This is a genomic window from Undibacterium sp. RuRC25W (assembly GCF_049339825.1).
Taxonomy (GTDB): Bacteria; Pseudomonadota; Gammaproteobacteria; order Burkholderiales; family Burkholderiaceae_D; genus Undibacterium.
In genome coordinates, this window is sequence record NZ_JBMPPD010000014.1 from 1 (window position 1) to 89,156 (window position 89,156).

Genomic DNA, 89,156 nt, shown 5'->3' on the forward strand with positions numbered 1-89,156 from the left:
TTTGGGTGAGATGTGTGTAGTTCATTATGCAATTTCGACTGGCCGGTCAAAAAGGCACAAATGCTATCGCATCTTGCCCTCATTAACCGGTACCGTTCATAAATTGCACTTCATCCTAGAATTCGCCAACTTTATCAACCGTCATTTTCATTTAATGACGTTGCCTGATGTTGTCTTATTAATAATTTATTGTGCAGCGTGAGTTCGTTATCTTGATGTCGATGTGTAGGAGAGCGGGACGGGTATGCGCTATCTACCCTGCTTGATGAGAGGCGTAGGGGGTGCTTTTTCACTGCGGAGTGTCTTTTTGTTGAATTGATTTTAATGCTAATCGCTTTTAGGTTTTGATTCATCACAAAAAATTAGTCGCTTGGTAGCTTGTGCTTAATACGGAAAATATCACTATCGTGGAGATCAATAAATTGATCCTTGAGCGGTTAGTATGGCAATCTATCTTTGCAAAACTTATCTGGTTTAATGCCCCTCTGCAATAATCCAATCTGGATTTTTTGTTTTCACAAAATGAGTAATCGCCCAGACGATGTCGGGATCAAACTGTTTCCCGCTACGTTCTTCGAGGTAAGTCAGGACCTCTTTTAGTGGCCAAGGCTGTTTATAGGGACGAGCGTGCAGCAGTGCATCAAAGACATCAACAACAGCGACAATGCGCGCAGCAAAAGGAATGTCATTGCCCTTTAATCGGCGTGGGTAACCATTGCCATCGTAATGTTCGTGATGGCAACCAGCAATCTGAGCGCCGATACTCAGGCTGCTAACCCCCTCGACCATATGTGCGGCTCTCGCAAGCACAGTTTCTCCGATGAGTGCGTGCCCCTCCATGACGATGCGTTCTTCTGGTGTATGTTTGCCTGGCTTGAGCAGCACGGCATCAGGAATACCTACTTTACCTACATCATGCAAAATACTAGCGATCCCCACAAATGCCAGAAAATTAGCATCTATTTCTGGAGGTAATTTATGAGCATTTTTTAGTTCCGTTGCAATTGCTTCGGTCAGTCGACAGACTCTGCGCACATGCCCACCTGTCGTTGCATCACGTGACTCTGCGAGATCAGCAAGAACAATGACGGTCGCTTCTTGCGTTGTTTTAAGCAAATCAAACATATGCAAGTTATCAAAAGCAGCGGCGATTCTGTCACAAAAAACGGTGAGCAGGCTGCGCTCAATTTCGCTCAAATTTCTCAATGAACGGAAGGCAATAGCGAAATGGCGACCGTGCGACGTTTGTATCAGAAGTACGTCTAGTTCGTTCGAATAAATACTTTTCTTTTCTCTAAAGCAATTTAGTATCAGTGCCGCCCACGGGTGATTTTCGTCGAGAGCTTTCTGGGTTAAGAGTTCGGTAGATTCTCCAGAAGTAGCAATCACCAATGGCATAGAGTTACCATTTTCTTTATCGGAATCCATCAGGCATAAAATGCCATTTGTACCGAAATTAAGAATCCCATCGATTTGAGTGAGGACACCAGACGCGAGTTCTTTTAAAGATTCAACCCGATACAAATTGCTTGCCGCCTCAAGAATTCTATCTAGTCCGCGTCGGCTAGTTTCTATTGTTTTGAGTCCCTCATAGGCACGCAATGAGGAGATGACGGTAGTGAACATTTTTTGCGATGTCAGTTCGGTTTTGAGTTTGTAATCATTAATGTCGTAATCGACAATGACACGCTGCTCCGGGGCCTGACCAGGTTGTCCGGTACGCAAAATAATACGGATCAGATCATTTTTTAGTGTCTCGCGGATATCTTTAACCAGAGCCAATCCTGCATCTTCAGTTTCCATCACAACATCGAGCAAGACCATTGCAATGTCTGTTTCTTTGGAAAGTATTTCGAAGCCTTCTGCACCTGAATACGCGGAAAGGATTTCTAACTCACGCTCCTTATAGGTTACTTTGTTGAGAGCTAGTCGCGTAACAGCATGAATATCCGGCTCGTCATCGATAATGAGGATACGCCAATAGTTCGAGGGATTTATATCCGTTGCGTCGCTATCGTCCTCGAGCCAATTATCGTTGTCGATGATGTCTTGCATGATAGCCTCTTGAAATACTGTAATTTTGTTTGAACGATGTGTTGAATGCAGATCAGATAAGTCTCCTAATCATCCTACCTCACTTCGTATAAAAAATTGACTCTGTAAGCGCTATATCGCTAATTGTTGTGTGACGCGTGGGATACAAATGCAGAACAAGGCACCTTGGTCTGGATGATTTTGTACGGTGATGCTCCCCAAAAGTTGTTTGCTAATAATATTAAAGACAATATTTAGACCCAAACCCGTGCCGCCCTGACCGCGTTTTGTTGTGAAGAAAGGCTCGAAAACTTTATCTAAAAATTCTTCTGCGATTCCTAGACCGTTATCCCAGAAATCTAAATAAACTAATTCGTTAGATAAATGGAATTTGATAAAAATTTTATCTGTAGACTTTGCGGGGAAGGCATGCGTGATGGCATTCATCGTCAAATTAGTAATGACTTGTGCAAGAAGTCCTGGATAACTATCCATCATAATTTTTTCTTGCGTGGAAATATCAATTTTTACTTGTGCCTTACGTAAGGTTGGATTCAGGCTTGTGAGCAGATCATTTAAAAATTCATTCAGTTCAAATTCTCGTCGCTGTTCACTAGTCTGATCGACAGCCACTTGTTTAAAACTTTGTATTAAATGGGCTGCGCGCTCTGCATTACTCATAATTAATCGAGAACTTTCTGTCGCGGTTGCCAGGTAAGCGTTCATGTCTGATTTTTTAATTGATCCACCGACCATCATTTTATTGATCTCAATACTGGCATCTGTTAGTACGGATGCGCTGGTTAAAATGACACCGACAGGTGTGTTAATTTCATGGGCGATTCCAGCTACCAGACTTCCGAGGCTAGCTAATTTTTCAGATTGAATCAGCGATTTTTGCGCAATTTTAAGATTGCTGAAAGCCTCTGCTGTTTGTTTTTCAGAGGCTAAGGCGAGCGCTTCTGCCTCTTGCTGTAATTGGATAATATTTTTTAAGTTACGTAAGACCAGATTAAAGCCTCTGATGACTTTTCCAAATTCATAACTTTTAGACTCAGACAACTCGGTTGCAGATGCGACATCATGCGAACTGAGTTCAAAAAGTGCATTTTGCAAGCGTTGGATAGGGTCAAAGACGACTTTCAAACTCAGTGTGAGTGCGATGATTAAGATGACATCAAGGATAAAAATTTGTATGAATGACAGCATTAAACTATCACTTAATTTTTCGTCTATGTTGTCATGAGAGAATGTGACAACAAGCTCTCCAAGAGTTTGCGATATGGGCTCACTTTGAGGAGTGATTTTTTGGGCGCTCTCAGAAAAAAGTATCGTCTTAATCATATATTTACTCGCATTCATATGATCAGACTTAAGCGAATTACCGCCCCTGGAATTTGTCACGCTAACAAAACTAGTGTTGGGTTTTTCTGCGGAGTAGACATCAATTTGACCGATATCAAGATTTTGCATTTCCGCTTTGATAATCATTTCCGCTGTGGATTCATCCATATTCCATAGCGTTGGCGGAAGCGACGTTGCCAGGCGGAAGATAACCCTTTTCTGATACTCTTTAAAATTCTTTTCTAGCTCATTTGAGAGGTGGGTATACTTATAAATCCCAAAGCCGACGAGCGTCGCAGTGACGATCAGGACGAAAATTGAAGTCAGGCGGAAACGAAGTGAGTACATAGGCCTTTTTCTCTGTATGGATTGTACGACCTCTTAGAAGCCAACAAAAAGAGTTTGGCTTATCAAGTGCAGCTTGTTCGAATCTTCTTTGAGATCTTATCTCATCTGTTGAGTGAGTCCTATGTGCATTGCCCGTGTCTGTCGTTGGCCTCTGCTAGAACTTACTTTTTTTCGATTACGCGCTGGTTTATTTTTGTCTAAAAAACATGCAAATTGCGCAAAGTGCGAAAAGTACGCGCTCATATTTCGAGCTATGTCTATGTTGTCTTATTCAGTAATTTATTTATGTTCTTTTTTATATATTAGTTTGGCGCAAGAGTCTTCGTGATGCAAGGTTTGATTTGATCAGGGAGTTATCATTTTCCAACATCGATAAGTCGTCGATGAGGCAATATTAATAGTAGATTGACTTCTAACGAATGCACTCATTACTGATCGTTGCTCTACTTTACCTTGACGATTTTGCGAAAAAATATTCATCGTTTTTAATCAAAGTTTCTAGCGTAGATTTTATTTTAATTTTCCTGATAGATTATTTTTTGTCTCGCAGAACTATGTACTCTATTTTTTCTATGGATTTCGAGTAGGAGACTTTATTTTTTTGTTTTTTTGAATGATGAAAAAAGTGAAATGGTAAAGAGAAAAAGCGTCAAAAATAATATTAAATTGAAATCTTATCTTAGTAGGATAGGTGTCATCATCAGTTTGAGGCGGCTCGCTGAGAACATTGCAAACGATGCAAAATTAATTCACTGATGAGTTTTTCTGCTTCGCTGAAGTCACCCTCATTTAATGGTGCGTGTCCTAGTACCAGCGTCATTTGAACACTAAAATCCGCATACGATTGCGTCATCGCCCAGATCAAAAAAAGGAGATGCGTTGGATTGACGGTAGCAATTTTTCCTTGGGAAATCCATTGTTCAAAAACGGCGATGTCTTTTTTTAGTAGAGGAATGATTTTTTCACGCATGCTTTCAGCATAGGTCTGGGCGCCACTGATCACTTCCATCGCGTAGACTCGTGATGCATGCGGCTGTTCGCGTGAGAAGCGCAATTTTTCCTTAATGTAGCTGCGTAATAATTGCTCGGGTTCTTGTCGTTCATCTGCCAGTATGACCATGCGTTCGAGCCACTGATCTAACACCTGATCAAGTACCGTGTGGTACAGCACTTGTTTGTTAGCGAAGTAGTACAAGAGGTTTTGCTTGGAGATCCCGGCACGCTCTGCAATGCCAGCCACAGAGGCACCGGCAAAACCCAATTCTGAAAAAACTTCTGTTGCCGATTGTAAAATTTTGGCCTCGATTTGATCACGTGGACTGATGACTGTTTCAACTCGTTTATCCATGTTCAATACCACCAAGAAATTGACGTAATTGCGTACTGTCACCGTATGCGATGTTGAAGCGAAACCACGGATAACTTTGCGGTTCACTGGAAAAAAAATCATTCGGTGCTAGGATGATTCCTGCCTTCAATGCTTGCCTGGTGATATCACTGGCGTGACGTTGTGATTGTCGCCATCCAGCACTGACAAACATGCCACCGCGAGGCTCTGCTAAGAGTGTCATGCCGACATCGTGCAACACCGATAATGTATTGTTTCGTGCCGTATCGAGCTGGCGTTTGAGTTTTTCTATCATGCGTCGGTAAAGCCGTGAACTAATCGCATGTAATACTGCGCGTTCATTGATCTCGGAAGTCGTGAGACCCGCCAACATTTTGACGCGAAGTAACTCGCCGATCAGCGAATGCGAAGCACAGATGGAGCCAACGCGCAAAGTAGGCGATAAGGTTTTTGAAAAACTACCGACGCGAATGACGCGGCGCAATCCATCCATCGCAGCCAGTGATGGCTCCGGTCGAGGACAAAGTTCACGATAAATATCGTCTTCTACCAACCAGAAATCAAACTGTTCCGCTAGGGCTAGCAAACGATGCGAGTGACTCTGACTGAGGCTCGTACCCAGCGGATTCTGCAACACTGTGTTGACGAACATGATTTTTGGTTGATGCAGAACGGCTTGCTCTAATAATCCTTCGACATCGAGGCCATTTTCATCTCTGCGAATACCGATAGGAATACAGCCATGATGACGAATTAAGGAGAGCAAGTTACTGTAGCCAGGATTCTCGACAAACACGCAGTCGCCCGGCTTACATAGGGTGCGCAGGATCAGATCAAATCCGTGCGTCGCACCGTTTGTCAGGAGGATTTGTTCTGCATCAACGCTGAATAAATCCTGCGATAACTGGCTTGCCATGTGCTGACGCAGGCTTGGGAAACCCAATGGATTGCCGTAGCCGCGTAATCGTTGAGTCGGGATACGCATCGATTGTTTTAACGCATCGAGCAATATGTCGTCACCATACCATTCCGGCGGCAACCAACCAGAACCGACTGGTAATGCCGTCGATACACCAGAATAGAGGTCAGGACTTAACGCATCGAGAATCGTTGACGTTGCGACCGTCGTCGTCATTTCTGCTTGTTGTAAGGGGAGGGGAGGAATATTGGGTTTAGTGACGAAATAGCCTGAACCTCGTCGTGAACTGAGTAATCCCAAGGTGATGAGTCGCTCGTAAGATTCCACCACCGTAAACGTGCTGACAGCATTGCACTTGGCGAATTGCCTGACCGAAGGCATTTTACTCCCAGTAGGTAACTGATTCTGACGCACCAGATGGGTCACTTCATGCACGATCTGATCTACCAGGCTAGCTTGGCAGCGACGGGTCAGTGTAAGCTGTGGCCAGTCGGTCGCGCTGTCAATGGTAATTTCTTCATTTCCTGCATCGTTTAGCGCTTCCATATTTTTCTCCGATTTTACTTGCCGTACGCTTTCATTGTTACTGGGTTGATACAAAATGGTCCTCCCCAGTTTGTCGCGTTGTTTGTTGCTTTGGAACTGTATTGCTCAAAAAAACTGTACGGTTGGATGAAATTTTGCTGGCTGTATATGTTGTCCTTGCCTATGCTTATCTAGGATTTCAACATATTTTTACCACTTGGTAAATCGTTTTTAGGGGAAACACATGCTCAGCAAGCAACAGCTCAATTCATATTGGATGCCATTCACAGCCAACCGCGACTACAAAGAAGCGCCAAGGGTGGTCGCCTCCGCATCAGGTATGTACTATCGCGATCAGCAGGGCCGTGAAATATTGGATGGCACAGCCGGATTATGGTGTGTGCCACTCGGACACTCACATCCTACGATTGTGAAAGCGGTACAGGAGGCGATTGCAACACTCGATTACGCACCAGCATTCCAGATGGGACATCCCGCTGCGTTTGAACTGGCTGAACAATTGATCGAGTACAGCGGACATAAATTCGGACAAGTGTTTTATACCAACTCGGGTTCCGAGGCGGTTGATACAGCATTAAAAATGGTCCTCGCTTACCATCGTGCTCGTGGTGAGTCGCAGCGCACCCGCTTTATCAGTCGTGAGCGTGGTTATCACGGTGTGGGCTTTGGTGGGATGTCCATTGGTGGCTTACCAGCCAACCGTAAGCAATTCGGTACTCTGTTAGCGGGTGTCGATTACCTGCCGCATACCCACAACCTAGAAAAAAATGCGTTCACACGTGGCTTGCCAGACTATGGCACGCACCTTGCTGATGAATTAGAACGTTTAGTCGCGCTCCATGATGCGTCGACCATTGCTGCCGTCATCGTTGAACCTTTAGCTGGATCTGCAGGCGTTATCTTGCCATCGAAAGGTTATCTGAAACGTCTGCGGGAACTCTGCGACAAACACGGTATTTTGCTGATTTTTGATGAAGTGATTACGGGTTTTGGCCGCATGGCAACACCGTTTGCATCTGACTTCTTTGATGTACGACCAGATCTGATGACAACAGCTAAAGGCCTGACCAATGGCGTTGTGCCGATGGGGGCTGTCTTTAGCCACCATAAAATTTACGATACCTTGCTTGATAGTCCGGCCGGCATTGAATTTTTCCATGGTTATACCTATTCAGGTCATCCATTAGCTTGCGCAGCAGGTCTGGCATCGCTGAAGGTATTTAAAGAAGAAAAAGTGCTGGAACACGCACAAAGTATGACGGCATATTGGGAAGATGCCTTGCATTCACTCAAAGGCCTACCGCATGTGATTGACCTGCGCAATGTTGGTTTGATCGCTGCGATTGAACTGGAATCGATCCCAGGCAAAGTCGGCGCCCGCGCGATGGCAGTTTATAAAAAAGCGTTTGCTGAGGGGGTGTTGATTCGTACCACCGGAGACATCATCGCGATGTCGCCACCGCTTATTTTAGAGAAAAAACACATCGACCAGTTATTCGGAAAGCTGACAGAGATTCTGAAAGTGGCTGATTGATTCCAGCGACATTCTGATCAATTTTAAAAATGCACTGAAATGCAACTTACTGACATGAGCCACTATCAAGTTCATCATTACATCAACGGCGACATATACCAACGTCCCGACACACAATTTGCTGATATTTTTAATCCGGCATGTGGGAGTGTACAAGGGCAGCTTGCGCTCGGTACTGAGCAAGAAGTGAAGTCCGCCGTCGCTGCTGCGAAGCAGGCTTTTCCATCCTGGGCCAATACACCCGCACTGAGCCGCTCACGCATTCTGATGAGCTACCTTCAACTGTTGCATCAGCATGTCGACGAGTTTGCCTATCTACTGACCAAAGAACATGGCAAAACACTGGCAGATGCTCGTGGCGAAGTGGCGCGTGGTATTGAGGTTGTGGAGTTCGCGATTGGGATTCCTCAATTGCTCAAGGGGGAATATTCAGATCAGATCGCCCGAGGTATGGACGCATGCAGTATGCGTCAGCCATTGGGTGTGGTCGCTGGGATTACACCGTTTAACTTTCCGGTCATGGTGCCAATGTGGATGTTTCCGGTGGCATTGGCTTGCGGTAATACGTTTGTTCTGAAGCCATCTGAACGCGATCCCTCGGCATCCTTATTGCATGCCACACTGTTGCAACAAGCGGGGTTGCCAAAAGGTGTGTTCAACGTCGTGCAAGGCGATAAAGCAGTGGTGGATGCCATTATTGATCATCCAGACGTCAAGGCGATTAGTTTTGTTGGTTCTACGCCGATTGCGCAAGCCATCTATGCACGTGGCTGCGCTAACGGCAAGCGGGTACAGGCCTTGGGTGGCGCAAAAAATCATATGGTCGTCATGCCTGATGCGGATCTCAATATGGCTGTCGACGCGTTGATGGGTGCGGCTTATGGCTCTGCAGGTGAACGCTGTATGGCTATTTCAGTCGCTGTCGCTGTCGGATCAGCGGCTGATGCGCTGGTGGATGCGATGGCCGCACGTGTTAAGTCACTCAAAATCAATAACGGTCTAGTTGACGGCGCAGAAATGGGGCCAGTGATTACCCATGCTGCCAAACAACGCATCGAAGGGTTGATTGCTGAAGGCGTGGAGCAAGGTGCAAAGCTGGTGGTCGATGGCCGCAATTATGTTGTTCCTGGCTGCGAGCAAGGTTTCTTCACTGGTGGTTCTTTGTTTGATCACGTTACGCCAGAGATGAGTATTTATCAGCAAGAAATCTTCGGGCCGGTATTGTGTGTGGTCCGTGTCCCTGATATGGCGGCTGCTGCGAAATTGATTAACGATCATGAATACGGTAATGGCGTTGCCGTATTCACTGCCGATGGTGGCACAGCGCGTGAGTTTGTGCGCATGATTGAAGTTGGTATGGTGGGTGTCAATGTACCATTACCTGTGCCAATGGCCTTTCATAGTTTTGGTGGATGGAAGCGCAGTCTGTTTGGCGATCATCATATCTACGGCCCAGAAGGCGTCCGTTTTTACACTAGAGTCAAAGCGGTCATGCAGCGTTGGCCTGACAGCATGTCTAAGGGAGCGGAATTTTCTTTCCCGCAAATGAAATAACTCTCATGACCTGAGTGCGCAGTGAAGGCTGCGCCTTTTGTTATTTTTTCTTGTATTCGGTTGTTCGTTGCGTAAGTCTGGAATTCACGCGGCGTGGGATTTTATTTGTTGACAGTATCTCGATTTATTGGAGCCACCTATGTTGGAAGCCCTGAAACATCTCACCGCAACACAAACGTCCCAGAAAGATCTGGCCGCGCAATTCAGTGACCTCAATCCACCACTAAATCATCGACAGGCAGTGATCGAGAGTGAACGATGTTTGTATTGTTACGATGCGCCTTGCACCCGTATCTGTCCTTCTGAAATTGATGTGCCAGGCTTTATTCAGAACATCGCCGTTGGCAATATAAATGGCGCAGCACAAGGTATTTTGCAGCAAAATATTTTAGGTGCGAGTTGTTCCCGTGTTTGTCCAACCGAGGTACTTTGCGAACATGCGTGCGTCCGCAATCATGATCATGAAGGTGCACCCGTAAAAATTGGTTTGTTGCAACGCTATGCGCTCGACCATATGCACTTTGAGCATCATCCGTTCACTAGGGCCCCAGCAACAGGAAAGAAAATCGCTGTCGTCGGCGCAGGACCTGCTGGTTTGTCTTGTGCACACAGGCTGGCGACTTTAGGTCACGACGTCGTGATCTTTGAAGCGCACAAAAAATCCGGTGGCTTGAATGAATACGGCATTGCCAAATATAAATTGACTGGCGATAGTGCCCAACGTGAAGTCGCTTTCTTGTTAGAAGTCGGTGGTATCACCATTCGTCATGAACAAATCCTTGGTGACAATCTTCATCTAGAACAGCTCCGCCAGGATTACGATGCGGTATTCTTAGGGTTAGGTCTGGGCACAAGCCGCCAGCTTGGGCTCACAGGTGAAGATGCGCTCGGACTGATGCCTGCGGTTGATTATATATACGCACTGAGACAAGCCGAAGATCTCTCACAATTGCCCATCCCGATACACTGTATCGTCATTGGTGCAGGAAATACCGCGATTGATATGGCAGTGCAGATCGCCCGTTTGGGTGCGCAACAAGTCACGCTGGTGTACCGCCGTGGTGCAGCACATATGTCGGCGACACGCCATGAGCAAGCGATCGCTAAAGCGAATCAGGTCAGAATTATTACCTGGGCGCAGCCGCAACAAGTGCTGCTGGATGCGGCTGGCAACGTCGCTGGAATGCGTTTTGAGAAAACCCATGAAGTCGACGGCCAATTGCAGGCAACGGGGGAGACGATAGATATCCCAGCACAAGCCATTTTTAAAGCGATCGGCCAGAGTTTTGATAAGGCAAGTCTAAGCGATCCGATCGCTCATGAAGTCAAACGCGACAAAGATAAAATCTGGGTCGATGAGTACTATCGCACAAGCTTATCCAAGGTCTATGCCGGTGGTGACTGTATTGCTTCTGGGCTGGATCTGACAGTACAAGCTGTGCAACACGGTAAGCTGGCGGCGCTGGCAATCAATGACGACTTGAAAGCGAAGGTGTGATATGGCGGATCTCTCCATCAATTTTGCAGGCATAAAAGCGCCTAACCCATTCTGGCTGGCTTCTGCGCCACCGACCGATAAAGCCTATAACGTCATTCGTGCTTTTGAAGCAGGGTGGGGCGGTGTGGTCTGGAAAACACTGGGTGAAGATCCACCACCAATGAATGTCTCTTCACGGTACTCGGCACATTTTGGCAAGAATCGTGAAGTGATCGGCTTTAATAACATTGAACTGATTACTGATCGCAGCCTGGAATTAAATCTGCAAGAAATTACCCAGGTAAAAAAAGACTGGCCCGATCGCGCCATGATTGTGTCTCTGATGTTTCCATGTGAAGAAGAAAGCTGGAAGCGGGTGCTGCCGCTGGTGGAAGCCACGGGGGCTGATGGCATCGAACTCAATTTTGGTTGTCCGCATGGGATGCCAGAACGGGGTATGGGTGCAGCCGTAGGACAAGTGCCAGAATACGTTGAGATGATTACCCGCTGGTGTAAAAAATATTGTTCCTTACCGGTCATCGTCAAACTGACGCCAAACATTACGGATGTCCGTATCCCAGCGCGTGCTGCTCTAGCAGGAGGGGCGGATGCGGTGTCGCTGATCAATACAATTAATTCCATCACATCGATCGATCTGGATCACATGGTGGCACGACCTATCGTCGGTACACAAAGTACGCATGGTGGCTATTGTGGCAGTGCGGTCAAACCAATCGCACTTAATATGGTCGCAGAGATCGCCCGTGACCCAGCGACAAAAGGCTTACCGATTTCTGGTATCGGTGGTGTTGGCAACTGGCGTGATGCGGCAGAATTTCTAGCGTTAGGTGCGGGTTCAGTACAGGTCTGTACCGCGGCGATGTTACATGGTTTCCGGATTGTCAAAGAGATGAGCGATGGCTTATCTCGCTGGATGGACGAGAAAGGGTACGAACGTATCAGTGACTTCGCTGGTAAGGCCGTCGCCAATACCACCGACTGGAAATACCTAGATATGAATTATCAGGTGATTGCGGAAATTGATCAGGATAAGTGTATCCAGTGTGGTCGATGCTATATCGCTTGCGAAGATACATCACATCAGTCGATTGCTCAATTGATCAGTGCCGATGGCGGACGGCGCTATGAAGTGAAATCTGAAGAGTGTGTTGGCTGTAACCTATGTCAGATCACTTGTCCGGTTGAACAATGTATCACCATGGTGCCACAAGCCACTGGCAAGCCCTATATGAACTGGACGCAGGACCCACGTAACCCGCGTACGGTTGCCAAAGCAGAATAGGTTCTTGGGATAGGTGTGTTCTGATGATTTTTTACTTCAAGCAGAGGTGAACAATAAGCGGAAGATCGCGCTGAAATCGATATGAATATAGTTGGGTTTTTGTTATTGTTAATTCTTGAGTTCGAAAAATAAAATATGGCTTTTCAAGCGTACCCTGAATGCGGTTGTTCAGGACATGTTGTGCAAAGGCTCAACCAATAAAAACACAAAAAACACTCCCCTTATTTCTGGAATAAAGATTGCTAGTCGTTATTCATCGTGCTGGCAGTAATTGTGGTTAGTTAGGGGCAAGGTTTTCAATACAACTATCTAGAGGAAATATATGCATACCGAAAGCAGTCAACTATGGAACGAGGACTTAGCGCCGACGTCTGCGGCCCAACGTACTTGGCGCTGGTATCACTTTGCCGCACTGTGGGTTGGGATGGTGATGTGCATTCCGGCTTATACGCTCGCAGCAAGTCTGATCGAAGGTGGTATGTCAGGGTATCAGGCGGTCATCTGCGTGTTCATCGCCAATGCGATTGTCCTCATTCCGATGTTACTGATAGGTCATGCAGGTGCTAAATATGGGATTCCGTATGCGGTATTGGCGCGCACCTCGTTTGGTGTCCGTGGTGCAAGATTGCCAGCGTTGATGCGAGCGATTGTCGCTTGCGGTTGGTACGGCATTCAGACTTGGTTCGGCGGGCAAATGATTTATACCCTTGGCGGTGTCTTGCTTGGACATCCGCTTGGCGGCGATAAAATTGACGGTCTGGGTATTAATGCTGCTCAACTGATCTGTTTTCTGATTTTCTGGGGCATCCAATTCTGGTACATCTTTCATGGCATGGAAGCCATCCGCCAATTAGAAACCTACACCGCACCCTTAAAGATCCTGATCTGTTTTGTATTATTGGGATGGGTGTATAACAAAGCAGGTAGTTTCGGTCCTATCCTCGACCAACCATCGCAATTTATTGAAGGCGGTAAAAAAGCGGGTCAATTCTGGAGCACTTTCTGGCCGTCATTAACTGCGATGATCGGTTTCTGGGCCACGCTCGCATTGAACATTCCTGACTTTACACGCTTCGCTAAATCACAAAAAGATCAGGTGCTAGGACAAACAATTGGCTTGCCTGCGCCGATGGGCTTACTCGCTTTGCTGGCAGTGATTGTGACTTCTGCCACGGTGGTGTTGTATGGTAAAGCCCTGTGGGATCCGGTTGACCTCGCTAGTCGCATGAGTGGTGCGGCAGTCTTGATTGCTTTGGTCGTGTTGCTGATCGATACCGTGTCAGTGAATCTGGCAGCCAATCTCGTGGGGCCAGCGTATGATTTTTCAGCGCTCAATCCGCAACTGATCTCTTATAAAACAGGTGGGTACATCACAGCAGGCATCGCGCTGGTCATGATGCCATGGAAGATTCTGGAAACGACACAAGGGTATATTTTTACGTGGCTCATTGGGTACTCTGCTTTACTCGGACCCATCGCAGGCATCTTGATTATCGATTATTACTTCATCCGTAAAACACACATCGTGGTCGATGATTTATATCACGAGAAAGGTCAGTACCAATACAGTCATGGCTGGAACATGGTCGCCGTTGTAGCCTTCCTTATTGGTGTGGTGCCCAATATTCCGGGTTTTCTGAATGCGGCGTTCCCTGCCGCTTTTCCTGCTATTCCGGAACTGTGTAAAACAATCTATACCTACGCCTGGTTCGTGGGGATGGCTTTATCTGGTGTGGTGTATTTCTGTCTGATGCAAGGTAAAACAAATCTCGTTGTTGTTGAAAAAATAGCCTCCTGATAGCGTGTGTTCTGCAAAGACGCTGGGTTGTGTAGTGATGCGATAGCACCGTAGTGATCATGCATTTTTAAGCGTGATCATGACACTCTGAAACTGTTGGGCTTGATGAATCCGGGAGTAATGATGAGTCTATTGATACGTGGTGGAACGGTCGTGAATGCTGATCGTGAATTTCTCGCAGATGTCTTATGTGATGAAGGCAAGATCATCGCCGTCGGTGAGAACTTGGTTGCACCAACTGGTGCAGAAATCATTGATGCTGATGGTTTGTATGTGATGCCTGGTGGTATTGATCCGCATACCCACATGCAGTTGCCCTTCATGGGAACCGTCACGCAGGATGATTTTTTCACCGGCACAGCAGCAGGTCTGGCGGGTGGCACGACTAGTATCATTGACTTTGTCATTCCTGATCCGCAGCAAAAACTGATGGATGCCTTTCAGACGTGGCGCGGCTGGGCAGAGAAATCTGCCGCAGATTATTCATTTCATGTGGCCGTGACTTGGTGGGACGACAGTGTCCACGCCGACATGGGCACCTTGGTCAATGAACACGGCGTCAATAGTTTTAAGCACTTCATGGCGTATAAAAACGCGATCATGGCAGATGATGAAATTCTAGTGAAGAGTTTTGCCCGAGCGGTAGAACTGGGCGCTATTCCCACCGTTCATGCAGAAAACGGCGAGCTGGTTTATCTCTTGCAGCAGGAACTACTCAAAAAAGGACAGACGGGGCCTCAATCGCATCCTTTGTCTCGCCCACCTGTGGTCGAAGGTGAAGCAGCGCAGCGCGCCATAGCGATTGCGAATGTCCTTAATACACCGCTTTACATCGTCCATGTATCTTGCCAGGAATCTCTCGATGCTATCACGCGCGCGAGGGCGAGCGGGCAACGTGTGTTTGGTGAAGTCTTAGCCGGACATTTAACGGTCAATGATAGCGTCTATCAGCATCCAGACTTTGCCCAGGCAGCTGGGCATGTGATGAGTCCTCCCTTCCGCAGCAGTTCGCATCAGCAAGCGTTATGGCAAGGTTTGCAGGGGGGGAACTTGCATACCACTGCAACTGATCATTGTACGTTTTGCGCTGATCAAAAGGCTGTCGGTCGCAATGATTTTACTAAGATCCCCAATGGCTGTGGCGGCGTTGAAGAACGCATGATGGTGTTGTGGGATGCCGGCGTGAATTCTGGTCGCTTGACGCCTTCAGAATTTGTGAAGGTGACATCAACCAATTGCGCGCAGATTTTTAATATCTATCCACGTAAAGGCGTGATCGTCGCTGGTGCCGATGCCGATATCGTATTGTGGGATAGTGAGGCCAGCAAAACTTTGTCTGCCAAAACACAGTTTTCAAAGGGCGATTTCAACATCTTTGAAGGGCGCACTGTCAAAGGTGTCCCAATGTACACGATCAGCCGTGGCAAATTGGTGTTCAAGGAAGGACAACTCATGGCGCAACGTGGCGCAGGTCAGTACGTCAAACGACCGTCATTTTCAGCGATGTTTGGCGCACTCAATAAAATGCGTCACAACGCCAAACTTGCCTAATGCAAAAGCCGATTAAGAACAATTCAGGAGGTCGCAATGTCATTAACTACTTTAAGTGATTTACGTATCAATGGTGACCGCCTTTGGGCATCGCTCATGGAGTTAGCGCAGATCGGTGCGACAGTCAAAGGGGGCGTTAAACGCCTAGCGCTGAGCGACCTCGATAAGCAAGGCCGCGACTTAGTTGTTAGTTGGGGTAAGCAAGCGGGAATGCGTATTACCGTTGATAAAATTGGGAATGTGTTCATGCGCAGAGAAGGGCGTAATCCTGCACTTGCCCCTGTGATGTCCGGTAGCCATATCGACACCCAACCAACTGGCGGTAAGTTTGACGGTAATTATGGTGTGTTGGCAGCGCTAGAAGTCGTACGCACATTGAATGATCATCAGATCGACACCGAGTCACCAATCGAAGTCGCGTTCTGGACCAATGAAGAGGGATCTCGCTTTGTTCCTGTCATGATGGGGTCTGGGGTATTTTGTGGTGCCTTCTCGCTGGAACATGCGTATGCCGCCCAGGATACGGAAGGTAAGACGGTGGCAGAAGAACTGGCCCGCATTGGTTATTTGGGAACAGAAGAGCCAGGGCACCATCCGATCGGGGCGTATTTTGAAGCGCATATCGAGCAAGGTCCTGTGCTAGAAGACGCCGATAAAGTCATTGGCGTGGTGCCAGGTGTGCTCGGATTATCTTGGTACGATTGCACGGTTACAGGCATGGAGGCGCATGCAGGCCCTACGCCGATGGGCTTACGTAAAGATGCCTTACAGGTGGCAACCCATATCATGCAAGAAGTAGTCAATATCGGCAACCGTTATCCGCCTTATGGTCGTGGTACGGTGGGCATGGTACAAGTGTTTCCTAACAGTCGTAATGTGATTCCGGGTGAGGTAAAATTCAGCATTGATTTACGCAATGTGTCCTCCGACTTGCTCGATACGATGCACAATGACATTCTCGCTTATGTGGATGACACCAGCCAGCGCAGTGGCTTGAAAATCAGTATTGAACGTGTTTCTTACTTTCCACCTTGTCCATTCCATCCGGAGTGTGTTGATGCTGTGCGCCAAGCGACGGCTGCATTAGGCTATAGCACGATGGATGTAGTTTCAGGTGCTGGACATGATGCAATTTACGCAGCACGTTTGGCCCCTGCGGGGATGATCTTTGTGCCTTGTAAGGATGGGATTAGTCATAACGAAATTGAAGATGCAACATCAGAACATATCAGTGCGGGGTGTAATGTGTTATTGCATGCAATGCTGGAGCGGGCGCGCCCCGTGGTGTAGTGTTGTTCAAACTTACACTTAAACTCAAACATCAAATAGCTGATCTTCCATGATGTCTGCCATGGCAGTGCCTAGCATGTTATTTTCTTCTCGTAATTGCACCGCAATATGGCTACGGTTGGTTGTCGATTTATTCTGGCTGGTTTTCCATTTGCCGACTAATCGTGTGATCGGGATTTCAATGCCGACGATTTGCGCCATCATATTTTCAATGTATTCCGGTGGTGCATCTGCGACTGCCCATGGCTTTGGGCGTGTTGATTCAAAATGCTCGGTGAGTTGTGTGAGTAAGCTCAGAAATTGTGCGCTGTCTTCCACCACGTTGATTTTTCCATGCACATGAACAACCGCGTAGTTGTAAGTTGGAACAACCGCGCCAGTCAGTTTTTTTTCTTCGTACCAGCCAGGTGTAATGTAAGCGGATGGCCCCTGAAAAATCAGTAGGACAGGGGCGCGATTTTGCCACACCGGATTGGCACGGGCGACGTGGCCGAGTAACTTACCGAGCGGTGCATCCGCCGTTGGTGGGGTAATGGTGAACGGAATATGATTGGCGGTCATGCCATCCGCTTCCAAACTAACCATGCTGGCAAGCGGGTGTTGATGGATGAGATCATGTAAGACGTCGAGGCGTTCTTCAGAAAAATGGGCAGGCATGTACATAGTGAGACTTACTCCGAAATAATCGTGACATCAGCGCGCAAGGAATTGGCGATATAGCAGTGCTCGTGAGACAAATGATGGAGAGCATCGATTTGCTCCTTCGTGGGCATCTTCTCACCCGAAAAGCGCGTAGCAGGGCGCAATTCTATACGTGCTATGTAGAGACGTCCGCGTTCATTTTTTTCCATAAAACCGGTGGCATGGTCCTGATAGTGATCAACGATAAACCCCTGCTTTTGGGCAAAGCTCAGGAAAAATAACATATGACAACTTGCCAGAGCAGCGACTAACGCCTCTTCTGGATCGACATTTTCTTCAACCGACATCGGTAGTGGAACTGAGCTGGGTGCCGAGGAAGCGGGAACGCTAAAACCCCCATCAAATTTCCATTCGTGACCGCGACTATATCGATTATCAGTAAATAGCTGATCACCACGTTGCCATACTACCTCTGCCTTGTATTCGCTCATCGAATGTCCTTTTTGATCTAAAACTTCAGGGCTTAGTGTACGATAAATTGATAGAGAATCAATGTGGATTTGATGGTGAAAAATAAAAAAAGAGAAAAAGGTGTCTGACAATAGATGTCATTCCTTTTTCTCCTATCCGTTAATGAGAGATGTCTTAGGCGACTAAGGCTTCTTCATTGTTTGTTAAGTGCCTGTTGACTACGCTACATAATGCTTGGATGTACGCTGACTCTGCATCCGCCGCAATGCCTGCACCGAATTGTCTGTCACCATTGATGCGCGCCTCAATGACGCACTGGCATTGTTTTTGCTGCTGATGATCGATGAAGGTGTGTTCTGTTACTTCAACGGGATCAATGTGTATTCCTTGTTGTACAAATGCTGTAATGCTTGCCGCATGAATACCATGACCTGTTGCCTGGACGACTCGTGATTGTCCGTTGAACAGCAATTCCAAACGCATTGATAAATGCGCAGGAACAGATGGCGATGTTCTCTGTTCGAGAACTTGATGTGCGTGATAAGCGAAACCTGTGTCTGCAGTTAAAAATACCTGCCTGAAAATCTGAAACAAATCGCTGGCCTGAACTTCCAGTCCACTGCGATCCGCGAATTGTTGGACTGCATGACTGAATTCAATTTGCATACGGCGCGGCATGCTGATGCCGTATTCTTGTTCCAGTAAATACGTCATACCACCTTTGCCGGATTGGCTATTGACGCGGATGACCGCATCGTAATTGCGACCGATATCGCGCGGGTCAATTGGCAGATAAGGCACCTCCCACATGCCATCCGGCGCTTGTTGTGCAAAGCCTTTTTTGATCGCATCCTGATGCGAGCCAGAGAATGCGGTATGTACTAAATCACCAACGTAAGGATGGCGTGGATGAACTGGGATCTGATTACATTCTTCAACGCATTGACGCACTGCGTCGATGTCAGAAAAATCAAGCCCAGGTGAAATACCCTGTGTATAAAGATTTAATGCCAAGGTCACCAGATCGACATTGCCAGTACGTTCGCCATTACCGAATAAACACCCCTCAATACGATCAGCGCCCGCCATGACTGCGAGTTCTGCAGCGGCGACTGCTGTGCCGCGGTCGTTGTGAGGATGCACACTAAGAATCGTGGCGTCGCGGTGTGCAAGATGACGATGCATCCACTCGATCTGGTCTGCATAGATATTCGGAGTTGTACATTCCACCGTGGATGGCAGATTAATGATGATTTTGCGCGCAGGTGTTGCTTGCCAGATCTCAGTGACGGTATCACAGATGTCTTTCGCTACATCGAGCTCGGTCATGCTGAATGTCTCTGGTGAGTATTGGAAAATCCACTCTGTCTCCGGTCGCGCATCGGTCAGCGTTTTAATCAGTTGTGTTCCATCGATGGCAATCTGTTTGACTTCTTCGCAGGATTTAGCAAAGACGATACGTCGGAACGCGGGGGAGACAGGATTATACAAATGGATGATGGCACGTTTTGCACCCTGTACCGCATCGATGGTGCGGCGGATAAGGTCTTCACGGGCCGGTGTTAAGACTTCAATCGTGACATCATCAGGGATGTGGTTGCCGGTAATTAATTCGCGGACAAACTCAAAGTCGGTGTCAGATGCAGATGGAAAGGCGACTTCAATTTCTTTGATGCCGATATTGACCAACATCTTAAAAAAACGCATCTTTTTTTCTGCGTTCATTGGTTCAATTAATGCCTGATTGCCATCACGTAAATCCGTGCTCATCCAGATCGGCGCTTTCTCAATCTGACGTGATGGCCATTGGCGATCACTTAATTGAATAGTGGCAAATGGATTAAATGCACGGTATTTCGACGATGGTTGAGCAAGCATGATAAACCTTTAAAAAATAGTGAGTCCTTCGCCTCGCAGGAGGCGATGTTGAAAATAAATACGAGAGGAAGGTGGTCAGAGGCTAACTGGCGTCCACCGGCTTACGCGCGGCCAGTTAACCGGTCGGTAGTCGATGTAGTAGGGCGGATGCAGACAAACCAGTCGTGTCATACGACGTGCGATTGTTCAAGACGCAAGCATATTGCATTGATATAACGGTCTTAAACACGGTGCTGGTTATCTTGAACATGAACATGCTGATCATCCTGTGTGGCTTATCTCGAGCCGGGTAAAACAAATTAGGTGTTGAAGCTGGTGGCGATTACATCAAGATCTGAGGAGGTAATGCCGGAAACTAGAGGAAATTACTTCGCTAGTTGTAGAGATAGTAGTGCTAGTAGGGATAGCAGCATCAACGCGGAAACAGTGAGCAACAGAGCAGGTCTGTGCGCAGCAGTTTGTTTCGCGGCAGTGATGTGTTTTTGGGATGTCATGGGATCTAATGTAAATCGAGATGCGGTTGTTCGTCAAGACTATTTTTTTAATTTTCGTTATTAATTATTTTAATTGCACTTCGTAAGGGCGGGCCGAGTGTGACCCGCCGAGGACCTTGCTCTCGTCATCCCCAACATAAAAAAAACTCAGGACATCACCGACATCCTGAGTTTTTCAATGGTGTCTTTCTACGATTACCAGATCGTCGTTCTTTTCTCTGGTGCAACGTACATCTTATCGCCTTCTTTGACACCAAACGCTTCATAAAAGGCTGGCAGGTTCGTTAATGGTGCGTTGCCACGGACTTCTGCCGGAGAGTGGGGATCAGTGCTGATCAGACGGATAGTTTCAGCATCGCGTGCTTTGCCGCGCCAGACTTGTGCCCAGCCCATAAACAGACGCTGATCGCCAGTGTAGCCGTCGATGACAGGTGCTGGTTTGCCGCCGAGGGAAATCTGATACGCTTTGTAAGCGATAGATAAGCCGGAGTTGTCCGCGATATTTTCACCCAAGGTCAATGCGCCATTGACGTTATAGCCCGGTAATGGGCTGTAGCCATTGTATTGGGCAACCAGTGCGCCGGTGAGTTTGCCAAAGTTTTCTTTGTCGTCTTTGGTCCACCAGTTACGCAGGTTACCGTCTCCATCAGACTGGCTGCCGGAGTCGTCAAAACCGTGGCTGATTTCGTGGCCGATGACTGCGCCAATGCCACCGTAGTTGACGGCATCATCCGCTGCTGGATTGAAGAACGGTGGTTGCAAAATCGCAGCCGGGAAAACGATCTCATTCTGACGGGAGTTGTAATATGCGTTCACGGTTTGTGGACTCATGCCCCATTCTTTACGGTCAACGGGTTTGCCGAGTCTAGCGACGTCGCGTTGATGGTCGAATGTGCGGCTACGGATGACGTTTCCAACCAGATCATTCGCTTTGATTTGCAACGCACTGTAGTCACGCCATTGATCAGGGTAGGCGATTTTTGGCGTAAATTTAGAGAGTTTGACTAAGGCCTCTTTTTTCGTTTCCGGACTCATCCAGGTCAGCGTTTCAATGCTTTGCTTGTACGCTTCGATCAGGTTGGAGACCAATTTTTGCATACGTGCTTTATCTTCTGGTGGAAAGTATTTAGCAACGTACAGTTCGCCTAAAGCTTCAGGCATACTTTCTTCAACGCGACCAACCCCCCGTTTCCAGCGTGGTTGGTTTTCAGGGATACCGCGCAGCGTCACGCTGGAGAAGGAAAAATCTTCATCGACAAAGCGTTTTGATAAGAACGGTGCATACGCATCCACCACTTTCCATTTGTAATAAGTTTTCCAGACATCGACTGGCGTGTCATTGATCAGTTTTGCCAGATCGGTCATGAAGCTTGGCTGGCGTACGATCACGTAATTCACTTTTTTACCAACGCCTGTCCCCGCAAAATAAGCGGACCAGTCAAAGCCTGGCGTCAGCTCGGCCAACTTTGCCATATCCAATTTGTTATAGGTCTTGACTGGATTACGATTTTCCACTTTGGACCACTGGATGGTGGCAATCTTTGTTTCCAGTGCGAGGATGTCGGCTGCGGCTTTGTCTGCGTGTTTTTCGCCGCTCATTGCCAGCATTTTTTCGACGTGCTTCACGTAAGCGTCACGGAAGCCTTTGAATTTAGCGTCATCTTTGAGATAGTAGTCACGATCTGGCAAAGTAAGGCCACCCTGGCTAACATATACGGCGTAAGTCGTGGATTCGCGTGCATCTTGACCAACGCCAGAATTGACTGGCAAGGAGACGCCTAATTGCGACAAGTGCGCAACCAGTGCAGGGAAGTCTGCTGGTTTTCTGGCTTTGTCGATTGTTGCAAATGTCGCTTTCAATGGTTCGATATCGAGCTTGTCTGCACGGGCTTCATCCATAAAACTAGCATACAGCGCCGCGATTTTTTGCTGGTTGCTACCGGCTTTCAGATGCTTGTCGGTAGTGAGACTATCGATGATGTCATGCGAACGTTGTTCTGATAATTCACGCAATTTATCAAACGAACCGTAGCGGGCACGATCAGCAGGGATCTCTGCGGTTGCCAGCCATTTACCTGACATGAACTTAAAAAAATCATCTTGCGGACGCACACTTGTGTCTTGCCATTGCAGATCGATACCTGAACGCAGTGTCGCAGCGGAGGCCGTGCCAGAAGCGTTTGCTGTTGTCGGGAGGGCAGGGGCAGGTGATTGGGCAAAAGCGGCAGGTGATCCACTCAATGAAAGAGTGGCGAGAACTGCCAGAGAAAGCAGAGTGCGTTGCATGTGATGATCCCTTGAGTATTTGAGTAAAACCGGCTTTGATAGGGCCGGACGAAATGCAGCGGAAAGGTGATTGATCAAAAAATTCGATGAAGATCACTGTCGTCTTTTTTGATTTTATTTTTTACATAACCGCAACTCTGTTTGACAAAAAGGCCGGCAAATAGTTCGTCGCTTAACGAAATATATGCCAGCCAGAGGTGGTTGTATCCAATTTTTAAAACAAAAAACGCAGTTCAGGATCAAGACGCATTTTTTTGCTCTTTTTTGAGGCTAAAAAACGCTCGTTCTACGTAAGTTATTTGGTCGTTTTTTGTCTTTGTTGGTTCCAGTACGCCAATCCCAATAGACACAAGCCTCCCAATACCATCGGCAAGGACAGCATTTGTCCCGCAGAAATAGTGACGCCAGCAAAGCTGACTTCATAATCCGGTGTGCGGAAGTATTCTGTAAAGAATCGAGCGCAGCCATATAAGGTCACAAACAATGCGCCGACAGCGAGTGGTGGACGCGGTTTGCGTGCATAAATCCACAAAATAATGAACAATAAAACACCATCAACCAAGGCTTGATAAATTGGTGAGGGATGAACGGGATGATCAACGCCTGGCCACATCATTGCCCATGGCAAGTCCACCGATGCAATCCGGCCCGGTAATTCGTGATTGATGAAATTCCCGATCCGGCCTGCCGCATAACCTAGTGGTACCAATGGAGCGATAAAATCGTAGACGTTCACCAGTGGCATCTTTACTTTACGAGCCCATAAGGACATCGCTACCAGAACGCCGATAAATCCGCCATGAAAGGACATTCCACCGTGCCAGACTTGCACAATCTCAAGTGGATTTTCAAAGAAAAATTGTGGTCGATAGAAAAAGACTTCACCTAGACGTCCACCAAGAACGACCCCTAGCACACCGTAAAACAACATGTCATCAATATGTTCCTTTGTCCATCCTTGTGCAGCAATATGAGGAAGTTTAAGTCGCACTCTACCCAGCGCAACAAATTGAGCAAAGGCGACCATGTACATCAGACCATACCAATGTACTTGCAGAGGGCCAAGTGAAAAAGCAACGGGATCTGGATTGGGGTGAATCAGCATAAATTTTGGTTTAAGAGCTGTAAGAAAGAGGTTAATACTGCTGAAGGATTGTCTTTGCGCCAGGCAAAGCCGATCTCAACAACAGGCGTTTTGTCATTGAACGCATGATAAGACACGCCCGGACGCTGCAAGTTCGATACGGATTGTGGCACAAGTGCTATTCCCATGCCAGCGGAGACGAGTCCGACGATGGTTTGCATTTGGATCGCTTCTTGCCCAATGTCGGGTGTCAATCCTGCCTCATGAAAAAAACCAAGGATGGCATCGTGTAAGGCGGGTGCAATTTTACGAGGAAATAAAATCAATGCCTGATCTTTACATTGTTCAATGCTGACTGCCTGTCCTAGAGAGAATAGATGCTCTGGTGCTGCTAATATCAGTGGTTCTGTCAGGATTTTCTGGTAATCAAGTAAGTGTTGAAATTTTTCCGGCATCGGAGGAATCATAAATCCTGCGTCAATTTCTCCTTTTTCGAGAGCCTCAAGTTGCACATCGGTCGTCGCCTCGCGTAATTCGATGCTGACGTCAGCATGCGTTTGCCGAAACGTTCTCAGCGTTGGCGGCAATATGCTGTAATCGGCAATTGAAACGAAAGCAAGGCTCAGGTGGCCCTGATTGCCAGCGGCGGCCCTTTGCACCAACTGACGCAGGCTGTGCGCCTGTTGCAGTAATTTTCTGGCTTCCGGTAGCAGGGCTTTGCCTGCCGCTGTCAGACTAATTTGCCTCGTACTGCGCACAAACAGTGGTGTGCCGAGATCAGATTCAAACGCTTGAATTGCCTGCGATAACGGTGGTTGGGTCATATGTAAACGCGTGGCCGCTTTGCCAAAATGCAACTCTTCCGCTACGGTGATGAAGTAGCGTAACTGGCGCAGCTCCAAGTGCCTTTGATCAATATCATTCATGAGGGAGGCAGAGGACTGTTGTGACCTTTAAAAAATCAACCGATATGGCCATGGCGCATATCGGTGACAACTGGCACGAATTTGATAGGCGTTTGCTAGGTTTTTTAGAGATGGGATGCCTTATTTTTTTTTACTGAAGGTTCGTTTAATGCGTTCTTGTTTCATCTTTTCGAAATAGGCATCGTCTTTGCGTTTATCTAATCCCAATATGCGTTCAAAAATTTCAAACCAGAGAAAGGCAAAGACGGCAAGACCGATGATCCACCACCACGATAGTCCCGCGAAAATCCAGACGTTAGCCAGCTTTAGAATAAGTAAAAGTACAAGTGGAATGATTAATAGCATAGTTGCTCCTTTTTTTTTGCAGATTAATGTGTATTTTGGCTCGGGTCAACCTACTCGTTGATGTAAATCCTTCATTGACAGAAAAAGCGTTAAAATGAAAACGCATTTTTTAACCTGGAGAAAACAATGAAATACTCATTATTGGTAGGTGCAACAGTGGCCATGTTGGCTTCTGGCTCTGCAATGGCAAACATTGAACTGGCAAAAGCAAAGAACTGTATGGCTTGTCACTCTGTTGATGCCAAAATTGTCGGCCCTGCTTACAAGGATGTCGCTAAAAAGTACGCTGGTGACAAAACTGCTGAAGCCAAGCTGGTACAAAAAGTATTGAAGGGTGGTAGCGGTGCATGGGGTACGATGGCGATGCCTGCTAATACACAAGTGTCCGACGCAGAAGCACACACGTTGGTTAAGTGGGTACTGTCTCTGAAATAATCGGACTATCGCTGTTGGTCCCTGCCTCATTGCCTGAGACGCGGACGTTGAGTGAGATAAAAAGCCCGAGAAAATAAGATTTTCTCGGGCTTTTTTTGACCAGACTTTCGGCTTGAAAGCTAAAAGTCTGAAGTCGTGAGACGCAATTACTTCGTGACTGCTAACAGATCACGATTGCCGCCTTTGTATGTGTACAAAGTCAGAGTACCGTCTTTGATATCGCCTTTGTCATCAAAAGAGATGTCGCCAGTAACGCCGTGGTATTTGATTTTCTTCAAGAATGGCAAGTATTTAGCTGGTTCAGCAGAATTTGCTTCTTTCATTGCCTGAGCCATTGTCATCACTGCATCGTAGACATATGGTGCATAGATTTGAACTTCTACGCCGAATTTTTTCTTGTAGTCAGCTTTCCATTTTTCGTTAGCTGCTTTTTGTGCATCCAGAACACCGCCTGCTTCAGCACAAACTACTTGGCCTTCGCCAATCGCGTCGCCAGCCAGTTTAACCAGATCGGCTGTACAGATACCATCGCCGCCCATGAATTTAGCAGTGATGCCCAGTGCTTTCATTTGACGCAGCATTGGACCAGCAACCGCATCCATACCACCAAAGAAGATAACGTCTGGTTTTTTAGCTTTGATTGTGGTTAAGATTGCGCTGAAATCAGTAGATTTGTCAGTCGTATGTTCTTGCACAACAACTTCTGCGCCTTTACCTTTTGCGCCTTTGATAAATTCAGCAGCAACACCTTCGCCGTATGCTGTTTTATCATCGATCACAGCGACTTTCTTCGCTTTGTTGATTTGTACTGCATAGCGACCCAATGTACCGCCTAATTGGCCGTCATTAGCTACAACACGGAACGCGCCTTTAAAGCCTTGTTGTGTGTATTTTGGGTTCGTTGCGGATGGGGAGATTTGTACCAAGCCAGCATCGTTGTAAATTTTAGACGCTGGAATTGTTGTACCTGAATTCAAGTGACCGATAACACCGTTGACTTTTGCATCAACCAGTTTTTGTGCTACGGTAGTCGCTTGTTTTGGATCTGCTGCGTCATCTTCAGCGAGCAGTTCGAATTTTGCTTTTTTACCGCCGATGACCAGGCCTTTAGTATTGAGCTCTTCGATCGCCATTTTAGCGCCGTTTTCATTGTCTTTACCCAGATGCGCAATAGCACCAGAGATAGGACCAACGTGACCAATTTTAATAACTACTTCGTCAGCTGCCGCTGCTGCACCAGCGAATGCGAAAGCAATCGCGCCTGCCACTGGGATCATTTTTGTTTTAAACGACATGAACATTACTCCTAAGGTTTAATAAAGTAGGACAACACTATTGCATTACCAACTTATTCAGATCTCTGAATAAACAAAAGGTACAACAGAAAAAATATTTCGCAAAGCTATTTTGTGCGGTTTTTTTTAAAAAAAGACGATTTTTATATGCCTCATTTCCGTGCGCTAGACAAGCTTGATCGCAAGCTTTTGAATCATCTCCAAAAAAATAATCAGATTCCAACGAGGACTCTCGCTGAAAAGTTACACATTTCTCAGCCGACTTGTTTGCGCCGCATCAGAGAATTACGTGACGCAGGCGTTATCAGTGCTGACGTTAGCGTGGTTGATCCTTTTGGACTTGCATTTGGGATGCTCGCTTTTCTCGAAGTATCACTCGTGAATCAGAGTGACGAATTTATGCACGATTTTGAGGCGCGCATGAATAAGGAAGCTGAAGTCATGCAGTGTTATTTTGTGTCAGGAGAGTACGATTATTTCCTGGTTGTGCACGTTATTGATATGGATGCGTACTATCAATTTGTGCGACGCGTCATTTCTGGATCTGGCAATGTACGACATTTTCACTCCCGTTTTCCGATGAAAAAGACTAAATTCACGACCTACATCGCATTCGACGAAAAGGCTGCGGAAGTGACGGTAAAAGTGAAGAAATAAAGTGAAGATTTCGCGTCTGTTTCACATTTTTTTCTCAAAAATGAAACATTGTCGAGCTTAAATACCCTGATGGATCGTGGTGACGACGCCTAGCATTGCACTTGATGTCGTCGCTGAGATTGCTGACCGCGGTTGCGGCCGTCGCGACGTCTATGGCTTGACGGCAATATATTACCTAAACGCATGACGCCTGCGAGGTGTGGATGGCGTTAACTAGCAGCCGCCAGACGTGGTGAGAATCGTTGTCGCTCTATGCCTGTGAAAGCAAAATCGACGTCAGGAAGGTACCCCGAAATAATGTCAGCAAGTGCACGACCTGATCCTACCCCCATGGTCCAACCTAGCGTTCCGTGGCCGGTATTCAAAAAGAGATTCTGGTAGCTGGTTTTACCAATGTAAGGGACATTGGATGGGGTGAGTGGCCGTAAACCTGTCCAATACACAGGATCAGTGTAATCACAGGCATCAGGGAATAATTCTTGGGTACGGCGTGTGATCGCTGCGCAGCGGGCGTTATTGAGTTCTCGCGTGTATCCGTTGATCTCACAGGTGCCTGCGACCCTTAGCCTATCCCCTAGCCGAGATACGACCAACTTATATCCATCGTCCGTTAGCGAGACAGTGGGAGCAGCAGCGCCGTCGATAATACGGTATGTGGCAGAATAACCTTTGCCAGGATAGATCATTAAAGGAATGCCCAGTGGTTTTAGCAGTGGCTGCGAAAAACTCCCCATCGCCACGACAAACGCGTCAGCACGTAAAGTTTCGTGACGACCATGTTCAGCGATAACTTCAACCCCAGTAATGGCTGCGCTGCCACCACAACCCTCATGCAGTAATCTGGTAACACTGGTGTTATAGCGAAATTGAACTCCCGCCTCAGTCGCCTTCCGTGCCAAACCAGTTGTGAATTGATAGACGTCTCCCGATTCATCCGTTTCTGTAAAATCACCACCGACGATCTGCTGACGTACGCCAGCTAACGCCGGTTCACGCTGAACCACTTCATCTGCACTGATAGAGACGCGGGGACAGCCCAGTTCGCGCATCAAGCGTGTCGCAGGTAAAGAGCTATCGAACTCTTTTTGGTCAGTATAAAAATGGAGAATGCCCTTAGTCAGACAGTCGTATTCGATACCCGTACTGGCTCGGACCTCAAGCAGCGTCTGGCGGCTGAACTCGGCGATCGCCACGATCTGGCGGATATTATGGTCAGTACGACTTTGCGTACATTCACGTAAAAACTGGAGGCCCCATTGCCATTGTAGCAATTCTGCACGCGGACGAAATAGCAATGGCGCGTCCTCTTTACCTAGCCATTTCAAGACTTTTAATGGCGCAGAGGGATTCGCCCACGGCTCCGCATGCGATACCGAAATCTGGCCCCCGTTAGCAAAGCTTGTTTCTTGCGCGGCACCAGGTTGACGTTCGATTACAGTCACATCGTGACCCTGTTGTCGGAGGAACCATGCAGTGGATGTGCCGATAATGCCGGCGCCGAGAACGATGACTTTCATTGACCAATCTCCTGTGTGTGAGGAATGCTGCAGAACAGTGTGCAGTTCCTTTGTTTTACATGTGAGATTGTAGAAAGCTTATTGTTTTTGATGTAATCAGAAAGTGATATTTTATTTTTATTTTTAAAATTCTGAGAGCTAGTTATGTTTAAAAATAAAAATATTTTTTATAATTTTGCTTATTTTGATGTTTTTACCTTGGCAATTTCTTGCGTCACAGCACGGGTCACCACTTCTTCCAGCGAGTTTTTCAACCCCATACGAATTTCGTTGGCCAGTTTTTCTACCGCCGTCTGTAGTACATCGGCAAGACTATCCCGAACGCGGTGTTCTAATACGAAATCCACCCGGGTTAGCACATGTTTGAGAACATTTTCTCGGAGCGTTTGTTCCAATAATTGCCACTCTTCTTCGCTGATGGAGCCTTGCTGCGTCGCGGGTTGTTTTATTTCACTCGTGATATCACCGATATGCTCCGATTGTATTTCTTCGACAATCGTGGTGAGGGTATCAGGCGTGATGATTTCGGTCAGAACCGGAATACTGGCATCGAGTTGTGTGTTCATATTATTTCGCCACGTTATGGCTCAAAGGGTAAGCTTGTTGATGATAGTAGCGATAGCGCTCACGGCCAGCGTTTGTATCTTCAGCTTGGCTGGAGACGATTTCTATCATGCGTGGAAAAAGTCCAAAGTGTTCTGGCGTTGACGCACTTAAGTTGACAAGCAATTCAAAATGCGGACTTTGCTCTAGATTTTCGTGGCTTAGAATAATCGGCGTAACGTTTGCCAACGGATCATCTGCCATGACGTGCGGTAAGAAACCGATCTCTTCCATTGTCCACAGTGCTGCATCGATTTGCTGCAATACCCGACGATCGGGATGATAGACCACGATTTGACAGTTGGCACCGCGGGCTTTGCGAATCAGACGGCAGGCGTAATTGAGCTTGTCCGCGACATTGCTATGAAAATCGATGCGGGTTTTTTCAGAAACGGAAGCCATTATCGTTTTCCGGTTTTTTTATTGGTGCAGGTGCAGGGGGAGCCACGTTTTTAGGTGGTGTAGATGCCGAATCGGGCTTGCTGGCTGGCGCTGCGCTCTCTGGCTGTGGATAAACATACGTGGCTGGCAAGCGGTTAGCGTCTGGATAGCTAGCGGCACTGATCGCTGCTTTCCAGTCATCTTGGTTGTAGCCATGGAGCTTGTTGCTACCAATCGTCAGAAATGGCAACTGAATATCGCCGCTCAATTGTTTTAATTTATCGCTATCCGCGTTGGACTTCACGGTCTTTTCTGCAAACGGGATACCTGCTGATTTAAGAAACGTTTTACCTTCATTGCAAGGTTTGCAATTGGATGTCGTGTAAAGCACGACGGGATTTTTTGAAGCCGCCAATTTCAGTTCATACGGAAAATTATTGAAATCTTGCGATGTGGAAATGCTCTTTGTTTCAACAAGTTTCTGAGTTGCCGGCGGTGGTGTATCGGAGTACGTTACTTTGCCATCGGGGCCGACGGATTTATACAACTGTGCTTGGGTCGCATCGGCGAGCAAGCACAGCGGTAATACCATAGCGCATACTTGGATTGACGTTAGCTTCAATTTTATCCCCTTCAGGCAGCCATGCCACTGTGTCTTAATAACGCGTCAATTTCTGGCTCTCTTCCACGGAAGGCTTTAAATGACTCCAGTGCCGGACGTGAGCCACCTACCTCTAACACCTCGCGTTGGAATTGCTGACCGATGGTGCGGGATAAGTTGGTGCCTTCTTTTTTGCCTTGTTCTTCGAAAGCAGCATAGGCATCTGCCGATAATACTTCTGCCCATTTGTAGCTGTAATAACCAGCTGCATAGCCACCAGCAAAGATATGACTGAACGAATGTTGTAATCGATTGAATTCTGGTGCGTTGAAAACCGATACCTGAGCACGCACGGCATCGAGTACCTCTTGTACTGTTTGTGATCCTAGCGGATCAAACTCGCCATGTAAACGCATATCAAACAAGGCGAATTCAACCTGGCGCAGTGTTTGCAATCCAGATTGGAAGTTCTTTGCAGCGACCATTTTGTCAAATAAGGCGCGTGGTAACGGCTCTCCGGTTTCAGCGTGGGCGGTCATTTTCTGTAAAACATCCCATTCCCAGCAGAAATTTTCCATGAACTGTGACGGTAATTCCACGGCATCCCATTCAACGCCAGAAATACCAGAGACTGACAGATCATCGACCTTGGTCAGCATGTGATGCAAGCCATGGCCAAATTCATGGAACAGAGTGATGACTTCGTCGTGCGTAAAGTACGCCGGTTTTGTTACACCATCAACCGTTGCTGGCTCAGTGAAGTTACACACAAGATAGGCGACGGGCGTCTGCAGTCCTTTTGCGGTTAGTCGGCGTCCGCGTGCATCATCCATCCATGCACCACCGCGTTTGCCGTTACGGGCATACAAATCGAGATAGAACTGACCGACCAGTTCGCCATTTCTTTCAATCCGGTAGAACTTGACGTCAGGGTGCCAAGTGCCGGCTTGGTCAGGTTTGATGTCGACCGCAAAGAGGGTTTGAATCACGCTAAACAAACCATTGACTACCTGATGTTCCGGAAAATATTGTTTCACTTCCTGCTCTGAAAACGCATAGCGTTGTTCACGCAGTTTTTCAGAGGCATAGGCAACGTCCCAGGCTTCCAGTTTCTCGATGCCTAGTTCTTGCGTTGCGAATTGGCGGAGTTCTTGCAAATCTTTATCTGCAAAGGGACGCGCTTTTCCTGCTAAATCTTCCAGGAAACTGGCGACCTGGGCTGGCGATTGAGCCATTTTGCTGACCAGCGAGATTTCAGCGTAGTTCTGATACCCCAATAACTGTGCTTCTTCCTGACGTAATTGCAGGATTTCATTGATGATCGCAGTATTGTCCCATTCAGGTTTTGCGCCCAGTTCAGATGCCTTGGTCGCATTGGCGCGATAAATGGTGGCACGGATTTCGCGGTTATCTGCGTATTGCAAAAGCGGGAAGTAGGAAGGGAAGTGCAGCGTGAACTTGTAACCGCTGACGCCATCTTTCTCTGCAGCCGCTTTCGCCGCCTGAATCACATCGTCCGGTAAGCCCTGAAGTTGTGCTGCGTCATCAATCATCAAACGGTAATCATTCGTGGCATCAAGAACGTTTTCAGAAAAACGCGTAGTTAGCATCGCTAGTTTTTCCTCAATCTCGGCATAACGACGTTGTTTTTCTTCAGGCAGCTCTGCACCACTCAAGCGGAAGTCACGGATCGCATGTTCAATAATCGTTTTACGGGCGACAGGCAAGGCATCAAAGCCGGTTTGCGCACGTAATGCTTTGTATTTCTCGAACAGGACTAAGTTTTGTCCTAATTCAGTCCAGAATTCAGTGATGGCGGGTTGATTCTCATTGTAGACAGCGCGCAGCTCTGGCGTGTCAGCCACACCATTGAGGTGGCCAACAATGCTCCACGCGCGGCCTAGTCGTTCAGTTGCGTTCTCCAGTGGCTCTACAAAAGTTTCCCAACTGACTTCTGATTGATCTTCAGTCAATAGTTTAATCACGGCACGATTTTCTTCTAACAGACTGGTAATAGCAGGTGTCACCTGTTCAGCACGGATGTCAGAAAAACGGGGCAGATCGCTAAAGTCGAGCAATGGAGAGGCAATAGTCATATTAATTTCTTTCAGCAGCTTCGATCGTGTTAACCAGCAACATCGTGATGGTCATCGGACCGACACCACCAGGGACTGGCGTAATATATCCCGCGACTTCTTTGCTTGGCGCAAAATCAACGTCACCACACAGCTTGCCTTCATCATCACGATTCATGCCTACGTCGATGACGACAGCGCCTGGTTTGATCATGTCAGCGGTGACGATATTACGTTTGCCGGTGGCAACAACCAAGATGTCCGCATTGCGTGTGTGTGCAGCAAGGTCACGGGTCTTGGAGTTACAGATGGTGACGGTAGCGCCAGCTTGCAAGAGCAACATCGCCTGTGGCTTACCGACAATATTGGAGGCACCAACGACAACCGCGTTTGCACCACGGACCGGATAGTCGATGGATTCCAGCATTTTCATGACGCCATACGGTGTGCATGGACGGAATAACGGCTGTCCTGTCATTAATAAACCAGCGTTGCTGATATGAAAACCATCCACATCTTTCTCGGCAGCAATTGCTTCAATGACTTTATTGGCATTGATATGCGCTGGCAATGGCAGTTGTACCAAAATACCATTAATTTTTGGGTCGTTATTTAAGCGCTCAATATGCGAAAGCAATGCCTCTTCGCTTAACTCTGCTTCGTATTTCTCTAAAACCGAGTAAAAGCCGCAATCTTCACATGCTTTGACTTTATTGCGGACATAGACTTGTGATGCAGGATTTTCTCCTACCAAAATAACTGCTAGGCCAGGCTGTTTGCCTTGAGCCTTTAAGGCGGCGGCACGTTGACTGACGTCAGCACGCAGTTGTTGAGAGAGTTGGGTTCCGTTGATGATTTGTGCAGTCATGATAGCGATGGGTAAAAGCAGGAGGAGCCGAGATTATAAAGGATGCGCCTGTTGTCATTGAAAGCAAGTTGACAATGTCTGGCAAGTTTTTTCACTATCCTTGGTGTTGGGATGGCTCATTGGGCTTAATTTTAAAAGGTTTGATCTTGATCATGTGTCGTCGTTATAGAAACTGTACTTTGTCATTGATGATTCTTAAAATCAAGACTAGATGACTTAAAGCCAACTTTCGCTAGGTCATAAAACTTATAGCGAGCAACAAGTCTCAAGTAAGAACTCTTAACCCGAGCGATTTAACGATTGATGTGATTCCTAAGGCTAACAACGAACCATGGATAAACCTGCAATTATTGCAAAAGATGTGAGCAAATGGTTTGGTGAGGGCGAGACTAGAGTGGTTGCGGTTAATAAAGTCAATTTTTCAGCCCATCTTGGTGAAATGCTATTTATTGTTGGCCCCTCCGGTAGTGGTAAGACGACGTTTCTGAGCATGATCTCAGGAATTTTGCGCCCCAATGAAGGTAGTGTTGATGTCAGAGGCAAAAGTATCTGGAATATGTCTGAAAATCAGTTGGCCGATTTTCGCCTTAATACCATCGGTTTTGTGTTTCAGGACTTCCATTTATTCCCTCGTTTAACCACGGCAGAAAATGTCGCTATACCTTTGATACTCAAACAAAGAGATTGGGATGAATCTATTGTTGAAGCCCGTCGTTACCTCGACATTGTCGGTTTAAAAGATCGCACTGAAGTTTTGCCAGTCAAGTTATCAGGTGGCGAGCAGCAGCGGGTGGCGATTGCACGTGCCATGATCAGTGAGCCGCATATTCTCATCATGGATGAACCTACCGCTTCATTGGATGGAGAAACGGGGAAAATGATCATTGCTTTTGTCAAAGAGAAATTTTTAAATCCCGACCGTTGCATTGTGATCGTAACGCATGACGCGCGAATCAACGATTTCGCGGATCGGATTGTTCATATGGAAGATGGACATATCACAGGCTTAGATAAGGGAACAGAATGAGAAACAAGATAATTTTTGGCTTAGCCTTGATCGGTGCTTTGGCCGGTCTGATATTCGCTTATATTTATGGCATCGAGCGTAAGCCGCAGCCACCTTTATTTAAGCCTGTAGCAAGCCCATATCCATCCTCAATCTACGCCAATGGCATCATTGAAAGTGATCAGGCAGGTAGCTCCAACATCAATGTTTATCCTGAGGTGCCCGGGGTAATTACCAAAGTCGCCGTCGCTGAAGGGCAAAGTGTGGCGGCCGGCGCGTCTTTGATCATGCTTGACGATACAGTACCTAAGTCCACTGCAGAACAGGCGCATTCACAAGCCCAAGCTGCATTAAGCCTTTTGAATGAATTAAAAGCACAACCCCGCAAAGAAACACTTGATATTGCAAAATCCCAGGTCGATCTGGCCGCAGCTAACGTAAAACTTGCGCGTGATCAGTTTGAAAAACGTCGTGCGTCCTATGAGATTGACGCAAAATCGATCAGCAAGGACGTGCTCGACAATGCCAAAGATGCGCTTAATCAGGCAGAGGCAGCGTTGGATGTCGCGCAGAAACAATACAATCTGACCAAAGCTGGTGCATGGGCTTATGACATCGAGAATCAACAGAAACAATACGATGCTTTGCAGCAAGCGTACCAAGGTGCGTTGGCGGTACTGGGAAAATACGTTATCAAGGCGCGTACTGATGGCGTTGTTATGTCTGTTAATGCAACACCCGGCAGCTATGTGTCTGGCGTTGGTTCCTACGACGCCTATACGCAGGCCAATTTGCCAGTGATGGTGATGAGCCGCAATCAGGACTATCTGGCGGTTCGTTGTTATGTTGATGAAATTTTGGTGTCGCGTTTGCCTGATGCTGCACATATTCGCGCTGAAATGTCGCTGCAGGGAACCGATGTCAAGATCCCGCTCGAATTTGTCCGTATCCAGCCTTATATTTCACCAAAATTAGAGCTCTCAAATCAACGGCAGGAGAAAGTTGATCTCAGGGTACTGCCGGTAATTTTCCGCTTTAGCAAAAAAAATCATACAGCCATTTATCCAGGGCAATTGGTGGATGTCTATATAGGAAATAAATGATGTCTTTACTCATCATGACACCAATTAAGACTGATAAGCTAGGCCAGCGGCGGCATGTAACGCGGCCTGTTTTCTTGACGTTAATGGTAGTGTGCCTATTAAGTGCCTGCGCGGTTGGCCCCGATTTTGTGCCGCCACACGCAGAATCGTCTGACCAATATGCGAAGAATTTTTCTGTAGAACAGCATTTTTCTGCGGATGGAAAGACGCAACATATTTCTGGCAACACGACAATTAATGACGAATGGTGGACATTATTCGGTTCAGCATCCTTGAATGCAGTGGTCGAGCAAGCGCTTGCGCATAACCAGACCTTGGCGGCTTCACAAGCGAATCTGCGTCAAAGCCAGCACAATGTACAGGCAGCCTACGGTGTATTTTTTCCCAAGGTGGATATTGGCGCAGAAGCAATCAGAGCGCGCAGTGCACCAGTTCAGACGGGGCTCTCTACGCCAGGTACGGTGTATAACCTAGTGACGGTTAGTGGTTCAATTAGCTATGTTTTTGATGTGTTTGGTGGCGAACGTAGAGCGGTAGAAGTGGCTTTAGCGCAGATGAGCAATCAGGGCTATCTGACAAAGGCGGCTTATCTGATGCTTTCTGCCAACGTGGTCAATACTGTGATTGCCCATGCTGCTTACGCTGAGCAAATTCGCTTAAACCAAGAATTGATTGATATCGAGCGTAAGCAACTAAAAACGACGCAAGTCCTCTACAACAATGGGACGATTCCATATAGTAGCGTATTGAGCCTGCAAAGTCTGATTGCCAGCAATGAGGCAGCAATTGCACCTTTAAAGCAGAAACTAGCTCAATCCGAAGACTTGCTCGCTACTTTACAAGGCGTAACACCCGCACAATTGAACTTGCCCGAGGTGACTCTTAGTAGTTTGTCTTTGCCCATTGAGTTGCCTTTAAGTTTGCCTTCAGATTTGATCAGACAACGTCCTGATATTTTATCGGCACAAGCGCAACTACATGCTGCTAGTGCAGAAATTGGTGTCGCCACTGCTGCCATGTTTCCTAGTATTAGTTTGAGTGGTAATGTGGGCATCGCTGGGCGCAGTTGGGGGAACCTCTCTGCTGGCAACGGCAAATTTTGGAACGTTGGACCAAGCATTTCTCTGCCCTTGTTTCAGGGCGGTACCTTCTGGTATCAACGCCAAGCGGCGATAGATGCATATCAGGCAGCGCAGGCCATTTACCGGCAAACCGTTTTATCTGCCTTTGCGCAAGTAGCCGATACCTTAGGTGCCATTGATCACGACGCCGCAGCATTGCAAGCCCGTGCAGATGCTAAACACGCAGCGCAGCAAGCTTTACAACTGGTGCAAGCCAATTACAGCGCAGGTATGACGGCTTATCTCGATGTCTACACCGCCGACGTACAAACGCATCAAGCTAGTATCGACTACTGGCAGGCAGTAGCGCAACGCTATCAAGATACGGTCGCCTTGTATGTGGCCTTAGGCGGTGGCTGGTGGAATAATTCAAACGTAGCTGTGAATGGGCAAGACCATGCCGCTGGGGATGTGCCATGAAACATAGTGGCATTCTTAAAATTGGTTTTAAATTATTGGTCAACGATAAATCTAAATTTACCGCATTGCTTATTGGAATTACTTTTGCGGTATTTTTGATGGTCCAAATGACGGCCATGTTTTCTGGAATTTTAAATCGGGCTTACTCGACAGTGAGTAATGTTGGCGCAAGCATGTGGGTGATGGATCCTGCAGTCAATACGCCCGGAAGTCCGATTCCTTTGCCGGATTATTTACTCAATGCTGTACGAAGTATGGACGGTGTTAGTTATGCGGTGCCCATTTTTATTGGTGGTGCGCAGGTAAAGCTTGCCAGTGGCATTTATCAAGGTGTCAGTGTCGTTGGTCTGGACGACACCAGTTTATTTGGGCGTCCAGAACTTGAACAGGGCAATATCCAAGACATTTATGCTGATAATGCATTTTTTGTAGTGCACGACGCTGAATATAGTAAGTTGGAAAATCCAAAAATTGGTACATCCTTTGAGCTCAATGATCATCGTGGCGTCATTGTCGGTGTGGCAAAAGTTGTGGCGAATGGTTTAAATGGTGTTCCAACGCTCTACACCACTTATCATCGTGCAATTGAATATCTGCCTACAACCCGCTTTACGATTTCTTATGTTTTAGTGCAACCCAAGTCGCTGCAGGGCATTGCCAATATTAAAAAAGAGGTCGCCAAGCTCGGTTACGTTGCCTTTACAAAAGAAGAGTTTAACAACCGTATTGCTGACTTTTATACCTATCAAACTGGGATAGGTACTAACATTTTATTGATGACGGTCATTAGCTTTATCGTTGGTTTATCGATTTCCGGGCAAACCTTCTACACTTTTATTTTGGAAAATCTGGAAAAATTCGGCGCCTTAAAAGCAATTGGTGCTAAGGGGTATGAGCTGATCTACATGATTTTATTCATGGCAACAGTCACCGCATTGACCGGTTATGGTTTAGGGATAGGCTTAGTGACACTGATGATTAGCATTGCCCGTAGCCGCTTACCGGGTTATGCCGCTATGATTACTAACTGGAACTTGGCGCTGGCATTTGGAATGGTCGTTTTGATCGCTGGCATCTCCAGTTATGTGGCGATCCGACGGGTGCTGAAAATTGAGCCGTTTGATATTTTCAGGGGGTAAGTTATTTTTGTTGGTCATTGAAAAGACGAATGGCGATTAAATTGATTGTCATTCGTCTTTTTTTTTCGTCTTTTTTTCTTCTTTTTTAGTTCAATGTTGCGAGAAAGTCAGTCGCTTTTTCTTGTTAGACGTCCTTGTTTTTTTTATTAATATTGCGTTGCAATATTAATAAATCCCTTTGCCACATTCAATACATATAAAAAAGTGTAAAAATATTTTGCATGGCACCATAATTTCATATTATGAAAATGCATATCGCTATTTGGAAAATTAAAAAACCCCTGTTAGAATACCTGCACTAAGAAAAGTAATGCCTATATTTGTCGATGTGCCACGCGCAATTACCTCAAAAGCGCACCAACAGGAGACCTCTTTATGTCACCCCAGATAGACCAAGTTTTGGCGCAAGCCGTCAATGATCCTGATGTTATGGAAACCAATGAGTGGCTCGACGCCCTCGAATCAGTGATTGAAAACGAAGGGCCAGAACGTGCTCATTACCTCATGGAGCGCATGGTAGATCTGGCGCGTCGTCGTGGTGCCCACATTCCATTCTCAAGCAACACCGCTTATGTGAATACGATTCCTGCTGACCAGGGCGAGCATTGCCCAGGCAATCTGGAAATCGAAGAAAAACTGCGCTCCATGATGCGTTGGAATGCGATGGCAATGGTGGTGAAAGCCAATCGTCTCGATGGCGACCTCGGTGGTCACTTGTCCAGTTTTGCTTCATTGGCAAATATGCTCGGTATTGGTTTTAACCATTTCTGGCACGCACCGACCGAAGAACATGGCGGCGATTTGCTCTACATCCAGGGCCATTCTTCTCCTGGTATCTATGCCCGCGCGTTCTTGGAAGGCCGTCTGACTGAAGAGCAGTTATTGCATTTCCGTCGTGAAGTCGACGGCAAAGGTTTGTCTTCCTACCCACATCCAAAATTGATGCCAGACTTCTGGCAGTTCCCGACCGTGTCGATGGGTCTGGGACCATTGATGTCGATCTATCAGGCGCGTTTTCTGAAGTATTTGCATGCCCGTGGTATCGCTGATACTGAGAAACGTAAAGTCTGGGCATTCTGCGGCGACGGTGAAATGGACGAACCAGAATCCATGGGTGCGATCGGTATGGCAGGTCGCGAACAACTCGACAATTTGGTGATCGTCGTCAACTGTAACTTGCAACGTCTGGATGGTCCGGTCCGTGGTAACGGTAAGATCATTCAAGAGCTGGAATCTGATTTCCGTGGCGCAGGTTGGAATGTTGTTAAAGTCATCTGGGGCTCGGGCTGGGATGAGCTGCTGGCAAAAGACAAAGACGGTATTTTGCAAAAAGTGATGATGGAAACCGTTGACGGTGAATATCAAAACTACAAAGCCAAAGACGGCGCGTATGTTCGTGCTAACTTCTTCGGCAAACATCCAAAATTGCTGGAAATGGTCAGCAAAATGTCGGATGATGACATTTGGCGTCTGACCCGTGGTGGCCATGACCCACACAAAATCTATGCTGCATTTAAAGTGGCACAAGAAAACAAAGGCCAGCCAACCGTTATCTTGGCGAAGAGTATTAAAGGTTTCGGCTTTGGTAAGTCGGGTGAAGCACGTAACACAGCGCACAACACCAAAAAACTCGATGATGAAGCCATCAAAGCAATGCGCGACCGCTTCCAGTTGCCAATTGCTGACGCTGATTTGCCATCGATTCCATTCTACAAACCAGCTGACGACACGCCAGAAATGCAATATCTGCACGCACGTCGTGCTGCATTAGGTGGCTACCTGCCACAACGTCGTCAGACAGCAGATGAAACATTGGTTGTGCCAGCACTGACTGCATTCCAGGCCATGTTGGAACCAACTGCAGAAGGCCGTGAAATTTCAACGACCGCAGCCTATGTCCGTATTCTGACTGCATTGTTGCGTGATAGCAGCCTCGGTCAGCGCGTTGTACCTATCATGGTCGATGAGTCCCGTACATTTGGTATGGAAGGGTTGTTCCGCCAGATCGGTATTTTTAGCCAAGTAGGTCAGTTGTACGAACCAGTCGATAAAGACCAGGTCATGTACTACCGTGAAGATAAAGCAGGTCAGATTCTGCAAGAAGGTATCAATGAAGCAGGTGGTATGAGTTCATGGATTGCTGCGGCAACCTCCTACTCGACCAACAATCGCGTCATGATCCCGTTCTACACTTACTACTCTATGTTCGGTCTGCAGCGTATTGGCGATCTGGCATGGGCAGCGGGCGACATGCGCGCACGTGGCTTCTTGCTGGGCGGTACTGCTGGTCGTACGACATTGAACGGCGAGGGCTTGCAACATGAAGATGGTCATAGCCACGTATTGGCATCGACGATTCCTAACTGCGTTCCTTACGATCCGACATTTGCCCATGAAGTTGCTGTCATTATTCATGACGGTCTGCGCCGCATGGTCACTGAGCAAGAAGACGTGTTCTACTACATCACCTTGATGAACGAGAACTACAGCCACCCAGGTATCAAGCCAGGTCAAGAAGAAGGCATCATCAAAGGTCTGTACCTGTTGCAACAGTCCCAGCAAACGACGAAGCACCGTGTACAACTGATGGGTTCCGGCACGATTTTGCGTGAAGTCATTGCTGCTGCCGAATTGTTGCAAAGTGACTGGGGTATTGCTGCTGACGTCTGGTCAGCACCATCCTTTACATTGCTGGCACGTGATGGCCAGGATGCAGAACGTTGGAACATGTTGCACCCGACAGATACAGCACGTCTGCCTTACATCACACAATGCCTGAAAGATACACAAGGTCCAATCGTGGTATCGACAGATTACATGCGTACGTTTGCTGAGCAAGTACGTGCCTTTATTCCTAAGGACCGTAGCTATAAAGTTCTGGGTACGGATGGCTTTGGTCGTTCTGATTCACGCGAAAAATTACGTGAATTCTTTGAAGTGAATCGCTACTTCGTCGTGATCGCTGCATTGAAATCGTTGGCTGATGAAGGTGCGTTATCTGCTTCCGTTGTGGCACAGGCAATCACCAAATACGGCATCAATGCTGATAAACCAAATCCAGTAACTGTGTAAAGCACGTGTCTGGGTGTGCGTTGTACACCCAGACATCATTGCATATCTGAGCGGTGCGCCACGCGTGCCCTACGAAAGAAACGTAAACGGAGCTATTTTATGAGCGCAATTGAAGTCAAAGTACCGGATATCGGTGATTTCAAGGAAGTAGAAGTCATTGAGTTGATGGTCAAAGTCGGCGATACCATCAAAGTGGATCAGTCCCTGATCACCGTAGAATCAGACAAAGCAAGTATGGAAATTCCTTCCAGCCATGCCGGTGTCATTACTGAAATTAAAGTCAAAGTTGGCGATAAAGTTGCCGAAGGCTCTCTGTTAGTCGTGGTTGAAGCCATCGCTGGCGCAGCAGCACCTGCAACTGCAGCATCGACTCCTGTTGCTGCGGCTGCACCCGCACCTGCACCTGCTCCTGTGGCAGCAGCACCAGTAGCAGTATTAGTGGCAGCACCAGTCGCGGCTCCAGCGTCTGCTCCAGTTACCGCACCAGTCGCCACTGCCAGCGCTGGTAAAGCCCATGCGTCACCATCCATCCGTAAATTTGCGCGTGAATTGGGTGTCGATCTGAGTCGTGTTGCTGGTTCTGGTCAAAAAGGACGCATCACGCAAGAAGACGTACAGAATTTTGTTAAAGGCATCATGGCAGGTAGTACTGCCGTGGCTGCGGTTGCTGCACCAGTGGCTAAAAATGGTAGCGGCGTAGGTTTGGATTTGTTGCCATGGCCATCGCTGGACTTCAGCAAATTCGGTACCACCGAATTGTTGCCGCTGTCACGCATCAAAAAACTCAGTGGTCCAAATCTGCACCGCAACTGGGTCATGATTCCGCACGTGACGCAATTTGATGAAGCCGACATCACTGGTCTGGAAGATTTCCGTAAATCATCTAACGATGCATTGGTCAAATCTGGTGTTAAATTGACCATGCTGGCTTTTGTGATCAAAGCCAGCGTTGCTGCCTTGAAAAAATTCAAAGCATTCAATGCGTCCCTCGATGCAACTGGCGAAAACCTGATTCTGAAGCAGTACTACAACATCGGTTTTGCCGCTGATACACCGAATGGTTTGGTTGTTCCTGTCATCAAAAATGCAGATCAAAAAACCTTGTCGCAGATCGCCGTTGAAATGGGTGAACTGTCCGCACAAGCGCGCGATGGCAAGCTCAAGCCAGCTGATATGCAAGGCGCGACATTCACGATTTCTTCTTTGGGTGGTATCGGTGGTACAGCATTCACACCGATTATCAATGCACCTGAAGTGGCGATTCTGGGCTTGTCTAAATCCAGCATGAAACCAGTCTGGGATGGCAAACAATTCGTTCCGCGTCTGATGTTGCCACTGTCCTTGTCCTACGATCACCGTGTGATCGATGGTGCAATGGCTGCGAAATTTACTGCATATTTGGCTGATGTTCTGGCTGATTTGCGTAAAACCTTGCTGTGATTGGAGAGCATGCGATGAGTACAGTTGAAGTCAAAGTCCCGGATATCGGTGATTTTAAAGAAGTCGAAGTGATTGAGTTGCTGGTCAAAGTCGGCGATACCATTAAGGTTGATCAGTCTTTGATTACCGTCGAATCTGACAAAGCAAGTATGGAAATCCCTTCCAGCCATGCTGGTGTGATCAAAGAATTGCGCGTTAAGCTAGGTGACAAGATCGCTGAAGGCAGCTTGCTGTTGATCGTGGAAGCAGAAGGCGTGGCGGCTGTGCCTGCTGCAGCAGCTCCCGCAGCAGCTCCCGCTCCCGCGACAGCACCAGCAGCGTCTGCAGCAGTCGTTGCTGCTCCGGCAGTAGTTGGCATCGTTGAGGTGAAGGTACCAGATATCGGCGATTTCAAAGAAGTTGAAGTCATTGAATTGATGGTCAAAGTTGGCGATACGATCAAAGTAGATCAGTCACTGATCACGGTTGAATCTGACAAGGCAAGTATGGAAATTCCATCTAGTCATGCAGGTGTGGTCAAAGAAGTGAAAGTCAAAGTCGGTGATAAAGTTGCCGAAGGTTCGTTGTTATTACTAGTAGAAGCGGCGGGTGCAGCAGCTTCGGCAGCAACAGCGGCTCCAGCTTCACCGGCAGCACCAGTTGCCGCACCAAGCGCTCCAGCGGTTCCAGCGCCAGTTGCCTCCGGTTACAGCGGTCAGGTCGATCTTCAGTGCGACATGATGGTCTTGGGTGCGGGTCCTGGTGGCTATTCAGCGGCGTTCCGTTCTGCTGATCTTGGTTTGAATACAGTCTTGGTTGAAAAATATGCGGCACTTGGTGGCGTGTGTTTGAACGTTGGCTGTATTCCATCCAAAGCATTGTTGCACGTTGCTGCGGTGATCGATGAAACCTCGCACATGGAAGCGCTGGGCGTGAGCTTTGCGAAACCAACGATTGACATCGACAAGTTGCGTGGCTACAAAGAAAGCGTCATCAAAAAAATGACGACTGGCTTAGCTGGTATGGCGAAAGCACGTAAAGTCAATATCGTTCAAGGTGTTGGCCAGTTCCTGAGCCCTTATCATATTGAAGTGACAGCAGCCGACGGCACTAAAAAAGTGGTGCATTTCAAACAAGCGATCATCGCTGCAGGTTCTTCAGTTGTGAACTTGCCGTTTGTTCCAGCAGATCCACGCATCGTTGACAGTACCGGCGCATTGGAATTGCGTCAGGTACCAAAACGTATGCTGGTTATTGGTGGGGGTATTATTGGCCTGGAAATGGCAACCGTTTATTCCACACTCGGCGCACGTATTGATGTCGTTGAGATGATGGATGGCCTGATGCAAGGCGCTGACCGTGATATGGTCAAGGTCTGGCAGAAGTTCAACGAAAAACGGTTTGACAACATCATGTTGAAAACTAAAACGGTTGGCGTTGAAGCACTCCCAGAAGGGATCAAAGTCACTTTCGCCGCCGCCGTTGAAGGCGACGCAGTACCGGCGCCACAATTGTATGATCTGGTGTTAGTGGCTGTTGGTCGTAGTCCAAACGGTAAAAAAGTCGCTGCTGACAAAGCAGGTGTGGCAGTGACTGACCGTGGATTCATCCATGTCGATAAACAAATGCGTACGAATGTACCGCATATTTTTGCGATTGGTGATCTAGTCGGACAACCAATGCTAGCGCATAAAGCAGTGCATGAAGCGCACGTGGCTGCCGAAGCAGCAGCGGGCGAAAAAGCCTACTTTGACGCTTCCGTCATTCCTTCAGTGGCTTACACTGATCCGGAAGTGGCATGGGTTGGCGTGACTGAAGATGAAGCGAAAGCAAAAGGTCTGAAAGTTGAAAAAGGTCTGTTCCCATGGATGGCTTCTGGTCGTGCCGTAGCAAATGGCCGTGATGAAGGCTTCACTAAGTTGATTTTCGATGCGGAAACCAAGCGTATTGTGGGCGGTGGTATCGTTGGTACCCACGCAGGCGATATGATCGGTGAAATCGCGCTGGCCATTGAAATGGGTGCTGATGCAGTCGATATCGGTAAAACGATCCATCCGCATCCGACACTGGGCGAGTCCATTGGTATGGCAGCCGAAGTCTACAAAGGCGTTTGTACCGATTTACCACCTCAGCGTAAAAAGTAAGCCGTTGTTGATGAAGTTAAAAACCGCGATCATGGTCGCGGTTTTTTTATACCGATGAAAGATCTACGCACCGCTTAGTTGGTACTTAGTTAATGCTAATTCAGAAACTATGATCCGTCTGCTATTCTAGATGCTCATTGTTTGATATAAAAATAAAGTGCGAAGAAAGTGCAAAAGATGGTCCAACAACTGAAATTACTGAGTATTAAGCGTATTTTTGCAGCAAGTTGTAGTGCATGTTGTTTGTTGTTAATGGCTTGTCCGTCCTATGCTGAGGTTGATAATGGCTGGGTTGGGACATGGACTGCTGCGCCAGATCAGATTGGTCCTCCTTTGAAGGCGCAAACAATCCGTCAGGTAATACGCACGAGCGTCGGTGGCAAACGTATTCGCATTCGTATTTCAAATCAGTATGGCAAAGAACCTCTTGAACTTGGTTCGGTGCATCTGGCAGCTCATGCAAGGGATGCCGCGATTAAGGCTGGCAGCGATCATGTGGTCACGTTCGCTGGCAAACGACAGGTGACCATCCCTCTGGGAGAGAGTGTCTTAAGTGATCCAGTCAGCATGAAGGTAGCACCGTTGCAGGAGTTGGCAGTCAGTATGTTTTTACCTTCCGGGATTATTGCCTCGACATTACACGGCACTGCAATGCAGACGACTTATTCAGTGCCGGAATATAATTTAACGACAGCGATCGATTTGCCACATCCGGATAAGGATGACAGTCGTTATTTTTTAGCCGATGTCGAGGTGTCAGGTGCGCATGATGCTCGCGCTATCGTGGTGATTGGTGATTCGATTACTGATGGGGTTGGTTCGACAGGGGATAAGAATATGCGGTGGACCGATGTGCTTGCCGAGCGCCTGCAAACCGATATTAAGCGCTCATCGATTGCGGTCCAGAACGCCGGTATTAGCGGTAATCGCCTTCTCAATGATGGTACCGATCCCTTTGTCGGTCCTGGTATGCTGGCACGTCTAGAACGCGACGCACTCTCTAAGCCGAGCGTCAAATGGGTTTTGCTATTTGGTGGTATCAATGACATCAGTGCTGCCAACGTGCTGCGTTCGCCCAAGGATAAGGTGACGGTAACTCAGCTCACTCAAGGGATGGTAGCTCTGATTGCGAAAGCGCATGCTAAGGGAGTGAAGGTGTGGGGTGGAACGATACTGCCCAATGGAGGAACTGTTGGCGTGATAGGGCATAGTGCGAACGGTGAAAAAATGCGACAAGATCTGAATGCCTGGATACGTCAGTCAGGGGCGTTTGATGCCGTGATTGATTTTGATCGCGCGCTAGCATCACCAGCACATCCTACCCAACTTGCACCAGAATTTGATAGCGGTGACCACACCCATCCGAATGATGTCGGATATCGTGCAATAGCAAATACGGTTGATCTGAATCTGTTTTCTGTGTTGCGTTAAATCTCCCCGTTAAACCGGCTTACCCACCCAGCACGGACAACACGTAAGAGGTAGCATTTCCTCTTCCGTGCGCAGTTTCTATTACTTGGTCGGGATACCGATTAGTTTGATTTTGTGTCGACGAGTTTGTTGATCAACTCAGATGGAATAGGCTGACCATTGGCACTTAACTGGCGGACGGTCTCATGGAGTAATTGCAACCGCATGATTTTTAATATTGCCGAAGAAATGATCGCCACGATAGGAACGAGCAGTGCGATGATAGGGATCAGAACAGGTGACACGTCTGTCAATGAATTCATGATGATCTTTCTTGGTTAGTTAGCGTGATACCGAAAGTGTTAACGTGCGCTGTATTTGTCTAAAATGAATGATTGTAGGAAATATATCAGCATGTTAATTATGGTAATAAATATATAACTAGTCAATAGGCGATTTTTCTTTAGCTAGCGTTGGTGTAACCCGCTAATTCCCTCTCATGTCATTCCAGTAACGGCTGAAACCCAGTGTGGAAAAGGGCAACAGCAAACCAAACCCAAAATCTACATCATTCATCACAAAAACAATGCGGACTCATCCCCTCTACCGCAAGCGGGAGCGCTGGAGCTAATCGCTCAAAAAATAGACTTCGAGGCAATTGTCAGAGCAATCTCAATCACCCGTTCAATACCTTCATCCCTGCTTCTGAATAACGCTCCCCCGCGGCAGCGTCTAGTGGAAAGATATCGGTTAATGCTTGCAAATCAGCAGTAGATAATTGCAGTGATAAGGCCCCCCAGTTTTCTTCCAGATAATGACGGCGTTTGGTGCCGGGGATGGGAACGATATGCGGGTCTTGTGCCATTACCCACGCGAGCGCTAGCTGTGAAGCAGAGCAGCCGTAGTCCTTGGCGAGTAGTTCGACTTTATACACTAATTGTAGATTTTTATCGAAGTTTTCTCCCTGGAAACGAGGGCTGAAACGGCGGTAATCATCGGCCTCAAATTGATCTGGACTAGTGATGGCGCCTGTCAGAAAGCCACGCCCTAGCGGGCTGTAGGGAACAAAACCGATTCCGAGACGCCGACAGGTGGCTAACACATCATGTTCCGGATCGCGGGTCCACAACGAATATTCATTCTGGATGGCCGTAATTGGGTGCACTTTATGAGCCCGTTCTATGGTCTTGGCAGCCGGTTCTGATAATCCGATAAACCGAATTTTACCGGCCTTAACTAGGTCAGTCATCGCGCCAACACTATCTTCAATTGGTGTTTCAGGGTCGATACGGTGCTGATAGTATAAATCGATGTGATCAATCCCTAGGCGCTTCATGCTGCCTTCGACAGACTGGCGGATGTATTCCGGACGACCGTTGACGCCGCGCGCTTGTGGATTACTCAGGTCGCGCACGATACCGAACTTGGTCGCAATAAAGCATTGGTCACGCTTTCCTTTTATTGCTTTGCCCAACAATTCCTCATTCGTAAATGGGCCATACATATCGGCAGTATCAAACAGCGTAATCCCTAATTCCATCGCGCGGTGAATAGTGGCGATGGATTCGGTATCATCACGATTCGCATAGAAATCACTCATACCCATGCAACCAAGACCGATCGCCGAAGCGACTGGACCGTCGGTACCTAAGCGTCGGGTTAGCTTGTCGGTAGCGTTGCCACTAAGTTTGTGCGTTGATGACGTGTTGATTTGTTGCATGGTGCGTTTCCTCTTGAGTAGATGAAGTCAAAGGCGTAACGATAGCGGCTTGCATTTCTTCGTATAGGCAGATTTTTTTCTGCAGTATAGTGAGATTGCCTTGTAATTCCGCCAAGGTTTTTTCTACGCTGCGCGTATGCTCGACGAGCAAGGCTTTGCGTGCGGCGACACTCTCAGACGTATCGCCTTGGCGACGTAATTCCGCATAACGCAGCATGTCACGCACTGGCAACCCCGTCCCGCGCAGTTTCAGTAAAAAATCTATCCAACGGATATCTTCTTCACGGAATAGACGGTGCGTGTTGTCGCGTCGTGCAACTGGATCAAGGAGGCCAATACGCTCGTAATAACGAAGCGTATGGACACTTAAGCCGGTCTGCTTTGCAGCTTGTTGAATCGTCATGGCGGGAGTCATGGCCACAGTCTAGAAGTTAGAGTGCACTCTAAGTCAAGCGCATTATTCACTATTTTGGACGATCTTTCAGGTATCGCTAAACATCGGTTTTCAAAAAATGTTGAACAATAAGTAATCTGTACGATGCAAAAAGCGTTATCCAGAAATAATCTGTTTAACGTTTCTTTTGCGTAATTGATGTATTGAAACAAAAAAGCGCCTACATTCATCACGAAAGGAGTATGCTTTTTAACTGTGGTGTTGAGGATTACATGGCGGCGCAATCCAGCTCATGTCCTTTTCTTAACTTGAACATGATCGTCTTGTCGTCGTTTTTTGCCGCCCATTGTTTTTGCAACTTCGCTACGCAACTTAACGGGAGCATCAGAATGAATACACCCAACGCGGGAGAAAAATTTAGTTGCCCTGAGTTTTTGGCGATGGAACGCACCATCATCGATGATTTTGTTGATTGCACCCGAGACTGCTGTGCAGAAGTTGAGATCTGCGTCAAGGCACTCAATGCACAGGGCGGGTCCGAGTACATCCACAGGATGTTTAGATCGATGCATTCGCTCAAGGGTAATTGCCAGATGGTTGGCCTGGGCCCCCTCAATGCCTTATTGCACCGGATAGAAGAAGTCTTTTCAAAAATCCGCGCTCATCCCGAGCAATATCTGCCTGAACTGGGCGAGTTTTTGCTGTTGGCGACCGATGAAATTGAAGCCTTACTTTCAGAGTTGATTCGTCACGGGCAAGCCGACGACATGAAAAGAAAGCGCCTTTCTGATGTCTGCGACAAACTGCAAAAAGATACCGCCAATGGGCTGACGTCGCTCGCACTGACCGCCGCAATTGAAAGCCTTGGGGGACGGGCTCTTGACAAATCACCATTGCAAAAGGGAGTGAAAGTTGAGCTGGTCGTGCCTGAAGATACTGTCTTTATGCGCGGGATGGCAGCGCATCTGGATAAGCTCAGTATTTTCCGTAAAAATCGTAGCGAACACACGCTTGAATTGGTAGGGGCTTTAAACATTGCCTTGGGCAATCCTGCCGATGCTAAACAATTAGAAGCGGCGGCATGGATGCACGATGTCGGAATGTGTCTGATTCCGCAATCGATTTATAACAAAGAAAGTGCCTTATCCCGTGAAGAGCAAAAAATTCTACAGAGCCACGTACAGTTTGGTAGTCAACTGTTGATGCGATTTGGTGGCTGGGAAGATGCAGCACAGATGGTATTGGATCATCATGAATTTTTTGACGGTACCGGTTACCCGAATGGCATCGCCGGAGAACAAATTCATCCCGGAGCGCGGATGCTCTCTATTGTTGATACGTTTTGTTCTATCACGACGGAACGTTCAGACCGTGGCTATAAAAAGAGTTTGATGCAAGCGGTATCCGAAATTAATGCCAATATTCATGTGCAGTTTGATCCGGAGATGGTGACTGCATTTAATGATGTTGTGCGTAGTTTAATGATGAAGCAATAGATGCAGCTTTTTAGCGGACGTGGTGGCTGCTTCGTTCTCTGTATTTAAAACGCCCACGTAGCCGAGCTGTAAACCACCTTGTTTTGCGGCAGTTGCGCAAACACAGCTGCGGATGGCCCTCCATAGATCCGCATGCCGGCTTCGAGGTGCCAGCGGTCGCCTTGCCATTCAACGCTCGCACTTGTCGCACGTCCTTTATCTTCAGGTGTGATCAGCGTATCAACAGCAGTTGTCCAGGCACCTCTTTGCCAACTCCAGCGTGCAAAGAGGTTTTTCCTACGGAAATTATTCGCAGCAGACAGTAAATTAGCTTGCCACGCTAGGTTATATGCGATGGGTGTTTGTAGCGATGGCATGGTTGACGCCAGTGTCATCAATGCGTGATTGCGTTGATTCCATTCTCGCCACTGTGCATCCGATGGTGCTGCACCATCCCACCATGCTTCGATGATGAAACTGTGTTGATTTGCGGTGGTATAAGTCACACCGATCGCCGCTTGCTGAATGTGGGCGATCAACGGCGTTTGCCAAGGAGGCGTTCTGGCAAGCATCGAGGAGAGAGGCTGTAATGTGAGCAGTCCCATTTTCTGACTATAGCGATATGACGCATGGAGTTCGATGGATTCTGACATAACCCAAGCCGCCGCCGTACCAATACTTGCCCCGGTTTCTTGGCCATAGCGGGAGAAACCATACAGATCAAGACTACCTGCATGATGATAAGCCCGTGCTGCAAAGGCGGGTTCGACCGAGGCGTCTATACTGTTTGTATGCTCAGGATTGACCACTACTAAGGCCAGTGAGTTGTCGGCATCAAAATACTCTGCCATTGCCAAAGGTCTGCCGATTAAGGTGCTGGTAATGAATGTCTGGCGTTTTTCTTGTTGAATCATGTCGTTGGGGCGGAATCCATAAACAACGTCCCAACTAACAATTTTTTTTCCGACACTCACTTGCCAAGCACCATCTCCCCAGCCAGAATACAGTTCGTTTAACCAAGCTGTTGCGTTTGTTTTGCTAGGATCAATCGCTTGCCCTTGCAGCGTTGCGATCGCAGTGACGCCATGTGTGCTGAGATGCAATTCACTTTGTACTTGTGCCTCATTCGTCGTTTCAGTGATGACGCCAGGTACGAATTGATTGGCGACAGATACCGGATCATGACCATTGTTCGCGGTGTTCGTTAAGAGGTTACGTATCTGCCCACTGAATTGCCACTCTTCCGTAGCCGCGGCATGCGTTACTGGTGCGTGTGTCAGCGATGCCACCAACGTCACCATTGCCAGTAACCTTGATCCAGCAAAGAGGACTGGGTCTTGTTTGAACCTGGTGTAAGTACTTGAATGCATGACTTACTCCAGCGTTGGATTTTTAGCTAAAAACATCGGATTGAGCCATTGGTCTGGCACGACTTTCGATTTTCTGCTGACGTACTGAACACGTGTTTCTTTGTGACTACTCAATTGATCGAGCAGGATCATTTGACTGACTTCGGTTGGCGCTTGTGCCTTGTTCATGACAAAGCTAGCCTGCTTTGCCAGCTTTTCGGATTGCACATACAGATCGGCTTTCAGCGGCTCGTGCAGTGTTTTGCCGATCCATAGTTCGATATGCTGATAAGCGACTGATTTACGATTTGCGTTCAGACTCAGATGTAGACAGGAGCGACCTTCGCATTGCTCCTCACCGATAACATTACCTTCATAATCGTCCGCCCACGTAGTGGTCGCGATATCGCCGATAGAGGCATCGCCAAGCAATTTTTGCATCGGCGTGATCCGTAGCGGACGCTGACTCCCAGGTAACAGCATCCAGAAGTCGTCGCCAGACATCAGTATCTTCTGCCCCTTTTCAGCGGGGCTTTGCATGAGCACCAACGACTGACGATGCGGCCGACTATAGACTAGATAGGTGCGTTCTTTTTCTTTGCTGCCATCACGATTAAACGTCGTAATCTGTGTTTCGACTTGCATGCTTTCTTCACCAAGTCGAAAATGGTCCGCCGCTTTCAATAAGCTCTTGAGATCGTCGGCATGAGCGATCTGGCTGCAACCGAGCATGAATAAACTAAGCGTTGTAAGGCGTAATTTTTTTTGAAAGTTGAACATGATTTTTCCTCAATTAAGTGGTGGATACCATTGGTCTGTTTTAGTTATGTGCCAGTGCATCGACAATAGGTTGCTGTAAGGTTTTACTAGCAATCAGTCCGGATGACAGCATGGATAATGTAATCATTCCTAGTAAGGTCAACGCGTACATCGTGAAATCGATGGTAATAAGAAGTGGATAGCCGATGGAGCGACCTGGCGGCGGCGGCATTTGGACCGGAAAAATAAGTAGCAAAACGGCGATGGTGATGGCAATGAGGGCACCAGTCAATGCACCGGTCGCGCCAAGAAACATCCCCTCAAAGGTAAAACTGCGAATGAGTTCGGATGACATGGTACCCATCGCACGTAGACTACCAATTTCACGGGTGCGTTCGATAATTGCCATCGCCATCGCGTTGGTCACAACAAACACAACGATGACGCTGATAATCAAACCAAGGGCCCCAAAAATACGGTTGTATAGTTCCCGTACTGATTTATAGAAGAAGGCTTCATCTAGCCAGGTTTCTACTTTCATCGCAGGCAGCAGGTGACTGATCCTTTGTTGAGCCGCGTTCGTTGCTTGCATATTGTCTAAAAACACACCTAGACTAGAAACACGTTGTGAATTGAGAATTTTTTGCGCAGTGTTGATATCGGTATAGACCAGCCGTTTATCGATGTCGGGAATGCCTGTGGAAACGACGCCTCTGACTTTAACATCCAAGGCATTGAGCGCACCGTCAACGGTACTGACCATCAGTGTGAGGTCACTACCAGTGTTGGCTTTAAGGCTTTTAGCTAAGGCATCGCCAAGCATAATTTCTGGCTGGGCCGGGTTAGCTTGCAGGATATCGCCTTCTTTGATTGTTAAGAATGGTCCTTTGACGGCAAATTCTGCTTGTGGATCGACGCCGATGGCTAACATGATGGTTGATTTGTCGCCATTACTGATGAGCCCACTGAAATCTACGCGGGGTAAAACGTAGCGCACGGCAGGATCGCTCAGGAGTTGCTGTGCAATCTCTGGCGCTTTGTCTATGCCAAATTGCAGCGGTACGTCTTCTTCGGTATGAAAGTGTGCAGGCGTGCCAACAATCAGATGCCCCGTTGTTCTCGCGGCTGCTTGCGACAAGCCTTCATAGGTAGAATAAGCAAAGCCACCTGCCAGTAAAATACCAGCAGTTCCCATCGCGGCGATCGCCACGGTGACCAATGAGCGACGACGATTGCGCAAGCTGTTATGAAAAGCGAATCTTATCCAAGTGAGATTGTCAGTGAGGATTTTCATTGTAATCTCCCATCCAGTAAAGAAACAATCCGGTCGGCGCGGCGGGTCAGGCGATCATCGTGGCTGGCGATAACAAACGCAGCTCCCTCGGCGTGTCCGCGTTCGCGCATCAGATCGAGGACTTGATCTGCCGTGTGAGAGTCGAGGCTGGCGGTGGGTTCATCGGCAATCACAATGGATGGCCGTTTAATCAATGCGCGGGCGATGGCGACGCGTTGGCGCTGTCCACCAGAAAGTGCATCGGGTAAATGGTGTGCATGTTCATGCAAGCCAACGGCTTTGAGTTGTGCAGCAACCCTCGCTTTGCGCTCAGAGAGAGGAACACCATTTAAAAATAAAGGATAATCAACGTTCTCTGCGACGGTCATCACAGGCACCAGATTGAAGCTTTGGAAGATAAAACCAATCGTATCGCGGCGTTGTATGGTCAATTGTTTTTCACTCAACTCAGCGATCATTTTGCCGTTGATGAGGACATCACCTGCATCGGCACGATCGATCAAACCGCATAAATTTAAAATCGTACTTTTACCGCTACCAGAGGGGCCAGTGAGTGCAAGTAATTCGCCACGATGTACTTGTAAATCGACGCCGCGCAGGGCTTGTACCAGATGTTCGCCAAGGCGGTAGGATTTATGAACGCCGCGAAGTTCGACGATCGCAGTCTGGCTCATGATGCGATCCCTTTCATCAGCTGCACAGCGGCGCTCGCTTGTGGCGCATTGGCTTGTATCACTGCATTCAGATAGGTCTTCGCAAGTTCTGGATGCTTCTGTTCCAAGGCGAGAGTGGCCGCACGTAGCCATACTGCGCCACGAAAGCTGCTTGCAGTCGTCGCAAATTGTGCTTGCTGCAGAACGTCATTGAGCAATTTTTGTCCTTGACTGGCACGATTCATAAAGCCTGGTAATGCTAAAAAGGTGTTCGCCGCGACAAACTTCACTTCCAGCGTGACGGGCACACTGCCATGCATAGCCGGAGAATGACTCGCCGCGTCGTTATCCGCATTTGCTGTTATCTGCAAAGCCTTATCGAGCTTGGCCATACCATCTTCAGCATAAGACATTTTTTTCCAGGGAAACATCGTTGTTGTTGCGAGTCTGGCAGTGGAGGCGCCCGCATACGCCATTAACAGCGGGTTGCCAGGTTCTGCCGCAAGTAATTGCTGAAACTCTTGGGCGGTTTGTTCTATCACTTTGTCATCAGCGGCGGTGGTGAATTTTTTAAAACTGCTCTGGAAAGCCGTTTCAGAAAAGGCAGAGGCGGAATCCACTATCCCAAATAAGGAAGAAAACGCGATGATGAAACTGAAACTGATACTGGCGGGTGATGTGCGTACTTTCATGGTGATCTCCTGTTGATCTCTTGCTAAATGAGGGATGCGACAGGAGAAGCGTAAATGCAATTGGAGTGACGCTCTATGACTATGCGACTAGTGGCTGATGTTGGGCGTGAAACGTTCGAATTCTGGCGTGAATGGAAACGATGTTCACGTGACGACGTCTTCAGCAGGGAGCTCGATATTGTTGAAATTGTTGCTGGTGCCGATAGTGGTGGTATTGATAAACGGAGAACTAATAACCGTTACCTCGACAATTTTTGTTAATTTTTATTATAAAAAGTGTGAATCGCTTTTGTTTTGTATGATGTGAGCCGGATCAGTCGGGCGTTTATTGAAGCGACTGAGAACATCATTTTCCAGGAGAAAAGTTATGCCATTAATTACCGTCACATTGCGTAGCCCCAAAACCACTGAATTTAAAAATGCAGTATTCGATGCGGTCCATGGCGCATTGGTTGAATCCGGTGTGCCTGTTGAGGATCTGTTTCAACGTGCGATTGAGCTTGATGCAGTTAATTTCCGGTTTGATGCACGCTATCCTGATGCAAGACAAGATCGCGATGAAAACTTTGTACTGATCGAAATTTTGTGGTCTGCAGGTCGTAGCGTTAAAATTAAAAAGAAGTTACTCGATAGTCTGATGCAGCGTCTGAGTGCTCAGGAAATTCATCCTGAGAATGTGATGGTCGTATTTAAAGAGACAACATGGGAGAACTGGTCTTTTGCCGGGGGGCGACTGATCCATACCTGATGAATCCTGTGGCTATGTTAGGCAGTGGTTCTTGGTTGACCACCATTAACTGCTGATCAGCTCTCGCTTGCGTTTGGTCGGCATTTAAGGTCGGCGTAAGTTCCACTATGTCGTCGTTGTCGTCATGCCCCCGCGAGCCTGATCGGCCCCGGGGCTTTTATCCGTGAGGGAATGATTGGTGTTACAGATTATTTTTCATTAGCATTGGCATGATCCAGATTAATCTGAGAGGTTTTGCCAGTGTCGCGCATAAACCAACAGACTAACAAGGTACAAGAAATCACCGCTGTCGCATACCAATAGAATCCGCTTTCAAGTTCTAATTTTTTGAACCATAGCGCGATATATTCCGCTGTCCCACCAAAGATGGAGACCGCAAATGCATAGGGCACACCGACACCGGTAGTACGTATTTCAACAGGAAACATCTCCGCTTTCACGAGCGCATTAATCGACGTGTAGCCAGAGACGATCAGCCATGCACAGGCAATTAGAAAAAACGCTTCCCACGGTCCCTGCGCATGACGAATCGCCGTCAGTAGAGGTACTGTTAGCAGCGTGCCAAGTGCCGCAAAACCAACGAGTAATGGACGTCGTCCAATTCTGTCAGACAAGGCACCATATAGTGGTTGCAAACACATCGCAAAAATTAATGAACCTGCAGATACTGCGGTCGTCTGCGCATCAGTTAATCCGACTGATAGGCGTAAAAATTTTTGCATGTAGGTGGTGTACACATAGAAGGCGAGTGTGCCGCCCATGGTCAGCCCAATGACAAGCATTACTTCACGTGGGTAACGCGCTAATTGACGCAGGCCTCCCAGTTTTGTCTTTTTATTGCGCGCAGCTTCGAATGATTGCGTTTCTGGTAAGTCATGCCGCATTCTTAAGGCCAGCAATGCCAGACCCGCTCCTACGACAAACGGAATGCGCCAGCCCCATTCGCGTAATTCTTCCGCATTTAAAAAATAATGTTGTAATACGAGAAGTAATAACAGTGCTAATAATTGCCCACCAATCAGAGTGACATATTGGAAGCTAGCATAGAATCCACGATGTTTTGAATCCGCCATTTCAGACAAATACGTTGCACTTGCGCCGTATTCTCCTCCTAGGCTCAAGCCCTGAATCATTCTTGCGAGTAACAATAAAAGGGGAGACCAGATGCCAACCATCGCATACGTCGGCGCGCAAGCGATCAACAAGGATCCAAAGCACATCAGTAATACAGAAGCCATCAAAGCAGTACGTCTGCCGAAGCGGTCTCCGACGTATCCAAACAAAACACCGCCAACGGGTCGGATAAAAAAACCTAAAGCAAAAATACCCGCAGTCGACATCATCTGCGCAGTGGGATCTTGCGCTGGGAAAAACGCATTTGCAAAGTACAAAGAAAATGCGGCGTAGCAGTAAAAGTCGAACCATTCGACCAGGTTCCCTGCGGACCCAATTAAAATAGCGCGAAGTCTGCTTAGACTGATCGCTTCTTTGTTGATCTTGTCTTGTATAGATACATTTGTTGGGGCAACTGGAAGAGTGGCGTGTGCCTGTGTAGGCGGTGAGTTAACGTTGATCGTGTTCATTGATGTCTCCGATGCGGTGATCTATGTTTGATTTTTTCTACCATGCGATTATTCAGAAAAATGTGCCTCGACGTATCCGCGTGATTCACCCCTTAGCTCTCCGTAGTTTTACGGAGGTGAAAATAAGCAACCACTTTGTCTACAACAGTCGTTATGATCACTTCACCGTATTTCACATGACGCAGTATTATTTTTTTGGCTCGTATCGATCATTATTTCAGCATGACCTTTCTATTTATTTTTTCTTGGCGGCGTCAATACCGTTGGTGGCTCTTTGCGCTGCTTAACGTGGTACTGATTGTTTGCGCTGGGCGATGGATGGAGGCACGGGAGATTGCAGCAAAAACGCAGGCTATTGAACAATCAGCGAAGGCCCAAGTATTAGGATTACGTGGCATCGTTGAAAAATATGATTATCTGCCGTTTGCTGCCGCACAGCATCCTGATGTCGTAAAACTATTGCGTGAGCCCGAAAATCCAGCCTTGAAAGAGAAGGTGAATCACTACTTTTCAATCCTGCAATCAGAAACAGGTGCCGCTGCACTTTATGTCATTAGCGTAGAGGGTGTCACTCTTGCCGCGAGCAACTGGAATTCGGGCGATAGTTTTATTGGACAGTCTTATCGGCAGCGCCCTTATTTCGAAGATGCGCTGGCAGGTCGCACGGGCCTGTTTTACGGACTGGGCCTGACCACAGGTACATCCGGACTTTTTATTGCTAAGCCTGTGCTTTCTGGTTCGGTCGTCGTTGGTATTATGGTGGCGAAGGTGAGTTTGGAGGCCTTGGAAAGCGTCTGGTCAAAAAGTGCGGAACCACTTGTTTTGCAGGACAGCCGAGGAATTATATTTCTCAGTTCTGTACCTGCTTGGCTTTATCAAAGCAGAAAGCCATTATCGGAAAATGACCTGACGTGGCTCAAGCTCCATAGTCAATATGGTAGTGCCCGACAGTACACAGTTTTGCCATGGCAGATAGAAAAAAACGATAAGACGCCTGAGTTTGTAATACGTGCCACCGTCAAAGATCGCGTCCGTACCTATTTGGCCTCGGAAACCTACCTGCCAGAACTTGGCTGGACCTTGATCGTCACGAGTGATTTAGATGACGTCAGACAAGCCAAAGCCGAGGCCTTCATCATCGCTACCTTATTGAGTATCGTTCTCTTAATGGGCATTCTATACTGGCAACTGCATCAACGACGATTGATCGAACAACTGCAAGCCAGAAAAGAACTGGAGCAACGCGTCCTCGAACGCACGCACGATCTTCAGGAAGCACAGGCTTTCCGTAAGGCGATGGAGGATTCTTTATTAGTCGGCATGATTGCGCGTGATGATGCCGGAAAAATTATTTATGTCAATAATGCCTTGTGCGATATGGTTGGCTATCATCAGGATGAGCTTTTGGATTGCAGACCGCCTTATCCGTACTGGCATCCTGATGAATTAGAAAAACACTGGCATAACAATAATCAACTTTTGAATGGGAGATCCGCACCGCACGGTTTCGAGTCCAGAATACGTCATCGTGCCGGAGAAGATCTGTTCATCATGGTGTACACAGCGCCATTAATTGATTCCAATGGTGTACGGCAAGGTTGGATGAGCTCCATCGTTGATATCACGGTACAAAAGCTCATTAAAGATCATCATCATGAACAGGAGCGTAAGCTACAACGCAGTGCCCGTCTTGCCAGTCTGGGTGAAGTAGCCTCGACGTTAGCGCATGAACTGAACCAGCCTTTAATGGCGATTTCAAACTTTGCACTAGCGGCAAAAGCAATGACGAATGAGAATGTGCCGCCAATGTTAGGATCGGCCTTACAAGAAATCGTCACACAGTCAAAGCGGGCCAGTGACATTGTGAAGCGCGTCCGCGTATTGATTAATCCTCATCGCCGTGCGTATGAAATTGTGTCGATAAAAACGGTCATCACCGACGCGTTAGCGATGCTGCAGCATGAGATTGAGCAAACGCAGACAGTCATCACCACTGACATTGATGCCGACCTGCCACCGACCCGTGGTGACAGGATTTTGTTGCAACAAGTGCTGATTAACTTGTGTCAGAATGCGATGCAGGCCATGGAGGGATTGCCTCTTTCTCAGCATCGTCTGAGTATTTCAGTCATGCAGATCGAGCGCACCGTTCAGGTGCGCATCGCTGATGCGGGGCCGGGGATTGCCGAGGATTTATTTGAGCAGGTTTTTACGTCATTTTTTACAACAAAACTTGATGGTTTAGGGCTTGGATTGAATATTTGTCGGACAGTGATCGAAGCCCATGGTGGACGTATTTTTGTTGAAAATAATGATGATGGCGGTGCTGTTTTTTTATTTACTTTACCCATAAGCCAATGAATGATTTGCCATTGATGTTGTATGTCGTTGATGACGATGAGGCACTTCGTCGTTCGCTGCATATGTTGCTTTTTTCTCAGGGATTACCGGTACAGACCTTTGATTCCGGTGAGTCGTTTCTGGCCGCCGTTGATCACCGCAAGCCTGGCTGTGTCGTGCTCGATCTTCGTATGGAGGGCATTAGTGGCTTGTCTGTATTAGAAGCCTTGAAATTACGCCACAGCCCGCTTGTGACGCTGTTCCTCTCAGGGCATGGGGATATCCCGACAGCGCTTGAGGCCATTCGGTTAGGCGCCTACGACTGGATTGTCAAGCCGGATGTCGAGCAGCTCTTAGAAAAGCTACCCGGCGCGATTACAGAAGCGAATGCGCGTATGCATGCCTTGCAGCGCTGGAGCGAATTGACGGTCCGTGAACGCGAGGTCGCTCGTCTTGTGTGTCTTGGACATACCAACAAAGACATCGCTCGGCAACTGGTTCCTCCAGCGGGACCTCGTACGGTAGAAACCCACCGTTCAAACATCTTTGATAAATTAAATCTGGTCAATGCAAATGAGCTGAGTCGATGGTTGAGTTTGTATAGCTGGTTAGAGTGAGACTTTTTGTCAACTGAAACTGACACAGCCATTACTAATGAGGTTGATGAAACTGAAAAAAGTTCTTTTAAGCCAGAAAAAGTGCTATTAATATCAGAAATATTCAAGCATGAGCGCATCTTGGCTTAGTCATCATCAGCGCTCTGCACTTATATTGCACGTACTTTGTACTTACTCAGAGACAGGATTTGTTCATGGAAAACCAAGGTCTGGAATTTATCGTTCATCGAGATCAGCTTACACTGACAAAAAACAGAAGCTTCTCGCTGCCAGACTGGGATGCATTATCAGAGGGACAGGTATTATTGAAGGTTGATCATTTTGCCTTTACCTCGAACAACGTCACCTATGCGGCATTTGGCGCAGCGATGAAATATTGGAATTTCTTTCCAACCGAAGCGGGGTGGGGCACTATTCCGGTGTGGGGATTTGCCGACGTCGTACTGTCAAAGGTGGATGGCATCTCACAAGGCGAACGTTTCTATGGCTATTATCCAATGGCAAGCCATTTGGTCGTTATGCCTGCACGAGTTGGTGCCCACGGGTTTAGTGACGCTGCCACGCATCGGCAGGAAATGCATTCTTTGTACAACCAGTATCTGCGGACGTCAACCGATCCTGCTTACACTGCGGATACAGAAGCCGTACAAATGTTATTGCGCCCGCTGTTTATCACCTCGTTGATGATTGACGATTTTCTGGCAGATAATCAATTTTTTGGAGCGAAGAACGTTATTCTCTCCAGCGCCTCAAGTAAAACGGCCTATGGAACAGCGTTTGCTCTGAGTCGACGTCAAGCGCGTGATTACCAGATTATTGGACTGACTTCTGCTGCCAATCAGGCGTTCGTTGAGGGTCTCGGCGTCTACGATCAGGTACTGACTTATGAACAAGCTACCCAGCTAAATCCATCTCAGGCGTCGATTTATGTCGATATGGCGGGTAGTGCGGCATTGCGTAGTACGATTCATCACCATTTTAAGGACCAGTTAGTCTATAGCTGCGCTGTGGGCGGAACCCATTGGGATGACCTTGGCGGTGGACAGCAGCTCCCGGGAGCCAGACCAAGTCTGTTCTTCGCACCAGCACAAATAAAAAAACGTCTCAGTGATTGGGGCCCGACTGGTTTGCAAACCAACATTGCGGATGCCTGGCAGGGATTGATGACAAAAATCCTGAACGCAGAGTCGCCATGGCTACAGGTGATCGAGGGGAGTGGTGTTAAGGAGGTCAGTGAGGTTGTAGCGGCCATGTTGGCGGGTAAAGTTGCAGCGAATGAAGGTCATGTTCTGAGTTTGAGTCGACAACCGTGAATTGTCTTTGTGCACGGTCTTGATGTGTTTTGATGCGAAACAATTGCTAACTGGTATCGCAGTGTTCTAGGTTGAAGTAGTAGATATACGTTGTAGTTTGTTTATCATCGTTCCACGAATGACATGCGATTGGAGACAACATGGCAAATCAGGCTCAAGGCAGGGATGGCGATAGCGCACCACCTGATATAACAACGATTATCGATGATGAGTCCCCATTTCCCCCTATTCGTCGGGTCGCCATGTTTCGTCCATTGCACTGGTTGCGTCTTGGATGGAATGATTTTCGCGAATCAGGCGGAAGTAGTTTCTTTTATGGGGTGTGCTTTGCCGTGATGGGACTATTACTCAATCTCGTGCTGCACAATGCACCCGAATATGTCTCTGCGCTTAGTTGTGGATTTTTGCTAGTAGGACCATTGCTAGCGCTGGGTTTATACGATATCAGCCGACGCATCGAAAACCTGCGTTCAGGAATGCTTGGCAGTGTCTTTTCTATGCGTGGTAGGTGGAGTAATATCGGCGTTTTAGCGTTAGTACTTGCCGTTGTCCTGATGGTCTGGGCGCGCGCTTCGCTGGTTATTTTTGCGCTGTTTTATAACAAGGGTATGCCGACCATGCATGGGTTCTTGCAACAATTGTTTTCACTGGCGCATCTGGAGTTTGTGTTGGTCTATGCTTGTATTGGTTTTGTGTTTGCCAGTATTGTGTTCGCGATCAGTTGGGTCTCTATTCCTTTAATGCTGGATCGAGATACGGATGCGATCACTGCCATGATCATTAGTTGTGTCTCTCTGTTTATCAATGTTCCCGCCAGTATTGTTTGGGCACTGCTGATTGTTGCCAGTGTCGTCGTTGGATTTCTTACCTGGAATATCGGCTTTATCGTACTGATGCCGATTATCGGACACGCAACCTGGCACGCTTATAAGGACGTGGTTGGGACGGCGGCAGATCGGTCAGTAATTAAGTAGTTCGCTCTTCTTAACGCCACGCTGTGAGTGGCTCGGCAGCCACTCACTTGGTTCAGCATATTTGCTACGCCGGTGGCAGATCCTTGTGCAAACTGGCGATACAAATATTGAGTGCTGTCTCATACGATCTTGCAACTTCGTTCGCGTTGTCGACTGATTTTGTATGTTCAAAATTAAAGTGACCATGCTCATAAGGGCTTGGTAACAGTACCAGCACACGATTCACGGAACTAAAGCGTTGCCGGAGATTTGCTAGCAGTAAGGCGCTTTGTTCGACCTCTTTAGAAGGGGAAGTGCTGACGACGCAGATGGCTGAAATGCTTTCTGGTTTGGCACCCGGAGGTGGCGGCGATGTGAGGTCTGTCGGTGTGATGTGACGTGCATCAATGCGGTGGTGGCGTAAAACGCGGACCAGAATTTCAGTTGCAAGTTCATTGCCTAGATCACCTAAACCGACGCACAGCACCACACTACCCGGTGGCACATCCAATGATCCTTGGCGGGGGCCGCTGATTTTTTCGCGCTGGGTACGCAGGTGTTTGCCTAAAGATATTTCCTGCAAAAAGCTTGCATGATCGGATTTTTTCCAAGTATGGGTTTTACCATCCAGACTTTCAATCACGGTACCGATTGCCATTCCTAGACGAAGTTTTTCCTCAGGATGAATTTTCCCTTCGTCCAGATCGTGACCTGCCAGATGGAGCGCAGGCATCAGGACAGAGTCGCAATAACTGGCAAAGGACTTCCGTTTCATATACGTCCGTGCTGCAGTAATGATTTCGGTCGCATCACCGGATAACGCACGTTGGTAAAAATTCTGCGCTAACGTCAGCGCCCGAACTTCACCAAATAAAATTTCCAGAACTTGTAATGCTGGAATATATCTTCCCGCCACGACCAGACACAACGTCAGCGGTGTAGAAACGACCAGACCAACAGGGCCCCAGATCCAACTCCAAAAAATCGCAGCAATGACCACCGAGAGTGGCGACAGTCCAGTTGAGTGTCCATACAACTGTGGCTCAATCAGCTGAGCGACGACCATCTCAATTGAGAAAAAAATAACAAATGTCATCAACGCAAGGCTCCAGCCCGGCTCAATCGCTGCAGCTAATAAGATTGCCGAAATCGCCGCTAACCACACCCCGACATAGGGAACAAAACGTAGGATGGCGGTCAGTGTGCCGAACAAAATAGCGTGGGGCAGACTGATGACGCTCAGCCCCACAAATATCAGAAAACCGACACCAAAATTGACCGCAAACTGAGATATAAAAAAACGTGATAGGCGTTCGCCAGCGTCATTAACGGCAATGGTCGTGGCCCGTATGTCGGTGTTGCCAATAAGCCTGATCAGACGATCACGCAGGGATTCATGCTCAAGTAAAACAAAAATCAGTACCATCAAAACGATCCCTGCCATTTCAATCGGTGGCCAGACCGATGCCATGATTTTTTGCAACAATTGCAGTGGGCGTAGTGGGGGTTCTTGTATTTCGACGATAACGGGTTTATCTGGGTTATTGCTTGCGATGGATTTTATTTTTTCTGATGGCGTCAGGCGTTCTGGGTCTCTTCGGGTAAGTTCACTGAATACTTTATCGGCATGCCCAGTGAATGAGTCAAATTGTGCATCAGTTAATTCACGCAAGGTGGCAAGTTTGTCATGAATCGTCTCTTCGTACTCAGGCAGACTGCTTGCCAGTTTGATCAGTTGAGTACCGATGACTGTGCCTGCAGCGGCGATGCCTAAGGTCAGCGCTAGCACAGAGACCCAGACTGAGGTGGTCTGACCTATGCCGACTTTACGCATAGTGCGCAGCATTGGCGCGACGAGAAAACTCAATAAAATGGCCAAGGTAATTGGTATGAGCACATCTCGTCCAAAATACAAAAGAGCGAGTACGACTGCTGTCCCTAATATACCCGCCAAGTGACTCGTCGGGGCGGTGCTGGCGGCATTGTTTTTTTCTGGTGCGTTGGAATGGGGCATAGCGGCCTTAGCAATGGGAAGTGACGACATGCATCAAGTAATAGAAGAGGGCAATACTTTGTACTCTGCCGCCCCTAAAAAAGTGTTAGCTGCGGGTGATTCTAAATGACGCTACCTTAACAGGTCAACGCACTTAGCGTGAGAAAAAGTCCCCTAGTTGGTGATACAGGAGACTTTCATTTCATTTCTCAGTCATCGTCTGCCGGATAAGCTGATAAGCGGATAAGGACTTATTTCAGTGATGGAAACGGGCGGGGTACCATGGGTTTAACTGGTTCGGATTGCAGTTTTTCTTGCAGCATCTTCAGGGCAATTTCAAGTTGCTGATCTTGTCCGTTAAACGTCGCATGCGGCAGGTTTTCAATATCGACGTCTGGAATAACACCGACGCCTTCGACGAGCCACTGACCATCCATGCTGAATTGGGCATTTTCAGCCGCACGGATCATACCATTGTCAGCCAGCGAGTTACCATCGGATAACCAGACACCCGCACCGGCAGTGCGTCTGCCTACTAATGGCGCTAACTTGAGTGCTTTAATCCCCGCGGCGAATGTTTCACCATCGGAATAGGTCAGTTCATCCACCAGCACAACCAGATGTCCACGGAAGGTTTGTTGCATATTGGTTGATGGTGCTGAGACTGGATTGGACCAGAATGCCCACGCTTTACGCAACAATTTTTCGATGATCCAGCTATCAATATTGCCACCCCGGTTGCGACGGACGTCGATGATTAAGCCATCACGTTCGATATTGCTATAGAAGTCACGAGCAAACGTATTCATGTCCTCCGGCCCCATCGCACGCAAATGTAGGTAGCCAATTTTCCCATGGGATGCCTGATTGACTCTCTCTCGTCGACTTTGTTCCCAATCTGTATAGCGTAAGTCGGCATTTCTTTTCATAGAAACCGGCATGACGATGACATCGTGTGGTAGCTGTTGATCACGCTTTATTCGCAGTAAAACTTGCTTATCTGCCTGATTGATCAATAAATCAGCGATGTCGCGTACAGCATTGACGGCTTGGCCATTGACTGCAAGAATCACATCGCCTTCTTTGACATCCACATCCGGTTGCATCAATGGACCTGCTTCTGCTGGTAGTTCTTGTTCTGTGCGGTAGATATGATCGACTTTCACTCCTTCGACGGTACGACGCAGTACCGCACCGAGCGACGCTGGCGCTCCTTCGGGTGGTGCTTTACGTTGATCGCCAAGACGGAGTTGTGAGTGTAAGGCGCCTACTTCACTTGCCATCTGCGCAAGCACATCATTGAGTTCGGCACGGTCGGTCACGCGTTCAACCAATGGCGTATATTTCTGACGTACTGCATTCCAATCGACACCTCGCATTTTTTCATCATAAAAATAGTCGCGATGCATGCGCCAAGCATCATTAAATATTTCACGCCATTCTTGACGCGGATTAACGATAAAACTCCAGTCACTTATCGTCACTTTCGCCTGACTGAGATCACTAGGTGCCTTGGCACCTGTATCAACGATAATGAAGTCTTCCGCAGCGGTTCCTGCTGGTGACGCCGTTTGATAGAAAATATGCTTTTTATCCGCGGAGAGATCAAAGGCGCGAATGCCGCTGGCAAATGTTTCTGCTTTTGGTGAAGTGTTGCTGATGGCGAGCGTCTTCAGGTTACCTTTTTCTTCCTGGATTTCTTGCTCCATAAAGTAGAGACGTTTATCGTCACTCACTAAGTTACGGTAATTGCCAGCAGCCAATGGCACTTGATACAGACGCTCGCTTAGACCTTTGTAGTCGATAGCAGGAGCAACGTCAGGCGTCGCTTTACTTGGTGTTGTTGAATCATCTTTTTTTGATTTTTTATTCTCGTTACTCTCTTTGTTTTCTTTATTCTCTTTGTTCTCCGATGCAGATTGATGCAGTTCATCCTCAGCTTTAAACGGGAAAACTTGTTTGGGTTGTAAAGCAATGGCGAAAATATTGGTACGTTTATCGAAACCGGGTCCTAGGTTACGATCACCCCAAGGTGCATTATTGGTTACTTTGAAATTTCGATCAGACAAGAAATAGAGCCAGTGACCATCGCCGGAAAATACCGGCGAACGTGACTCATAGTGATCGCTGGTGACAAAACGTAATTGTTTATCCGTGAGAGAATACAAGCCAATTTGCGGACGTTGCGCGCTGGTATTAGGTCTGACGATTGCGATCGTATGACTATCCTGAGACCAGATAATGTTGTCAAACTCTGGAAAACCCTGTTTGCCAGCATCGTCGATGATCTGATTTGTTTTGCTGACCAAATCCAGCAGCCACAAGCGGCCGCGCTTATCCGTATGTGCCAGCCACTTTCCATCAGGAGAAGGATGCAGATTCAAGCGGTGAACGCTACCGTCCTTGGTCAGTTTTTCAGATTCTCCTATGCCATTGGTAGGAAATTGCCAGATCTCGTTTTCACCCGTTGAATCAACGATGGCATAAACGTGCTTCTGATCTGCTGAAAAAACGGCGTTGCGTGCTCTGGCATCGATAGGAATTGCCAAATCAATGCGTCGCTGCTTACCGATACTGGCGACGGTAACATGACCACGTGCAGTGAACACTAGGCGGTCACCCTTACCCGCGACATCGACATAGGTCATAAAATCGAGCGGACTTTTAATCAAATGCGCACGCTCCTGATCAAAGTCCGACACGAGCTTGATCGCTAATGGTTGATCTGCGTTCGTGGCATTGTCGGTATGATGATGCAGATCAAGTACATGCAGATCCGCTCCAGATTGGTAGACGATGTTGCCATCGCCCATGGCCGCATTTCTGACTTCCCATTCTTGTTGGTGCGTCAACTGCTGCGGCGCACTGCCGTCAGGACTGGCACTCCAAATATTAAAGCTACCATCGCGGTCACTGACAAAGTACAAGCGTCCCTGCCACCACATCGGGCGTTTGTTATTGCTGCTGTCTATGGGGAAGAGGTGGGTCGCTTCTGCATTGCTTTGTAGATCGTAGCGCCACATTTGTGCCGTCGCGCCACCGCGGTAGTGCTTGGCATTGTCATTCGTTATCTGCAAACCAAAGCGGGTGAAATACAGATATCTGCCGCTATCATCTAGCGTCGCTTCGTTTGCATCGGCAACCGGAAATACGCGGCGCGCCATGGTCTTTGGGTTGATGGCGGCAATAATGCGATGGGCACCCGGGCCTGTACTGTTTTGCGTACTGATCAGCACTTCTCCTTGTGCCGTCCAGCCGAGGACGTTGACCACATCATTTTCAAAGCTGAGCCGTGTTGGTAAGCCCCCATTGATCGGCATGACATAAGCTTCTATCGCCCCTTCGTAGGCAGCTGAAAACGCGAGCCACTGACCATCCTGAGAAATGCTTGGATAAAGCTCTGCCGCTGGATGTGTCGTTAAACGTTGTGCCTGACCACCTTTGATACCGACTTTCCAGATATCGCCTTCTGCCGTGAACACGACGCTATCAGCGCGTACCCCCGGAAAACGATAGTAAGCAGTTTCACTCGCTTCAAGGGCAAGTGGCTGATCGCAAAGCCCAAAGCACAGGCTTATCAATATGGCAAGTCGGTGTAGTTTCATCGTTTGTCTCAGTGATGTAATGGTATTTCAATAATCAACATGACATGTAAATGTCATTTAAATCACATTTAAGGGGCTTTTTCAATCTTAGTGAAGAGAAGGAATTAGTAAAAAAATACATGCAATTTTCACGCCAAAAAATATTAAATGTTACTGAATTGTAAGATTTGTTGAAATCGGGCAAGTATTGTCATAAAACGTCACTCGTTGATAAGTATTTCCATGTGGAAATATTTATTCTCACCAGTAGCCGGAATTAAACGGTTTTCAGGAGAATGCAATGAGACCTTCTACTATCGCTAAAGTTCTTGCAATATGCAGTATTTCGGGAGAATTTTCTTTATCTCTTGCCCAAAGTGTTACGTTTAGCATTGATACGCAATCGCAGCGTAAGACGATCAGTCCACTTATTTACGGTTACAACGCCTATGCTGATGGGACTGGTCGGACAGGGTTAGAGAATCAAGGTGGACTGGCTAATTTGCAGGCGCTGAATTTGGCATCGCGTCGTCTTGGCGGCAATAACATGACGAGCTATAACTGGGAGAATGGTGTCAGTAACTCTGGCATGGATTGGTGTAATTCGTCGAATGCTGGCGTCACTTATGCCACGGGAGCTGGTGCACCGAACAATAATGCCGGGCTGGCCTACTATGCACCAGGTGCAGCAATCAAAACCTTCCAGAGTCAGTCGATCACGTTGGGAACGTATTCCTTGGTGCAATTACCAGCAGCTGGAAAGTTGCCAAAAGATATTGTGAACCTAAATCCGCCAGGTTTCTGCAATGGTTATCAGCTCTGGCAAAGTGCGCCCGGCGCCTCGAATGTTGATCTGGATCGGTGGGTAACCATTGTGAATGACAAGCCAGCGAGCGCGGGTCCGCTGACACTGACGCCTGTGATTGGCGATGGTGCTGTGTATATCGATGAAGAAATCAATTTTTTAATCAAAAATTTCGGTACGGCAGGGGCCGCTAAAGGCGTGAAAGCTTATGAGCTCGATAATGAACCTGACTTATGGCATTTGTGGCCTTCGCAATATGGCAATGGTACGCATCCTTTGCTGTATCCCACTATGACGACAGTCGCTGACGTCTTACAAAAGAATCTGAGTCTCGCAACAACCGTGAAACGTATGGATGCGAAGGCCGAAACTTATGGCCCTGCCGTCAGTGGGTACCTGGGCCTGTTTAGTTTGTGGGCTGTTTGGGATGGGGCGCAGAGCCGTCAACCCGCTGATTGGAACAGTTATAACGTCGAACCTTATCTGACAAACAAAACGGGTGACCGTTATCGCTATAACGGCATGACGTTTGCCAACGTGTATCTGGATAAAATGCACAAGGCGTCCACGACAGCGGGACGTCGTCTGCTCGACACCCTATCGTTTCATTACTATCCACAAGCCGCGTCAACGCCAACTGATCGAGCGCAGGCTTCGCGTAGCTTATGGGATGCCAATTATGTCGAGCCAAGTTGGATCACGCAGCCAGGCTATGGTTTTACCGACGGTCGTGGCTTGCAACTGATTCCGAAATTAAAACAATCGGTGGCTGATTTTTATCCGGGAACAAAACTCGCGGTCACTGAATATGACTTTGGCGGCAAAACCGATGTAACCGGTGCGATTGCGCAAGCAGATGCATTGGGAGCGTTTGGACAACAGGGCGTGTATATGGCGAGTTACTTCGGTGACGTTGAAGGCTACATCGCTGCAGGATTTAAATTGTACCGCAATTATGATGGCAATAAATCGGTGTACCCAGAGGTTTCGGTGAAGGCGGTTTCTACCAACGATGGCAATGGCACCGTGTACGCGGCAGTCAGTGCGAAAGACCCTGCGACCTTGCACCTTATCGCGATTAACCGCTTATCGACACCACTGAGCTCGAGCATTCAAATCAAAAATCCGACCGCCTTTAAAACAGCGCAAGCGTGGGGTGTGGACGGTTCGAGTCAAAATATCACACCACGGAGCGGTGTCGCCAGCGTAGTGAATAACACTTTCAGTTATACCTTACCTGCTTTATCAGTGATGCATTTTGTTCTGAAATAGTACAAAAAAATAGCATAAAAAAAGCCACGGCAACCAGTCGTCGCCGTGGCCTTTTTAACTCTTGTGATGGATTATTTTTTCACTTGTTTCAATACTTCACGCAGCATACGCAACATCTGGTCGAGCTCTTCTTTTGTGACATTGAGTGCTGGCATAAAACGTAGCAAATCCGGACGTGGAGAGTTCAGCAACAAGCCAACTGGCTCCATGTTACGGGCCGCTTCAACGATTTGTGGGCCAATGTTGTCGCCCAGTTTCAATGCGCGCAATAAGCCTTCACCACGCTCGCCTTGCATACCAAACTCAGCGGATAATTTATTTAATTCATCGCTCAAATACTGGGCTTTTTCTTTGACTGAATCCAGAAAGCCAGGTGTGGTCAATTCTTTCAAAACAGCGATACCAACGGCAGTCATTAACGGACCACCGTTATAGGTGCCACCTTGATCGCCAGGTACAAAGCAGGCAACCGCTTCCTTGCACAACAAGGCGCCAAGAGGGACGCCGCCACCGATGCCTTTAGCCAGTGTCATGATGTCTGGTTCGATACCGGACAATTGATAGCCGAACAATTCACCGGTACGGCCCATACCCGATTGCACTTCATCAACGATAAGCAAAATGCCGTGTTTTTTGGTCAAAGCACGCAAGGCTTGCATAAACTCACGCGTTGCCGGAATCACACCACCTTCACCTTGGACTGGCTCCAGCATGACGCCAACGGTTTTGTCAGTAATTAATGCTTCAACAGAAGCGATGTCGTTCAGATCCGCTTTTGGGAAGCCAGATACTTGCGGTGCGAACAGTTTGTCCCATCCTGGTTTGCCAGACGCTGACATGGTTGCCAGTGTGCGACCGTGGAAGCCATGATCAAAGGTAATGATTTCAAACGCGCCGTTTTTATTTAACTGACCCCATTTACGTGCCAGTTTGATCGCGCCTTCGTTGGCTTCTGCACCACTGTTGGTAAAGAACACACGGTCAAAACAAGAATGCTGTGTCAACTGGGTTGCTAATTCAACCATCGGGCCATTGTAAAAAGCGGGCGATGGATTCAACAGTTTTTTGGATTGTGCGATCAGCGCATCGGTGATAACAGCTGGGCTGTGACCGAGACAGTTGACTGCCCAGCCTTGTAAGTAATCAAGGTAACGTTTGCCATTATTATCCGTCAGCCACATGCCGCTACCTTCGGTAAAAACGATTTCCGGGCGCGGCGTGATGTACATCAGAGAATTAACGTTGTACTGACTGAATTCCATTTCAAGACTCCTAGGGTCATTCCAGAGGTGGATAAAAAAAACAGCGAAAAATAAAAATTAAAGCGTAAAAAAGCAAAAAGCCACAGGTGCTTGCCTGTGGCTTAGGTCTGGTGCTGCGGTCTCATTTGACGCGCAGGTACACTAACACATCCGCTCAGGCTCGATCAACGAGCGGCGACGTCGCACGATATTTGGTGAAGACATGTCAGGAAAATTTTTCATAAGCGGGATAGTAGGACTTTTTGCGCAGTGCGTCAAAATAAATTTGCAAAGTGAGCGAAATTTTTTTTGACAGCCTTGTCTGTTATTACAAATGAAAGATTCGGCCCTGAAATTATCCAGTCACCACTTCGTCAAGGCGAAATCTTCCGCTCACAGAAAGGCAGGCGCAGGGCTTTAATCCTGAGCAACTGCCCCCTCTATATTGAGCGATAGGCAATGTCTGATACTTAACTTGCTAAGTCAGCTTCCGACGTGAACGAATCCGCAAAGAACTCTTCTGCTGGTAACTGGCATTGTGCAACAAAGTCCCGTTGCGCTGACTCGACCACGATCGGCGCGCCACATGCATAGACCTGATGCCCAGACAAGTCAGGGAAATCAGTAATGACCGCCTGATGAACAAAGCCTGTACGGCCAGACCAGTTATCTTCTGGTGTGGCATTCGACACCACTGGCACGTACTTAAATCCAGGCAATTGTGCTGTCCATTCTTGGCACAACCCATCCATATACAGATCGACAGGGCGGCGACCGCCCCAATACAAACTCACTGGACGGGTCGATTTTGTGTGAATTAAGTGTTCCACCAAGGCTTTGATAGGAGCAAAGCCCGTACCCGATGCCAGTAATACAATCGGTTTATCGCTATCTTCACGTAAGAAGAAGCTACCGTGTGGCCCTTCAAAACGCAGGATGTCGCGCTCTTTTAAGGTGGAAAAGACCTGATCTGTGAACAGTCCGCCTGGCATGTGGCGAATATGCAGCGTGATATGTTCGTCCAGATGCGGTGCATTTGCCATACTGTAGCTACGACGTTTGCCATCCTTTAACATGAATTCGATATACTGACCAGCACGGTATTGCAGACGTTCGTTGGCAGGTAATTGCAGTGCGACCAACATGACATCGTCGGACAGCTTTTCAAGCTTCGCAATCCGGGTCGGCATTTTTTTGATTGGATAGTCGCCGCTGGCAACGATTTCGCGGGCTTCAATCGTTAAATTTGATTGCGGTTTAGCGCAGCAAAATAAAGACATGCCTTGGGCTTCTTCAGTGTCTGACAGGGCGCGTTGTTGATGGTTGCCATGGACGACTGTGCCGTCGGTGATTTTGCCCTTGCAAGAGCCGCAGGCGCCGTTTTTGCAGCCATAAGGCAATCCAACGCCCGCGCGTAAAGCAGCGGATAATACGGTTTCGTCAGCCTCGCAGCTGAATTGACGACCACTAGGGGTCACAGTTACTTGAAAAGTCATACAATCCTGAGCATGAAAAAACAGTTTAAAAAATGGGGCAAGCCACGCTTGCTGATCGTCGGATGCGGCGATGTTGGTCTGCGTTTGTTGCCACTTTTGTGTGCACATTTCCGGGTGTTTGCCTTGACCAGCCAGCCGGCGCGGTGTGCTGAACTGCGCGACGCGGGTGCAATTCCTATTGTTGCCAATCTGGATAATCGTGCAAGTCTGGCAAGACTTTCCGGATTGGCATCGTATTGCGTTCATCTGGCACCGCCCCGTTCTGAAGGAGTGGTGGACCAGCGCACGCAAAATCTGACCGCCATTTTACCTGACAAGAGCCGCCTTGTTTATATCAGTACGACGGGTGTCTATGGCAATTGTGGTGGTGCGTCGTTGAATGAAACCCGTCCAGTGAAGCCGCAAAACGCGCGGGCGATACGGCGCGTTGCTGCGGAAGCACACTTACGGACATGGGCGCAACGGACGCATTCTGGGCTTTCCATTTTGCGCGTACCAGGTATTTATGCTGCCGATCGCTTACCTGTTGAGCGCTTGCAAAAGGGAACGCCCGCATTGGCAGACATGGACGATGTCTACACCAACCATATTCACGCCGATGATCTCGCGCAATTGATTAAGCTGGCGCTGTTCCGTGCGTTGCCGCAGCGGGTATATAACGCTGTGGATGACAGTGATCTCAAAATGGCGGCGTATTTTGATCTGGTGGCCGACGCATTTCAATTGCCTCGCCCACCGCGTTTGCCGCGTGACGAATTGGCGCAGCAAGTGTCACCGATGTTGTTGTCGTTTATGTCGGAATCGCGCCGGATTCAAAACCGGCGTATCAAAACAGAGCTAGGCATGCGCTTTAGCTATCCGACGGTGGCTGATGGAGTATCCGCAGCCGTAGTAGCTATACCAAGGACGACGTGACCTTGAGTACCTCGTCGGCGGTGGTCATGCCTTCGATAATTTTTTCGGCCCCGGCGATACGCAGCGGTTTCATGCCGTCCTTGATACTTTGCAGGCGTAAGGCATGGATGTCTGCCTCTTTGGTAATGAGTTTGCTAAAGGGTTGCGAGACCGTGAGTAACTCGTACAAACCAGTCCGGCCAAGGAAGCCCGTCTGACGACATTCCGGGCAACCTACTGGGCGATAAATGGATGTTGGCTTCGACAAATTCCATTCTTCGGACAAACTTTGCCACACCGGATCAGGCAGGTCGCCATCGGGTGTTTTGCAGTGTTTGCATAAGGTGCGCACCAAGCGCTGCGCGAGAATGCCGATGATGGTCGCCTCAAGCAGATAATACGGAACACCCAGCTCAAGCAAACGCATAATTGCCGACGGGGCGTCGTTGGTATGCAGTGTCGATAAGACCAGATGTCCGGTCAATGCGGCTTGCACGGCCATTTCTGCTGTCTCCAGATCGCGGATTTCGCCGACCATGATGATATCGGGATCTTGCCGCATCAACGCCCGGATACCATCCGCAAAGCCCAGATCAATCGACGATTGCACTTGCATCTGATTAAACGATGCTTCAACCATTTCAATCGGATCTTCGACGGTACAGACGTTCACATCGGTCGTTGCCAGTGATTTTAAGGTGGTGTACAGAGTCGTCGTTTTACCGGAGCCTGTCGGGCCGGTAACGAGGATAATGCCGTGCGGTTTTTTCGTTAGTGCGTCCCAGCGAAGCGCATCGTTTGGCGGAAAACCAAGCTCTGGCAAGGTTTTGACGACAACCTCGGGATCGAAAATCCGCATGACCATTTTTTCGCCAAAGACAGTTGGCATGGTTGATAAACGCAACTCAATTTCTTGTCCATCTGCCGTACGAGTCTTAATGCGCCCATCTTGTGGGCGACGTTTTTCAATCACGTCAATACGACCCAGTAACTTTATCCGTGCCACCATGGCAATCATGATACTTGCCGGTAATTGATAGACCTGATGTAACACTCCGTCAATGCGGAAGCGGATTGCCGCCATATCCCGTTTGGGTTCCAGATGGATATCCGATGCCCGCTGATCAAACGCGAACTGCCATAGCCAGTCGACAATATTAACGATGTGCTGGTCGTTCGCATCGAGTTGTTTATTGGATTTTCCGAGTTCGACTAATTGTTCCAGATTTTGCCGCAAGCCGAGATCGTTGGTGTTGACCTTGCGCGCATCCTTGATGGATTTGGCCAACGAGAAAAATTGTACAATGTACTGTGAAATTTCCAGTGGGTTAGCCAGCACGAGGCGAATTTCTTTGCGTGAAATCCGCGCGATCTCTTCTTGCCATTCGAGATTGAAAGGATCAGTTGTAGCGACCACCACGGTGTTTCCGGTGGTTTCTACGGGAAGAATATTAAAACGTGTTGCGTATTTGGCTGACATTACATCGGACACCGATGTGAAATCAATTTTCAAAGGATCAATACGATAAAACGGGATATTAACCTTACGCGCGGTCCATTCTGTGAGCCAATCGAGGGTCAATAATTGTTGCGGTGGTTTGGCCGAAACTAATTTGCATTGTGCGGCGGCGGTCAAGGGATGCATGCTCACCGGACCATTTTTCAGAATACCCTGAGCCTCGTTGAACTTCACTTTGGCATCTTCTTTTTTGACGATGCCATCCTCCATCAACCAGGTAAAAATTTGTTGCAGGCTCAGATGACGCTTAGTGCTTGTACTTGTATTCATTTTTTCCTGGCTGGCGGACGGTGACGCTCACCGTTTATGTAGAAAGAAGCCGTTGCTGTTATCCGCAACACGAGTCACCCTAACAGTAAACCTGTCTATGCAGGATCACAAGCTGCTTTTAAACCATTGACCCATGATTTTGTTGGGAGTTTGGTTTCCGCTTTAATGTCATTCGCCCGTTCATACAACGCAGGGAAGTCCAGCGCTTGTCTTTGTTTGAATGCAATTGCGACAACGTTGCCATCGTGAACTTCCGGCAGACACAAGACTTCTGCAAATGCAAAACGCAGTGCTTTTAGATTTTTAGCGTAACTGGGGTGATCGCCAAAAAGATTGACCGTTAAGATACCGTTTTCTTTCAGGCAGGCAGCACAGGCTTGGTAAAATTCTGCTGTATCGAGTACAGGGCCTTTGGCTGTGGCATCGTACAGATCGACCTGTAGCGCATCGATACTGTCACGGTTGTTCTCGTCCATGACAAAATCCATCGCGTCCATCTCAAGTACCTGCAGACGATCGTCGTTGGCTGGTAACTTAAACATACTTTCGCAAATGGCGATGACGGAAGGATTGAGTTCAACTGCTGTCACGCGGGCTTCTTCGAACTGGCGATAACAGAACTTAGTCAGCGCGCCTGTTCCCAATCCAAGCTGAACGATATGTTGTGGCGCTTTATTGAACAGCATCCACAACATCATCTGTTGTGCATATTCAAGTTCGATACTGTCGGGTTTTCGGAGACGCATTGCACCTTGTACCCATTCAGTCCCGAAATGCAGAAAGCGTACACCATCCAACTCGGACAGCGTAACAGGCGCAAATTTAGGTTTACGGGGTGATTTTTTGGCTGCGGCAGCCTTGGGGCCAGAGCGATGGTTCGCTTCAGCTTCGATGGATTTACGTTTGATTAGCATACGGGTATTTTACCTTCCAGGCTGTTTTAACGCAAAAAGCGATGGTAACGACACTGAAACATCGCCCTGATTGCAATGCTACGGGGGCATTCTTTTGAATACGGTTACTGCGGCTCTCCGATGTTTGTGTCATCTAGGCAGATATTCCGCCAGATATGCAGTTTTTGCTCAAAGGTCTGCGTCGCATTCGCTGGCGAGGAGGAGGGTAAGACGAGAATTTTATATCCTTGAGCCAGAAAGTATTGTTGGATCTTCGCCGCTGTTTTACCGTTAAAACAGACCCGTTGTAATGCAGGGTATTGCTTTTTCAGACGAGCAAAATCATTGAGTTGACCTGCACGTATCGCAGAATCTAGACTCCCCTCGCGCTGGCAGCTTTGAAAAATATCCCACAATCCAATCCCGTTTGACAGCAGATAGCGGAGTTTTTCTTGGTAGCTGAGGGATCGCAAATCCGTATTCATGATTGCCGATAACAAACGCCAGAACTGATTATGTTTGAAAGCATAATATTGCTGTGCTGTTAGCGAGGCTTCGCCAGGAAAACTGCCTAAAATCAAGGTATGCGTTGCGCTATCAATGACAGCGGGGAAGCCTGCTAGGACCCGATTTTCTTGCGCAGCTGGGAAAACATGGTCTCTTGGATGCGTTGGCATAGTTGGTGGCAAGGAAAGAATCACACGCAGAATTTTAACTGGCATTGACGTTATTCACATGGCTTCTGTTATTTGATTTTGCGTGGTGATAAGCGCAATTGCAAGTAATTAGTCTGGTATGTTAAAAAACGCTACAAAAAAGGAACTTTTTTATTAGCGCGACATCACAAGATAGTGTTAAATACGATCCGATGCATTATTTGTCAATGCTTAGAATCAAGGAGATAGCGATGAAAAAATTGTTAATGGTAGCTGTAATTGCTCCCGTTGTTCTGTTGGCCGCCTGTTCTACACCATCTAATTCAGGTAGTGTTTATCGTGCGGGCCAAACTCAGAGTGAACAAACCGTTCGGATGGGGCATGTTGACTCTGTTCGTCATGTGACGATTGATAAAGGTCAAACGGGCGTTGGTACGGTGACTGGTGCGGCCTTGGGCGGTATTGCTGCAGGCTCAGGCATTGGTGGCGGTAACGGTTCAATTGCGGCTGGTATTGTTGGTGCTGTCGCAGGTGGTATTTTGGGACAGACAATTGAAAATAATGTCAGTCAGAAACCAGGCCTAGAGATTACTGTTCGCCTCGATAATGGTGACATCAAGGCGATTACTCAGGATGCGGACGAAGGATTTAATGTTGGTGACCGTGTACGTTTATTGTCTAACGGCAGAACTACTCGCGTGACACATTAATGCCCGGTTGTTGATGTAGTTCGTTTCATTCAAACAGCCAGCTTGTCTGGCTGTTTGCTTTTGAGGCGCACCGCTTGCGATGGTGCGATAGGGACCATCGTGGTCGTCGTAGGATGGAAAGAAGGAGCCTAAAATGAAAAATCTCTGTATGGCGTTCGCTATACTTTGCAGCGGCTTGACCAGTCATTTCGCTAGCGCTGGAGAAGTAAAGATTACTTGGCAAGCGCCTGATGACTACGCCGACATTCGTCCTACAAATGAAAGCCGCGAGCATTTCAGGGAGCATGTCTTTAAAGCGTTGGGACAGGTATTTACCGACTTGGCAAAAAAATTGCCCGACGATGTGATGTGGAACGTGACCGTAACGGACATTGATTTGGCTGGTGATGTGCGCCCAGGAATACGCCCGACTGGTGGCGACATCCGTATTGTGAAGGATATCTACTGGCCACGTATGTCATTTACTTACGTCATGACCGATACCAACGGCACGGTCATCTCTGAGGGAAAAGAAGATATCTCCGATATGGGTTTTTTAATGACGCGCCAACTTAATACCGGAAATGGCGACTTTCCTTATGAAACTAAAATGCTCGAAGATTGGTTCCGTCAGCAACAGAAGCGTCAGCGGTTTCCTGCTAAATAAAGAGTACGGTGGCTGACTTCATCGTGAAGAGTATTTATTGTTCGCTATTTTTTGCTGTATTTTGTATACGGTCAAGTGTGCTTGCCATGGATGTGAGTGGGGTGTCGCGGTGGTGTTGTTAAGTGCGTCATACGAGAAGAACAAACCTAAAGAAAAGCCCTGAGACACTACAATGTATCAGGGCTTTTTGGCTTTGTTGCTTTGTTGTTATTAGCGGGCCGCATTGGCGCCGCTGAAGTACATGCTTATTTACTCAGCAACATTTCATTCAGACGCTTCACAAAACTGCTTGGATCGGCCAGCGTACCGCCTTCAGCCAGCAATGCCTGATCAAACAGAATGTGTGACCAGTCACTAAATTTCGCTTCTTCGTATTTCAGTTTTTGCAGCAGAGGATGGTCTGGGTTCACTTCCAGAATCGGCTTGGAATCTGGTGCAGCCTGACCCGCCGCTTTGAGCATACGCGCCAGATTGCCGGACAAATCATTCTCGTCAGCCACCAGACATGCAGGCGAGTCAGTCAGACGGAACGTCACACGAACGTCTTTTGCTTTGTCTGCTAACGCGGCCTTCATTTTTTCGACCAAATCTTTAAATTCAGTCTCAGTTTCAGCGTGATGTTTCTTCTCGGCTTCGTCTTCCAGGGTGCCTAAATCCAGGCCGCCTTTAGCAACAGACGCTAATTCTTTACCTTCGAATTCGCTCAGGAAAGACAACATCCATTCATCAACACGATCAGTCAACAGCAATACTTCGACACCTTTTTTGCGGAAAATTTCTAAGTGCGGGCTGTTTTTTGCCGTTGCATAGCTTTCTGCTGTGACGTAGTAAATCTTGTCCTGACCTTCTTTCACGCGTGCCAGATAATCGGCCAGCGAAACGTTTTGAACGTCACTGTCATTATGGGTCGATGCAAAGCGCAACAGTTTCGCGATACGGTCTTTGTTGGTCGCGTCTTCGCCGATACCTTCTTTTAGTACCTGACCGAATTCTTTCCAGAAAGTCGCGTATTTTTCGTGTTTCGCTGCGGCTTCGTCACCCTCTGCATTCGCCAGATCTTCCAACATGCCCAGAACGCGCTTGGTCGAACCATCACGGATGGCTTTGATGTCGCGGCTTTCTTGCAGAATCTCGCGGGAAACGTTCAGTGGCAGATCGTTAGAGTCAATAACACCCTTCACAAAGCGCAGATAGACTGGCATCAGTTGTTCTGCGTCATCCATAATGAAGACGCGTTTGACGTACAGCTTGATACCACCGCGCTTGTTGCGGTCCCATAGATCGAATGGGGCGCGGGCAGGGATGTACAGCAATTGGGTGTAGTCACTACGACCTTCAACACGGTTATGTGTGTGCGTCAGTGGTGCGCTGTAATCGTGTGAAACGTGTTTGTAGAATTCTTCGTATTGCTCTGGTGTAATCTCAGATTTGCTACGCGCCCACAAAGCACTGGCTTGATTGACGGTTTCAAATTCTTCAGTGATTATCTGTTCTTTTTTCTCTTCATTCCATTCTTCTTTCTGCATTTTGATTGGCAGAGAAATATGGTCAGAATAGGTGCGGATCACAGACTTCAGTTTCCATGCGGACAAGAACTCATCTTCGCCTTCACGCAGGTGCAAAATGATGTCCGTACCGCGGCCAGCCTTGGTGATGTCTTCTACGCTAAAGTCGCCAGCACCTTCGGATTCCCAGCGCACGCCTTCGGTAGCGGCAGCGCCTGCACGACGGGACTCAACGGTGATACGGTCAGCAATAATAAAGCCAGAGTAGAAACCAACACCAAACTGACCGATCATCGCCGCATCTTTTTGCTGGTCACCGGACAATTTTCCAAAGAATTCTTTCGTACCTGATTTAGCAATCGTACCCAGATGCTCAATCGCATCCGCTTTGCTCATACCAATACCGTTGTCGGCAATGGTGATGGTACGCGCTGTTTTATCAAAAGTGACTTTGATATGCAGTTCTGGATCGTTTTCGAACAAGGCTGCGTTATTGATGGCTTCAAAACGCAGTTTGTCGGAGGCGTCGGAGGCATTAGAGATCAACTCGCGCAAAAAGATTTCCTTGTTGGAATACAAGGAGTGAATCATTAATTGCAATAATTGTTTGACTTCGGCCTGAAAGCCCAGAGTTTGTTTTTCTGACATGTTTTTCCTCGGAAATTAGGTTAGGAAGGTCGTATGTAAAAAAGATTCAGCTCAATAGCGCATTTTTCGATGCGGGTTTCGACTGAATAAAAAACTAACTCAGACAAAATGGGGGCAGGGTGGGGGATTTCAAGTTTTCTGTGTTTTGCAGGGACAGAATGACGGCGGCAGAACAAAATTCTCTCAGCACGGCAGTGCCTTTTGCGGACGTAGGGAATCAGAACACGGCGGCGAGCGTCGCCGTGTTCAAGATATTACAGCCGCTTAATAGTCATGCTGCCCGCTTTATCTTCGACCTCGAAGCCAAGCGCATGTAACGCTGCGCGCAGGCGGTCAGCCTCTGCCCAGTTTTTGGCGGCACGCGCTGCCTGACGCTGTTCTGCTAAGACTTGCACTTCAGCAGGGATTTCCAAGGCTTGCGGTACCCATGTTGCGAGGCCCAGGCCAAAAATTTGATCGAATTCAGCCACAGTTGCCTTTTTATCGGCATCCGAGAGATCCGATTTCAGCATTTCCCAGACCAGTGCCAAGGCGCGTGGAACGTTCAGATCTTCGTTTACGAATGTCGTGAATTTTTCTTTGAACTCAGCGTTCACACTGCCGCCCGCAGGCCATGCATAGAACGTGTCGCGTAAGCGTTGCAAAGCAGTTTGCGCTGCCTGTAATGCCTCAAAGCTGAATTGCATCTGGCTGCGGTAATGAGCGCTCAAGCACAGGTAGCGGTAAGCAAGCGGGTCGATGTGTTGATCCAGCAATGTTTGCAGACGCAGGAAATCACCGCTGGATTTGGACATCTTGCCAGAATCAATTTGCAAGAAATAACCGTGCATCCAGAAGTTAGCCAAACGCGTGCCGTGGCAAGCCTGGTTCTGGGCGATTTCATTGCTGTGATGAATAGAAATATGGTCTTCGCCACCGCAATGAATATCAAACCAAGGCGTCAGGTATTTGGCGGACATCGCCGAGCATTCAATATGCCAGCCAGGGAAACCGCGACCCCATGGGCTATCCCATTCCATCTGACGATGTTCGTTTTCTGGGCTAAATTTCCACAAGGCAAAATCGGTGGCATTGCGCTTTTCGCCTAGGTCAACGCGGCTACCTGCTTTGATCGCATCACGTTTAATCCGCGCCAGATAACCGTAGTCATCTTGTTTGCTGGTGTCAAAGTAAATGCCGTCGCTGGTGCGGTAGGTAAAGCCTTTACTTTCTATGCAGGAAATAAAGTCGATTTGTTCGGCGATGTGATCCGTGGCTTTACACCAGATAGTTGGTTCGAGAATATGCAGACGCTGCAAATCAGCCTTAAAAGCAACCGTGAAGCGTTCGGCAATTTGCCATGCGGATTCACCTGCTTTACGGCTGCCTTTTTCCATTTTGTCTTCACCATCGTCGCCATCCGAAACCAGATGGCCTACGTCGGTGATGTTGATGACGTGGCGGACGGTATAGCCGTTCCATTCCAGCGTCCGGCGCAAGATGTCTTCAAACAGATAAGTCCGCAGATTGCCGATATGGGCGTAGTCATAGACGGTCGGGCCACAGCAATACAAGCCAACCCAATCGTTACGCAAAGGTGTGAAAGGGCGCAGGCGGCGTTCCCAGTTATCGTAAAGAAGTATGTCCATCTTGGTTTAACAATGAAATTAGAATGAAAAATTAAGAGCGTCGTGCGCGCGATGAAAGAGAATTGCTAATCAGCAAGAGATAATGCAGATTCAACAGCAGCAATGACTGTAATGGCGACACCAATATTTGCTACAAGCCCGCGCGTCAATGCTGGAAACAGGCAAAAAACCTGTTAAAAAATCAGCAAAGTGACGTAGTAAGGGCATAATGTGCATGAGTGAACGCTGAAGAAGTGAACGAGAATGTAGCATAGATATGCCCTTTCTTCCTAAAAAACAGCGTTTCCTATGTTCAATAGCAAGCTTTTAAGGCGAAAGTTGCTTGATACTTTTTACCTTGCTTCTTTTTACTTTACCTCATTGAACTAGGTGAATATTCTGCTTCTTGCCTACCGATCACAAAGTACAATGACAAACATCATGTTGCTTCAATAACAAAACCTGCTTCCTTAAGGTAATGACAATGCAAACAACATATCCAGAAGTGTCAGAAGACAAATATCGTCATTCTTTCAAGGAACAGGACCTGGTACAGGCAGGTGTTGCGGTGCGGGTACTGATGTGGGTAATGTTGCCGATGGGCTTCATTGATGTTCTTTTTCATCAGCTATCGGCCGTGACAGCGGGGCTCCTTTTATTGCGGGGCATCACGTTGCTGTATTCAGGGTGGCTTTTGCAAAAACTGAAAAGCTTGGGAGCGGCGCCTGTCGTTACGACCTATTTGTTGCGCTGGGTGGTATTAGTGATGGCCGTGCAATGGATGAGCAATGCATGCACTCCCAGCGATTATTTCGGTCATTACCTGATTGATATCTGGGGTTGCTTGATGATATTTATTATGGTGCCCATACCGCTGTCGATACTGCGCATTCCCGTCATTACTTTTATCATTGCGTCGTTATTGCTGATGGTTTTTAAGCATGCACCGTATTATGGTTATTCGCTTGTTGTTGCGATGATGTTACCTGCGAGTGCAGTTACTGGGCATGCTATTGCCAGTTATGTCCATCGTTATCGCCGTATGTTATTGAGTGCGGAAAAGGAATTGGATCGTCAGACAAATATTGATCCAGTGACAGGCGTTGCAAATTGGCGAGAATTTATACGGCTTGCAGATACGGAGTTTGAGCGTCATAAAGGCCTCATTAAACCGATATCGATCTTAGTGCTTCATATTGCCGATTTTAAGAAAATCAATGAAGACTACGGCTCTGAAACTGGCGATGTTATTCTGCTCGAAGTGACCCGTCGTATTAAACGTGTGATGCGTTCCTATGACATTCTGGCACGTTATGGAAGCGACGAATTTTGCGTATTACTCCCTGAAGCAGCCGCTGGTGATGCCCAAAAAATCGCCGGACGCACGCATTCAACGGTCGTCTCCATTCCTGTTACCGTCAATGGTAAAGAAATTAAAATTGAGGCGTCGATTGGCGTGGCGACGGCGCGTGAGGGCGATGACTTTTCTACCTTGCTACATCGTGCTGGTGACGCACGTGGAAAGGGGAAAGTCTCAACATTTATGGTTGCTTGAGATAGCGCATCTTAACCGAGTTCTTTTTTCAAAAATTCCCATACGCCTGCATCTGACATGGCCGCAATATTGATACGCATTTTGGTTGATGGCGCCTGGTGCGGAGAAAATAAGCTACCGGGGGCGAGTAAATAGCCTTGTTCGAGCGCTTTTTCTGTCAACTTATTGGTATCGATTCCTGTCTCGGTCCATAAAAACATCCCGGCAGGTGTTCGGTAATCGACTTTAATTCCAATATGTTCTAAGCGTTTGGTGATGTCATCCCTCACGCCATCAAGTTTGACCCGAATACGGTCAGCGTGTTTGCGGTAGTGACCTTCGGAGAGAATCTTATAGACCACACGTTCGCCGATTTCTGTTGTGGTCAATGTGGAGAGCATTTTTCGATCAGACAAACGGATTGCTAAATCCGGTGAGGTAGCGATAAAACCCACACGTAGATTTGCAGCCAGTGTTTTAGAAAATCCACCCAGATAAATGACGCGATTGAGCTGATCTAATGCAGCGATCCGGGTCGCTGATTGCACCGCACTGCCAGGATGCATATCGCAGTAAATATCATCTTCCACCACCATAAAATCATGCAACTCAGCGGTCTTTAACACCTGAAACGCTTTTGCTGCTGACAGTGACGTTGAGGTCGGATTGTGCATCACCGAATTAATGATGTAGAGCTTGGGTTTATGAATCGCCGCTAGTTCTGCCAGTTTTGCGACATCTGGACCATCGTGCAGACGCGGTATGCCGATCACTTTGGCACCCAAAATGGCAAACGAACCAAACATCAAAAACCATGCAGGGTCATCCACAAAAATCGTGTCGCCTGGGCGGGTAAATTCACGTGCTACCAGATCTAAGGCTTGGGTTACGCCGGTGGTCATGACAATCTGTTCTGGTGCAGCGGCGATCTCCAGTTCGGCTAATTTGAGTTGTAACTGCTGACGCAAGGGGAGAAAGCCTTGCGGTGTCCCGTAATGCAATAATAAATTCTGATTCAGACGACTGATTGCGCGCAAGCCATTGGCGACAAGTTCGCCATCGAGCCAGTCGTGCGGCAATACACCGGAACCCGGCATTTTTTGCGGAGGTAATTGACGAAACATATTCCTGACCAGCCACACGACATCCATTTGCTGTGTACCGGTAGATGCCTGCGTCGCCACGGGAGTATGGGTCAGCATTGATGCCCGTTCGCGGACAAAAAAACCAGCCCCACGGCGTGATTCCAGATAGCCTTTGGCAACCAGCCGGTCGTACGCTTCGACTACAGTGAAGCGAGACACGTGCTGTTCATCAGCGAACTGACGGATCGACGGCATGCGGGCACCTGTCCTCAATAGCTTATCGTCAATACGATTAGCAACCGCTGCCACGATCTGTTCGACCAGGGAATCACCGGAATCTCGTGAAATATAAAACGTTGGTGTTTGTATCATCAGAGTTTGTTTTCGTTGCGTGTATTGGAGAAGTGACCAGAACAGTGTGATGATTATCGTTTTTAGTGTATTGGTACTGTATTGGTTTTTACGTTTAGGATAACACAATCGCTGATGAAAAAGAGTGCAGCAGATGCGCAGACAACTCGGTTGCTTTCGCTGCCACGTGCATGCTGAAGCAGGAAGACGTTGGTGAAGTCGAAAGACGAGCTTGCAAAGTGAGGTAGGGGAGTATCCTCAAAAATAGCCTCATTGTCATTATGAAATCGAGATAATTTAAAAATACACCGGGGAGTATATTTTTACTCCTTATATGTTGTTGGTGGAGACCCTATGCCTTTAACTGAATTTATTGCTTTTTCGATGTTTGCCTGGATCGGGTCGTTCACGCCAGGGCCGAACGTGGCCATTGCGGCGACGACGGGCGTCAATCACGGCCTGCGGGCGGCCTTACCACAAGTCATGGGTGTCCCTTTAGGTTTTGTATTGATGATGTGGGCCATCGGCTTGGGTGGCGCGTCCTTGCTGTCGGGGCATCCACAGCTGGTGTTGCTGATGAAAATTGCCGGTAATGGCTATCTGCTTTTACTTGCATGGCGACTGTGTTTTTCTGCCAGTCTCTCTGACAGTAAAAGTATGCATCCACTCAGTATTCAACAAGCGGCCGCATTTCAGATGGTGAATCCCAAAGCGTGGATGATGTTGGTCGCCGCAACATCAACCTACGCAATCGGGCAAAGCGAATTTTTTTCGCGCATGGGGTGGATGAGTCTTGGATTCTCCTTGCCATGCGCCTTAAGCATACTCACTTGGGCATGGATGGGAGATAAACTACGTCATTGGTTATCCGTAGGGCGACGTTTGCGCACCTTTAATCTGTGTATGGGAATCTCGCTGGCAATAACGGCGGTATGGATGTTTAGCTTGTAAAGACTTCTTGTCGCCTGAGAAGAAATGATAATGTTAATGAATGATCGATGATGGCAACTATAACAGAACAAAAACGGACAGAAATCAAAGGGATGTGGCTAGGGTTAGCTGGCGTTGCCATTTTTAGTTTGACCTTGCCGTTTACCCGGCTTGCAGTTGCGGAGCTCAATCCGATTTTTGTTGCGATGGGGCGAGCGGTTGTTGCTGCCGTGCTGGCTGGTGGTTTGATGTGGTCACAAAAGGCCCGTCTGCCACGACAGTCTGAATTGATATCACTGATCATTACTTCCTGTGGCGTTGTGTTGGGGTTTCCGTTTTTAAGCACGATCGCGATGCAGCATGTGCCTGCTGCGCATGGGGCAATTGTGCTGGGTATTTTGCCTCTGGCAACGGCATTATTTGCTGCTATACGTTTTCATGAACGGCCATCGGTCGGATTCTGGCTCATGGCGGTGCTTGGCAGTGCGCTGGTACTGGCGTTTGCTCTGATGCAAGGCGCAGGAAGTTTGCAATGGGCTGATTTTGCATTATTTGGCGCAGTGGTGTTAGCGGCCATGGGCTATGCGGAGGGGGGGCGCCTCGCACAGAGTATGGGTGGTTTGCAAGTGATCGCGTGGGCGCTGATATTGATTTCACCCGTGACACTGAGTCTGAGTATCTGGGCTTATTGGCATTACGGTGCAAACGCATCACTGCCTGCTTGGGGTGGGTTTGTCTATGTCTCGGTGTTTTCGATGTTTATCGGTTTCTTGTTCTGGTACAAAGGATTGGCAACAGGCGGGATCGCCCGAGTGGGGCAGGTGCAGCTGTTGCAGCCGTTTATGAGTCTCCTTGGCGCTGCCGTGATTGTGGGTGAATCACTGAGTGTGATCAACTTGGGTTTTGCTGTGGCAGTGATTATTACTGTTGGCTTGGGAAGGCAAATGAAGATTCGTCGTTAGCACCGGCTTAAAACGGAATCGAACCAAATAAAATCAACAAGACCACTTGATTTTGGGGGTATGAATCGGGCAGGGGCGGGCTTACAATAGAGAGCTACACGCCAGATAGTGGTGCTTTGCGGTCCGCCCGGTTTTTTTGATTGCTTGAAAAATAAAAAATATCTTGATCGTCCGTCTGCACCGTATCTGTATCTATCACGCTGGTTGGCTATGCCACCACAATTTTTGGGAATGACCATGTCTTTTTACGAAAAACTCCAAGCACTGAATATCGAACTGCCTGCGGTTGCAGCACCAGCTGCTGCGTATGTGATGTACGTACAAACTGGTAACACTGTATTTTTGTCCGGACACATTGCCAAAAAAGACGGTAAGGTCTGGGTGGGTCAGCTCGGTAAAAACATCAGTACTGAAGAAGGTAAATTGGCAGCACGCGCGGTAGCGGTTGACCTGATGGCGACGCTGCAAGCCGCCTGTGGTGGTGACCTCAACCGTGTCAAACGGATTGTCAAACTGATGAGCTTAGTCAATTCCACTCCTGACTTTACTGAACAGCATCTGGTAACGAATGGTGCCTCTGAACTGATCGCAGAAGTATTTGGTGACCAAGGCAAACACGCGCGTTCAGCATTTGGCGTGGCACAGATCCCAATGGGCGCCTGTGTTGAGATCGAAATGATCGTTGAACTTGCGTAAGTGACAAAACGAATACATTGAGCGACGAGACATGAATGCTGATGCATCCGCGATGCAGCGTCAGACGACGCCTGTCATTGTTGTTGCATCAATTCTGAAAAGATGAAAAATAATTGCCAGTCATGGCGCGACTTCCAGTGAGACCAGCATGAAACTTGAACATCCTACCCCCATCAAATGGAAATTCTCCCAACGTGCCGAGCAATTGCAAAGCTCTGTTATTCGCGAGATTTTAAAAGTCACTATGCGTCCGGAAGTCATCTCCTTTGCTGGCGGTTTGCCTTCACCGGATACGTTTCCGGTAGAGCGTATGAAAGCTGCGTTCGATAAAGTGCTATCAGAACAAGGTAAAACAGCGCTGCAATATGGTCCGACGGATGGTTATGCGCCGTTGCGTGAATTTATTGCTGCTTCGTTATCAACACCCGATTGCAAAATTTTACCAGAACAAATTCTGATGGTGTCGGGTTCACAACAAGGTCTGGATTTACTGGGAAAAGTGCTGGTCGATGAAGGTAGCAAAATCTTGGTAGAAACGCCGAGTTACCTTGGCGCGTTGCAGGCGTTCTCTGTGTATCAGCCACAGTTTGAATCTGTCGATACAGATGAGCATGGCTTGATTCCAGCATCCGTTGCAGCAAAAGGCGAAGGTGCTCGACTGATGTATGCCTTACCGAATTTTCAGAATCCGACAGGTCGCACTTTATCCGTTGAACGTCGTATGGAGCTGGTTGAGACCTGCGCCCGAATGGGAATTCCTCTGATTGAGGACAATCCCTACGGTGATTTGTGCTATCGCGGAGAACCGTTGCCAAAAATGCTCAACATGAATCCAGATGGTGTCATTTACATGGGGTCGTTTTCTAAAGTGCTCACTCCAGGGATCCGTTTAGGTTATGTTGTTGGCCCCGCACCGTTGATCCGCAAGTTAGAGCAGGCAAAACAAGCGGCTGATTTACACACGGCACAATTGACGCAGATGGTGGTGTATGAAGTCATTAAAGATGGTTTCCTCGGTGAGCATATTCCAACGATTCGTGCGTTGTACTCGCGTCAGTGTGACGTCATGTTAGAAGCGATGACGACATTTTTTCCGGAAGGTGTTAGCTGGACACGTCCAGAGGGGGGCATGTTTATTTGGGTGACATTGCCAGCGCACATTGATAGTAAAGCGCTGCTCGCTGAGGCAATTCAGCAAAACGTTGCATTTGTCCCTGGCGGCCCTTTTTATGCGAATGAAGCAGACAAAAACACGTTGCGTTTGTCCTTTGTTACTGTGTCTCCTGCGAAGATTAACGAGGGCATTGAGAAGTTAGGTCAATTAATTAGAAAAAAATTATAAGCAATTTCATTGTTCATCTATCCCGCTGGGATTGTTGATTTTGTTTTATAAAACCCGCTTTGTGAACTGACCCCATTTAGTTGGACAGTTTAATTGCTATGCTACTAAGGGCTGATTTCTGTATTGCACAGGACTCAGCCCTTTTAATTTCATTTTGATGCGGTCATGATTATAGTATCGAATATAGGT

71 protein-coding genes are annotated in these 89,156 nt (G+C 47.8%); 33 read left to right on the plus strand and 38 right to left on the minus strand.

Annotated elements, in window-relative coordinates:
• Window positions 1-474 precede the first annotated feature (474 nt).
• From ACO0KV_RS08390 to ACO0KV_RS08405, 4 genes are all read right to left on the minus strand, one after another.
• Window positions 475-2,055, minus strand: coding sequence for a DUF3369 domain-containing protein (locus ACO0KV_RS08390; protein ID WP_423041750.1), 1,581 nt, complete (start codon window positions 2,053-2,055; stop codon window positions 475-477).
• A gap of 111 nt (window positions 2,056-2,166) precedes the next feature.
• Window positions 2,167-3,726, minus strand: coding sequence for a sensor histidine kinase (locus ACO0KV_RS08395; protein WP_423041752.1), 1,560 nt, complete (start codon window positions 3,724-3,726; stop codon window positions 2,167-2,169).
• Window positions 3,727-4,426: 700 nt separating this feature from the next.
• Window positions 4,427-5,074 carry a TetR family transcriptional regulator C-terminal domain-containing protein gene (locus ACO0KV_RS08400; protein WP_423041754.1) on the minus strand — a complete coding sequence of 216 codons (648 nt, stop codon included), beginning with the start codon at window positions 5,072-5,074 and terminating at the stop codon, window positions 4,427-4,429.
• Window positions 5,067-6,539, minus strand: coding sequence for a PLP-dependent aminotransferase family protein (locus ACO0KV_RS08405; RefSeq protein ID WP_423041756.1), 1,473 nt, complete (start codon window positions 6,537-6,539; stop codon window positions 5,067-5,069). The genes ACO0KV_RS08400 and ACO0KV_RS08405 overlap by 8 nt, the downstream gene beginning before the upstream one ends.
• A gap of 223 nt (window positions 6,540-6,762) precedes the next feature.
• Here ACO0KV_RS08405 and ACO0KV_RS08410 point away from each other — a divergent pair, with 223 nt between their 5' ends.
• The 7 genes from ACO0KV_RS08410 to ACO0KV_RS08440 all read left to right on the plus strand — a co-directional run bounded on the left by ACO0KV_RS08410 (window position 6,763) and on the right by ACO0KV_RS08440 (window position 17,046).
• A complete protein-coding gene (locus tag ACO0KV_RS08410; protein ID WP_423041758.1) occupies window positions 6,763-8,073 on the plus strand; it encodes an aspartate aminotransferase family protein in 1,311 nt (436 codons plus the stop codon).
• Window positions 8,074-8,127: 54 nt separating this feature from the next.
• Window positions 8,128-9,627 carry a CoA-acylating methylmalonate-semialdehyde dehydrogenase gene (locus ACO0KV_RS08415; protein ID WP_423041760.1) on the plus strand — a complete coding sequence of 500 codons (1,500 nt, stop codon included), beginning with the start codon at window positions 8,128-8,130 and terminating at the stop codon, window positions 9,625-9,627.
• A 139-nt stretch (window positions 9,628-9,766) separates the two neighbouring features.
• Window positions 9,767-11,125 (plus strand): NAD(P)-dependent oxidoreductase, encoded by a 1,359-nt coding sequence (locus tag ACO0KV_RS08420; protein WP_423041762.1) that lies wholly within the window; start codon window positions 9,767-9,769, stop codon window positions 11,123-11,125.
• A 1-nt stretch (window position 11,126) separates the two neighbouring features.
• Window positions 11,127-12,407 carry an NAD-dependent dihydropyrimidine dehydrogenase subunit PreA gene (preA, locus tag ACO0KV_RS08425; protein WP_423041764.1) on the plus strand — a complete coding sequence of 427 codons (1,281 nt, stop codon included), beginning with the start codon at window positions 11,127-11,129 and terminating at the stop codon, window positions 12,405-12,407.
• Window positions 12,408-12,729: 322 nt separating this feature from the next.
• The gene (locus ACO0KV_RS08430; protein ID WP_423041766.1) at window positions 12,730-14,205 is read left to right on the plus strand and encodes an NCS1 family nucleobase:cation symporter-1; all 1,476 of its coding nucleotides are present in this window, start codon (window positions 12,730-12,732) and stop codon (window positions 14,203-14,205) included.
• Window positions 14,206-14,328: 123 nt separating this feature from the next.
• Window positions 14,329-15,756, plus strand: coding sequence for a dihydropyrimidinase (gene hydA, locus ACO0KV_RS08435; RefSeq protein WP_423041768.1), 1,428 nt, complete (start codon window positions 14,329-14,331; stop codon window positions 15,754-15,756).
• A 36-nt stretch (window positions 15,757-15,792) separates the two neighbouring features.
• Entirely contained in the window at window positions 15,793-17,046 is a 1,254-nt protein-coding gene (locus tag ACO0KV_RS08440) for a Zn-dependent hydrolase (protein ID WP_423041770.1), read from the plus strand.
• A gap of 24 nt (window positions 17,047-17,070) precedes the next feature.
• On the opposite strand, the gene ACO0KV_RS08445 is transcribed toward ACO0KV_RS08440, so the two are convergent.
• The 7 genes from ACO0KV_RS08445 to ACO0KV_RS08475 form a co-directional block, all read right to left on the minus strand.
• Window positions 17,071-17,709, minus strand: coding sequence for an FMN-binding negative transcriptional regulator (locus ACO0KV_RS08445; protein ID WP_423041772.1), 639 nt, complete (start codon window positions 17,707-17,709; stop codon window positions 17,071-17,073).
• Window positions 17,710-17,717: 8 nt separating this feature from the next.
• Entirely contained in the window at window positions 17,718-18,179 is a 462-nt protein-coding gene (locus tag ACO0KV_RS08450) for an OsmC family protein (RefSeq protein WP_423041774.1), read from the minus strand.
• Window positions 18,180-18,333: 154 nt separating this feature from the next.
• A complete protein-coding gene (gene leuA, locus ACO0KV_RS08455) occupies window positions 18,334-20,040 on the minus strand; it encodes a 2-isopropylmalate synthase (RefSeq protein WP_423041887.1) in 1,707 nt (568 codons plus the stop codon).
• A 686-nt stretch (window positions 20,041-20,726) separates the two neighbouring features.
• On the minus strand, window positions 20,727-22,817 hold the full coding sequence (locus ACO0KV_RS08460) for a M13 family metallopeptidase (RefSeq protein WP_423041776.1): 2,091 nt from the start codon (window positions 22,815-22,817) through the stop codon (window positions 20,727-20,729).
• Window positions 22,818-23,112: 295 nt separating this feature from the next.
• Window positions 23,113-23,922: a prolipoprotein diacylglyceryl transferase gene (gene lgt, locus ACO0KV_RS08465; protein WP_423041778.1), complete on the minus strand. Its 810-nt coding sequence runs from the start codon at window positions 23,920-23,922 to the stop codon at window positions 23,113-23,115.
• On the minus strand, window positions 23,916-24,827 hold the full coding sequence (locus tag ACO0KV_RS08470; RefSeq protein WP_423041780.1) for a LysR family transcriptional regulator: 912 nt from the start codon (window positions 24,825-24,827) through the stop codon (window positions 23,916-23,918). The genes lgt and ACO0KV_RS08470 overlap by 7 nt, the downstream gene beginning before the upstream one ends.
• Before the next feature lie 120 nt (window positions 24,828-24,947).
• Window positions 24,948-25,172, minus strand: coding sequence for a TIGR04438 family Trp-rich protein (locus ACO0KV_RS08475; protein WP_423041782.1), 225 nt, complete (start codon window positions 25,170-25,172; stop codon window positions 24,948-24,950).
• Between the two features lie 126 nt (window positions 25,173-25,298).
• On the opposite strand from ACO0KV_RS08475, the gene ACO0KV_RS08480 reads away from it, so the two are divergent.
• Window positions 25,299-25,607, plus strand: coding sequence for a c-type cytochrome (locus ACO0KV_RS08480; RefSeq protein WP_423041784.1), 309 nt, complete (start codon window positions 25,299-25,301; stop codon window positions 25,605-25,607).
• Between the two features lie 146 nt (window positions 25,608-25,753).
• On the opposite strand, the gene ACO0KV_RS08485 is transcribed toward ACO0KV_RS08480, so the two are convergent.
• On the minus strand, window positions 25,754-26,902 hold the full coding sequence (locus tag ACO0KV_RS08485) for a branched-chain amino acid ABC transporter substrate-binding protein (protein ID WP_423041786.1): 1,149 nt from the start codon (window positions 26,900-26,902) through the stop codon (window positions 25,754-25,756).
• 147 nt (window positions 26,903-27,049) lie between these two features.
• On the opposite strand from ACO0KV_RS08485, the gene ACO0KV_RS08490 reads away from it, so the two are divergent.
• Complete coding sequence (locus ACO0KV_RS08490; protein ID WP_423041788.1) at window positions 27,050-27,559, plus strand: Lrp/AsnC family transcriptional regulator; 510 nt, start codon at window positions 27,050-27,052, stop codon at window positions 27,557-27,559.
• A 209-nt stretch (window positions 27,560-27,768) separates the two neighbouring features.
• Here ACO0KV_RS08490 and ACO0KV_RS08495 read toward each other — a convergent pair whose 3' ends face one another.
• From ACO0KV_RS08495 to folD, 6 genes are all read right to left on the minus strand, one after another.
• Window positions 27,769-29,076, minus strand: coding sequence for a D-amino acid dehydrogenase (locus ACO0KV_RS08495; protein WP_423041790.1), 1,308 nt, complete (start codon window positions 29,074-29,076; stop codon window positions 27,769-27,771).
• A gap of 179 nt (window positions 29,077-29,255) precedes the next feature.
• Window positions 29,256-29,642 carry a hypothetical protein gene (locus tag ACO0KV_RS08500; protein WP_423041792.1) on the minus strand — a complete coding sequence of 129 codons (387 nt, stop codon included), beginning with the start codon at window positions 29,640-29,642 and terminating at the stop codon, window positions 29,256-29,258.
• Between the two features lies 1 nt (window position 29,643).
• A complete protein-coding gene (locus ACO0KV_RS08505; protein WP_423041794.1) occupies window positions 29,644-30,081 on the minus strand; it encodes a DNA polymerase III subunit chi in 438 nt (145 codons plus the stop codon).
• Window positions 30,065-30,682, minus strand: coding sequence for a glutaredoxin family protein (locus ACO0KV_RS08510; protein ID WP_423041796.1), 618 nt, complete (start codon window positions 30,680-30,682; stop codon window positions 30,065-30,067). Before ACO0KV_RS08510 ends, ACO0KV_RS08505 begins: the two co-directional genes overlap by 17 nt.
• 11 nt (window positions 30,683-30,693) lie before the next feature.
• The gene (locus ACO0KV_RS08515; RefSeq protein WP_423041798.1) at window positions 30,694-32,757 is read right to left on the minus strand and encodes a M3 family metallopeptidase; all 2,064 of its coding nucleotides are present in this window, start codon (window positions 32,755-32,757) and stop codon (window positions 30,694-30,696) included.
• A gap of 1 nt (window position 32,758) precedes the next feature.
• Window positions 32,759-33,604 (minus strand): bifunctional methylenetetrahydrofolate dehydrogenase/methenyltetrahydrofolate cyclohydrolase FolD, encoded by an 846-nt coding sequence (folD, locus tag ACO0KV_RS08520; protein ID WP_423041800.1) that lies wholly within the window; start codon window positions 33,602-33,604, stop codon window positions 32,759-32,761.
• Window positions 33,605-33,935: 331 nt separating this feature from the next.
• On the opposite strand from folD, the gene ACO0KV_RS08525 reads away from it, so the two are divergent.
• The 8 genes from ACO0KV_RS08525 to ACO0KV_RS08560 all read left to right on the plus strand — a co-directional run bounded on the left by ACO0KV_RS08525 (window position 33,936) and on the right by ACO0KV_RS08560 (window position 46,459).
• The gene (locus ACO0KV_RS08525) at window positions 33,936-34,631 is read left to right on the plus strand and encodes an ABC transporter ATP-binding protein (protein ID WP_423041802.1); all 696 of its coding nucleotides are present in this window, start codon (window positions 33,936-33,938) and stop codon (window positions 34,629-34,631) included.
• Window positions 34,628-35,713, plus strand: coding sequence for an HlyD family secretion protein (locus ACO0KV_RS08530; RefSeq protein WP_423041804.1), 1,086 nt, complete (start codon window positions 34,628-34,630; stop codon window positions 35,711-35,713). Before ACO0KV_RS08525 ends, ACO0KV_RS08530 begins: the two co-directional genes overlap by 4 nt.
• Window positions 35,710-37,254, plus strand: coding sequence for an efflux transporter outer membrane subunit (locus tag ACO0KV_RS08535; protein WP_423041806.1), 1,545 nt, complete (start codon window positions 35,710-35,712; stop codon window positions 37,252-37,254). The genes ACO0KV_RS08530 and ACO0KV_RS08535 overlap by 4 nt, the downstream gene beginning before the upstream one ends.
• Window positions 37,251-38,393 (plus strand): ABC transporter permease, encoded by a 1,143-nt coding sequence (locus ACO0KV_RS08540; RefSeq protein ID WP_423041808.1) that lies wholly within the window; start codon window positions 37,251-37,253, stop codon window positions 38,391-38,393. Before ACO0KV_RS08535 ends, ACO0KV_RS08540 begins: the two co-directional genes overlap by 4 nt.
• Window positions 38,394-38,768: 375 nt before the next feature.
• Window positions 38,769-41,465: a pyruvate dehydrogenase (acetyl-transferring), homodimeric type gene (gene aceE, locus ACO0KV_RS08545; RefSeq protein WP_423041810.1), complete on the plus strand. Its 2,697-nt coding sequence runs from the start codon at window positions 38,769-38,771 to the stop codon at window positions 41,463-41,465.
• Window positions 41,466-41,564: 99 nt separating this feature from the next.
• Window positions 41,565-42,905, plus strand: a complete 1,341-nt coding sequence (gene aceF / locus ACO0KV_RS08550) for a dihydrolipoyllysine-residue acetyltransferase (RefSeq protein WP_423041812.1) — start codon at window positions 41,565-41,567, stop codon at window positions 42,903-42,905.
• A gap of 14 nt (window positions 42,906-42,919) precedes the next feature.
• Window positions 42,920-45,028 carry a dihydrolipoyl dehydrogenase gene (lpdA, locus tag ACO0KV_RS08555; RefSeq protein ID WP_423041814.1) on the plus strand — a complete coding sequence of 703 codons (2,109 nt, stop codon included), beginning with the start codon at window positions 42,920-42,922 and terminating at the stop codon, window positions 45,026-45,028.
• A gap of 177 nt (window positions 45,029-45,205) precedes the next feature.
• Window positions 45,206-46,459: an SGNH/GDSL hydrolase family protein gene (locus ACO0KV_RS08560; protein ID WP_423041816.1), complete on the plus strand. Its 1,254-nt coding sequence runs from the start codon at window positions 45,206-45,208 to the stop codon at window positions 46,457-46,459.
• Window positions 46,460-46,560: 101 nt separating this feature from the next.
• Here ACO0KV_RS08560 and ACO0KV_RS08565 read toward each other — a convergent pair whose 3' ends face one another.
• From ACO0KV_RS08565 to ACO0KV_RS08575, 3 genes are all read right to left on the minus strand, one after another.
• Window positions 46,561-46,761, minus strand: coding sequence for a hypothetical protein (locus tag ACO0KV_RS08565; protein ID WP_423041818.1), 201 nt, complete (start codon window positions 46,759-46,761; stop codon window positions 46,561-46,563).
• Between the two features lie 353 nt (window positions 46,762-47,114).
• On the minus strand, window positions 47,115-48,158 hold the full coding sequence (locus ACO0KV_RS08570; RefSeq protein ID WP_423041820.1) for an aldo/keto reductase: 1,044 nt from the start codon (window positions 48,156-48,158) through the stop codon (window positions 47,115-47,117).
• Window positions 48,121-48,561 carry a MerR family transcriptional regulator gene (locus tag ACO0KV_RS08575; protein ID WP_423041822.1) on the minus strand — a complete coding sequence of 147 codons (441 nt, stop codon included), beginning with the start codon at window positions 48,559-48,561 and terminating at the stop codon, window positions 48,121-48,123. Before ACO0KV_RS08575 ends, ACO0KV_RS08570 begins: the two co-directional genes overlap by 38 nt.
• A gap of 380 nt (window positions 48,562-48,941) precedes the next feature.
• Between ACO0KV_RS08575 and ACO0KV_RS08580 the strand changes: the two genes are divergently transcribed.
• On the plus strand, window positions 48,942-50,048 hold the full coding sequence (locus ACO0KV_RS08580; RefSeq protein ID WP_423041824.1) for an HD domain-containing phosphohydrolase: 1,107 nt from the start codon (window positions 48,942-48,944) through the stop codon (window positions 50,046-50,048).
• 44 nt (window positions 50,049-50,092) lie between these two features.
• Here ACO0KV_RS08580 and ACO0KV_RS08585 read toward each other — a convergent pair whose 3' ends face one another.
• From ACO0KV_RS08585 to ACO0KV_RS08605, 5 genes are read right to left on the minus strand one after another with little or no spacing between them, the layout of a single operon-like run.
• Window positions 50,093-51,397, minus strand: a complete 1,305-nt coding sequence (locus ACO0KV_RS08585) for a hypothetical protein (protein WP_423041826.1) — start codon at window positions 51,395-51,397, stop codon at window positions 50,093-50,095.
• A 3-nt stretch (window positions 51,398-51,400) separates the two neighbouring features.
• Entirely contained in the window at window positions 51,401-52,156 is a 756-nt protein-coding gene (locus tag ACO0KV_RS08590; protein WP_423041828.1) for an outer membrane lipoprotein-sorting protein, read from the minus strand.
• A gap of 40 nt (window positions 52,157-52,196) precedes the next feature.
• Window positions 52,197-53,429: an ABC transporter permease gene (locus ACO0KV_RS08595; RefSeq protein ID WP_423041830.1), complete on the minus strand. Its 1,233-nt coding sequence runs from the start codon at window positions 53,427-53,429 to the stop codon at window positions 52,197-52,199.
• Window positions 53,426-54,103 (minus strand): ABC transporter ATP-binding protein, encoded by a 678-nt coding sequence (locus ACO0KV_RS08600; RefSeq protein ID WP_423041832.1) that lies wholly within the window; start codon window positions 54,101-54,103, stop codon window positions 53,426-53,428. Before ACO0KV_RS08600 ends, ACO0KV_RS08595 begins: the two co-directional genes overlap by 4 nt.
• On the minus strand, window positions 54,100-54,774 hold the full coding sequence (locus ACO0KV_RS08605; protein ID WP_423041834.1) for a hypothetical protein: 675 nt from the start codon (window positions 54,772-54,774) through the stop codon (window positions 54,100-54,102). Before ACO0KV_RS08605 ends, ACO0KV_RS08600 begins: the two co-directional genes overlap by 4 nt.
• Before the next feature lie 75 nt (window positions 54,775-54,849).
• Between ACO0KV_RS08605 and ACO0KV_RS08610 the strand changes: the two genes are divergently transcribed.
• Both ACO0KV_RS08610 and ACO0KV_RS08615 read left to right on the plus strand, forming a co-directional pair.
• Window positions 54,850-55,035 carry a hypothetical protein gene (locus ACO0KV_RS08610; RefSeq protein WP_423041836.1) on the plus strand — a complete coding sequence of 62 codons (186 nt, stop codon included), beginning with the start codon at window positions 54,850-54,852 and terminating at the stop codon, window positions 55,033-55,035.
• Between the two features lie 106 nt (window positions 55,036-55,141).
• Complete coding sequence (locus ACO0KV_RS08615) at window positions 55,142-55,522, plus strand: tautomerase family protein (RefSeq protein ID WP_423041838.1); 381 nt, start codon at window positions 55,142-55,144, stop codon at window positions 55,520-55,522.
• Between the two features lie 188 nt (window positions 55,523-55,710).
• Here ACO0KV_RS08615 and ACO0KV_RS08620 read toward each other — a convergent pair whose 3' ends face one another.
• Window positions 55,711-57,105: an MFS transporter gene (locus ACO0KV_RS08620; protein WP_423041840.1), complete on the minus strand. Its 1,395-nt coding sequence runs from the start codon at window positions 57,103-57,105 to the stop codon at window positions 55,711-55,713.
• A 222-nt stretch (window positions 57,106-57,327) separates the two neighbouring features.
• Between ACO0KV_RS08620 and ACO0KV_RS08625 the strand changes: the two genes are divergently transcribed.
• The 4 genes from ACO0KV_RS08625 (at window position 57,328) to ACO0KV_RS08640 (ending at window position 62,349) form a co-directional block, all read left to right on the plus strand.
• Window positions 57,328-59,466 (plus strand): sensor histidine kinase, encoded by a 2,139-nt coding sequence (locus tag ACO0KV_RS08625; protein WP_423041842.1) that lies wholly within the window; start codon window positions 57,328-57,330, stop codon window positions 59,464-59,466.
• Window positions 59,463-60,062 carry a response regulator transcription factor gene (locus ACO0KV_RS08630; RefSeq protein WP_423041845.1) on the plus strand — a complete coding sequence of 200 codons (600 nt, stop codon included), beginning with the start codon at window positions 59,463-59,465 and terminating at the stop codon, window positions 60,060-60,062. Before ACO0KV_RS08625 ends, ACO0KV_RS08630 begins: the two co-directional genes overlap by 4 nt.
• Before the next feature lie 194 nt (window positions 60,063-60,256).
• The gene (locus ACO0KV_RS08635; protein WP_423041847.1) at window positions 60,257-61,375 is read left to right on the plus strand and encodes a DUF2855 family protein; all 1,119 of its coding nucleotides are present in this window, start codon (window positions 60,257-60,259) and stop codon (window positions 61,373-61,375) included.
• A gap of 140 nt (window positions 61,376-61,515) precedes the next feature.
• A complete protein-coding gene (locus ACO0KV_RS08640; RefSeq protein ID WP_423041849.1) occupies window positions 61,516-62,349 on the plus strand; it encodes a DUF2189 domain-containing protein in 834 nt (277 codons plus the stop codon).
• 64 nt (window positions 62,350-62,413) lie between these two features.
• Here the strand turns inward: ACO0KV_RS08640 and ACO0KV_RS08645 are convergent, their stop codons facing one another.
• Window positions 62,414-64,342 (minus strand): AI-2E family transporter, encoded by a 1,929-nt coding sequence (locus ACO0KV_RS08645; RefSeq protein ID WP_423041851.1) that lies wholly within the window; start codon window positions 64,340-64,342, stop codon window positions 62,414-62,416.
• Between the two features lie 230 nt (window positions 64,343-64,572).
• Window positions 64,573-67,926: a S41 family peptidase gene (locus tag ACO0KV_RS08650; protein WP_423041853.1), complete on the minus strand. Its 3,354-nt coding sequence runs from the start codon at window positions 67,924-67,926 to the stop codon at window positions 64,573-64,575.
• A 280-nt stretch (window positions 67,927-68,206) separates the two neighbouring features.
• On the opposite strand from ACO0KV_RS08650, the gene ACO0KV_RS08655 reads away from it, so the two are divergent.
• Entirely contained in the window at window positions 68,207-69,982 is a 1,776-nt protein-coding gene (locus tag ACO0KV_RS08655; protein ID WP_423041855.1) for a glycoside hydrolase family 44 protein, read from the plus strand.
• A gap of 71 nt (window positions 69,983-70,053) precedes the next feature.
• On the opposite strand, the gene ACO0KV_RS08660 is transcribed toward ACO0KV_RS08655, so the two are convergent.
• A complete protein-coding gene (locus ACO0KV_RS08660) occupies window positions 70,054-71,244 on the minus strand; it encodes an acetylornithine transaminase (RefSeq protein WP_423041857.1) in 1,191 nt (396 codons plus the stop codon).
• 449 nt (window positions 71,245-71,693) lie between these two features.
• Complete coding sequence (locus tag ACO0KV_RS08665) at window positions 71,694-72,719, minus strand: CDP-6-deoxy-delta-3,4-glucoseen reductase (RefSeq protein ID WP_423041859.1); 1,026 nt, start codon at window positions 72,717-72,719, stop codon at window positions 71,694-71,696.
• A 12-nt stretch (window positions 72,720-72,731) separates the two neighbouring features.
• On the opposite strand from ACO0KV_RS08665, the gene ACO0KV_RS08670 reads away from it, so the two are divergent.
• Window positions 72,732-73,634, plus strand: a complete 903-nt coding sequence (locus ACO0KV_RS08670) for an SDR family oxidoreductase (protein WP_423041861.1) — start codon at window positions 72,732-72,734, stop codon at window positions 73,632-73,634.
• Here the strand turns inward: ACO0KV_RS08670 and ACO0KV_RS08675 are convergent.
• From ACO0KV_RS08675 to ACO0KV_RS08685, 3 genes are all read right to left on the minus strand, one after another.
• Window positions 73,615-75,402 carry a GspE/PulE family protein gene (locus ACO0KV_RS08675; RefSeq protein ID WP_423041863.1) on the minus strand — a complete coding sequence of 596 codons (1,788 nt, stop codon included), beginning with the start codon at window positions 75,400-75,402 and terminating at the stop codon, window positions 73,615-73,617. The genes ACO0KV_RS08670 and ACO0KV_RS08675 overlap by 20 nt on opposite strands.
• Window positions 75,403-75,497: 95 nt before the next feature.
• Window positions 75,498-76,316: a methyltransferase domain-containing protein gene (locus ACO0KV_RS08680; protein ID WP_423041865.1), complete on the minus strand. Its 819-nt coding sequence runs from the start codon at window positions 76,314-76,316 to the stop codon at window positions 75,498-75,500.
• A 104-nt stretch (window positions 76,317-76,420) separates the two neighbouring features.
• Window positions 76,421-76,972: a DNA-deoxyinosine glycosylase gene (locus ACO0KV_RS08685; protein WP_423041889.1), complete on the minus strand. Its 552-nt coding sequence runs from the start codon at window positions 76,970-76,972 to the stop codon at window positions 76,421-76,423.
• Window positions 76,973-77,202: 230 nt separating this feature from the next.
• Here ACO0KV_RS08685 and ACO0KV_RS08690 point away from each other — a divergent pair, with 230 nt between their 5' ends.
• Entirely contained in the window at window positions 77,203-77,661 is a 459-nt protein-coding gene (locus tag ACO0KV_RS08690) for a hypothetical protein (protein ID WP_423041867.1), read from the plus strand.
• A gap of 133 nt (window positions 77,662-77,794) precedes the next feature.
• A complete protein-coding gene (locus tag ACO0KV_RS08695) occupies window positions 77,795-78,307 on the plus strand; it encodes a DUF3016 domain-containing protein (RefSeq protein ID WP_423041869.1) in 513 nt (170 codons plus the stop codon).
• A 245-nt stretch (window positions 78,308-78,552) separates the two neighbouring features.
• Here the strand turns inward: ACO0KV_RS08695 and htpG are convergent, their stop codons facing one another.
• The gene (gene htpG / locus ACO0KV_RS08700) at window positions 78,553-80,460 is read right to left on the minus strand and encodes a molecular chaperone HtpG (RefSeq protein WP_423041871.1); all 1,908 of its coding nucleotides are present in this window, start codon (window positions 80,458-80,460) and stop codon (window positions 78,553-78,555) included.
• Between the two features lie 254 nt (window positions 80,461-80,714).
• The gene (gene cysS / locus ACO0KV_RS08705; RefSeq protein WP_423041873.1) at window positions 80,715-82,088 is read right to left on the minus strand and encodes a cysteine--tRNA ligase; all 1,374 of its coding nucleotides are present in this window, start codon (window positions 82,086-82,088) and stop codon (window positions 80,715-80,717) included.
• Window positions 82,089-82,551: 463 nt separating this feature from the next.
• Between cysS and ACO0KV_RS08710 the strand changes: the two genes are divergently transcribed.
• Window positions 82,552-83,622, plus strand: a complete 1,071-nt coding sequence (locus ACO0KV_RS08710) for a GGDEF domain-containing protein (protein ID WP_423041875.1) — start codon at window positions 82,552-82,554, stop codon at window positions 83,620-83,622.
• Window positions 83,623-83,633: 11 nt separating this feature from the next.
• Here the strand turns inward: ACO0KV_RS08710 and ACO0KV_RS08715 are convergent, their stop codons facing one another.
• Window positions 83,634-85,058, minus strand: a complete 1,425-nt coding sequence (locus tag ACO0KV_RS08715) for a PLP-dependent aminotransferase family protein (RefSeq protein WP_423041877.1) — start codon at window positions 85,056-85,058, stop codon at window positions 83,634-83,636.
• Window positions 85,059-85,391: 333 nt separating this feature from the next.
• Here ACO0KV_RS08715 and ACO0KV_RS08720 point away from each other — a divergent pair, with 333 nt between their 5' ends.
• The 4 genes from ACO0KV_RS08720 to ACO0KV_RS08735 all read left to right on the plus strand — a co-directional run bounded on the left by ACO0KV_RS08720 (window position 85,392) and on the right by ACO0KV_RS08735 (window position 88,967).
• The gene (locus ACO0KV_RS08720) at window positions 85,392-85,988 is read left to right on the plus strand and encodes a LysE family translocator (protein ID WP_423041879.1); all 597 of its coding nucleotides are present in this window, start codon (window positions 85,392-85,394) and stop codon (window positions 85,986-85,988) included.
• Between the two features lie 47 nt (window positions 85,989-86,035).
• Window positions 86,036-86,929 (plus strand): DMT family transporter, encoded by an 894-nt coding sequence (locus ACO0KV_RS08725; protein WP_423041881.1) that lies wholly within the window; start codon window positions 86,036-86,038, stop codon window positions 86,927-86,929.
• Window positions 86,930-87,166: 237 nt separating this feature from the next.
• The gene (locus ACO0KV_RS08730; protein WP_423041883.1) at window positions 87,167-87,625 is read left to right on the plus strand and encodes a RidA family protein; all 459 of its coding nucleotides are present in this window, start codon (window positions 87,167-87,169) and stop codon (window positions 87,623-87,625) included.
• A 148-nt stretch (window positions 87,626-87,773) separates the two neighbouring features.
• A complete protein-coding gene (locus tag ACO0KV_RS08735) occupies window positions 87,774-88,967 on the plus strand; it encodes a PLP-dependent aminotransferase family protein (protein ID WP_423041885.1) in 1,194 nt (397 codons plus the stop codon).
• Between the two features lie 96 nt (window positions 88,968-89,063).
• On the opposite strand, the gene ACO0KV_RS08740 is transcribed toward ACO0KV_RS08735, so the two are convergent.
• On the minus strand, window positions 89,064-89,156 hold a 93-nt coding region (locus ACO0KV_RS08740), incomplete at its 5' end, for an IS3 family transposase (protein WP_423039490.1).

Coding starts and splice junctions, on each gene's coding strand:
- ACO0KV_RS08390 (WP_423041750.1), bottom strand. CDS start 2,055: ATGCAAGACATCATCGACAACGATAATTGGCTCGAGGACGATAGCGAC.
- ACO0KV_RS08395 (WP_423041752.1), bottom strand. CDS start 3,726: ATGTACTCACTTCGTTTCCGCCTGACTTCAATTTTCGTCCTGATCGTC.
- ACO0KV_RS08400 (WP_423041754.1), bottom strand. CDS start 5,074: ATGGATAAACGAGTTGAAACAGTCATCAGTCCACGTGATCAAATCGAG.
- ACO0KV_RS08405 (WP_423041756.1), bottom strand. CDS start 6,539: ATGGAAGCGCTAAACGATGCAGGAAATGAAGAAATTACCATTGACAGC.
- ACO0KV_RS08410 (WP_423041758.1), top strand. CDS start 6,763: ATGCTCAGCAAGCAACAGCTCAATTCATATTGGATGCCATTCACAGCC.
- ACO0KV_RS08415 (WP_423041760.1), top strand. CDS start 8,128: ATGAGCCACTATCAAGTTCATCATTACATCAACGGCGACATATACCAA.
- ACO0KV_RS08420 (WP_423041762.1), top strand. CDS start 9,767: ATGTTGGAAGCCCTGAAACATCTCACCGCAACACAAACGTCCCAGAAA.
- preA (WP_423041764.1), top strand. CDS start 11,127: ATGGCGGATCTCTCCATCAATTTTGCAGGCATAAAAGCGCCTAACCCA.
- ACO0KV_RS08430 (WP_423041766.1), top strand. CDS start 12,730: ATGCATACCGAAAGCAGTCAACTATGGAACGAGGACTTAGCGCCGACG.
- hydA (WP_423041768.1), top strand. CDS start 14,329: ATGAGTCTATTGATACGTGGTGGAACGGTCGTGAATGCTGATCGTGAA.
- ACO0KV_RS08440 (WP_423041770.1), top strand. CDS start 15,793: ATGTCATTAACTACTTTAAGTGATTTACGTATCAATGGTGACCGCCTT.
- ACO0KV_RS08445 (WP_423041772.1), bottom strand. CDS start 17,709: ATGTACATGCCTGCCCATTTTTCTGAAGAACGCCTCGACGTCTTACAT.
- ACO0KV_RS08450 (WP_423041774.1), bottom strand. CDS start 18,179: ATGAGCGAATACAAGGCAGAGGTAGTATGGCAACGTGGTGATCAGCTA.
- ACO0KV_RS08460 (WP_423041776.1), bottom strand. CDS start 22,817: ATGCAACGCACTCTGCTTTCTCTGGCAGTTCTCGCCACTCTTTCATTG.
- lgt (WP_423041778.1), bottom strand. CDS start 23,922: ATGCTGATTCACCCCAATCCAGATCCCGTTGCTTTTTCACTTGGCCCT.
- ACO0KV_RS08470 (WP_423041780.1), bottom strand. CDS start 24,827: ATGAATGATATTGATCAAAGGCACTTGGAGCTGCGCCAGTTACGCTAC.
- ACO0KV_RS08475 (WP_423041782.1), bottom strand. CDS start 25,172: ATGCTATTAATCATTCCACTTGTACTTTTACTTATTCTAAAGCTGGCT.
- ACO0KV_RS08480 (WP_423041784.1), top strand. CDS start 25,299: ATGAAATACTCATTATTGGTAGGTGCAACAGTGGCCATGTTGGCTTCT.
- ACO0KV_RS08485 (WP_423041786.1), bottom strand. CDS start 26,902: ATGTCGTTTAAAACAAAAATGATCCCAGTGGCAGGCGCGATTGCTTTC.
- ACO0KV_RS08490 (WP_423041788.1), top strand. CDS start 27,050: ATGCCTCATTTCCGTGCGCTAGACAAGCTTGATCGCAAGCTTTTGAAT.
- ACO0KV_RS08495 (WP_423041790.1), bottom strand. CDS start 29,076: ATGAAAGTCATCGTTCTCGGCGCCGGCATTATCGGCACATCCACTGCA.
- ACO0KV_RS08500 (WP_423041792.1), bottom strand. CDS start 29,642: ATGAACACACAACTCGATGCCAGTATTCCGGTTCTGACCGAAATCATC.
- ACO0KV_RS08505 (WP_423041794.1), bottom strand. CDS start 30,081: ATGGCTTCCGTTTCTGAAAAAACCCGCATCGATTTTCATAGCAATGTC.
- ACO0KV_RS08515 (WP_423041798.1), bottom strand. CDS start 32,757: ATGACTATTGCCTCTCCATTGCTCGACTTTAGCGATCTGCCCCGTTTT.
- folD (WP_423041800.1), bottom strand. CDS start 33,604: ATGACTGCACAAATCATCAACGGAACCCAACTCTCTCAACAACTGCGT.
- ACO0KV_RS08525 (WP_423041802.1), top strand. CDS start 33,936: ATGGATAAACCTGCAATTATTGCAAAAGATGTGAGCAAATGGTTTGGT.
- ACO0KV_RS08530 (WP_423041804.1), top strand. CDS start 34,628: ATGAGAAACAAGATAATTTTTGGCTTAGCCTTGATCGGTGCTTTGGCC.
- ACO0KV_RS08535 (WP_423041806.1), top strand. CDS start 35,710: ATGATGTCTTTACTCATCATGACACCAATTAAGACTGATAAGCTAGGC.
- ACO0KV_RS08540 (WP_423041808.1), top strand. CDS start 37,251: ATGAAACATAGTGGCATTCTTAAAATTGGTTTTAAATTATTGGTCAAC.
- aceE (WP_423041810.1), top strand. CDS start 38,769: ATGTCACCCCAGATAGACCAAGTTTTGGCGCAAGCCGTCAATGATCCT.
- aceF (WP_423041812.1), top strand. CDS start 41,565: ATGAGCGCAATTGAAGTCAAAGTACCGGATATCGGTGATTTCAAGGAA.
- lpdA (WP_423041814.1), top strand. CDS start 42,920: ATGAGTACAGTTGAAGTCAAAGTCCCGGATATCGGTGATTTTAAAGAA.
- ACO0KV_RS08560 (WP_423041816.1), top strand. CDS start 45,206: ATGGTCCAACAACTGAAATTACTGAGTATTAAGCGTATTTTTGCAGCA.
- ACO0KV_RS08565 (WP_423041818.1), bottom strand. CDS start 46,761: ATGAATTCATTGACAGACGTGTCACCTGTTCTGATCCCTATCATCGCA.
- ACO0KV_RS08570 (WP_423041820.1), bottom strand. CDS start 48,158: ATGCAACAAATCAACACGTCATCAACGCACAAACTTAGTGGCAACGCT.
- ACO0KV_RS08575 (WP_423041822.1), bottom strand. CDS start 48,561: ATGACGATTCAACAAGCTGCAAAGCAGACCGGCTTAAGTGTCCATACG.
- ACO0KV_RS08580 (WP_423041824.1), top strand. CDS start 48,942: ATGAATACACCCAACGCGGGAGAAAAATTTAGTTGCCCTGAGTTTTTG.
- ACO0KV_RS08585 (WP_423041826.1), bottom strand. CDS start 51,397: ATGCATTCAAGTACTTACACCAGGTTCAAACAAGACCCAGTCCTCTTT.
- ACO0KV_RS08590 (WP_423041828.1), bottom strand. CDS start 52,156: ATGTTCAACTTTCAAAAAAAATTACGCCTTACAACGCTTAGTTTATTC.
- ACO0KV_RS08595 (WP_423041830.1), bottom strand. CDS start 53,429: ATGAAAATCCTCACTGACAATCTCACTTGGATAAGATTCGCTTTTCAT.
- ACO0KV_RS08600 (WP_423041832.1), bottom strand. CDS start 54,103: ATGAGCCAGACTGCGATCGTCGAACTTCGCGGCGTTCATAAATCCTAC.
- ACO0KV_RS08605 (WP_423041834.1), bottom strand. CDS start 54,774: ATGAAAGTACGCACATCACCCGCCAGTATCAGTTTCAGTTTCATCATC.
- ACO0KV_RS08610 (WP_423041836.1), top strand. CDS start 54,850: ATGACTATGCGACTAGTGGCTGATGTTGGGCGTGAAACGTTCGAATTC.
- ACO0KV_RS08615 (WP_423041838.1), top strand. CDS start 55,142: ATGCCATTAATTACCGTCACATTGCGTAGCCCCAAAACCACTGAATTT.
- ACO0KV_RS08620 (WP_423041840.1), bottom strand. CDS start 57,105: ATGAACACGATCAACGTTAACTCACCGCCTACACAGGCACACGCCACT.
- ACO0KV_RS08625 (WP_423041842.1), top strand. CDS start 57,328: ATGACCTTTCTATTTATTTTTTCTTGGCGGCGTCAATACCGTTGGTGG.
- ACO0KV_RS08630 (WP_423041845.1), top strand. CDS start 59,463: ATGAATGATTTGCCATTGATGTTGTATGTCGTTGATGACGATGAGGCA.
- ACO0KV_RS08635 (WP_423041847.1), top strand. CDS start 60,257: ATGGAAAACCAAGGTCTGGAATTTATCGTTCATCGAGATCAGCTTACA.
- ACO0KV_RS08640 (WP_423041849.1), top strand. CDS start 61,516: ATGGCAAATCAGGCTCAAGGCAGGGATGGCGATAGCGCACCACCTGAT.
- ACO0KV_RS08645 (WP_423041851.1), bottom strand. CDS start 64,342: ATGCCCCATTCCAACGCACCAGAAAAAAACAATGCCGCCAGCACCGCC.
- ACO0KV_RS08650 (WP_423041853.1), bottom strand. CDS start 67,926: ATGAAACTACACCGACTTGCCATATTGATAAGCCTGTGCTTTGGGCTT.
- ACO0KV_RS08655 (WP_423041855.1), top strand. CDS start 68,207: ATGAGACCTTCTACTATCGCTAAAGTTCTTGCAATATGCAGTATTTCG.
- ACO0KV_RS08660 (WP_423041857.1), bottom strand. CDS start 71,244: ATGGAATTCAGTCAGTACAACGTTAATTCTCTGATGTACATCACGCCG.
- ACO0KV_RS08665 (WP_423041859.1), bottom strand. CDS start 72,719: ATGACTTTTCAAGTAACTGTGACCCCTAGTGGTCGTCAATTCAGCTGC.
- ACO0KV_RS08670 (WP_423041861.1), top strand. CDS start 72,732: ATGAAAAAACAGTTTAAAAAATGGGGCAAGCCACGCTTGCTGATCGTC.
- ACO0KV_RS08675 (WP_423041863.1), bottom strand. CDS start 75,402: ATGAATACAAGTACAAGCACTAAGCGTCATCTGAGCCTGCAACAAATT.
- ACO0KV_RS08680 (WP_423041865.1), bottom strand. CDS start 76,316: ATGCTAATCAAACGTAAATCCATCGAAGCTGAAGCGAACCATCGCTCT.
- ACO0KV_RS08685 (WP_423041889.1), bottom strand. CDS start 76,972: ATGCCAACGCATCCAAGAGACCATGTTTTCCCAGCTGCGCAAGAAAAT.
- ACO0KV_RS08690 (WP_423041867.1), top strand. CDS start 77,203: ATGAAAAAATTGTTAATGGTAGCTGTAATTGCTCCCGTTGTTCTGTTG.
- ACO0KV_RS08695 (WP_423041869.1), top strand. CDS start 77,795: ATGAAAAATCTCTGTATGGCGTTCGCTATACTTTGCAGCGGCTTGACC.
- htpG (WP_423041871.1), bottom strand. CDS start 80,460: ATGTCAGAAAAACAAACTCTGGGCTTTCAGGCCGAAGTCAAACAATTA.
- cysS (WP_423041873.1), bottom strand. CDS start 82,088: ATGGACATACTTCTTTACGATAACTGGGAACGCCGCCTGCGCCCTTTC.
- ACO0KV_RS08710 (WP_423041875.1), top strand. CDS start 82,552: ATGCAAACAACATATCCAGAAGTGTCAGAAGACAAATATCGTCATTCT.
- ACO0KV_RS08715 (WP_423041877.1), bottom strand. CDS start 85,058: ATGATACAAACACCAACGTTTTATATTTCACGAGATTCCGGTGATTCC.
- ACO0KV_RS08720 (WP_423041879.1), top strand. CDS start 85,392: ATGCCTTTAACTGAATTTATTGCTTTTTCGATGTTTGCCTGGATCGGG.
- ACO0KV_RS08725 (WP_423041881.1), top strand. CDS start 86,036: ATGATGGCAACTATAACAGAACAAAAACGGACAGAAATCAAAGGGATG.
- ACO0KV_RS08730 (WP_423041883.1), top strand. CDS start 87,167: ATGTCTTTTTACGAAAAACTCCAAGCACTGAATATCGAACTGCCTGCG.
- ACO0KV_RS08735 (WP_423041885.1), top strand. CDS start 87,774: ATGAAACTTGAACATCCTACCCCCATCAAATGGAAATTCTCCCAACGT.